This window comes from Psychrosphaera sp. B3R10, from assembly GCF_018861025.1.
Classification (GTDB): domain Bacteria; phylum Pseudomonadota; class Gammaproteobacteria; order Enterobacterales; family Alteromonadaceae; genus Psychrosphaera; species Psychrosphaera algicola.
In genome coordinates, this window is sequence record NZ_JAHKQH010000045.1 from 1 (window position 1) to 115,343 (window position 115,343).

Below are 115,343 nucleotides of genomic sequence, written 5' to 3' on the forward strand. Positions count from 1 at the left end.
ATATCGCTAATGCTCTTTTGGGATGACGTTTTTTCTAGACCTGTGGGGTCAGAGTCGCTGATTTTATTATTTCCTCTGCACTTGGTTGGAGATCCCTAATATCGCCGTGGCTCGACTCATATTACAAGCTAAGGAATGACGTTTTTTGTTCTGGAATTATGAGCTAATTTAGGGCGAATTATGAAATTCCTCTGCACTCGGTTGGAGGTCCCAAATATCGCTAAGGCTCTTTTAGGATGACGTTTTTTGTTCTGGTTATTATGAGCTAATTTAGGGCGAATTATGTGATTCCTCTGCACTTGGTTGGAGGTTCCAAATATCGCTGTGGCTCGACTCATATTACAAGCTAAGGAATGACGTTTTTTGTTCTGAAATTATGAGCCAATTGAAAGGTGAATTATGAAATTCCTCTGCACTTGGTTGGAGGTTCCAAATATCGCTGTGGCTAGACTAGTTTTACAAGCTTGAGAATGACGTTTTTTGTTCTGAAATTATTATCTCAGTCGTATCAGGCAAGTTGGCGATATCCCAATGTGCCACAGCCCATGTAATGATATCTGCTACCGATTTTAACATTAAATCTTGCTGAACAGGTAAGCCGAGTAAGGTTAACGCTTGTATTAGCTCAGGTTTTGGATTGTTGATATCAATGGCACGAGCATGATTTTGTTTACTGAGTTTAAACCCTGGTTTAGTTGATACTAATGGCAGGTGCATATAATTAGGTGGGGTGATGCCAAACAACTTGTACAACGACGTTTGTCGAGTTGTGAGGGGTAAAATGTCTGCGCCTCTTACTACTTCCGTTATGCCCTGATCTATGTCATCTATAACTACAACGAGTTGATAAGCAAATAATCCGTCGCGACGTTTGATAATGTAGTCTTCGTGATCAAAATCAGAGTTAGTCTTTGTGGCGTTAACATGATCATTGCAAATTCGTATGGCCGCATCGGTGAGAGGTAAATTTTTGTTTCTACAATAACCCGTATAATTGGTCCCCATTTGCCTAATTTTCTTGCGGCTACAATGACAGGCATAGGTAAGGTTATGTGCGTGTAAGGTGTCTAAGATCTCTTGATAGCGACGTAAACGCCTAGTTTGAACTAAACATCCCCGGTCTGCAGGTGCGAGGTCTTCGCTCGTATTTGGATCAATGTCCCAAGACATACCAAACGCGCTTAGAGCATCTAAAATTTGGTCAACGGCGCCAAACTGTTCTCTGGGTTTATCAATATCTTCGATGCGTACAAACCACAAACCATGGTTGGCTTTTGCTTGTAGATAACTGCCAAGTGCAGTTAATAGAGAACCAAAATGTAGGGGACCACTGGGGGAGGGAGCGAAGCGGCCACGATATTGTGCCTGTTTAAGCAACGTAGATTGATTGCTAAACAAGTTCGTAAATGTGTGGCTCACGCAACGCTAACTTAACAAGGTGTTAAGGCTTTAGCCTTAACCGCCAAGTTGTTTTTCTTTAATTTCAGATAACGTTTTGCAATCGATACATTGGTCTGCAGTAGGACGTGCTTCTAATCGACGGATACCGATTTCGATGCCACATGTTTTACAAAAACCAAAATCATCGCTTTCGATTAAACCAAGTGTTTTTTCAATTTTTTTGATCAACTTGCGTTCACGGTCACGCGTACGTAATTCAAGTGCAAATTCTTCTTCTTGTGACGCGCGGTCAACTGGATCTGGGAAGTTTGCAGCTTCGTCTTGCATATGACTTTTAGTTCTGTCTACTTCTTCACGAAGTTGGTTGCGCCACGCTTCTAAGATTTTTCTAAAATGCGTAAGCTGCTCATCGCTCATGTACTCTTCATTTGGGCTTTCTTGATAAGCCTCAACGCCTGCTTGGGCTAATAGTCCCAATGATTTTTTATCTGCCATGCGTTGTTTATCTCCTAAAGTTCTAAAACCAATTCGCGCAGTTATATTTTGTGTACTTTAGCATCTTGTGCGTAGTGCTAAAAAAAACGGCGCTATCTATAGCAAAATTGGACACAATACGCAATCAATTCATGTTACATATGGTAATTGGGCCGTAATTTACTGCGAAAATGAGTAATTCTGAGTTAAATTTACTTATTTATAAATTTGCCTCTTTCACTCACTCTAATTTGTTGCGGGTCTATATGGGTACAAATTACTACAATTTCTACCCCTTGAGCGATAGCTTTTTGCAATTCTTTGGCATATATAGGGTCGATATGGTCAGCGACCTGAATATTTTTGATCCCAGTATGCTGTACTAAAAAGAGTAAAACAGCTCTAGAGCCCTCTTCAACTATGCGTGTTAGTTCTCGTAAATGTTTTTGACCACGAGTCGTCACCGCATCGGGGAATGCTCCTAAATGGGTTTCAGCATTTAGCAATAAAGTTGCAGATTTAACTTCAATAAAACAATCTGGCAGCTCAGGCGACGAAAGTTTAATATCGATTCGACTGTTTTCTTCACCATATTTCACCTCACGTTGAACGGTATTGTAGCCATTAAGTTCTGGGATTAACCCCGCCTCAAAAGCATTTACGGCGAGTTCATTTGCTTTAACAGTATTGATACCAATATAGTGGCCATACTGATTTTGAGCCAATTCAAAGGTATTTGGGTATTTACGTTTTTTGTTGTCACTCGTGCTGTAATAAACGGTAAAGCCCGGCTCGGCACATCCTGTCATTGCACCCGTGTTAGGGCAATGAATCGTAATTTCATCCCCCGACTCAGTGGTCACATCGGCTAAAAATCGCTTATACCGTTTTATTAAAGTACCTTTTTGTAATTTCAAACTGTCTCCGTTGGTGACTTTTTAGGAATAAAATGAACTACGCTAGCAACAAATAAACCGGCTAAAATTCCGTAAATAGCGTCGAGTAATATACCTGTTGTGCCTTTTAGCAGGTACATGTCGGGAACGATATTGACGACTGATTCAGAGAAGTGATGCAAAAATGGAATGTTATGTGTGAGCATACCGCCGCCAACTAAAAACATAGCAACAAGGCCGATGACCCCCAAACTTTGCATTAGGCGCGGAGCAAACAATAAAAGTCCACCACCTAATGAGTACAAAACTTTGTTGACCCAGGTTTTATTGCCTAGTGATTGCCAATATAAACCTAAGTCGTCGAGCTTAACAATAACCGCGACCAGGCCATAAACACCGATAGTCATTGCAATAGCAATGATGCTCAAAACCGTAATTTTGTCACTTAGTGATGCTGTAACTAATGTGCCTAGTGAGATGATGACAATTTCAGCGGACAATACAAAGTCAGTTCGGATAGCACTTTTGATTTTATTTTTCTCGAATTCAACAAGGTCGACAGTTTCGTCTTTTACCGCTTCGACAAGTTCTTTATGTGCGGCTTTTTTTTCGTTGGTCTTATTATCGCTTTGGTGGAATGACTCTAGGATCTTTTCTGCGCCTTCAAAACACAAAAATAAACCACCTAAAATCAACAAGGGGACAATTAACCACGGCAAATAAACACTAATTGCCAGTGCGGCTGGGACGAGGAAAAGTTTGTTGATAAACGAGCCTTTTGCAACCGCCCACACAACAGGAAGTTCACGATTGGCTTTGACACCAGATACTTGTTCGGCATTGACCGCTAAATCGTCGCCTAAAACACCGGCCGTTTTTTTTGCAGCAACTTTTGTCATTGCAGCAACATCGTCTAATATAAGCGCGATATCGTCAAATAGCGCGAAAAAACTTGCTCCAGCCATGTAGCCTCTCCATGTGTAGTGTTTAAAATTGAATACGTAGAATAGATAATTAGCCAATATTAAAGATTATTTTTTACATTACCATAGAGAACGACTGACTAAGGTGTGATAATTTTCTATTATCTATAATGAAACAAAGACATCGTGCACAAAACGAGTTTTTGATAATAATAAAATCCCTACAAAATTGAGAATAATGATATGACTAATACGATCGAAGTGACGTTGAGCGGACAACCTGCCGCTAAAAAATGGGGTGATTCAAACCCAATTAGTACGACAGTAGAAGGTTATCAAATACATATTCAGCAATTGGACGAACGCGCAAGTTTGCCGCTTGTGCAAACGTCATCACGTAAAATTCAAGGTTTAGGTATCGACGCTGTGACGCTTACTGGTGAGTGGACAGTTGAACAACAATGGGCTTTTTATCTCGGGTTTGTCACTGCTAAAGGCGGCCAAACGGTTGTCTGGGCGAGTGATGATAGCGAATTAGAACACCGCAAACTGGCCTATGATTGGACTCGAAATATTATCAATTTGCCGCCACAGGATATGTATCCATTAGCGCTGGCTAATCACGCTATAGACTTTATTAAGTCGGTAGCAACGGGCAAAGTAGAAGCAAATGTTATTATTGGCGACGATTTATTAGAAGCTGGCTGGGTAGGTATTCATGCCGTTGGCCGAGCGAGTGTGCATCCTCCAGTGTTATTAAGCTTAGATTACAATCCTACAGGCGATGAGAACGCGCCAATAGAAACGGCACTAATTGGTAAAGGGATCACGTTTGATAGTGGCGGATATTCAATAAAATCGTCTGAAGGCATGTTAACGATGAAATGCGATATGGGCGGTGCAGCAACCGTTACAGGCGCGTTGGCATTGGCGATCCTTCGTGGTTTGAACAAACGTGTCAGACTGATCTTATGTTGTGCTGAGAATATGATTGGTGGCAATGCATTTAAACTTGGCGACATTTTAACGTATAAAAATGGTACGACAGTCGAAATCGTGAATACCGACGCCGAAGGTCGTTTGGTGTTGGCGGATGGATTATTCCATGCAACAGAATTGGGTGCTAAAAAAGTTATCGACGCGGCGACATTAACTGGTGCAGCAATGATGGCCGTAGGTTCCGATTACAACGCGGTATTTGGTTTAGATAAGGAATATGTTACTAAAGGTTTAGCGGCTGCAGAAGTTGAGTTTGAAGGTGCGTGGCCTTTGCCATTAGACAAATTCCATCGTAATACTTGTCCGTCTCCATATGCTGATACGGCAAATAGTCGTCCGCAAAAAGGTGGCGGTATGGGTGGCGCATCAAATGCAGCTGGCTTCTTATCTCGATTTGTTACAGAAGACGGCACGGGTTGGTTACATTTTGACCTCGCTGGCGCATTTAACGGTTCGAGTAACGCTAAGTATTCTGCTGGTGCAACGGCGATGGGTGTAAGAACAATTGCTAGATTGCTAACTGAAGATTAAGAAAACGAAATTTATTTTTCTTAACCCAAATGAAAGTACAAAAAAGGCCTGATTAAATCAGGCCTTTTGTCATTTTTGGGGTTCGCTAACAATTAAAGTATGTATTTACTTAAGTCTTCGTCAGCCACTAATTCATCTAAATTATCTTTAACAAATTGCTCGGTAATCTCAAACGTTTCGCCCGATTTTTCAGAGGCGTTATAGGAGATTTCTTCCATCAAACGTTCCAAAACGGTATGCAAACGTCGAGCACCGATGTTTTCATTGGTCTCATTGACTCTGAATGCCGCTTGAGCGATTTGTTTGATACCATCCGTAGTGAAGTTGACAGTCACCCCTTCAGTCGCTAACAATGCTTTGTATTGCTCGGTTAAAGAAGCATGGGGCTCCGTTAAAATCCGTTCAAAGTCTTCAGCAGTTAAGGCATCTAATTCAACACGGATTGGTAAACGACCTTGTAACTCTGGAATAAGATCCGACGGTTTGCTCATTTGGAACGCCCCAGAGGCGACAAATAACATATGATCGGTTTTCACCATGCCGTATTTTGTCGATACTGTGCTGCCTTCTACCAGAGGCAGTAAGTCACGTTGCACACCTTCGCGTGAAACATCGGCGCTATTTGCCCCTTCACGTTTACAAATTTTGTCTATCTCATCGATAAATACGATGCCGTTTTGTTCTACCGATTCAATAGCTTGTTCTTTTAAGTCATCATTGTTGATCAATTTAGCGGCTTCTTCGTCAATCATTAACTTAAGTGCAACAGAGACTTTTAGTTTTCGCTTATTGGTCTTTTCACCCGATAAGTTCTGGAACATGCCCTGTAATTGAGAAGTCATTTCTTCCATGCCCGGAGGCGCCATTATCTCAACACCAATTTCTTTTTGAGCAACGTCAATTTCGATTTCTTTGTCGTCAAGCTCACCTTGTCTCAAACGCTTACGCAAAACCTGACGAGTTGAACTTTCTGGTGCATCGCTATCAACCGTTTGTCCAAACGAATCTCTAGCCGGTGGCAAAAGGGCGTCTAAGACACGTTCTTCTGCCGCTTCTTCTGCTTTATGTTTGTTTTTTTGAATTGCCGTTTCACGGGTTAACTTAACCGCTATTTCGGTAAGGTCACGGATAATGCTTTCGACTTCTTTCCCGACATAACCGACTTCAGTGAATTTAGTTGCTTCAACTTTAATGAACGGCGCGTGGGCTAGTTTTGCCAATCGACGTGCGATTTCTGTTTTACCGACACCGGTTGGTCCAATCATTAATATATTTTTCGGGGTGACTTCAGCACGAAAGTCAGCGTCGAGTTGCATACGGCGCCAGCGGTTGCGGAGCGCAATTGATACGGCACGTTTTGCTTTGTCTTGACCAACGATGTGTTGGTCTAACTCATGTACTATTTCTCTAGGGGTCATTGCTGACATAATAAAATCCTGCTTATAGCTCTTCAATCGTAAGATTGTTATTGGTGTAAACACAGATGCTGCCGGCAATATTTAGGCTTTTTTCCACGATTTCTTTGGCAGAAAGTTCTGTGTTTTCTAATAAAGCAGTTGCTGCTGCTTGGGCAAATGGTCCGCCAGAACCTATTGCAATTAGGTCATGTTCTGGTTGGATGACATCGCCATTACCTGTAATTATTAGTGAGGCGGTTTCATCTGCAACGGCCAAAAGGGCTTCGAGTTTGCGCAACATTTTGTCGGTGCGCCAGTCTTTTGCCAATTCAACAGCTGCCTTAGTTAAATGGCCCTGATGCATTTCAAGTTTGGCCTCAAACTTTTCAAATAGGGTAAATGCGTCGGCTGTACCACCGGCGAACCCGGCAATAACTTTGTTGCGATATAAGCGTCTAACTTTTACGGCATTACCTTTCATTACGGTGTTGCCTAACGAAACTTGGCCGTCACCGCCTAAACATACTTTGTCGCCGCGACGAACTGAAACTATTGTGGTCATTTTCCACTCCTGTTTGGATCAATGAACAATATGTAATGGTGTTTTTTCCAATTTCAATGTTAACTTATGAATTATCCCGCCGTTACCCTTATTATCTAGTATTAAACTAGAATGAAATATAGTCGTGATATATTCGGTCTTAATTACTTGGGCCTATGTTGTCTGTTGTCAATTCGAGGAATAAATATGTTGTTGAATTCTATTAGCCGAAAAGTCTTAGTCGGTTACGCAGCCATCATTGTCATTGTTGCTATTGTAACGAGTGTGCTGTTTACCGGTCTATCAGACATTAATAGAGTCACGGATGAGTTTGTCGATAAAAGTTTACCCGCCTTGCAAAATGTCACAAAAGTGAACCAAGGGGTCAATCGAATTTTAGTTGCCGCTTACAGTTTGTACGGTTACACCATTGAAAAAGATGCATTTGAAACTTCAGTAAACAGCGAATTTAAGTCCGTTGTTAGTGCGATGAAAAGTTTAAATATTTTAGTACCGACCGGAAAAAAGGTTAATTTTGAACTGCTAAAAAGTGAACTTGAGCGATTTCAAAGCATAATGACCAGTGACGAAGTAGATTGGGACGGTGCGCGGGGGTCGCTAACAAAAATTCAAGAAGAAGCCACGCGGATTGAGTCTATCGTCTCTATGTCAGCAACCGTATTATCAAAAGAAGCCAATCAAAAAACGTCTGTCATCAGCAACGATGTAAGTAGCATGAGACTTTGGTTGTTTTTAAGTACTTTGAGCATTGTTGTTATAACGGCAATCGCTTACGGATTTGCCAAGAAAAATATTGCGTCGCCAATTAAATCACTGTCTAATCAGCTAGATAATGTGGTTGCACATAATGATTTGAGTCAATCAGTCGATGTTCGATCAAACGACGAAGTTGCATTAACCGCGGCAAGTATTAACAAGTTGCTATCGGTATTTAGAAAAGTTAATTCAGATATTAGTAACTCTGCCGCCATCGTTAAAGATTCAATTTCAGTGCTGAATCAAAGTGCGAGCTTATCAGGTAATGAAGTGGCGAAACTATCTGATGTTGTGGATAAAATATTCTATAGTTCAGAACAGTTAGCGGCAAGCATTGCAGATGCAGCTAATCGGTCGGAAACCGCGTCTGACATTGCTCATACCGGGGCGACACAGGTTGAAGATGGCACCGCTAATATTAGTCAAACGGCAAATATTATCTCTGAACTCTCAAGTGATATCGATGCGTCGGCAGAAATGTTACTCAGTTTGAAGCAGGCTGGGGATAAAGTTAGCGACGTTGTTAAAACCATCGCGGACATCGCCGACCAAACGAATTTATTAGCGCTTAACGCCGCGATTGAGGCTGCTAGGGCAGGCGAAACCGGTAGAGGTTTTGCGGTTGTTGCCGGTGAAGTGAGAACTTTGGCCTCTCGAACTCACGAATCAACCTATGAAATAAACTCGATATTGGAAGAGATCGTTAACTCTATATCTAGTGCCGTTGAAGCAATGGATGTTAATAAAGAGAAAGCCAACGAAGCGGTATCGGCTGCTGAAATCACCGTTGATTCTTTAAAAGTCATTCAAGCAACTGTGCGTTCGTTAAGTGATGAAAACCGAGTGTTAGCAACCGCGGCACAGGGCAGTCAAGATGACATTGGTAGGATGAAGTTGGATCTCGATGACATCAAAAAAGGCATGACAATTGTTTCGGACTCGTCGAGTGATACTAAGCAAACTGCAGCGACACTGGCAAAACTCTCACTGGACTTAGAACAAGTTGCAGGTCAATTTAAAGTCTAGATTAGCGACTTTATGTTTTGTCTCTATTTAAATGTAAAGGCGATTGATAAAGAGGTTTATCAATCGCCTTTTGCTATTTTACAATTAGCTGTAGGGATTTACTGCAACTGATTATTACTCAATTCTCTTGGCGGGATGATTGCCATTTTGATGCAGCACTAGGGAGTCTACTTTCCCTTCTTTATTTTTATTAAATGTATAAGACGCTTTAACAGCTTTATAAAAAAATTCATTTTTAGATTTCGCAAATATTGGTAATTTTTGTTGTCCGGTAGCCTGGGCAAACAAACGCCCGCCCGCTTCGCTTATGGTAATGATGAAGTTGGGCGCCAATTGATAATCACCAGTAAGGGCTGTTAGTTCTTGTTTACTTAACGTCACTTCCTCAGTCACAACCATTTTTATTGAGTCAATTTTTCCGGTCAACACCGCTTGTCCTATCGCGTCGGGAGCGTCCTGTGAGTTGGCTAAAACAACAACCCCAAGATTGGATGTTTTATTAAATCCAATAAACGAACGATACCCACCAGTGCCGCCGTCATGCACAATGACATCTCCGGCTGGCGTGTTAGCGATTATCCAGTTTAGTCCTATGGATAATGTGTCATTACCAAAGGAATGTTGAAACTTATGAGTTAAATCGATGGCTGCCGCTAATGGGCTGTCTAGTAGGCCCATATTGGCCTTCAAAAAGATCAACATATCTGCGCCAGAAGAACGTAAAGCGCCTGCTCCAGGAAGTGTCGGGAAATCCCAATGAGGGGTTGGATTACCAGATACATCGTGGCCAGTTGTCAGTTGTTTTTGTTGTGCGGCAGAAATAGTTATGGTCGTATTGTCCATGCCTAATATCTTTAAAATTCGTTCTTTAACTAAGTCTTCATAAGATTTTCCAGCTTTTAGTGCGAGTACATGTCCTAACAGGCCCACTCCGAGGTTTGAATATTCTGGGGTTTGGCCAATATCACGGGGTAAGTGATAGTTAGATAGAAAGTCATACATCATATCGACCGAGTAATCTGCGTAAGGATTTTTCATATTTTTAGGTTGGAAATCCGTAGGTAAACGCGGTAAACCGGAGGTATGTGTTGCTAAATGCAATAAGGTGATCTGCTTATCGTTGCGTGTCGGCATAGATACCCCCTTGGGTAAATATTTAGACACAGGATCGTCAAGATTTAATTCACCTTTAATCACCATGTCTGCCAATAAAAGTCCGGTAAACGTCTTACTGATCGAGCCAATTTCAAACAAACTCGATTTATTTAGTGCCATGCTGTTTGTTTTATTGGCTTTACCCACAGCAATGATTTTGTCTTGTTTACCGTCTACAACAGCAACGACGAGTCCGACGCCAACCGAACCTTCAGATACCCGTGTTTGTAAGTGTTGCTCAATAAGTTTGGTATCAATATTTGCTGCTGATAAGAGGGAAGAGCAAAGTAATAATGAGCTAGTTAGGGCAACTAATTTAGTCAATTTTGGCATTTTATTTCCTTAATGCTTTTATCTGCCATGGGGCCTGTAAATATTTAATGAGTTTCGCGTCCAGAAATACCGTAATAAACTCAAATTTTATCATCTTAGCTATTTGATGCTATTTGATAACATCCAATACCTCGTCAATGAGTTCTTTACCGCCCACTCTGAAATAAAATTCAGGCCAAATCGAATGGGCTTTCGCCTGCCAATCGCCTACTTCATTTAAAGGGTCAACAAATATCATGCCCTTGGTTTTGGCAAATTGTGTCATTTTATCATCTTCTTTTTTTACCAAACTCCAACTATACACCTCAGCCTCTCTAGCGGCTTGTTGAACAAGCATCTGACTATGTGGTGTTAGTTGACGATAAAATGACTCTGACATCATATGGGGCGCGGTAAACATAAAGTAATGGATGTTAGTAATGTATTTTAATACATCCCATACTTCTTCTGTTTTATTGACACCATCAAAAATAATATTGATTGGGTTTTCCTGACCTTGAATAACCCCTGACTCTAAGGCTGGCCAAATACCTGTCCAAGGCAATGGCACCGGTTCGATGCCCCAGGAACGAAATGCTTCGACCATTAATTGGTTGCGCGGAACTCGGATCCTTAGCCCCTGCAAATCCGCAGTAGTCCTTACGGGCTTTGCGCTATTTGCCAATAGGCGGTAACCGCCGATAAAGAAACTAAGTGGCCTCACATTTGACTCTAATCCAGTACGGTCGGCAATTTTTTCCATCAAAGGATCGTGAAACAACTTTTTAATACTCTCCTCATTGGGAAACATGTACGGCAACGATAGAAAGCCTAACGATGGTGCAAAAGGTGACAAGTTATTTGTCGCTACCATTCCCATGTGACTTTTACCTTCGGCAATATTCATTACGATGTCATGCTCGGTGGTCACGCCAAATTTTAGGTTTACCTTTAACTGCCCGACGGAAAGTCGTTCTAAAGACTCTTTGAATTTTGCAGCATATTGCCAATATCCGCCATACTTAGCTGTTGAGCCTTCGAATATTAGTGTTGCAGATTCAATTTTTTTGCCGCCTGATTTAAAGTTAAAATTAGTTTCTAATCGTTCGACATAATTTCCAGCAAACGGGTCGCGTTCAATTGCAACTTGGTTTTCCCAGTCCGTCAGACCGTAATTGGCCATGACCTTAGCAAGCTCTCCCGATTGGCGCATTTCGGTAATGCCCATCGTCACTATTTCAGCGTATGTGTTAGCTTGTTGATTATTTGGTGAGAAGCCGACATATAAATGATCTGGAGGAATGACACCGCCTTCTATTAGCTTTTTATTTTTTTTTCTTTTTAAATGAAAATTCAGTACGTTTTTGTCTTCGAACAAAATATCTATGTACTGATTTTCTAATAGTTTTAGCAGGTTTGCTGTCGAATTATTGCCATAATTTTGGTAAATGACACGGTTGTCTTTGGTATGGCGCTGTATGTAACTGTCAAAAATGCCGTAAGACTTACCGGCCTCAACGCCAAGTATTTTGCCTTTTAGAGAATTTAAGCCAGTATATAGCCAGTCACTATTGCCAGAGGTGTACATGACATACTGCACTTGTCCAATGCTCTTCGCAGGGTAAACGAGTTGCAGAGCATTACGCTGTAAAATACCGACAACCCCATCGATAACATTATTTTCAAGCATTCGCATTGCGCGATTTAAAGGGAAGAATTGAATTTCAACGGTCACCCCTTTCTTCTCAAAGATGCGTTTTATTATATCAACTAGAACACCCTGATTTGCTGAGTTTTCAGCACAAACGTAAGGACATCTTTCAGTCACACCTAGTTTGATTTTGGGCTCTGCCTTGACGACAAAATGCATGCAAAAAGCAGCAGTTAATAAACATGTTAAAAACAGTTTCTTAATTGCATCAATTGTCATAAAAACAATCTCTAATAGAATTTTAATCTTCACAGTAACAGTTTTAGTTTATATAAAAAAGCTAATTTGGCGCTTATAAACGGCTACTTTTGAAGTTTATCTAATTCAAATCTACGCTGATTATTATTGGTAATAAACCGACTTTAAACTAGTGGCAATCGACTCATAATAAATCAAGTGACTGTCGCTTTTTTGAATATGAATTTCGTGCCTAGCACCGAAGTTGGGTTTGATTAATCACGCGAATTTTTCAAAGTGTATTTCGGTGTTTTTCGTGAGCTTTTAATTTGGTTCAGGTTTATGCAACAAAAAGCCCGCTTATTATTATAACAAGCGGGCTTTTATTGTTTAACAATCAGGTTGTTATGCCTTTTCAAGCTGAGCAGTACAGGGCACTGCTCGACGCCGGTATGGCAGGCTATTTTTTATAGTTTGAAGTCTATAACTTTGTAGTTTAAAGCTTCTAGCTGCGGTTTTAACACTTTTGCATCACCAACAACAACCATCAACATTTCGTCGATGTTGAGATGTTTTTTCGCTAAAGCGTTGATTTCTTTTTTGCTGATATTGGCAACTATATCGTTTCTGACATTAACAAAGTCAGGTGTTAAATCGTGCTCAAGTATCTGTGCAAGGAAACCCAATTTGGCGCCTGGCGTTTCATATTTTAATGCATCTCGCTGATTGATTGCTTTACGCATGAAATCAAGTTCTGCATCCGTTATACCATCTTTATGGTAGCTTTTGATTTCGTTAACAAATTCGACAATTGATTTGTCAGTTGCATCGGCACGGACTTCAGCACTTGCAGTGTAACCACCTGATAACTTGTCACCCCAAAAGTATGAACGTGCGCCGTAGGTATAACCTTTGTCTTCACGTAAGTTCAAGTTGATTCGGCTGTTAAATGCACCACCAAGAGGGAAGTTCATTAGGTAAGATTTGTAAAACTCACCAACAATATCGCGACTGATCCCGCGCTTACCAATTCTGATCGCAGATTGCGCTGCTTGATCTTTATTGACTAAATAGACCACACCTGCTTTGTGAGAGCTATTAGGGATTTCAATTGATAATTTAGGGCCTTTACCTTGCCAGTTATTTAGCGAATCCAATGACTTCTGAACGGTTGTTTGTGGCAAGTCAGAAACAACGATAAGTTGTGCATCAGCTGGTTTTACATGAGTTTGATAAAACGCTTTTACGTCAGCTAAAGTCAATTGCATGACAGTTGCTTCAGTTCCACCTTGAGGCATTCCTGCTAATGAATCACCAAACATTAATTTACGATACGCAGTAGATGCTAAATAACCCGCATCCTTTTGGCTGTTTTTAATGCCTTGAATTGCATTATTTTTAACGCGAGCAAATTCATTTGCATCAAACGCTGGAGCGACTAATTTTTCGTTTGCTAATGCAAGTGTCGCATCAAGATGTTTTGTTAACGCATTGATATTGATATTAAGGTAGTGATCATCAGCAGAAATACTGACGTTACTGCCAAGTTTTTCTAGCGCTTTACTCATATCTTCAGCAGAACGTGTCGTTGTCGACTCATTTAACATTGCAGCAAGAACTGACGCCATGCCTGCTTTGTCTTTTGTCTCAAAGTAATTACCTGCAGGAACTTTGATTAGAATCGCAGTAGTCGGTGTTTCAGTGCTTTGAGCACCTAGTACGGTAATACCGTTATCTAATTTGTTTTGCCACATTTGCGGAACATTTACGGCCTTGTTTGCACCCGCTTGAGGCATCACACTGCGGTCAAAACTTGAAGTCGCTACGCGTAATTCTAAGTCATCTGCGCTAGTATTAGATTTTTCACCAATCGTTCTTTTTGGAATTGTGTAAGTATCTTCGTGGGCAATGGCTTGTAATTGACCTTTAGGTACTATGCTCATTACAACTGAATTTTTGCCTTTAATGTATTGTTTAAATACACGCATGATGTCTTCTTTAGTGACATTGGCATAACGAGCGATATCTTGCTCAATATAATTTGGGTTGCCAGTAAATGTTTCATTGGCAGCGAGCTGGCTCACTTTACCTGACACACTTTGTAATCCAAATACAAATGACGCTTCCATTTGTGCTTTGGCTTTAATCAAATCATCTTCTTGTACGCCACGTTGTTCAAATTCAACTAACGCATCTCGAATGATTTGTTCTAGTTCCGCAAGTGACTTGCCTGCCGCTGGGTTTGGCAAAGCGTACATATTAAACATACAAGCAAGCTCTGAACACGGGTGACCGACAGATGCCTGTACTGCAAATTGGTTTTTAACCAAGTTTTTATAAAGGATAGAGGTTTTTCCGCCACCTAAAATTTCAGATAAGATATCCAGTGGTGCTTCGTCAGGGTGACGATTACTTACTGTTGGGAATGCCATGTATATCAGTGGCAAATGTACGTTGTCTTCCATAGAGATATAACGATCTTCGTCAAGTGTTACTATGGTTTTTTCTGGCATGTTAACTTCAGGGCCGCGAGGAATAGAGCCGAAGTATTTTTTGATAAGTGATAATGTTTCTACTTCATCAAAGTCACCACCAATCGTTAATGTCGCGTTGTTTGGGCCGTACCAACGAAGGAAAAAGGCTTTTAAGTCATTAACGTTAACGCGGTTTAAGTCTTCCATATAACCAATTACAGGCCAAGAATATGGATGTCCTTCTGGGTAAAGCGCTGCAGACACTGTTTCGTACAAGCGGCCATAAGGGCGATTGTCGACACGCTGACCACGTTCGTTTTTAACGGTTTCGCGTTGAACTTCAAATTTTTCTTGAGTTACCGCATCTAACAAGTAACCCATGCGGTCTGATTCTAACCACAACATTTTTTCTAGTTGGTTAGCCGGTACGGTTTCAAAGTAGTTTGTGCGGTCTGAGTTGGTTGTGCCGTTTAAAGTACCGCCAGCTTCTGTGATTATTTTGAAATGTTGCTCGTCAGCCACGTTTTCTGAGCCTTGGAACATCATGTGCTCAAAAAAGTGTGCGAAACCAGATTTACCAATTTCTTCACGGCCAGAACCAACATGATAAGTGACGTCTACATGAACAAGTGGATCGGAAGTATCTTTATGCAAAATAACCGTTAGGCCGTTTTCCAATTGGAGTTTTTTATATGGGATAACTGTTTTGCCAGGCTCCGCAGTTACTTCTTCGATAACCGGGATACCAGCGATGACTTGTTGTTTGTCAGCGTCACCAAATGGTGAAACCAAATTACAACCAGTTAATACGGCAAGGGTAATTACCGGTAGAGTCCACTTTTTCATTTTGAAAATCCTTTGTTGAACACAAATTTTTACATGCAATATTATGCACATAGTTTCAGCCAACAAGAATAACGTAATGGCGTTACTCTTGTCACCTGTACTTAACGGCTTAATACTTGTTTAAATGTAAAAAGTTGTAACAACCCCAGGATCTGTTCTAGGCCTTGTGTAGCCTACTTTTCGATCAGTCTGATACCGGTTGATTCGATGACTATGTCACCTTTTTTATACAGTCCACCAATGGCTTTTTTGAATGCGCTTTTGCTCATGCCAAATAATTTTCTAATTAAATTCGGATCTGACTTGTCGTGAACGCCGGCAAATCCACCTTCTTTAACTAAAAAGTCGATGATTTGTTGGCTCTGACGGTCACGAATTTCAGTGGTTTTTTCCAGCGCGATATTAATTTTGTCATCGCCACGGATCTGTTTTACAAATCCCGACACGGTTTCACCGTAGGATAATCGTTTTGATATGTCGTCTTTAAAAATTAGACCCCAATGGCTCTGGTTGATAATCGCCTTTAAGCCCAAATCTGTATTCGACGCAATAAGCAGTTCAACTTGTTCGTTTGTTTTAAATGTCTTGTTATTTTCTTCAACTAAAAATTTGTCTATTTTAGAAGACGCGGTAGGGCGTAAGTCGAGTGAATCGATATACATAGTGACGATATATGATTGGCCCACTTCCATTGGCGTATTTTGCTCTGCAAATGGCACCATCAAGTCTTTTTCTAAGCCCCAATCTAAAAACGCACCAACGCGATTAACGTCGACAACTTTTAAATAGGCAAATCCGCCAACTTGTATTTTAGGCTTTCTAAATGTTGCGATTGGTCGGTCTTTGGAATCTAGGTAAATAAATACACTGATCTCTTCGTCAACTTGCACTGTGTCATCAACTTCACGACGTGGAAGTAATATTTCGCCGGCTTCTCCACCGTCGAGAAACGCGCCAAATTCAACATGTTTTACTACAGTGAGCGTATTAAAGCGGCCAAGTTGTATCATTTAAGTCAGTCCAATATAAAGAAAATAGGGTATTCGGCAAGAGTATAGCGTATTGAGTTAGATCAGTAACCAAGTCGCTGTACCTAAAAAGGTAAAGATGCCGACTATGTCGGTAACTGTGGTTAATATTACACTGCCAGCAAGCGCTGGATCAATGTTCATGCGTTTTAGCATTAGGGGGATAAATACGCCAGAAAGTCCGGCTGCGATTAGGTTCATCATCATTGCAAAAGCAATAACAGCGCCTAACATTAAATCTTGTTTCCAAAGTGCAACTACACCAGCAATCAACACAGCCCAAATTAGACCATTATAGAAACCGATAGCGAGCTCTTTGCCCATTAACCATCGTTGGTTAGCTTGTGTAACATGACCTACGGCCATCCCGCGAATAACGAGAGTTAGTGTTTGACTACCCGCGACGCCACCCATACTCGGGACAATGGTATTTAAAACTGCTAGGAACGCTAATTCGTCGAGGGTTGATTCAAACAGGCTGGAGACAAATGCGGCTAATAACGCGGTAAACAGGTTCACGCCCAACCACAAAGAACGTCGTTGGGTACTTTTTACGATTGGCGCAAAGGTATCCGCCTCGTCGTCGAGACCCGCCATGCTTAGCATCGAGTGCGCGGCATTTTCGCGGATTACGTCGACGATGTCATCGATGGTTATACGTCCAAGCAATAACCCATTTTCGTCAATAACCGGAGCTGAAATCCAGTCGTACCGTTCAAACAAAGACGCGACTTCCGTTTCTTCCATCGTTGCAGGAATGACTTCGAAATCGGTTTCCATTACTTCAGAAATTAGGCTAACCGGTTGGCTGGTTAACAAGGCCGCGAGGGAGACTTCACCAATAAATTTTTCGTCTTTGTCCACTACATACAAATAATCGGTGGCTTCAGGTAAAGCGCCTTTTAATCTCAGATACCGCAAAATGACGTCCACCGTTACGTCCGGACGTACTGTTATTGTGTCGGTGTTCATCAATGCACCGGCGGTATCTTCTTCGTAGGACAACACACGCTCTGCGCGTTTGCGGTCTCGCTTGTCCATACTTTTTAATACTTTACGATAAATCGTATCTGGCATACCACGTAAGACTTCGGCAAAGTCGTCGTCGTCTAAGTTACCGGCAGCTTCAGCGACTTTTTCTGGGGTCATGCTACGTAAGATAGGGTTACGCACATCTTCAGACAGTTCTTCGAGAACTTCACCTTGGATACTGGAGTCGATTAATTGCCAAATTACGGTTCGAGATTTTGGTGGTGAGGAATGCAGTAACAGAGCGATATCTGAAGTAGGCATCGAATCCAACATGTTTCTAACGTGCACAAACATACCGCCGCTAAGTGCAGTATTGAGTTCTTCGATAGGGATGTTGTATTCTTGCTCTAAAAGCTCTGCCATAAAACCCTTAGTGTGTGATGAAGTTACTTTCTATAAAGGATATATTGCCAATCGCTGGCCCAATATATAAAGGAAACGTAAACCTAAGTGTGGTCTCGCCGCCAATATTAACTCAAAATGACATTTTTTAATAGCAACTGATTGTTTTTATTTAAGTTAAAACAATCAAAATACTAATTATTCGTCTTCATCAAATTTATTGCTAATGAGCTCGCAGATAGCGTCAACAGCGACTTTTGCTTCGTTACCCGTCGCGATTACGGTCACATCTTTACCTTGGTTACTGGCCAACATCAACAATGCCATCACACTATCGGCATTGGCTTTTTTGTCTGCTTGTTGAATAGTTACCGTTGCTTCAAATCCCTGAGCTAATTGCGCTAGTTTGGTGGCCGCACGGGCGTGCAACCCAAGTTTGTTTTCTATGGTAACGGTACGACTAATTTCCATGTTTATTCACTCTTCAAATAACGACTTATCTCACGATGGCGCGTTTTAACGTCATTTTCACGTGAGCGATATAAGTTTGCAAGTGCCTCGGCGATGTAAACCGAGCGATGTTTTCCGCCAGTACAGCCAATGGCAATGGTTAAATAACTGCGGTTGTTTCGTTCCAAATGTGGCAGCCACGTCGACATAAAGTTATTAATTTGGAATACAAATTTATTAACCAATGGCTCGGCTTCTAAAAATTCTATTACGGGTAAATCTAGGCCGGTTAAAGGCCGCAGAGCAGGTTCCCAATGTGGATTTGGTAAAAAACGTGCATCAAATACAAAGTCGATATCGTTTGGTACACCATATTTGAAACCGAAAGATTCAAACGTTATTACGAGGTTTTTTTCTGATTTACCAAGAATTTTTTCGCGCACCATTTCGGTTAGTTGGTGAACGTTTAAATCTGACGTGTCGATAAACAAATCGGCACGAGTCGCAATAGAATCAAGGAGCTTGCGTTCTTCTTGAATTGCCTCAGGTAGGCCAGACTCTTTTTTTGATAATGGGTGCAAGCGACGAGTTTCGCTATAACGACGGATCAAAACCTCGTCTTTAGCGTCAATATACAAAACCGTTGTATTAACGTTTTTAGGTAAAAAATCGAGGTTTTCGACTAGCTCTTGCTCGGATTCTGGAATATTCCGAACATCAATGCTAACGGCAACTTGTTCATAATTTTGACTGAGACTGTGCGATAGAGCTGGCAATAGATTTACTGGTAGGTTGTCTACACAGTAATAACCAAGGTCTTCTAACACTCGCAGTACGACGGTCTTCCCTGAGCCTGAACGGCCACTAACAATAAAAATATGCATTTTAGGCGGCTTCTATTATGTTGTATAAATCCAAATCTGTTTCTGCTCTACGAATTTTGCGTAAAACATCTTTGTTGTCAAAGGTTTTTGCTATCGATGCCAATGTTGCCAGATGAGTGTCGCATTGATCTTCTGGTACTAACAGGGCAAAAAATATATCTACAGGTCGTTTATCAATCGCATCGTAATTCACTCCTTTGTGGGTAACTAAGAGAACTGCTACGGCTTTACTCGAATTTTTTATTCGGCCATGTGGTATCGCAATTCCGTTACCTATACCAGTGCTGCCCAACTTTTCTCTGTTCATCAAGCTCTCTAAAATATCTATGCTAGATAAATTTGGCAGCTGCGCACTCGCAATTTCAGCTATATGTTCAAGTATTTTTTTCTTGCTTTTACAATCAGCAATAACTTTGGTGCAATCTGGTTGAAGTAATAATTTTAAATTCATGTTTGGTTAACTGCCTACCTTTTGCTTACGCCAAAAGGTGTTGTTTGTGACGCCGTCCCTAGCGTCACGTTTATTTAGTTTAAACCCATCAGTGACGGGTCAATTTCTCTTTATGTTTTATTACCTGTCGATCTAGCTTATCTATTAAACTATCAATCGCGGCATACATATCGTTATGTTCAGAAGTGGCGAACAATTCACCACCGTTTACATGTAAGGTTGCTTCAGCTATTTGACTCAGTTTTTCAACGTCTAAAATCACATGGACATTATTGATATGGTCAAAGTGACGCTCTAATTTAGCAAATTTGTTATCTACGTATTCTTTTAATGACTCTGTTAAATCTATATGACGACAAGTTAAATTAATTTGCATAAAAAATTCCTTCTGTTGATATAGAGAGGTGTTTACACCAGTCGTTTTCGTTGGTTTGAAGGGGGAATATTCAATGATTCCCGGTATTTTGCAATAGTCCGTCTGGCAACCTGAATACCTTGGTCAGCCAGGATCTCTGCAATTTTACTATCACTGAGAGGTTTAGCCTGATTTTCCGCCGCAACTAACTTTCTGATTAAAGCTCTAATCGCAGTGGAAGAACATTCACCACCGTTCTCTGTACTTACATGACTCGAAAAGAAGTACTTAAGTTCAAAAATTCCTCTAGGTGTGTGCATATATTTTTGAGTCGTCACACGAGAAATTGTTGATTCATGCATGTCGACCATTTCTGCGACATCGTTCAAAACCATTGGTTTCATGGCTTCTGGGCCGTATTCAAAAAATCCCTGCTGTTGCTGTACGATACAGTTTGATACTTTTAACAGTGTATCGTTACGACTTTCTAAACTTTTGATAAACCATTTAGCTTCTTGTAAATGGGAACGTACAAATTGCGTGTCACTGGTATTTTTTGAGGTTTTTGACAACGATGCATATTGTTCGTTTATTTTTAGTTTAGGCATGGAATTTGGATTTAGCTCTACTAACCAACGACCTTTTTTCTTAACGACCGTTACATCGGGAATGACGTAGTCGATTTCATCTTTGATAACGACACTTGCAGGATTTGGATTAAGTTGTTGGATGAGTTCTAGAATATCTTTCAGATCGGGTTCTTTTAACTTGGTTTTTCTAAGTAAAGTCCGGTAATCACGATTGGCCAGTAAATCGATATAATTGTCGATAACGTCTATGGCTTCAAATTTCCATGGCGTGTCATTTGAAAATTGTTTCAATTGCACCGACAAGCATTCTTGTAACCCTCTGCAGGCGACGCCTACGGGGTCGAATAGTTGAATACGTTTAAGTACCGCTTCAACTTCTTCTATTTCCACATCTTCGATGTCAATGGCTTCTACGATGTCCTCAGCGGTGAGGCGTAAAAAGCCTTTTTCGTCGACGCCGTCAATAATGGCGGTCGCGATTGCAAGATCTTGTTCGGTAAACGTAGAAAGGTTTAACTGCCAGCGGAGGTGGTCTTGAATATTGTCAGTGGTTTCACCTTGATAGACTGTGTCTTCGCCTTCATATGCTGGGCCAGAGCTCGCAGGGGCGGCGCTCATGTAGTCATCCCATGTTGTATCCGTAGACATCTCTTCACTGATGGTTTCGGTTTGAAGTGCTTCAGTGGTATTTATTTCTTCCTGCGCCCAGTCGGTATCGTCGTCGGTCGTTTTGTTTTGACCTTCCGTTTCACCCAATACATCTTCTATCGATTGCTCGCTTTTTTCGTGATTTAAACTTTCGTCTTCTGCGTCCAATAGAGGATTGCTATCCAAGGCTTCTTGAATTTCTTGGTGGAGTTCTAATGAGGATAACTGCAACAACCTTATGGCTTGTTGCAATTGTGGGGTCATTGTTAATTGCTGACCCATTTTTAATTGAAGTGAAGGTCTCATCTAATTCCAATCAGATTATACTAATTAATGGTTATACACTAAATTACAAAGTGAACTGGTCACCTAAGTAAACTTTTTTCACGATTTCGCTAGCAAGGACTTCTTCTGGTGTACCTTCTGCGATTAATTCACCATGACTCACGATATAGGCTTTTTCACATACATCAAGCGTTTCACGTACATTATGGTCGGTAATTAAAACACCGATCCCTTTTGCGACGAGTTGTTGGATAATCTTTTTAATATCAATTACTGATATAGGGTCGACCCCAGCAAATGGTTCGTCAAGTAATATGATTTTAGGATCCGCAGCCAGCGCTCTTGCAATTTCTACTCGCCTACGCTCACCACCTGACAATGCCATACCTAAACTATCGCGAATGTGTTCTATATGAAATTCACCAATAAGATCATCTAACAAATCGGCTTTTTGGTTGGCATTGATGTCCTTTCTCATTTGTAACACGGCCATGATATTTTGGGAAACAGTAAGTTTTCTAAATATCGATGATTCCTGTGGTAAATAACCTATTCCATGACGAGCACGAACATGCATTGGTTCGTGACTTAAGTCAATATCATTAAGCGTAATGCTACCTTTGTCGTTAGGAACCAATCCAACTATCATATAAAAAGTTGTCGTTTTACCGGCACCATTTGGCCCAAGTAGTCCGACGACTTCACCGGCATTAACTGAAATACTGACGTCTTTTACAACTTGCCTTTTGTTATACGACTTGGCGAGATGTGTTGCGATTAATTTAGTCATCGAGTTATTAATTCCGTCGTTAGCCGTTTTTCTTTTTTGTTTTTATCGTAGTGGTAACTCGACCACCCGTTGAGGCATCGCCATCCGCTTTTACGCGCTTTTTAGCAAGGTCAAATTCGATCGAGCCACTTTGTACTTCAGAGCCACCTTGTTTAAACTTTGCGTCGCCACTTAATTTAAGGGTTTGAGTTGTAACAAAGTATTCAATCTCGTTTGCTTTTGCGGTTAAGTTACCGTTTTCTTCGTCGATTTGAGTAAATAAAGCCGGACTGCCTTTGGCAATTAATTTTTCACCGGTGCCGTCCTGGGTGTCGACAAATAGCTCATCCGCTTTAATTGATATAGGCCCCTGAGAAACAACAACATTACCTTTAAAATACATCGTATTGTTGTTGTAATTAAGATCTTGATTGTCCGATTTTATTTTCAAATCTTCGCTGTTTGCCGAAACGGCCATACTAAATAGAGCAACCAATATTGTGGCGATATACGCGTGTCGCTTGAATGTCATTACTTGTTACCTTTAATCAGCGTTTCCACATGATGAGTTAGTGTCACCGTGCCTTCAGTTAAATTTGCAACCAAACCTTGCCCAACAATTGTCAATTTATCACCCGTAATCGTAATCGGATTGTCTGTTGTTACCAAGTTAGAGTCTAAGTTAATTTCTAAAAAATTTGTTGTTATGGTTTGGATCAACGACTTTTCGCCAAGTTGTACCATGATGACATTTTTATCTAAGGTTAATATACCTTCTTGCATGTCGCCAATTTGTGCGGAGAGTCGCCAAAATGGTTTTTTATCTTGATAAATTATAAATTCAGGTGAAATAAAATGAGTAAGGGACAACTCTGAGAAGTGCTCCATTTTTTGTGAAAACACTTCTTGCTGCAGTTCACCATTAGAGTCAAACAACTCTTGATGCAGCAATTTAGCGGTAAATTCCGGGATCAGTTCTTCTTCAAAGTCAAAAGGCATTTGCGATTGTGGCGCGAAATTGGGCTGCCATAAAACGGCAACGATCCCCAAAAACAATATAACAACAACGCCACGGGCTAACATTATAGACTTGCTCCGGTGATATTCTCGGTAATGTACTCTTCACCATAGTTCGCCATGATCAGTAGGTCGGTTAATTCTCTTACAGAACCTCGTCCACCATTTAATGTCGTTACTAAATGAGCAATGCTTTTGATATATGGGTGCGCGTCGCCTGTAGCGGTTGCAAGGCCAACTTTTAACATTACCGGAGCATCTGGAAAATCATCACCAATGTATGCGATTTGTTCGTCGGTTAAGTTTAAGTCTGATTTTAGTTGCTCGTAACCTTCTAGTTTTTGGTCCATACCTTGGTAAATATGTTTTACACCTAAACTGCTCATGCGAGTTTGCACAATTGTTGATTTGCGTCCCGTGATTACGGCGACTTCAACACCTGCATCTATTAAAGAACGAATGCCATAACCATCTTTGGTATTAAAGCCTTTTAATTCTTCACCACTGTTGGCTAGAATTACGGTTCCGTCTGAAAAAACGCCGTCGATATCGCATATTAATAATTTGATTTGCTGCGCGCGAGCGACAACATCATTTGGTATTGCCTGATACCAAGTTTCATATCTGCGCATTTAAAGTACCCCTGCTTTTAATAAGTCGTGCATATTTATCGCGCCCACTGGGAAGTTATTATCATCGATTATAAAAAGACTGTTTATCTTTTTTTCTTCCATAATATGCAAAGTTTCAGCGGCAAGGATATTTGCGGCGCTGCAAATTGAGTTACGAGTCATATAGTTAACTATACCGGCGGACATGTCGAGCTTGTCTTGATCTAGACAACGACGCAAGTCTCCGTCGGTAAAAATACCCGCTAATTGTCCCTGGTCATTGGTGATCCCCGTCATACCAAGTCCTTTGGCTGACATTTCGATGATCGCTTGTTTTAATGTCGCTTGGTCAGTGACCAACGGGATCCGTTTTTCAGTATGCATTACATCTTTATTAGTGAGTAATAACTTACGGCCAAGTGCTCCGCCGGGGTGACTAAGGGCAAAGTCTTCCGCGGTAAACCCACGTTCTTCTAACATTGACACGGCCAATGCATCGCCAAGAACTAAACTCGCTGTTGTCGATGCTGTTGGTGCAAGTCCGAGTGGGCAGGCTTCTTGTTTAACGCCTGCATAAAGGTGCACATCGGAATTAACGGCTAGTGTTGAGCTTGGTTTTCCAGTCATAGAGACAATTGCACAGCCAATGCGTTTTAACACCGGTAATAACGAAATGACTTCGGCTGTTTCACCACTGTTTGATAACGCTAACACTATATCGGCGTCGGTAAACATACCTAAGTCGCCATGACTTGCTTCACCGGGGTGAACATAAAAAGCTGGTGTCCCTGTGCTAGCTAATGTCGCCGCTATTTTGTTGGCTATATGACCTGACTTGCCCATTCCAGTAACAATAATTCGCCCTTTACACGCCAACATTAGTTCGCATGCATTTGCAAAATTGATGTCTATGGAATCGGAAAGTTGCTCAATAGCGGCCTTTTCAATCGCAACAACTTGTAAACCTGATTGTATTAACGAATTCATAATAACGACTTAAACTAACTAAATAAGACAATTTGGTATGCAACGAACCCTACTAACAGTAAACCGCCTTCAACGCGATTAATTCTGCGAGTGCCTTTAAAGTTCATTGCCATAAACAGTAGAGCGACTGTTGCTCCGATCATGACAAAAATATCACGGGATGCGGCGTTCGGGTCTATTTCACTCGGATGAATAAGGGCGCCAACCGATAACACGGCTAGTATATTAAATATGTTTGAGCCGATGACATTACCAATTGCCATGTCATCTTCGCCTTTTAATACGCCGGCTACACTTGCCGCAAGCTCTGGCAAACTGGTTCCAATCGCGATAATTGTTAATCCAATAACAAGGTCGCTAATGCCAAAGAATTGAGCGATGATCACTGCAGAGTTGACTAAAAAGTGAGAGCTAAGTGGCAACATGATTAACCCAGCGATGACCCACAACACGGCATATAAGGTTGGTAAATCTGACGGGATTTCGTCGTCGTTATCGGCAAGTAAAGGGTCGTTAGGGTTCTTAGTGTGGTTAGCCAAAAAAATGAGAAAGCCAATAAACATAAAAAAGCCAACCAACAGGCCGATTCCTTCGTTAAAGCTTAAAACATTATCAGATAAGATATACCAGGCGAGCAATGTAAATCCTAATAGAATCGGCATTTCACGATATAAGGTGGTAGAAGATACTGTCAGTGGGCGAACCATCGTTGTAATGCCAAGCACTAAAAGTATGTTTGTAATGTTAGAACCAAGTGCATTACCGACGGAGGTATCCGTCGCACCATTTAATGCCGCATTGGCTGATACCATTATTTCAGGTGCAGATGAGCCCATTGCAACTATAGTTAAGCCGATGATCATTGGAGAAACGCCCAGATTTCTGGCTAATCCAGAAGCTCCATATACAAATTTGTCGGCGCTCCACACGAGCACCGCAAAGGAAAGAATTAAAATTATTGAGGCAGATAACATAAATTAAGTCATATCGATAAACATAGTTGCCTGATATTGTGGCGGTTGTAGAATTATAAAGCAAAGAATTATCGTTGATTTAACGCATTTAGGAAACTTTTTGCGTGATTTTTCGTCAATATAGCTACGTTACATTTTTTAACGTTTTAGACGTAGCATAATCGCTATTTAACTCATACAATGTACATCATATGGAGCCACTATTAATGTCAGAATCGGAGTTGCGATTGACCTCTCAATTAGAAAACAGTGAACAACCCTCAGATTGGTTGAAATCACCACATGTTGAACTAAAAAACGTGACGTTTTCTAGAGGCGACAGATTGATCTACGACAACATGTCTATGATCTTTCCTAAAGGTAAAGTGACCGCAATAATGGGACCGAGTGGTATAGGCAAAACAACCTTGCTGCGTTTGATTGGCGGTCAATTATATCCTGATTCGGGTGAAATTCTTGTTAATGGTCACAATATCCCTTCTTTAAGTCGTTCGGAATTATATAAAGTTCGTGAGACAATGAGCATGTTATTTCAAAGTGGAGCGTTATTCACCGAAATGACGGTCTTTGATAATGTGGCGTTTCCAATTCGAGAACACACTAAGTTACCGGAAGACATCATCCGAACTATGGTTTTAATGAAACTTGAGGCCGTTGGTTTGCGTGGTGCTCACAGCTTGATGCCAAATGAGTTATCCGGAGGTATGGCAAGACGAGCTGCCTTGGCACGTTCAATTGCTCTGGATCCAGAATTGATAATGTACGACGAACCATTTGTAGGACAAGACCCAATATCTATGGGCGTATTGGTTCGTTTAATAAGAGATTTAAACCAGTCATTGAACTTATCAAGCATTGTGGTATCTCATGATGTAACAGAAGTGATGAGTATTGCTGATTATATTTATATCGTTGCCGATAAAAGAGTTATTGGGCATGGAACTAAAGAGCAACTATTGGCGAGTGAGTCACCTTTGGTCCAGCAATTTTTAAGGGGTGAGTCAGATGGTCCGGTGCCATTTCATTACAACGCTCAGCCTATCAAGCAAGATTTAATGCAGGATTAAGATGGATTGGTTGCAAAATTTAGGTAAGGGTACGTTAAGTAGTTTCGCGGCGATTGGTCGGGCGACGTATCTTTTATTTGGTGCTTTATTTGGTGGTAAACCAAATTTCAAAAAAGCGTTTCCACTGCTAATTAAGCAAATACATGTGGTTGGCGTTCAGTCACTTGTGCTTATTTTAGTGTCAGGTTTATTTATCGGTATGGTACTCGCCTTGCAAGGCTATACTGTGTTAATTGATTACGGCGCTGAGGATAGCTTAGGTCCTATGGTGTCATTGGCACTATTAAGAGAATTAGGGCCGGTTGTTACCGCATTGCTGTTTGCTGGCCGTGCAGGTTCGGCATTAACAGCTGAAATTGGCTTGATGAAAGCAACCGAGCAGTTAACGTCGTTAGAAATGATGGCGGTTGATCCACTTCGCCGAATAGTCGCTCCACGATTTTGGGCTGGTGTGATTAGTATGCCTTTGTTGGCAATCATGTTTTCGTCGGTAGGTATTCTTGGTGGCCACATAGTTGGTGTCGAGTGGCTTGGTGTTGATCAGGGGAGCTTCTGGTCCATTATGCAAGCTAGCGTTGATTTCACAGATGACATCTTAAACGGTGTTATTAAAAGTATTGTTTTTGCGTTTGTAGTGACTTGGATTGCATTATTTAGAGGTTATGATGCAGTTCCGACGTCGGAAGGAATTAGCCAGGCGACAACACAAACTGTTGTGCAAGCGTCGTTGGCAGTATTGGGGTTGGACTTTGTTCTTACAGCCCTTATGTTTGGAAATTAAAAGTTGGTAATTTAAATGACATCTCGAAAGTTTGAAATAATGGTTGGTTTTTTTGTCGCGTTGGGTATTGCAGCTTTGATTTTCTTGGCTTTAAATGTGGCCAGCGCAGGGGTTACAGGGTCGGGTCAGACATATAATCTTTATGCAAAATTTGACAATATTGGCGGTTTGAAAGTGCGTAGCGCGGTTAAAGTTGGTGGTGTTGTTATTGGTCGAGTTGAAGAAATCACACTTGATCCTGTTGATTATGCACCAATCGCAAAACTTGCAATTGATTCACGATACAACAACTTCCCAGACACAAGTTCGTTGTCCATTCTGACCTCTGGTTTACTCGGTGAACAGTATTTAGGATTGGAACCTGGGTTTATCGACGAAACCGTTGAAATATTAGGTGAGGGTGGCTTTATTGAAGATACGAAGTCAGCCTTAGTACTTGAAGAGTTAATTGGGCAATTTTTATTTAGCCAGGGTAATCATGATTAAACATTTTTCTTTATCGCTTTTATTGGTCGTAGGGCTTGCAGCCCCAGTTTATTCAGCACCGGTAAAAACTGAAAACATTACTGATTTATCAAACGTAGATAAATCTGATCCATTTGGATTAGTGCGCGTTGTTGCAGACCGTTTATTTAGACGTATTGCACGTGAACAAGAACAAATTCAGCTAGACCCAGAAGTTCTACGTGGTGTTGTTGCAGAGCAATTAGCTCCAACGATTAATCACAAATTTGCAGCGGCAAAAGTTTTGGGTCCTTATTATCGCCAGACCACTAAAGAACAAAGGGAAGAGTTTTATGAAGCTTTTCGTTCTTATTTAATCGCGACTTACGCTGGTATTTTGACTTTATATAAAGACCAGCAAGTTATATTTGAACCTTCTACACCGGTTACTGGTAAACGCGTGCAAGTTAAAGTTCGTGTGTTAGATGAAGGTCGTCCAGATATTCCAATTTCATTTGTATTGCGTAAAAACAAGCAAGGTGAATGGGCCGCATACGACATGGTTGCACAGGGCATCAGCGTGTTAAATAGTAAAACGCAGGAGTTGCAGGGGCTAATCCGCCAACAAGGCATAGAGTCTGTTACTCAGTTTTTATTAGAAAAAGCCGCTAAGCCAATCGTCACAAAAGACCTAGGTTAACCCATGTCAGTTAATGTTAAACGCGATAAGAATAAGTTAATAATTGACGGTGAATTAGATCGATTTAATTTATCTGATGATGCACTTTACGAGTTTTTAGCGTTCGATGATCGGGTTGAAATAGACCTTGAAAAAGTGATTAACATAGACACCGCAGGTGTCGCGTACCTGTTAAAGGTTGTCGATCATTATCAAAAATTACACAAGCTTGTTACGATTTGCGGCGGTTCTGAACAATTAATTGCTTTAGCGAATATAAGCAACGTGTTAGAGTTACTGCCATTACATCGCAATTAAAAATTCAGTTCCAATTTTGAGCGTATTATGGATTTAAACCAAATCAAAACCCTTTTAAATGAACAACTTGATTTAAGTGAAGTTATTGTTAAATCAGACGGTTCACATTTTCATATCACTGCTGTAGGCGCCTGTTTTGACGGTTTGTCTCGAGTGAAGCAACAACAATTAGTTTATAAACCTTTGTTGGCAAATATTTCTGACGGCAGCATGCATGCAGTTAGCATTAAAACCTACACCCCTGCGGCGTGGGAAAAAGACAAAAAACTTCAACTCCTTTCCTAACTACAAGTTGTTCCTATGGAAAAATTGCTAATTACCGGTGGTCCAGCCCTTAGTGGCGAAGTGACCATTTCCGGTGCTAAAAACGCCGCACTGCCTATATTAATCAGTTCTATTTTGAATGAACATCCGTGTGTGTTTCATAACGTTCCCGATTTGCGGGACATTGTTATCACCCGCCAATTGTTAGAACAGCTCGGGACCAAAACAAAGCAAGTGGGTAATACTGTCACCATTGATGCTGGTCCGATTTATTCAACAAATGCCCCATATGATCTCGTCAATATGATGCGTGCTTCAATCTTGGTATTAGGCCCACTTCTAGCGCGATTTGGCCATGCTGAAGTATCGTTACCAGGCGGTTGTGCAATTGGGGCGAGACCTGTTGATTTGCATATCGAAGGGTTAAAGAAGCTCGGTGCTGAAATTACAGTTGAAGCTGGTATGGTTAAGGCGAAAGTTGATGGTCGCCTCAAGGGTAATCGGATTTACATGAGCACGATAAGTGTTGGTGCAACTGAAAACTTGATGATGGCCGCTGTTTTAGCCGAAGGTACCACAATTCTTGAAAACGCTGCGCGTGAGCCTGAAATTGTCGACCTTGCCGTATGTTTAAATAAAATGGGTGCCAAGATCACTGGTGCTGGTAGTAATAACATCGAAATTGAAGGTGTTGATACATTAGTGGGTTGTGAACACACTGTGTTACCTGACCGTATCGAAACTGGCACGTTTTTAGTGGCGGCTGCGGTAACAGGTGGCGACATTGTTTGTCGAAATACAGATTACCGTTTGATTGAACCTGTTATCGAGAAGTTGCGTGACGCAAACGCGATTGTTGAATGGGATGATGATTCTATTCGGCTTGATATGCGCAATCGTCAACTTAAGTCAGTGAATATCAAAACACTAGCGCATCCTGGTTTCCCAACGGATATGCAGGCCCAATTTACAATTTTAAATGTAGTTGCAAAAGGGGTAGGGACGATTACTGAAACGATTTTTGAAAATCGTTTCATGCACGTCCCTGAACTACGCAGAATGGGCGCTGAGATCCAACTTGAAGGCAACACTGCTATTTGTACTGGTAGTGATAAGCTAACGGGTGCACAGGTTGTGTCTACTGACTTGAGAGCATCAGCTAGTCTTGTCATTGCAGGCCTTGTAGCGAAAGGTACAACACAACTTGACGAAGTGTTTCATATCGACCGTGGTTACGAAAAAATTGAAAAGAAACTGATCGCGTTGGGCGCTCTGATTGAACGTGTCGACGAACCTTAGTTTTAAGATTCTAAGGCTGTTACTGCACAGTAGCAGCCTTTTGTTTGCGAAATAACCGCAGCGCCTACTGCAACTGATTTCCCCATATTAGAAATAAATGACTCCACGATTCCATTTCCAATAGTACAGCTGTATCCAGCAGAATAGGGCCCTAAATACTGTAACTCACCGTCCTGATCAAAAACAGCAACTGCAGGTGTGGATGGGATTAAAGCTAGCATGTCTTTTGAATCTTCGTTGATAACGACATTAGACATCAAGTGTTCCTGGGCAAGCAACTTAACACTATTTATGTGCTCCTCTGCCGCCTTATTACAGTTGCACTGTGATTGGCTAAAATGCACTACGGTATTATTTAGCTGAGGTGCATATTGCTGTATTCTCGCTTTGAAATCTTGATCAAATGAACTCGATGCAGCCTGCGTTACCAACTGTTGCTTAGGATCAAACTCTGTTAACGTTTTAATGGTTGTCAGGTAGAGCAAGATAATGACGACACTTGCCCAAATCGCCATTGCGACGGCCCAATACCACCTTGTCGACTTCATTGTTACACTTCGAATTTTTGTAATTCGTCGTTGAGTTCACCAATATGCAACTGCAAATTCTGCATCTCTTGCTGCGTCAAAGAAATGTTTTGATCTAAAATGGAAGATAGATTTTGCATCTCTTGTGTTGCGCTAGAAATCGCATCGGATACGTCGGATTGATGAACCGTTGCGTCAGCTACTGACGTAATGTTATCTGCAACTAATTTGATACTAGAAACGACTTTATTTGCAGTATCTGACATTCGCTCAGACTGTTCCACAGCTTGGTCAACTTGGGAAATACAGTTGCCCATTTGCGTTACCGATAGGCTGGCATCCTCTATCAAGGTTTGTACTATTTCACTAATCCCCTGAGCATTTTCACGAGTTTTTGTAGCCAGTTGACGCACTTCATCGGCCACTACGGCAAAGCCGCGTCCATGCTCACCCGCTCTGGCTGATTCAATGGCGGCATTTAACGCGAGCAGGTTTGTTTGATCAGATATCGCGGTTATTGATGTCATAACTTCGGTGATTCGGTTGCATTTTGATGATAAGTTTTCAATTGTGCCAGCGGTAGATGAAATGATCTCTTTCAATTGCCTAATGGTTTGGTGAGAGTGCGTTATGGTTTCTTGGATCTCTAAAGTTGAGCCCTGAGCTGATTTTGCACTATCACTTACATCCTTGGCGCGATTTGAAATGTCAGAATTTGCCATCGCCATATTTTCCACAGAACGAGCTATCGATTCAACTTGACCTGTGCCTTGCTCTGAGTAGGCCATCATTTCTGTAGAGGTATCTACCGCTTGTTGAGTTGCGGTTAACGCTGTATTTGCAGTGTTTTTCGTTTGTTCAATTAAAGATTTAAAGGACATGATCAGTCGATTATATTCGTTTAATGCAGGCAACTGGTTAGGAATTGGCACCGTCAGGTCAAATTTCCCAGAATGAGCCAAAATCTGATGAATCGAATTTTGAACAGCATAAGCGGCCACCCCTTCGTCGTGGCTGTCTTTTGCAATATACATTAGGATACAACCTTCAATCACGGCAAATAATGCATGAATGACTAATATGTAAACTGCAAGATGACCGGCTTCAAATACATAAACAGGCATGTTCTGTAGTTGCAAAATAAAGAATAGGACATGGTGGACTGCAACGACCAAAACACTCGTGAGGATAACTTTCCAATCTCGATAAAATATCAAAATGGCAAGCAACGAAAATATCTCAAAATGAATTTCGGTTAAACCCTGCGCTAAATGGATATGCAGGGCGGTTGCTAATTGAATTGCAATTGCGACACAATGACGCGTGATTGATTCATAAGGTTTTTGGGTTAACAGCAATAATGGGAATGCGGCTATTATCCCGCCGATAATGAGTGCCTGTGTAAAGCTATCATTAAAGAGCCCAATAACTAGGCCAAAAACTAACTGTGAGATTATGACATAAATAAATGTCTTATTGGCTTTTCTTAACCATGGATACTGCATAACCACTCCGAATTTAAAATCTACTGCTTGTGTTAAGCGTAGTATTTTAAATGGCAAATACAAATTTAGTCATTGCATGCAGTTTTGCAGTTGGTCGAAGGGTAATCCGTTATCGACTGGTTTCAAGTCTTCCGACTTCAACGTCCTTATTTAATAAATTGCCATTTCGGAACAGTTTAAAAGTTATGATGCTACCGGGCTCGACGTTTTCAACAAATGACAATAGTTCACTTAAACTGATAAGTTGTTTGCCGTTAACCGACAACAGTACGTCATTTGCTTTTAAACCTGAAGCCCACGCCGGACCGAGGGGATCAACACTTGTGATCTGGATACCAGCGATAGACTCAACACTGCTTCTTACCGGTGCCCCCATTTGGTTTATTGCCGTACCGCTGAGTCCTAAATAACCCCGCTTAACTTCACCATCGGCGAGCAGTTTATCCATAATATTTTTTGCTTGTTTGTAAGGAATAGCAAAAAATATCCCTTGAATACCAGTCCGGTCTGATTGTGCAGACGCAGTATTGATGCCGACCAACATTCCCTTCGAATTTACTAAGGCACCGCCTGAATTACCTACATTTATAGCTGCATCCATCTGAATCAAATCGCCATGGCTTGGGCCTGGCGTTAGGCCGCGTTTGCCAGAGGCACTGATAATGCCCTGAGTAATAGTTTGGCCATAATTTAATGGGTTACCGATGGCTAGAACAATATCGCCTACCTGCGCTTCTAGGTCTGGATCTTGTGGGATAGTAGGTAAGTTGGTGGCGTCAATTTTTAATAATGCCAGGTCGGTGACTTCGTCCAAACCAATAACTTCGGCACTAAAACGTCGTCCATCCTGTAAATCGATGTAGATAATCTCGGCGCTATCAACAACATGGTAGTTGGTGAGAATGTGCCCATTCGACGCCATAATGACACCTGAACCAAGATCGTTAATTGCCTGCGTTTGATTAAAGTTACTGTGATTAACAACAATAGAATAGATATTAACAACTGCAGGCGCTGCCAATTTAACTGCGTTGGCAAATGACATGGCCTCCTGATTAATGACTTTGTCAGTAAACTGGGTAATACCAAGATTTGAACGCAGTTGTGGGTTTATAGCGATGACAACCAACGCAGCTGCCAAACCATAAGCAATCGCATTAAAAATATAACGGAACTTCTGCAACACTGGCTGTCCTTAACTTACTGTAAATTATCTATAAAGTTGTCACTGTTGGGCCAATGAGAACGGCCTACAATGTTGGATATTGTAGGCCGTTCTTGAGTAAAAAGCGAGTTATCGAATGAGTATGAATAATGAACTGCCACCGCGAGATACATTAAGCGCCATAACGCCGCCGGAATTTTCCAGTGATTCTCTTAGTTCGGTAACGGATATTACTCGTTTATTATTAACTGCAACTATGACATCGCCATCTTCAAGCCCTACCATAGCGGCGGGTGAACGTTCTGCAACTTCAGAAACAACGACACCAGCTTCGCCTCGTTTTGTCTCGCCCGCAGCTAGTTTTGCACCTTTTAATGATGGGTGAATATTTTCCGCAGTAACCACAGGTTGGTCAGCAGCACCTAATACAACGTTGACATCAACTTCATCGCCGTCTCGTAATACTTGTAGTTCAACTTTTGTGCCTGCGCCTTTAGTTGCGACTTTACTTCTTAATTCAGTAAATGAACGTATTTTCACGCCGTCAACATGAGTGATAACGTCACCTGATTTAAGCCCGCCTTTTTCTGCCGAGGAGTCTGGCATAACTTGTTGTACAAAAGCACCTTGCGCCAGTTTTAGACCAAATGCGGCCGCGATATCTGAATCCATGTTGGCGCCTTGGATACCTAAAACGCCGCGTTTGACTTCACCAAATTCGATGATTTGTTCAATCAAGTTATTCATCATTACTGAAGGTATAGCAAAACCTATCCCAACGTTACCGCCGCCCGGGGCAATAATCGCCGTATTAATACCGACTAACTCACCGTTAAGATTGACCAACGCACCACCAGAATTTCCTGAATTTATAGCGGCGTCAGTTTGAATAAAGTCTTCATAACCGCCGTTACTCGTGTTTAACCCTGTGCGTCCTTTTGCACTGACAATACCGGATGTAACGGTTTGACCTAAACCAAATGGATTACCAATGGCAACAACAAAGTCCCCTACTCGAATTTTATCTGAATCGGCTAGTTCCATTTCTGTTAAATTGTCGGGTTCAATTTTTAACACGGCGATGTCGCTTTGTTCATCTCCGCCCAATTTTTTTGCTTTGAATTTGCGGCCATCCTTTAGGGTGACTAATATTTCATCGGCGTCATTTATTACATGGAAGTTGGTAACGATGTAACCCTTATCTTTGTCAATAACCACACCAGAACCTAAACCTTGAAATGGTTTTTCTTGAACTTGCGATTGACCTCGTCGTTGACCAAAGAAATATTGAAATGGGTCCATTCCAGCTTTGACTTCTTTACTGCCCTTAACCGAAATGTTGACAACGGCAGGCGTTACCCTTTCCACCATAGGAGCCAAAGAAGGGACTTCGTCTTTGAATGATGAAAATGGAAACGCTGCGTGTGCAGGAAGGCTCATACTGAGACTTGATAATACAATTGCTGAAATAGTGGTTAGTTTAATGATTTTAGTTTTTACCGAAACTGACATTTTCCGTACTCCTTAAATAGAATCACTGAAACAGACAGGATTAGCTTGGCTAAGTTCACTGTTGAAACATAATGTTACTTTTTAAAATCAAAGTCTGTGTTACACACTTTGTTTTTTGTTTAAATTTTCGCCTTCAAATACACCTGATTTTGTAGATGAATAATCCAATGGTTGATCTGAAAGCATTGTTTTTTCGCGTTTTTTCGAATCTGCACTTTGCAATATTTCAGTCGCCTCTTTAGAAAAGAATGGGAATGAAGGTGTTTTAGGTGCTTTATTAAGCAGACTTTCAGCTTCTTGGATATTGCTATTAATGTGGCGCGACATTTCGTCTAAGTTAGTTGCAACTGAACGAAACTGCGCAAGTTGATCTTGCCAATCTTGCTTTAGTTGCGCTTGATCTTGTTGGCACTGGTTTAATGCAGTTTGTGTTTGTTGGACCCCTGAATCCCACTTGCCTCTAAGTAACATAATTCCGATGCCGGCAATCAAGCCCAACAGAAATAATAAAATACCAGTCAAAATTTCCATAACTACTTCCTAAATAATAAATTTACGTCTTTTATCATAATTGATTATGTCTCAGAACGCCTATGCCATGTTACTATTTTCTTTATATAGTCAAAATTAAAAATTTAAAGCGTAGAACTTAATATTATGTCGAATCCGACCACTGAAATGACTCCTTGGCAACAATATCAGACTGATTTGCAACGTAACGATTTCCAGCATGATGCTGCACAAGAAAATGCCGTTAAAAACTTACAACGTTTATATGATGATTTAGTGCTAAATCAACAAACTGAAAAGCCGAGCTTTTTTTCAAAATTGTTTGGTAATAAGTCGAAGCCCCAAACGGCTCAGGGAATTTATTTTTGGGGCGGTGTTGGACGCGGTAAAACGTATTTGGTCGATACCTTTTATGAATGTTTGCCAATTGAAAAAAAACTACGCATTCATTTTCACCGCTTTATGCACAAAGTGCATGATGAGTTAAATTCGTTAAAAGGTGTTAGTGACCCGTTAAAAATTGTGGCGAAACGCTTCGCCGAAAAAACACAGATTATTTGTTTTGACGAGTTTTATGTTTCCGATATAACTGACGCAATGATTTTAGGAACATTATTAGAAGAGCTGTTTAAGCTAAATGTTGTATTTGTAACGACTTCAAACATAGTGCCGGACGATTTATACAAAAACGGGCTACAGCGCGCTCGATTTTTACCAGCGATTGCCTTATTAAAGCAACATTGCGATGTGGTTAATGTCGACTCTGGCGTTGATTATCGTTTGAGAACATTAAAAAAAGCTGAAATTTTTCACTCACCACTCGATGCACAGGCAGATAGCAACCTACATAAGTATTTCAAGCAACTTGCTCCTGAAGTGGGCAAGCAGAATTTCATGATAGAAATTGAAAGTCGTAAAATTCAAACGCGTGAAGTGGCAGACGGGGTAGTGTGGTTTGACTTTGGTGCACTATGTGAAACAGCGCGTTCGCAGCTAGACTACATGGAGATCAGTCGAATATACCATTCTGTTTTACTTTCAAATGTAAAAGAAATGGGGCAGAACAATGATGATGCTGCTCGTCGATTTATTGCTATGGTTGATGAATTTTACGAGCGCAAAGTAAAGTTGATCATTTCAGCGGCAGTCCCCTTGGATCGACTTTATACCACAGGTACATTAAGTTTTGAGTTCAGACGGTGCATCAGTCGACTGCAGGAAATGCAAAGCCACGAGTATCTGGCCGAACCGCATATTCCTTAGGTGAGTTAAAGTAGGTTTGGTTTAAAGCAGCGTGTTTTAACAAAAATAGACTTATTGCTTAGATTTACATAATTTTGTTCATTTTTTAGGTGATCTTTCTTTGTAAATCTGTATAATCCCGCGCCTACCCACCGTTACTAACCTTATTGCTTTAGCCGGCATTAGGTTACGCACTCGAAGGGGTGCAAATGAAATGGGGTATTTTGTTGTCAAATGACAGCAACTTACTGGCTTAAAACTTTAATTTATTAGGTTCTAGATAATGAAAACCTTTACTGCAACACCATCTACCATCACTCGTGATTGGTATGTTGTCGATGCTGAGGGCAAAACCCTTGGTCGTATCGCAACAGAAATTGCTCTACGTTTACGTGGCAAGCATAAGCCTGAGTACACTCCGCACATGGACACTGGTGATTACATCATCGTTGTTAATGCAGAGAAAGTAACTGTTACTGGCAACAAAGGCCAAGGTAAGATTTACTACTCTCACTCTGGTTACCCAGGTGGTATTAAAGATATCAATTTTGATGACTTACAAGCTAAAAAGCCTGAAATGATCATCGAAAAAGCAGTTAAAGGCATGTTGCCTCGTGGTCCTCTTGGCCGTGCAATGTTCCGTAAACTTAAAGTGTATGCTGGCGCTGAACATTCTCATGCTGCACAGCAACCACAAGTTTTAGATATTTAAGGAGCATATACCAATGGCTAATACTCAATACTATGGAACAGGTCGTCGTAAGAGCTCAACAGCTCGCGTATTTCTTCGTCCAGGTACAGGCAACATCTTAATTAACAAGCGCACTATCGAAGATTTCTTTAGTCGTGAAACGGGTCGTATGGTTGTTCGTCAACCATTAGAATTAACTGAAACATTAGGTAAATTTGACCTATACGTTACAGTTAAAGGTGGCGGTACTACAGGTCAAGCTGGTGCAATTCGTCACGGTATCACTCGCGCACTTATCGAATTTGATGAGTCTTTACGTCCTTCATTACGTCAAGCAGGTTACGTTACTCGTGACGCTCGTAAAGTTGAACGTAAGAAAGTGGGTCTACATAAAGCACGTAAGCGTCCACAGTTCTCAAAACGTTAATATTTATATTACGTTTATCAAATCAAAAAAGTCTGCTCACGCAGACTTTTTTTTTTGCCCCAAGGATGGGGCAACACCCGGTGGCCATGGATGGCCAAAGAGGGTGTTCATAAGTTCAAACTTATAGCTGGGATAAGACAAGGATGGGGCAACACCCGGTGGCCATGGATGGCCAAAGAGGGTGTTCATAAGTTCAAACTTATAGCTGGGATAAGACAAGGATGGGGCAACACCCGGTGGGCACGACTACATGGATGTAGGAGGTAGAATGAAGCAGGATGCCAGAATCGATGGATGCCCAAGAAGGGTGTTCATAAGTCATTTGATTAACGTTTTTATGCCAGTATTTAAACCCGAACGTGTGCCACCCGTCTGCACTTTTTGTGTTTCGAATTATGGGATAAATATTTAAGTTGTGCATTTTTAGTGCATAAAATAATGACTCGTTTGGTGGTACGTAAAAACTCCGCCATAGTCGTCCAATTGAAATTTTGAGGCTGTTTGGTTACTAGCCGCCAATTTTTTGATGAAGTCAAAAGTGTTCAGCGACTCAACAAAGAGCAAAACGTTAGGAAAATAGACAGATATCGACTTAACTAACTGGTTAAAATGTAGCCGTTAATGGCATAATCATTAACTATTTGAATTTTTCTAACCTATCTTTGTATATTGCCTTGTTTTACATAGGGCTTTTTCGGTAGAATCGTAGAAATTACAAGAATTTTAAGAACCAGCTACAATTAGTTGACTCTTAGACGCTTTTTAATCCTAATCGCGGAGAAAAATTGGATGAGCAATGCGCCCGTAGACAATAGTCGTCGTCGTTTCCTTACCGCCGCCACCTCAGTTGTAGGTGGAGCTGGTGTGGTAGCTGCGGCAGTGCCTTTTATTGCTTCTTGGAACCCGAGTACTCGAGCTAAATCAGCCGGTGCTCCAGTGGAAGTAGATATTACCAAAATAGAGCCGGGTCAATTGATCCGCGTTGAATGGCGAAGCAAGCCAGTTTGGATCGTTTATCGAACCCCTAAAATGTTAGAGCAAATTTCTAGCATTTCAGAAGACAATCTAAAAGATGCTAATTCGACAGCAGACCAGCAACCAGAATATGCCAGAAATGCGTATCGTTCTAAAAAAGAAGAAATCTTTGTTGCAGTTGGTATCTGTACTCACCTAGGTTGCTCACCAAGTTATCTGTCTGATGGTTATCAGGAAATTGTTGAAGGGCAAGACTCTGGATTTTATTGCCCTTGTCATGGTTCAAAATTTGACATGGCTGGACGTGTATTTAGCGGTGTACCAGCGGGGGCAAATCTACAAGTTCCGCCTCACTACTTTGTCAACGATACAACGATCTTGATCGGTGAAGATGGAGGAGCTGCATAATGTTTAAAAATTTAGTTGAATGGATTGATGCTCGCATCCCAATGACACGTACATATGAAATGCACATGTCAAAATATCCTGCGCCTAAAAACATGAACTTTTGGTACGTATTCGGTTTTTTAGCGACTATCGTTTTGGTAAACCAATTGGTTACTGGTATCTGGTTAACAATGAGTTACGAACCATCTGCAGCGGGCGCATTCGCCTCTGTTGAATACATCATGCGTGATGTTGAATATGGTTGGGTTATTCGTTATATGCACTCTACTGGCGCATCGGCGTTTTTCGTAGTGGTTTATCTGCACATGTTCCGTGGCTTAATGTATGGCTCTTATCAAAAACCACGTGAGTTATTGTGGTTGTTTGGTATGTTCATCTACCTTGCACTTATGGCTGAAGCCTTTATGGGATACCTACTTCCATGGGGTCAGATGTCTTATTGGGGTGCTCAGGTAATCATCGGACTATTTGGTACTATCCCAGTCATTGGTGAAGACCTTGCGTTATGGATCCGTGGTGACTACGTCGTATCGGGCGCGACATTAAACCGTTTCTTTGCTCTACATGTTATTGCATTGCCTTTAGTTATCGTTATTTTGGTTTTCCTTCATATCGTTGCATTACACGAAGTGGGTTCAAACAACCCTGATGGTGTCGATGTTAAACGTCCTAAAGGAACCGTAGCTGACGAAGACAAAACAAAATTCGAATTCCATGAATATTACACGTCGAAAAAAGATTTACTCGACGATGTTGTTCCATTCTTCCCGCATATGGTGTTGAAAGACTTGATGGCGTTTGGTGTATTCTTGTTTATATTCACCTACATCATGTTCTTCAATCCAGATTTTTACGGTAAGTTTATTGAACACCCTAACTTTGAACCGGCTAACAATCTTAAAACACCAGAGCACGTATTCCCGGTTTGGTATTTCACTCCGTTCTACGCGATATTGAAGGCTGTTCCAGATCCATTCGGTGGCATGGTTACAATGTTTGCTTCAATTATCTTGTTAGCGTTAATTCCTTGGATCGATCGCGGTAAAGTTCGCTCATGGCGTTACCGTTGTGGTTTACACAAAGTGAACCTAATTATTTTTGCAATGGTATTTATTGTTTTAGGTTATCTCGGGGCGACCCCAGCGACACCGTTTAAAGAAACCATGGCGAAACTATTCACCATAGCCTACTTTATGTTCTTCGTGGCGTTATGGTTGTACAGTAAAAACGAAAAGACTAAACCATTGCCTGAAAGGATCACAAAATAATGAAAAAGTTTATTAAGACTCTTGGATTGTTAGTTGGTTTAGTTTCAACGTCTGCATTTTCAGCAGGTGGTGGTCATTTACCGTATACAGTAGATATTGATTTAACAGATAAGGCATCTCTTCAAAATGGTGCTAAAACGTTCATGAACTACTGTTTAGGCTGTCACCAAATGCAATACCAACGTTACGAACGTACGTTTAACGACTTAGGTATTCCACTTGATCTTGGTTTAGAGCATTTAGTTTTTACTAAAGGCACAAAGATTGGTGAGCACATTAAAAATGCGATGCCAGCGGATGACGCCAAAAAGTGGTTTGGAGCTACACCTCCTGATTTAACTTTGGAAGCACGTTTGCGTGGTCCAGATTGGATTTACAGCTACCTAAAATCTTTCTATGTTGACCCTTCACGTCCATTTAACGTGAACAACACAGTATTTAAAGATGTTGGTATGCCACATGTATTGCAAGAACTACAGGGCGTTCCTACAAAACAAGAAGTTTTTGAAGAACGTTTAATCGACGGTGAAATGAAACGTATCTCCCTTGGAGAGCAAATTGTTGTTGATGGTTCTGGTGAGCTAAGTGAAGATGAATATGACGTTGTCGTTCGAGATTTAACAAATTTCATGGTTTACATAGGTGAACCAATGATTTTAGAACGTGAAAGCATGGGCTGGAAAGCCATGTTATATAGTTTCATATTCTTCGTATTTGCAGTGCTCTTGAAGAAAGAGTACTGGAGAGATATTAAAAAATAGTAATACTATAATATTCAAGTAGTTAACTATTCTAAAGTATAAAAAGGGGTGTTTAACCCCTTTTTGCGTAATTTAATTTAAGTGGCGAAAGCCCTAAATTTATGGAGATTTAAATGGCAGTGTCTGCAAACAAAAGAGCAGTAATGACCTTATTTTCTGGTGCTAACGATATGTATAGCCACCAGGTCCGCATAGTGCTAGCAGAAAAAGGTGTCAACGTTGATATTCATTATGTAACGCCTGACAACATGCCTGAAGATTTATATGAAGTTAATCCGTATGGTAATGTTCCAACTCTAATTGATAGAGAACTAGGCCTATACAGAGCAAATATCATTAACGAATATCTTGACGAACGTTTCCCTCATCCACCACTGATGCCTGTTTATCCGGTTGCCCGTGGTCGTTGTCGTTTGATGATGGATAGAATTGAGCAAGATTGGTATTCGTTAACGCGTAAAATTGAAGCTGGTGATGATTCAGCTCGTCAAGAATTGAAAGAGAGCATTTTAGCAATCGCGCCAATTTTTGCAGAACAGCCATATTTCATGAGTGAAGAATTCAGTCTTATCGATTGCTATTTAGCACCATTATTATGGCGTTTGCCTTCTTGGGGCATCGAGCTTGAAGGCATTGCGTCTAAAGAAGTTAAAACGTATATGCTACGTGTATTTGAACGTGAATCTTTCCAAGCATCTTTAACAGATGTTGAAAAAGATATTCGCGCGACGTACTAAGTCAAGATGGATAATTTGACGTCAAATCGCCCTTATTTGTTGAGGGCGTTTTATGATTGGATTTTAGACAACGACTGTACACCGTATATTGTTGTGGAAGCCGATTTACCGCATGTAAGTGTACCGCCTCAAACCGTCAAAGACGGACAGGTGGTATTAAACGTGAGTCCTGGTGCTGTCAACGCGTTAAATATGGATAAAACACAATTAACCTTTTCTGCTCGATTTGGTGGTGTGCCGCATGACGTTTATATCCCAATGTATGCCATAAGTGCTATCTACGCTAAAGAAAATGGTGCCGGAACTATGTTCCCGCCAGAAGATTTACCAGATGATCTAGAGCAAGATTTAGATGGTGATCCATTAACGACTCCAAGTGCTGTTACTGAGGTTGAATCTGCTGGAAAAGCAGCTGATGAGCCCAAAAAACAGAAACCTAAAGTAAGTCATTTGTCTTTAGTTAAGAAGTAAAAAACTTCAAAGTAAAAACCGCCTTCATGGCGGTTTTTTTATGCCAAAACACTAGTTTGCGATTTAGACATTGCCTGCTAATTTAGTGACATAAAGTTGCAGAGCAGCTTTTAATGAGTCAAATCCAAATTGACTAAAGTTTATCTCGCTTATTTTTATCCATTTTGCCGCAATTAACTCATCATGTTGGATAGTAATGTCTGGCTTAGCATCTAGTACGGCATAAAAAGTAGTGTCGACAGTGTGATATGTAATTGAATCGTAAAGGTACGTGTTTGAGCCTGAGCAGAGATATTTCCAATTAGTAATCCGAATACCTAGCTCTTCTATTGTTTCTCGTGTGAGGGCTTGTTCAAGTGTTTCGTCAAAGTCGGTAAATCCCCCAACTAAATCTAGGCAGCCTGCGGCGGGTTCTTTTTTTCGTACGTTTATTAAAATTTCATCCCCGACATGAATAATACCCGCTACGGCACTAGCCGCGTTATGAAAGTAGGTCTGGTGGCAATCAAGACACTTAAAGAATCGATTGTCAGGCATTTCAAAATGATGACTTTGGCAATAAGGGCAATTTTTAAAATTCATAATTAAGATATTTGAGACTCAGAGAATACTGACCCTAACACGAGTGCGTCGCCAGACACCAACAAAAACAAGCTAAGTAGTGCTTTCGACAAGTAAATTTATTGCGATATTAGCTTTGCAGTTGTCATTTAGGGCAATGGTAAAATAAGCCCAATTGCAACGGAAATCGAGTTGTAATCAAGTGATAGTTACCTAAAAAGTACAGTTTTTAAGTGTAAAACTTGCTTTATTCTTAGTGAACTTATACAAATTGCCGTTGTCGAATCACTAACTATTGAACAAGGATATTTCATGAGATTCATCCCGTTAATTTTATTTTTTGCCGTTTTTTTATCGCCTTTTGTTCTTATTGCAGAGGGACAACCCAGCTTTCCGTTTTTGAGTGTGGTTGGTCATGCTGAATATGAAATACCGCCAGATAAGTCAGAGGTCAGTTTTCGGATAGTTACGTTCGCAGAAGAGTCAGAAGATGCCGTTAAAAAAATCGTCTATATTTCTAATCATGTGAACAAGATTATTACGGAATTGGGTATCGACCCTAAACATGTTAATTCGTTTGATATAACAAAAAAAGCAAAGCGTTTTCGCCATAGAGAGTCTCAAAACGAACTTCAGATTTTGGGCTACGAGATGAACCAAAATTTTAATGTTGTGATATTTGATCTATTGGCATCAGAAAAACTGGTGAATAAACTGTTAGTCCTCAACGGAGTTGAAGGCATTAACGTTACGTTTGACTTACAAAGCCGAAAAGAAATAGAGCAAAGGTTGTCAGTATTAGCCGGTAAAGATGCCAAACAACGCGCAGAAAACCTCGCATTGGGAGTTGGCGCTACCATTGGCTCTGTTTATTCGGTTAGAGAGCAGGGGCGAAGTTATCAAGCATTCGGTGTTAGACAAAATTCTTCGATGAGAGAGAACTTGTCAATCAACCCGCCTGAAACGATTACAGTAACTAAGTCTATTGAGGTTATCTATCGTATAAATCCTTAGTTTTTTGTTACGGAATTAGCCGGTTAACTTTTTGACATACGACAGAGGAGTGTAAGTCGTAACTCGATTTTCATGCTGTATTTGGGATGGTTTGGAATTTTTTCTGCGAACTAAGAAATACAGACTATACTTTCTTTTTAATGTACCGACATTTAGCGAAACTATGCATTTCCGATGTTATTCACGTCAAAGGAAGCTAGTTATTAAGTATTTTCAGATGGCGAATTCCGATTGGCAGCAACGAAAAGCGATGAAGTAAAGCGAATAGAGCGCCATTACAGAGCGACATATAGAAGATCAGCCCATTGTTTTTTTGGCATGTACTTAGTAAGCACTAATTGTGACTACAACCTCACCAATAATAATAAGAGGGTTGTCTAATGGAGTGGAAGACTGTTACATCCACTGAACGAGATATAGAAAGTCATATTCGAAATAAAGAACGTGTCGCCTGCGACCACTTATTTAATGTTCAAGCGCTTTACGACATCCGCTTAAAAGATATTGTAATTTTTACAGTCGTATACATATTGCTCGCGAGATTTAGTCAAAGCTTTGCGATTGCACCTAGCCATGTCAGTCCTATTTGGATCCCCTCTGGAGTCTTGTTTGCATTAGCCTTAAAGTATGGCGTCCGTGTTTGGCCGGGGGTTTTTGTCGGCGTATTATTTAACAATATTTGGACCTATTCGAGCTCAACTGCATTAATTGATTCTTTGATTGCTGGGGTTTTTAATGGCATAGGTGATGTTTTTAGCATCATTGGCTCCGCGGCACTTATTTATCATTTAACCAAAACAAATAACCCATTGCATCGCAAACTACATTTTGCCATTTTTGTCGCTGTCGGGGTCATATTAGGGCCCCTAATTAGCGCTTTGTTTGGCGTATTGGGGCTATCTGTTTTTGATTTTATTGGTTATAAAGATTTGATCAATATGTTTTTTACTTGGTGGATCGGTGATGCAGTTGGCGTGTTGGTATTTACGCCATTATTGATCTCTTGGTTTAATCCTGAACAGATTCATCATAACCATAGCGCTTTGGTGTTCTTTATTATTGCGTTGCCCGCTAGTATAGCGACGGCAGCTATTTTTGACTTAATAAATATGCCTGTTGAAGTGATGTTCTTGAGCACTATTATGTTGCCATTGCTGTTAGTTACTATGGTCCATTATGGGCAGCGCATACTTTTTACAATTCAACTGATTGTGTTAGCAATCGCGGTTACTGCAACATCACAAAATTTAGGCCCTTTTGCCGTGGGGGACAGCAACCTGTCTCTTATTCAATTGCAGTGGTTTGTTGCTATTTTTTCATGCTCCATTTTTGGTCTAGCGGTTGTGACCTATGAAAATCAAAATGCCAAAGAAGTCATTTTTGAAAAAATGAAGGAGCTAGAAAAATTATACCGAACGGATAACTTAACCGGCGTCGCAAATCGGCATCTCATCACAGAGTTTATTAATCGTGAATTTTCACGTATGGCTCGCACCAACTTACATTTTGGGGTGATATTAATCGATCTGGATAATTTCAAACTCGTAAACGACAAGTTTGGGCATAACGTTGGCGATCAGGTATTAATACAAATGTGTGAAGCGATTCAACTGCAAATCCGAACAAATGATTTGCTCGGGCGTTGGGGCGGCGAAGAATTTATTGTGATTTGTGACAACATTGACCGAGATGGTTTGATGCATGTAGCTGAGAAAATAAGAATTATGATTGAAAATTCTACATTTGAACAATACCTCAGTCTAACCATCAGTTTAGGCATAACACTAGCGGATCAAAACGATACGATAAATACGTTAACAAAACGCGCAGATGATGGCTTGTATACTTCGAAACGGAATGGTAAAAATTGCTCTACCTATGTCGATGGTAGTCATAGTGATTTATCAACGACCACGAAATAATTGTTTTGAAATACGAGAGCTCTGTAATGGAATTTGACAAAGAAAAATACAAAATTTGGAAGTTACCTCACCCAATGTTAATACACTGGGTAGTAAACCCTGGGCTAGCTTTTAATGAGCTTATCTTAGGACAACGAATTCCTAAGATAACCTTAATAGATAAAACCAGCGACGCCCCGTTAATGGAGCGGCAATATATTCCCTGTCCACACTGCAATACGATTCACAATGGCTTGTTATGGGCTAAACGAGGCGCCTATAAAAACTGGTTTGGGTTTATGTGCCCTTCATGTGAAAACGTCATTCCATGCCTTTGGAACTTTACAAGCTTGGTTCTATTGGCTATTACCTTTCCAATTTGGGGCTGGTTTCGTAAACCGTTAAAAACAAAGTGGTTGAAATTTAAAAAGGCAGAGTTACTAAATAGTCCCGAAGCTGAACTTCCAACAGCAAAACAAACGCCTTGGCTGAAAATGGGTCTTATTTATGGCGCACTAATGTTTTGTTTTACCGCTGCACCAAAGATCGTTAGTGGTGAATTGACCTCGACAGGTATTGCCGTGCAAGTGGGTATTTGGCTCTTTGCGGGCTTGGCATTTGGTGGTTTAATGAAATTGGTATTAGGTCGTAGTAAAGTGCAATAAGGGCTGGTGCTTTAATTTGCAATTGAAAGTGGGCTACCTTTTTGGAGAAAGTCGTCACCAAAGATAGAACAAAATAGGTAAATAAAAACCCGCTCAAGTCAGCGGGTTTATTGTATTTACGTACTTATAACCTATTTAATTAAATCAAATTGCTCGCGTAATACGTCGATGATTTCTTGTTTTGGATCCGAAGATAAAACGATTTTCTCACCAGTTATTTTTTCTGCAATATTGCGATAGGTTTCTGAAATTGCCATGATAACGTCTTTTGGTAAATCATTGTCTCGTGCTAATGCTTCGCGTTCAGGCATACGGTTTTTATTGAGTAAGATATCTGGATCTGGGAAATAGTTTAACAAGGTCTGTCTAAAACCTTCTTTAGAGTTTTCTACAACTTTACCGTCACGGTAACTTGGTCCATCCCAAATACGCGATGAGTCTGGGGTTCCGACTTCATCCATATAGATCAACTTATCGTTACCTGATGCGTCTTTGACATAGCCAAATTCAAATTTAGTATCGACAAATACTTGGTCAATTTGCTCCAGAGCGTCACTGATAAGGTTGAACCCTTCCTTTAGTAACACTTCATAGCGAGCGACATCTGATTCTTTTAAGAAGTTAAAAGCTTCGTAGTTTTCTAAAATATCCTGACGTCGAATATTTACGTCATCGGCTTCAGGCACATTAGGGATCCCTTTTAGAATACCTTTTGTAGACGGCGTAATTAATATTTCAGGTAACTTTTGATCTTGTTGCAAATTGTCAGGCAAGGCGATGCCACAAAATTCGCGTTCACCTTTTTCATAGCTGCGCCACATCGAGCCTGTTATATATTGACGGGCAATGGCTTCAATCATGACAGGTTTTGCTTTTTGCACTATCCAGACAAATGGATGTGGGATATCCAAAATGTGGCTATCAGCTAATCCCTGTTCTTTAAATAATCGGAACCAGTGATTAGAAACGGCATTTAGTGCAGCGCCTTTCCCTGGAACACCTTTGATCCCACCTTCACCGTGCCAGATGCAATCAAATGCCGAGATGCGGTCACTGATAACCATAATGGCCAAAGGAGCGTCAGATTGAACGTCATAGCCTTTTTCTGCAATCAGCCGTTTGCTGTCTTGCTCGGTAAGCCAATAGACGGAACGTACTTTTCCGCTATGCACAGGCAGGTCGGTTTTTATTGGAAGATCATTATTAACTGCTAAAACGGAACTGGCTAAGCTCATTTGGGATCCTAAGGTGGTAACGAAGAGTCGATTTTGCGCGAATTTTAGCAAATGCAGCGAACAACAAAAAGACTACAATGCAGTCTTTTTGTCGAACTTAGTGTTAATTTTACAATTTAAACTTAGATGCCGCTTCAAGTAGGTCGTCAGACAGGGTATGTAGACTCTTAGAAACGTCACGAATGTCGTCTAGGGCTTCTAATGAATCACCGATTGAATGGTTCATGTCGTCAACGTTTTGGGTAACGGTTTGCGCGACCATCGTTTGCTGCTCAGTTGCGGTGGCAATTTGGGTATTGAGCTGATTAATCGTTTGAATATGCGTCGCAATTTTATTAACTGATTCACCGGTCTGTGCTGCAAATTCTTCATTTCTTTGTGCTTGCGTACTGGCACTTTCCATTGATTCAACCGACGCACTTGCTGCCTCTGTTAGGGCATTAAGCAATTCTCTAATTTCCGTAGTCGATTTAGATGTACGACTTGCTAATTCTCTTACTTCATCAGCAACCACGGCAAAACCACGGCCTTGTTCGCCTGCACGGGCAGCTTCAATAGCGGCGTTTAACGCCAATAAGTTTGTTTGTTCAGCGATAGAAGTGATTACATCTAAGATTTTGTTTACGTTCTGCGTATCTTGAGCCAGCTTATGAATGACGTTAGACGCCACTTTAATTTCGTTATTGAGCGCTTGCGACACGGCCATAGTTTGATTCAAAATTTCAAGGCTTTGAATTGCTTCTTGTTCTGCGTTAGTAGTCGCGGTTGCCGCTTCATTAGCCGAATTTGTTATTTCAGCAACACTTTGGCTCATTTCAGTCATGGATTGTTTAACATGGGTCGAGTCTTCGCCTTGTTTATGCATGGCCGATTCTGCAACTTCCATTCGTTGGATTAATCGAGTGGAGTTGTCCAATAATGGTTGAACCACCGACATAACGTCACTAATAGAGCCTCTTAATACCGCCATGAAACGATTAAAGTTGCGCGACATTTGGCCAATTTCGTCATTGCTTTCAACAACTAAGGTGGACTTTAAATCACCGTCACCATCAGCTAACTCGCGTAAGGTTTCCGCTGCTACTGATGCTGTTTGTTTAATGCCTTTACCGATGACAATGCCTAATCCAACAATGATAAACACGAGAACAACAGATACGAGAACACTGGTGAAAATGGCGTTTTCTGATCGGGTTTTGGAATCTTCGGCCAACTGTGAATATTTATTGTCAGACTGTTTTTTGTATTGCTCTAAATTGCTTGTCAGTTGTTCAAAAAGGTCCGATTTAACTTTAGCTTTTTCTTGAACCACCGCAAAATCGACGTCACCTGCAATAAAGCTTTTGACGATGACTTTGGCAATCTCATTGTAGTCTTTTAGTGTTGATTTAAATTCGTTGAGTTTGGCGCGCTCCGCGGCCTGCTCGAGACGTTGAATAGAGTCGATGTTTTTTAATAAGCGCTCGTATTGTGCTTCTGCGCTATTAATTAAGTCTTCATCACCAAACGTAACTGCCTGGGTGTAGGTTTCATCTATTTTGTTGATAATAAAAGAGTTAGCAGTAGATAACTGGGCTATTTCATATCGGCTGTTTTTTAGTTCATCTAAGTTTTTATTATTGGCACTGATGGCAGTTGCATTTAAGACGATAACAACAATTAGCGCTACTAGTGCAATAACTGTAATGACATTTATTTTAATAAAGACACTTAGATTTTTAAAATTGTCCACGTGATCAAACCCTTTAATATCCGGAGGCGTTGTTTTTTATCGACCCAAGTGGTCATTTCTTTAGTCTAATTATCAACTATGCATTAAAAAACAGCCTACTTCATAATAATCAAAAAAATTAGTTAACAACATATAGTTATAGTTGAATAAAGGGGAGTGTAAAGTGCAGATGGGATGAATCGAGGTAAAAATAGGATTTTTACCTCGATTTTAAATTTTTGTTACGAACGAATACCAATACCACGATTTATTAACATCATTGCGATGGTGAAAAATATCACAGCAAAGCCAATGATCATTGCAAATGCGAATGTCAAATTGACGTCAGTTACGCCCAAAAAACCATAACGAAAGGCATTAACCATATATACGATTGGATTAATCTTTGACACGGTTTGCCAAACTTCAGGTAATAAAGTCAGGCTATAGAAGACACCACCGAGATACGTTAGAGGGGTAAGCACAAATGTTGGTATGATTGATATGTCATCAAATGTATTGGCAAAGATGGCGTTAATTAACCCCGCCAACGCAAAAACCATCGCCGTGAGCAGTACTGTTGAGATTAATACAAAGTAGCTATGAATATGAATATCAACAAAAAATGTCGCAACGAGCGTTACGATAATGCCCACTAACAAACCACGTAACATACCACCACCAATATAGCCTAAAACAATAATGTAATTAGGCACAGGTGCAACGAGCAACTCTTCAATGTTTCGTTGAAACTTGGCACTAAAAAATGAGCTCGCTACGTTTGAATAGGAATTTGTAATTACAGACATCATGATCAAGCCTGGCACTATAAAGGCCATGTAATCAAACCCGCCCATTTGGCCAATGCGCTCGCCTATTAGGCTACCGAAGATGACAAAATAGAGTGTCATAGTTATCGCTGGTGGGACTAAGGTTTGAACCCAAATACGGAGAAATCGTGTGCATTCTTTAATTAAGACGGCATTAAGCGCGACTGAATATTTGCCAATCATGATTTGTCTCCTTTGTTCGCTTTTTGTTGTTTGCCGTCTTCTACAAGTTTGACAAATAATTCTTCAAGTCGATTGGACTTATTGCGCATACTCAATACTTGGATATTCTGACTGGTTAATTGAGTGAATACGTCGTTAAGGCCCTTTTGTTTTTCCACCGACACTTCAATTGTGTGGTCGTCGATAATAGAGTAAGTAAAATCGGTTAACTCTGGCGCTTGGCTAAATTCAACCGTATCTAAAATGAAAGTTTCGATATTGAGTTTTGACAGCAAACTCTTCATATCGGTGTTTTCACCAATCTCACCTTTATCGATAATCGCAATGTTACGACACAGCATTTCTGCCTCTTCGAGGTAATGCGTTGTCAATATTATCGTGATGCCTTCTTTATTAATTTTATTTAGAAATTCCCACATACTGCGGCGGATCTCAATGTCTACACCTGCGGTTGGCTCATCTAAAATTAACAGTTTAGGTTCGTGCATTAAGGCACGTGCAATCATTAGTCTGCGTTTCATTCCGCCAGAAAGTGAACGTGCAGCGTCGTTGCGTTTTTCCCACAAATCAATCTGTTTGAGGTATTTCTCTGCTCGAATATGCGCTTCGCCGCGCTCAACACCATAATATCCAGCTTGGTTTAATACAATTTGTAAAACGGTTTCAAACTGATTGAAGTTAAATTCCTGTGGAACTAGGCCGATTTGCGCTTTTGCATCTTCAAGCTCGGTATCGATGTCGTATCCAAACACCTTTACTGAACCCGATGATTTATTCACAAGTGAACTAATAACGCCAATTGTGGTGGACTTTCCTGCACCATTTGGGCCTAACAGGGCAAAAAAGTCACCCTGTTCAACACTAAAAGTAACCCCTTTAAGTGCTTCTACCGTACGATTTTTAGAACGATAGGTCTTTTTTAAATCTGATATTTCTAAGGCTTTCATATCGTTAAGTTTACTTTTTATTTGTATAGCCCCAACGTGGGACTAAAGTTTGTTCAATTCGGAGGTGGTCTAACATTCTGGCGACCATAAATTGCACTAAATCGTCAATGGATTTTGGCTGATGATAAAACCCAGGTGCTGCGGGCATTATAGTGACCCCCAACCTTGAAAGCTTTAACATATTTTCTAAATGGATAGCGGAAAAAGGTGTTTCACGGGGGACCAAAATAAGGTTACCACGTTCTTTTATAACCACATCTGCCGCTCGCTCAAGTAAATTGTCACTGGTGCCATTGGCAATGGCCGATAAAGTACCGGTGGAGCACGGGACTACGATCATATTTTTAGGTGCAGCCGAACCCGAGGCTGGGGGAGAAAACCACTGATCTTTTCCCAACACACAAATTTGCCCAGTGGCACTGTTGAAGTAGTTTTCGCACCATTTGCTTGCCTTTTCAGGGTGAGCGGGGATATCGAGTTCAACTTCAGTTTTAAATACCACTTTTGCTGCACTTGAAAACAACAAATAGATTTGATGATTGGCGGCAACTAACTGTTTAATTAGCTCTAAAGTATAAGGCGCGCCAGATGCACCAGTTACACCAATAGTCACTTCACCTGCAAATAGGGTCGGACCGGAATAAGGCTGTGTCATCTCATTCTCCATGGCGTTAGTTTGACGCAAATTTTGTATTTAATTGATTAGTAATTAGCTGGTGAATACCCGAAAACCCACCATTACTCATCACCACTATATGGTCATTTGGTTGGCAAATTTCAATCACACGTGCAACTAAACTTGATATTGACGTTTCGATAGTGGTTGGTGTTGTCGAGTTAGACAAACGTTCTGCCCAGTCTAAATCTTTTTCGAGAAACAGAAAAACCTGATCTGCGTTTTGCCACGAATCCGCTAATGTATCTTTATGCACACCCATTTTCATTGTATTTGAACGAGGTTCTATGATGGCAATGATCCTGCGTGTCCCAACTTTTTGGCGAAGTCCAGCGAGAGTGGTATTGATTGCTGTTGGGTGATGGGCAAAGTCGTCATAAACTTCAATGTTGTGCTGATTGTAAATTAGTTCCATGCGTCGTTTGGGGCTAATGAAGTTCGAAAGTGAAGCTATCGCTTGCGCTGTTGTCAGTCCAGCATGGTGAGACGCAGCCAAAGCCATTAACCCGTTGTCGACATTATGTTGACCCGTTAATGTCCACGCCACTTGGCCTACCAATGTTTGTTGGTAATAAACGTCAAATCGACTGCCGTCAGTTCGGCCTTCACTATTAGGCATTAGCTTTGCCTGCCAATCGGCATGATCACCGACTAATTCAACATCGCTCCAGCAACCGCGTTGAAGTGTTTCGGTTATCGCATTTACATGTTTTGGTGCAATGATTTTACCGGTTGAAGGCACAGTCCGAACCAAGTGATGAAACTGGGTTTGGATAGCGCTTATGTCTGGAAAAATATCAGCGTGGTCAAATTCTAAATTATTGATCGTGACCGTACGTGGTAAGTAATGCACAAACTTAGAGCGTTTATCAAAAAATGCAGTATCGTATTCATCGGCTTCAATAACAAAAAATGGAGACTTACCGGCACGGGCCGAAACCGAAAAATTGCCAGGCACCCCGCCAATGAGGTAGCCAGGTTCTAGTCCTGCGTCTTCTAACAACCAGGCAATCATGCTTGAAGTTGTGGTCTTGCCATGCGTTCCACTCGAAGCGATAACCCAACGGTCTTTAAGAAGGTGGTGTTTTAGCCACTCTGGACCAGATGTATAAGGTATGTTTCTATCAAGGATATATTCTACAGCTGGATTGCCCCGCGAAAGGGCATTGCCGATTACGACAACATCAGGTTGAGGGTCAAATTGGCTCGTGTCCCAACCTTGGGTTAGTTCAATGCCTAATTGCTCTAATTGAGTCGACATGGGTGGGTAAACATTTTGATCAGAGCCCGTCACTTTATGACCTAGCTCTTTGGCAATAGCCGCGATTCCGCCCATGAAGGTACCGCAGATCCCGAGAATATGTATATGCATGATTTTATTACATGATGGAGTTTGTAACAGGATAACAAAAAGGCGACTTGTTCGTCGCCTTGGTTTACATTTTTTTCTAAATTGGCGAACCTGGCGGCAACTTAGGTGCTTTAATTAACGGCTGCCATTTACGGTGTTCTAAATACCAGTCAATGTGGTGCTGCAACAAATAAAGCGTCGTGTCACTGTGAGCTGTTTTCTCGACAATCGACACGGATAACCAATTTGACATACCTTTTATGACTTTCAGTGTTGCCGATTTTATTTCAATACTTGATGATTCATTGGTTAATAAGGTCATTAGGTTTTCAACCGTTAATGCTGATAATCTTTGATAAACAGGAGCTTGGCTACTATCCGTTGGCAGTGTTTTTACTGTGCTATCAACAATCGTTTGCAAGTATTCGGTGAGCGACCAGTTGCTTTGATCTTGGCTATGTTGAAACGCAATTCGGTTTAGACGAGCAGGGTCTAATATGGCCTGCAGCGTATGTTGCGCGTTGGCGCTTGCTAATGTTATTGGATCAAAAACTAAACCCATTTTTGATGGCGCACTTTCCCTATTCTTATAGCTGCCATAGGCTTTAGGTGTAATTAGGGTTAAGGCTGTTTTAGGTATGGTTAGATTATCAAAAGTTAACGTGGCCATGAGCTGCTCTAAAGCAAAACGTTGACGTAAAGACGTAACATTGCTGATGCCGTGGTTTTTAGCGCCTTTAATTTCGTAATGATAGTCCACGCCGCCAATGAGTTTTGCTGCAGCAGTGACTTGGAATCGATGAAATAAGTAAATAGGGACTAAGATTTCTTGTAAATCACTTAATGGTTGGTTTGCCGCTAAATTGTTAAGGCCAAACTGAGCTAGGGCAACCTTTCTTATTTCTAGCATACGTTGCAGTTCAATTGCAGGATCTTGACCATTATCCCATAAATGTCCATCTGGATTAGCACTGCTCATCGCCCGTGCATCTGGGTCCGACATATAGCGTAAGCCGGCATTTTTTGCTTGTTCGACAAGTTTTGCAAGAGCTTCGGTTTCGTTGCCATCCTTACCAAACTCGGAATAACCATACTTGATGACATAGTGATCCCAGTCACCGACACCATGGGTATAGGCTTGCGAAAGGTCTATTTTTCCGTCAATAAGTACTGCATTTGGATGTGGGTAGTCCATCACAGAGGCGCGATTATTAACCGACGCCGAAAAGTTATGCGCTATACCTAACGTATGGCCAATCTCGTGCGCAGAAAGCTGTCTGATACGGTCCAAAGCCATGCTTTTTATCGCGTTTGTGTCGGGCTTGTCTGAAGTAAATGGTGCCGTAAGTCCCTGTGCGATGAGATAGTCTTGGCGCACACGTAGTGAACCTAATGTCACATGGCCTTTAATAATTTCTCCGGTTCTGGGATCTATAACCGATGCACCATAACTCCAGCCTCGCGTAGCGCGATGAACCCACTGAATCGTATTGTAGCGAACGTCCATTGGATCGGCATGGGGCGGTAACATTTTTATTTGAAAAGCATCAATGTATCCGGCGCTTTCGAACGCTTTATTCCACCATTTTGCACCGTCTAATAATGCCGTTTTAACAGGTTCTGGCGTACCTGGATCAAGATAATAAACAATTGGTTTTATGGCCTGGCTCTTTGCCTTATTTGGGAAACGTTTTTGTAATCGATGTCGAGGGATATATTTAACGTCCATAGATTGGTCTAGTGAGGCTGAGTAATCTTTATGGGATACGCTCCAAAAACCACTGAATGGGTGAAATTTACGTGGTTTGTATTTATCGTCAGGCAATTCAATTAAAGAATGACGCATGTGAACAGTGAGCGCTGAAGGTTCTGGTGCTATTTGTTTCACAAATTTGCCAGCTTTGCTGCCCACAAATGTAATTATTGCTTCGAGTTCGGTATTTTTAGGAAACGCTTTACTGCTGCCAAAATCGACGGCACTTCTGGATTTATCAACACTGAAGGACCCCTGCTCTGTAGCGGTTAGTGTCGCGGAAACTTGGTGGATATCGCTTAAAAGAAAATCGGTGTATTCAATAAGAATGGAACCGCGAGTCTTAGCCTTTATTTCAAATCCTTGAATGATTGAAGTGGCAAATGCTTCTTCAACGCTTTTTTGTTCTGCACGATTTGTCGATGACGCTCGGTAGTCGGTATTTAGTTGCACCAATAATACTTTATTACCATGGCGTTCAAATTGAACCAAGCGAGTACGACCTAATTGACCGCGGTCTAAACCTATGTCGTTAGAGCCTAAACCGCTTGGAAGAGAACTTTGAAATAGGAAAGGTTTCTTTTCTTTGTCAACGTTAAGAAATATTTTGCCGCTATCCTTGTCATAGTAGAAGTCATAATAACCTTCGATATGCAACATATCGCGCGTGAATTCGCCGACTGAGCTGACGGCAGCAAATAACTGAAAGGTTAAAAATAAAGTGGCTATACTTAAATAACGTAACCCGTGTTTCCAAAATCGCATTTGCTAACTTCCATCTTTTATCGGTTAATGTTTAGTGTGCATTATGTTGGGAGTGATTGGAATAACCAGACAATCGTTTTTAGTAAAAAGCTTATGTAATCGTGTTGGTAAACTTTCATGTTAGGCAACTTTTGACCTGCAAAGTCGACCATTTTGATGTATCATGTTCGGAAAATTTGGCGGAATATTAGTAGTCTCTGCGTCGGCAGAGGGAATTAAAAGGGCAAAACTTATATGCGTAGATTAGCACCAGTTTTAAGAGAAGACGGCGTAGAGCTAGATTTAATTTCATTAATAAGAACCATTTTAGCAGCGTGTAAAGATATTTCGTTTCGCGTAGGGCAAGCAGACTTAGCAGGTGTTTTAGGTTCAACGCTAGACGAAAATATTCAAGGCGAAACGCAGAAAAAATTAGACATATTGTCCAACCAATTATTAAAAGACATGCTGTTGGAATCTGGGTTTGTTCGTGCCATAGCCTCTGAAGAAGAGGACTTTGTAGTAGAAGGGATCCACGGTGGTCGTTTTTTAGTTGCATTTGATCCCTTAGACGGCAGCTCAAATATCGACGTAAACAGTCTTACTGGCACCATATTTTCTATTATGCCGGTACCAGCTGACAAACCGACAGATGAACCTATTACCGAGCAAGACTTTTTGCAACCGGGTCGTAATCAAGTCGCTGCGGGCTATGTAATGTATGGACCTTCAACTATTTTGGCACTTACAACGGGCAAAGGTGTGAAGTTTTATACCTTGGATAAAACCCATGGGTCATTTTTGCTGACACAAGAAGCCGTCACCATTGAAGAAGAAACTCAGGAATTTGCAATTAATAGTTCAAATCAGCATAAATGGGAAATTCCGATGCAGCGCTATATTCGGGACATTTTAGATGGTAAGCAGGGCATTCGTGGTAAAAACTTTAACATGCGATGGGTCGCTTGTATGGTTGGCGATGTGCATCGCATTTTATGCCGTGGTGGGATCTTCACTTACCCGGCTCACACTGACGAAGTAGATAAGCCATTTAAGCTTCGCCTTTTGTATGAAGCCAATCCGATGGGATTATTGATCGAACAAGCTGGTGGATTAATATCAACCGGTAGCCAGAATATTCTTGATATACAGCCAACAGAATTGCATCAGCGAGTGCCGGTTATTTTGGGTTCAAAACAGGAAGTATTAACCTGTTTGGACTACCATAATTATTAATTGATTTGGTTTCAAATATTGACAAAAAAGCATCCTTAATTGGATGCTTTTTTGTTTCTGGCATATTTGTTTCTGGTATAGATGAGCAATAATATTTGGACTTCATCTGGTCGGATGTGTTAATTTGCCCCACTAATGTAATTCGATCATGCCGTGCTAACTGAGCGGTATTTTTCGAACATATTAATTATTTAAATCTTGTTGATAGGTGAAGGGTAATGTCTAAAAACTATGTGCTGTCGTTGTATAACAAAATGGGTAAATTACCTTTTGGTAAAAAATTGTTTAGTTTATTTGCTAGCAATAAAGCCCCGTATTTTAAGACCGTGTCTCCTTTGATCACAAAAGTGGTTCCTGGCGAATGTCACTGCCTAATCAAAAAGCGTAGAAAGGTCGAAAATCATATTGGCACTGTACATGTCATAGCTATAGCAAATGGTCTTGAAATGGCAATGGGTTTTATGGCGGAAGCATCAATACCAACCCATTTACGATGGATACCTAAAGGCATGGATTTACAATACACCGCCAAGGCCGGTAGTGATATTCGTTGCGTCGCTTTACTAGAGAATAATCAATGGCAAGTTGGCGACCTGCCAGTTGAAGTTACAGCGTATGATGAAAATGATGTTGTAGTTGTTAAAGGGATTATCCACTTATGGGTATCTGAAAAACCGAAAAAATAACCAATGCTCGGTATTTAATCGGTTTTAAATAGGCCTCTGTTTTTATAAAGCGAGGCACTAATCAGCAAAAACGACAGTCTTGTTGCCTTTAACCATTACGCGGTGCTCTAGGTGGTATCTAAGCCCGCGTGCTAGTGCCTGCTTTTCACATTCTTTACCTTTACGCACCATGTCTTGTACTGAGTCACTGTGGCTTATTCTACTTATTTCCTGCTCAATGATAGGCCCTGCATCTAAGTCTGCTGTGACATAATGGCAGGTTGCTCCAATCAGTTTTACACCACGTTCATAGGCTTGGTGATAAGGTTTTGCACCTACAAACGAGGGCAAAAAACTGTGGTGAATATTGATGACTTGGTGAGCAAACTTTTGACATAAGGTGTCTGGTAAAATTTGCATAAACCTAGCAAGCACTATGGTATCGGCTTCGTAGTCAGAGACGAACTGTTCCATTTGACTAAATGCAGAGGTTTTGTCGGCCTTAAAATCGATATGGTGGAATGGAAGTTGATACCATTGAGCGTATTTTTCCATTTCTTTATGATTAGCAATAACCGCAACAATTTCACAGTTTAATTCGTTTTCATGCCAACGATGTAAGATATCAGTGATGCAATGAGATTCTTTACTGGCCATGAGCACAACTCGATTTTTTACGGCATTGTCGGCCAATGTCCAGGTCATATCGTATTGAGTCGCTATTGCTTTGAAGTCATTCTGTAACTTGTCTTTAGTCGTGACTGTGGGATCAAAAATGATTTCGTGACGCATGAAAAACCATTTTGTTTCGCCATCAGTATGGTGATTTGCTTCGATAATCGAAATTTGGTGTTTCGCTAAAAAGTTACTTACTGCAGCGACGAGCCCAACTTGGTCCGGGCATGAAATAGTTAATGTTAATTTGTTCATAGTTTAATACTGCTTGTTTCCAATTTATCTATGATAACGCCCAATATGCCAATGTTTTAAGAATGCATCGACATATACTAGATCCCTTGCACTAACTTAACTGTTTTAGTCAGTGTTAGCTCCCGAGGGTTACTCGGGATTATTTTGTTCTGCACCTGCCTGCTCAGACAGCTTACGATTAAGTAAGTTTCGTAACACAGAACGTATCGATGTACTCGCATTTTTTCCGTTATAAACAGACAAATAAATCGCGTCTCTAATCTTTTTTATATCTCGAACATAACCTGCAACCGAAGCTGGTGGCATGGATTTTTGTTTCGTTTCATAATGATGTTTAACCGTTAACCTTTCTTTCTCAAAACTGATGTCTCTAACGTATTTGATAGATTCATTTTCGATAGTCAGTGGGTTGTTTTCAAAGGTCCATTCCACCGTTTCTGGAAAAATAATATCTACTTGTTGTGAGACTTCTGAATGATGGTATAAACCCAGTGGAAATTTACGTTGAATGGTACTAGGTAACTGGGCATAACTCGACAGAAACTCACCGTATAATGGCGTGGTAACTCGATTATTTTCGATATGCCAAAATTCAGCTATTTTGAATTTACCTGTCAATTCGACAATGTTGTTGACTGTGTCATCTACCACTTTTATGTCGTCAACGACGCTGATCCCGTGGAAGTGTTTACTGTAAAAATCCAGATAATGCTTGGTGAACTCTGTAATTGATTGGGCGGCTAACGCGCCTCTTAAGTATTCTGCTTCGTGGCTGTGGAATTTAATCGACATCGTTAGATTGACGTCATCTTCATAACCCCCTGTAGCTGCAAAAGTCTCATGCACATGGGTTTGTGAACGATGTTTAAATTGTGTTTTTAATTCAGTTAACGACTTTTGATTAGGCCTGATAACCAACGCTTGCTCAAAGCTAGAAACACCTATGTTATCCAACTTGCCTAATTGAAATGTTCTTGTGCCGTCAATCCAGTATTCTTTGCCATCAACGATGAAATAAGAAATAACATGATCAAAATGTCCTGGACTTGGTAAGTTATCGGCAATGGTTCCCCGTGATTGCATTGAAATCAGCGCTGGGTAGGCTTCAATTCCCTGTTCGGTTAATAGGTAATTTAGCAACATGGTTTTGTCTTTACAGTCACCATAACGACGCTCAAACACTTCACCTGGTTTCGATGGGATATGGCTGTTCTGGCCGGTTTCAATTCCGAAGTAGCGGACATCGTTTTGGACAAATTTTATTGCAGTTTCAATGTACTCAAATTTATCCTTGGATGTCGCTTTTAATTCATTGACATATTGTTGCAGAATTTTTGAAGCTGAATTTTGCTGTTTGTAATGGATCAAAGCCCAGTCGATAACTGACTGCCAACTGTTAAATTCACTAAATTCGATAAATGGGTAAGGGGTAAAGCCTGCCGGATAACCTTGTTCATCTAAGATTGCGAGGTTATCTTTTTGAGCCCAGGAATATTCAATGGTTGTTGCGGTTTTGTTAACCACAGGCTCGCCCGAATGTTTGTGGACTCGATATTCTAAAGGTCGGTCAAGGTCGGTAACTAAGCGCATAAAGCTCGATTGCACAGCCACGCCCCATCCCAGCGAAAACGAAGCAAAATTATTGTCGCCAAAAACTGGGTTTTTACCGTAGGTTGTAGATGCGTACTCAACAATATCGCCCACTCGGATGTCGGGAATAACAATAAAAACAGTGACTTTGCCGTCGTAAATGTTGTTATTAACTTGTTCTTCGCGTTGGAATAGTTCGATTTTACTGGTGCGAGTAAGATCCAATGTGGTTGCGCCACGTTTAACTAAAATTTTATGCAAAGCAAATGTCTGGAATTCAGGATTAAACTGCATAGAAAGTTTAGACGCCTGTTCAAGGCTTTGTTCGGTTGTGACTTTTTGTGCGACTCGCGAGAAGCTGTCGTATCGACCCTCGGATACATTAAGTTGCTCGTCACTTAGTAAGTATTGACTGCCCTGAGAAAGCTCCTTTTGTGGCTCTGGAACAGCTTGCTCTAATACCCAATCTGGTATTGGCGTAATTGAGTATTGAAATCCACCCGAGGTGAGAGGTTCATCTGAGGCAAATGCAATTCCGCTATTGGCCATTAACACAACAAACAAAATGCGAATTATCGAGGTTTTAATCATAATTTATGGTGCTCAGTAATAAAAAGTTTTGCAGGTTCGAATCCCAAGTTAGCGCTTTTTTGGACTAATTCTTGTCCTTTTAGCTCATTCTGTTTTGAGGTATCTGCCGTTTGAATAAAATATTTGCCTAATATAAACATGGCGTTTAAGTCGTTTTTAGACGACGCAAACTTGAGTAGGTCAATTTCGTTATCTGGAATTGCCTGTCTAGCTTCTACTGGAGGTTGGTAATGTTTTCCAACCGCTTGAATAATATTGATGTTTTGAGTGGCTTGCCACCATCCTGAAACTGCCTGAGTCGGTGAAGGGTGGCTTAGAATATTGTCTAAAACAAGCTGGTAAGCAGTGCTTTGATCACTTAGTTTGATGATTTGTTCTAGGCTTAGGTCAACCTGCTTAAATTCTTCTTCTGTCTCGCCGTATCTAAGTAAGGTGTCTATCAGCGTTAAGTGGGCTTCAAGCGAGCCCCTTTCAGAATAAGAGACTAGCGGTTCGATGAGTTGTTGAAGTGCATTTAAATCGTGTTGTTGTAATGCAATGTCTGCCCGAGCAACCGCAATCAGTTGCCTTAGATGTTCTGGTTTTCCAAGGGCGTCGATGACATTTTGTGCTTCGTCTACTTTTTTGGCATTTAGCAGTTTTTTTACATCAAGGAGCACAATTGGCGCATGGCTTTGTTCGCGATAGGTTTGCAACGCTAAATTAGTCGACATCTGACGCGAGACGGGCTGGCTAATAGCACTTTTATGGATTGCATACATAAACTCAGAGTTATCAAAATACTGGTATCTGAATTTTTGAGTCAAGCGGTCGAAGGTGTGCATTTTGTAAATAAAGCCGACCTCGCCTAAGATGATTTCTGACCCTAAAAGGTCAAATCCAGCGGTATCAAGGATGACATATGCTTCATCAATTTCGCGAACTTTAACCGCATGGCGCGGCGTTTGACCATTATTTTCACCAATAAGTTGCGTTGCAATTGCTTTCACATTTGTCAATAACTGCTCCGCTTTAGCCGATTCTTTGGTTTCTACTGCGCATCGGTATAACGACAATGTCGCCACTAAACTTGTGCGATTGAGTCGAATTGCATCAATGAGTCTGGACTGGTTCTCAGGGAGGCAGATTTGATTTCGTTCAACTGTGTCAAACGACCGGATAATATCGAGGTAATTTCCATAAACTTGGATGGAACCGAGTTGATTAAATTGCTCTAAAGCTAATCGCCACTGCTGAGGTGTCAATGTTTGAATTAGGTTTTTGTCAATTTTTGCAACGGTTTTTTGTTTCGTTGCTGAACAAGACGCTAGGGTTAGCACAATCGCGATTGCGGCTAAAATTCTGAACATTTCATTCCCTGAATTTGTGATAAGTATTCCCCCATACTAACCCGCGTAGACAGGATACTTCAATCTTAGACTGAATCGATTTAACTAAGGCGTTATATTTTTAGGTTAATTACTCGAATTTTGCGCTAATTTGGTTATAATTCGCGCCAATATCAAAACTACTTTTGTGAAGGTTTATCATGCCAAATTATGTTGTGGGTCATAAAATCCCAGATTCAGACTCTATCTGCTCTGCAATTGCATTGTCTTATTTGAAAACAACGTTGGGTGAACCAACTGTACCAGCGAGATTGGGTGAGTTGTCACCTGAGACGCTATACATATTGGACAAATTTGGCTTTGAACAGCCTGAACTAAAATTATCGTATGCGGGCGAGAGCTTATACATAGTCGACCATTCAGACCGCGTACAGGGTCCAGATGACATTGACGATGCAACAATCCTAGGGATTATTGATCATCATAAACTTGGCGATATCACGACAAATGCCCCATTAGAATGTTGGATCCGTCCAGTAGGTTGTACGAATACCATCATCAAAATGATGTATGACTTCCATGATGTTGAAATTCCTAAAGACATTGCAGGCGCGATGATGTGTGCAATATTAAGTGACACAGTTATTTTTAAATCCCCAACGTGCACAACGGCTGACATTAAATGTGTAGAAGCACTCGCCGAAATTGCAGGAATTGATGATCCAAAAGAAGTTGGTATGGATATGTTCAAAGTAAAATCAGCGGTTGAAGGAACGCCTGTTCGAGACTTAGTATTACGTGATTTTAAAGACTTTAAAATGAACGGACAGTTGATTGGTATCGGTCAGCTGGAAGTTATCGACTTAGCGATTTTCGATGACATGAAAGCGGATTTAGAAGCCGATATTGCGGCACTAAAAGAAGAGGGCGGTCGTCATACTGTAATGTTGTTATTAACAGACATTATGAAAGAAGGCTCAGAAGTTTTGGTGTCTAGCGACGATGCGAGCATTGTTGAATCCGCCTACGGCGTTAAATTGGTCGACAATAAAGTATGGCTTGACGGTGTATTAAGCCGTAAGAAACAAGTTGTACCACCGTTGCAGGAAACGTTCGGCGCTTAATCGCAACATCCTGCTAAAAAGGCCGCTAAATAGCGGCCTTTTTTCTCTTAAATTTTGCGCAACTACTCTTGATCAACATTTTGGCTCATGGGGAAACAATTTTGAAATTATCTAATCCTTTTACTGCTTTACCACAGCAGCATGTCTTTTTGTTGGCAATGGCTTTTGTTATGCCCTTTGTCTTTTCTGTTTGGGTCACACTGCTAAATAACTTTGTTGTTGAAAAAGCGGCTTTTACCGGAGCAGAAATTGGCATGTTACAGTCAATTAGAGAGATCCCGGGGTTTTTAGCCTTCACCGCGATATACGTTTTGCTATTTATTAAAGAACAAAAATTTGCCATTTTGTCGTTAGGTTTATTGTCTTTTGGTGTTGCGATTACTGGATACTTTCCGTCAGAAATTGGTCTCTATTTAACCACGTTAGTTATGTCGATTGGCTTTCACTATTATGAAACCACGCAACAAAGTTTAACGTTACAGTGGCTACCAAAAGATCAAGCGGCCCATTTTATGGGTAAAGCATTAGCTATGAAGTCTTTTGCATCGCTACTTGCATTTGGTGGTATTTGGTTGGCGATGGAGTTCTTTTCCGTTAGTTATGAGTCGACCTATTTGAGTGCCGGTGTTATTGGTGCTTGTATTGTTATTTGGTTGTTGATGCGCTTTCCAACTTTTGAACAACCACATGCTCAACACAAAAAAATTATATTGCGAAAAACCTACTGGTTGTATTACGCCTTGACGTTTTTAAGCGGTGCACGACGTCAAATATTTATGGTGTTTGCCGGTTTTATGATGGTCGACAAGTTTGGTTATAGTGTTGGTGAGATTAGTATTCTGTTTGGTATTAATTACGTTTTTAACCTGTTGTTTGCATCTAAGATTGGCAAACTTGTTGGTAAAATTGGTGAACGTAAAGCGTTAACCTTGGAGTATGTGGGACTTATTTTAGTCTTTACCGGTTACGCTTTTGTTGAGTCTTCAGAAATTGCCGCTGGTTTGTATGTCATTGACCATATGTTTTTTGCCTTAGCGATTGCGATAAAAACCTACTTACAAAAAATTGCTGACCAGCAGGATCTCGCCGCAACAGCGTCTGTTAGCTTTACGATTAATCATATTGCTGCAGTCGTTATTCCTGCTTTGTTAGGTTTGTTATGGTTACATTCCCCAACGTCGGTTTTCCTGGTCGGAACTGGCTTTGCGGTGTGCAGTTTAGTGTGTGCTTATTTTATTCCAGATAGACCGACGCAGACTCATGTGACACGTTTTATTACAACGCCAGCTGTTGTTACTGGATAACAAATTGGCTCGTAATTTCAGAAAGAAAAACGTCATTCCTTAGCTTGTAATATGAGTCGAGCCTTAGCGATATTTGGGACCTCCAACCGAGTGCAGAGGAATCACATAATTCGCTTTGCAGGCTGCGCCTTTCTTTGCCCTGCGGGCGGCTATTTCGACTGCGTCGACCTTACTTTTTTCAACAGCCAAAAAAGTAGGCAAAAAGGCCGCATCCAGCCAATATTCTTGGCTTACATTAAATTCAGTTTTGTCTAAAAGACGGGATGTAATTTCGTCCATGAAAACATCCCTTACTCGACGTCCTGTCTCATACTTTTGAAAACTGATTTAATTTCAGGAATATTGAATGGAGGAAAAAAGTCGCCTGAACTTTATGTGCAATAACGCGTTGTTTTAAAGACAAATATCCTCCCAAATAACCAGGAAAAACCGTCATCCCAAAAGAGCCTTAGCGATATTAGGGATCTCCAACCAAGTGCTGAGGAATTTCATAATTCACTTTCAATTGGCTCAAAGTAATCAGAACAAAAAACGTCATCCCCTAGCTTGTAATATGAGTCAGCCTTAGCGATATTTGGGACCTCCAACCGAGTGCAGAGGAATCACATAATTCGCCCTAAATTGGCTCATAATTTCAGAACAAAAAACGTCATTCCCTTGCTTGTAAAATTAGTTTGTAGCAAAGGTTTGTGTAATTTGATACAAATATAAATATTGTTAAAAAGAGGAAAGTTTCCTCTGATTAAACTGCTAGGTGCATAATGGAGTCTTGCATTACCTGTGAGTAAATTTAAAGAATTAAAGGCACCTAAAAAAGAACTTAAGAATAATAATGATAACGCCAAAATTGTTATACCAGCGTTAGTAGGAGCCATTGCAGGTAATTTAATATTTCCTGGTGTAGGTGGAGTGCTAGCAGGAAGTGTACTTGGCGGATTAACTGGAATATCATCAAATAACAAGGACAAAAAAATGGCAAAAGTACCTGTTTTTTATAGCTTTCATTTCGGAAATGATGTTATGAGGGTTCAACAAATTCGAAATATTGGTTCGATTGAAGGGAATGCACCAACCACGCCAAATGAATGGGAAACATTAAAACGCACAGGTAAAAAAGCTGTAGAAAATTGGATAGATCAAAACATGAAATACAAACGATGTATTATCGTTTTGATTGGTAGTGAGACAGCTAGTAGACCTTGGGTTGAACACGAAATAATTAAAGCATGGAATGATGGTAAAGCACTTTTAGGTATTCATATACATAATATTAAATGCCCGAGAAATGGTACTAGCCGTAAAGGTAAAAACCCTTTTGATCAGATTAAATTCAAAAGTGGTAAAAAAATGTCAGACTATGTTCCTTGCTATGACCCTAGCTCTATAAATGCATATGGTGAAATAGCTGAAAATATGTCTAATTGGATTAGTCACGCTATATCTAATAAGGCAAATTAAAAATGGAAGAAACCACAGTAAACATTGATCCTACGTCGCCATCTATACAAACTCATTTGAGCATATTACAAAATGTTATTCAGCGTATGGCAGTGAATAGCTCATCAAGTAAAGCATGGTGTATAACTTTGGTATCAGCAGTGCTTGTTATTGTTGCAGATAAAGGTAAACCTGAATATGCATATATTGCAATGCTACCTACTTTGGTTTTTGCTGCATTAGATGCATATTATTTAGCGTTGGAGAAAGCATTTAGAAATTCTTATAACGATTTTATCAGTAAACTTCATAGCAAAAGCCTTACAGAATCTGATTTGTATAGTGTTGCCCCCAAAGGGAACCTTTCATATTTACAATGGGAGTCTATAAAATCTTTTTCAGTTTGGGGCTTCTATTTATCCTTAGCCGTTTTAATTTTCGTAACAAAAACTATCGCTATAGGTTAATAACAAGGTAGCTGTATGATTGATTTTACTACTTTTGATGATCTTAAAAGGTTTAATGCTAATTTAACAACCAATAAGCAAGCGACTCTGAAATCTCGCTCTTCATCTAAAGGCAATAAAGATACATTTTTATCACATTCCTCAAAAGATGAAGAGTATTTACCCGCAGTTATTAACTTATTAGAAAGTCATGGTGCTTCAGTTTATTGTGATCTAGGTGATAATAGATTACCTGATAATCCGAGTCCTGAAACAGCATCTATACTGAAAAATCAAATCAAAGAAAGTCGAAAGCAAGTCGTTTTTGTTACTACAAATAGTAAAGATTCAAAGTGGGTTCCTTGGGAGTTGGGAATCGGTGATTCAAGTTTATCTACACGTAATGTCGCATTATTGCCTGCTGCTGCTAGCAGCTATGAGCAATCATGGGCTCAACAAGAATACCTCGGACTTTATAGACATATTGTATGGGGCACAATGGTTGGTGAGCCCAAACCATTATGGTTAGTATATGATTATCACACCAATACAGCGCAAAAATTACGAGACTGGTTAGCTAGGTGAATATGCACCTAACAAGGGTTTTCAAGTCGGACAAATTACAGTTGGCTTTTTGTTCGTGCCTCACTTATTTCAGCCAACTGCAATTTGCCGCTTAAAACGGCGTTATATATCTAAGAGAAACCGAACCTGATGAGCAAAAAATACTTATTAGTTTTATTTGTGGTTTTATACTCTGCTAAAATATTTGCAACTTCTACATGGACACCGCAATGGGATAGCATATCAATTTCTGCAATAGGCCCAAAAAGTGCGGGGGATATTAACATTAGTGCTAAGAGGATAGATTCCGACGAGCTTAAACTGGTAGTTAAATCCAATTATGGTGAATTTAACCTCCAAGACGATTTAAAAAAGCCTCAGATTCAGACTATAACTGTGACAAGGTATGGAGAAAGCGTAAAAAACTATACTGATTTATTTTACGTTTGTTTGTTTTTCGGTGACGAGGCCTTAGTTAATAAAGGTACACGTGAAAAACCCAGAAATGAGTGGCAACCTAATCTCGCGGTTTATACCTTTTCAAAAGGTAGTGCTAAGCTTAAGAGGTTTAAAAATACAGATAAAACATGGTTCTTTCCCGAATGCCTCCCAATAATGGGCATATAACAAAAACATTAAGAACGGACGTATAACACTTGGCTTACGGTCATTTCTCCCAAAGTATAGCCAAGCTTAGCCGCAGCTTCTTAATGAAGCGCTGAGGCCGTAGAATAACTTTTTTTTATGAAAAACGGCCCATTTTATGGGTTCCAAATGCATTACCTAGTGCGAGAAAAAGCTTAGAATTTGTTGCAGGAACACGATTTTCATCAATTTGGGCTGTTGGAGTATTTCTACAGCCTCGTTAGCATGCCATCGTTGGATTCACTGGGAAGTCTATGAAACTTTATAAGTTTAAATCTTTAGAAGGTGACGGTTTTTTGCACTCGTTAGATATGATTGTAAATCAACGAATTTTTCTTCCTCCTTGCAAATCATTAAATGACCCTCTTGAGGGCAGTTGGAGTAGCACGGAATCAAGAGTAGAACTTTAGAACAATGACTCTTTAGATATTAAAGATAAACTATACTTTTTTATTGCTTCAAAAAGAACCGTCAGCTTTACCCGTTGTTTTAAAAATGAACTTTTATGGGCACATTATGCTGGTGGCTATTCAGGCGTTTGTTTTGAGTACGACTTATCTCCAGAAGACTTCGATATCAGGGCTATCCAGTATGGTCGTCCACCATCAATTTCTATAGAACAGACAAAACAGATACTAGATGGAAAATTACAACCACAAGATCTAGGGATTTTAAATAGTAAATCTAGTTGCTGGAAGTATGAAAATGAATATAGGCTATTTCAGAATGAGTATTCTAAAGATGAATATATTTCCGCTGTACCAACACGAATAATTTTTGGAATGAGAGACCTTAAATATGATAGTGTTTTTCGGCAAATATCTATCAAGTATGACATTCAAATAACCTATTTAATGAATAACAATAATGAATTTAGTACGTTGGATTTGTAAGTGCATGCTATCAAGTTACAAAAACAGTTGGCTTTTACGCCTTTCTCTCTCATTTTAGCCAAGCTATTTTACGCCGCTAGATTCGGCATTAACCATACCTAAGGATTTGCATGAGCATTGTCACCAATATTAAGAAAACAGTCTGGGATCTTGGAGCAATTTTATTTTTTATTTGGCTTGGGTTTAAAGCCATAGGCTATGGAATGGATTTGTTAAATGTTGACGTTTCTTCAATATGTAAGCATACAGACGTAGCAGAGTTTCCTTCGCCAAACGGTAAAAAAATTGCAAAACTTGGTTATTCTGATTGTGGTGCAACAACAAATTGGCAATCAGGCTTAAACATCGTTGATGTGAAAACCGGTAAAGTATACCGAGGCTTGTTTGGGTTGGATGGAAAACCCGACAATTTAAAAGTTGTGTGGACGTCAAATACGAAAGTAGTGGTTTCTAATTTCTCAATAGAAAATTTGCTTTGGTTTAATAATGATAACTTTGCAGGTGCATGGATAGAGTTAGAGCCAAGTATGGCTAACAATCTACTCAAGCAGGACAAATAACAGTTGGTTTTTTTTCCTTCGTCGCTTATTTTAGCCAACTATAATTTCCCGTTTAATGGGGGTTAGGCAAAACCCTATGAATCCAGCACAAATAGGCAAAAACTACGACACAATTACAGATCGTTGGTCTGATGATCGATTCAATATGAAAAACGGAATCGATCAACATAAAAAAGCATTATCCTTTGTAAAGTTGAAAGGCAAGGCACTTGATGTTGGTTGCGGAAGAACTGGGAGAATAATGGATTTGCTAGCCAAAGAAGGCTTTGAGCCTGAAGGCTTAGATATCTCAGAGAAGATGATAGCGCTAGCTCGAAGCCGCAATCCAGAATGGAATTTATATCAAGAAGATATTTGCTCTTATCCGTTATCAGAAAAATATGACTTCATTACTGCTTGGGATAGCATTTGGCATATACCATTGGATAAGCAAGTTAGTGTGATTTCAAAACTGGCAAATGCGTTAAACCCCGACGGCATCATGATATTTTCATTTGGCGGGGTTAACGAACCGGGAGATCATACCGATGATACTATGGGGCCCATGATGTATTACTCATCTCTTGGAACAAATGGCTTTATACAAGTGTTTCTCGATAATGGTTGTACTATCAAACATTTAGAGTTTGATCAGTACCCAGAGTTACACACCTACTTAGTGGCGCAAAAAATTGTCTAATAAATTTGTCAACTGCTCCGCACTTCGGTTCGATGACAAGGTTTCATACATCTAAAAAGGAAGTTTCGTGTTCTGGATTAAGCGTCATTTATATTATCAAGTTAAAAGAGGTCAAGTTACGGTAACTTTTGTTGAAGGTGACAAATCAATAACTAAATCTTGTAGTGCTTTAAATCACCCAAGAACGTTAATGGGTAATTTTATGGAGATTGAAGACTGCTTCAAAAGCATTGCTAAGGAATTAGCTCCTCGACGTTTCTTACTGCAAGACCCTACAGCGGTTGTTCACTTGTTAGAGCCAGTTGAAGGTGGTTACACAAACGTAGAAATCAGAGCTTTTAAAGAGGCTGCATTTGGCGCTGGTGCGCGCGAAATATTTATGCCTAACTGCAATTCTAAGTTATCTAAGTCACAAATTTTAAATCGAGAGTTTATGGAGTGGGACGGCGTATAAATCACAAAACTCGGACACTAAACAGTTCGCCTTTGTTCTTTTGCTCCTTTGTTTCTCACACTAACTAATGTTGTTTTGTCTATTTTCGAGACACTTTAATTTAAAAGATGGCTCGTGTTAAAAATGTCAATTTGGGAAAATCATGTCAAATGTAATGGATAAAATTGAAACTCAAGAAAAGAACTACGATTTTAAGCTGGTTATGATCTTAGCGTTCTTGTTGGTCGCTATGTCTTTTTTTGCGGTAGGTTTTTTATATGCACAGGCACCGGGTTTTGAGCTGTTAATTAAGTTGTTGGCTGTATTTGGCGGTATTAATATTTGGTTGCTCTACTATTTATGTAAAAAATTTAACGGCGTAGTAAATATTTAATCTCTGCTGTTTGTTTGTTATAAAAACAAAATCTTAGGTAATGTAGTGCTCTTTAGAATACTTGAGGAATAGGACTATGTTTAACCGACAACAGTCTGGCCGAAAACGGTCTTACCAAGTCAGGAAAACGGGCGTGAAGGATGAAAACATCGATCGCCAGATCACCGTCATCCATAGTGCCATTGCGTTAAAGTTGGTAAGTGCCAACTTAAAAGGGAATGACGCGTACATTAAACAAGTACTTGCTGTCCTTGAACAACGTCGTGACGAAGGTCGAATGGGATATGGGGCTTTTCTAACGTGGTGGTCAATTATGGAATTGATTGATCAACCCGATGTGTTTGTCGCTGCAATTGTAGAAGATTCACCGCGTATGCGTAAGCTCAGACGCAGAACACCTTTTGTTGGTATCCTTACCGAAGAAGAACGGCAAAATGCGTTAGAACAAGACTCACTTGGTAATTTACCCGATTTAAAAACACTTTATTAGCCTGCCACTCAGTTGCTTTGCTAAGCGTTATTAGTTTGCCTGTCTTATCGGTGTAACGTTGCCGTTCCCTTGAGCCTTGTAATTAATTAAAAATTGAATGAACTCTTGCTGCGGAATGGGCTTTGACCAGTAAAAGCCTTGGCCGTATGTGCAACCAAGTTCTTTTAACAATAAGCTGGTTTGTTTGTTCTCGATGCCCTCAGCAACATTTTCTATGTCTAAACTCTTACTCATTTGCAGTATCGCATTAACTAAGTGTTTATTAAGGGGTGAGTCCATGATGTCGAGTACAAAAGACATATCTATCTTTAAAGTCGATGCGTTAAACTGACTTATATAACTTAGGTTCGAATAACCTGTACCGAAGTCGTCAATAGCAATTGAAGCACCTCGTTTGGTAATGGTATGTAATTGATCTTTAACGGAGTCTGTATCGTCAAAGACAATGGATTCGGTGATTTCTAATTCCAAAAATCGTGGTGCTAATTCACTTTTATTTAGGGCTAAATGAACAATATTAGGTAAGTTTCCACGGCGGAACTGGTACGGTGAAATATTCACTGAAACTTGAATTTGCTGGGCTGTTTTTGAGTGCCACTCTTTACAATCACGACAAGCCTGCATTAAAACTTGCTTACCTATTGGTGATATTAGCCCAGAGGATTCGGCAATAGGGATAAAGTCATTTGGTGTAATAAACTCACCGGTTTTAGTTTTCCATCTCAGCAGTGCTTCTGCACCAACGATTTCATTAGACTCCAAATGAATTTTAGGCTGGTAGTAAAGCTCAAATTCTTCGTTTTCTATGGCGCTTTTGAGGGCGTGAGAAAGATGACTGCGCTTTTTCAACTGGCTTTCCATTTCCATTTCAAAAAAGTTAAATTCTCGACTTTCAAGCGAATGGGCATGGGATAAAGCAATTAGCGAGCGGGTGCGCAGGATCTCATAACTTTTGCCGTCAAATGGGAACAGGGCGATGCCAATTGAATTTTGAATTTCAAGTTCATTGTCATCGATTAAAATCGGTTGGCGATTAATCGATACAATGTCTTGAACAAACTGAGAGATCTCGTCGTATCCGTTTGCTTCTAATAAAAATGAAAATTCGTTGCCAGAAAGATGAAATAGACTGGCTTTTTTACCGACTAAAATCTGAAGTCGCTCTGATAAAGCTTGTATATACTTATTGCCTACTTCATAACCTAAAGTTGAATTTATCCACTTTAGGTTTTTTTGGTCAATGGTTATTAACGCGATTAACGTGGGGCCATTAGTATTTTTTTCGATAGCGGCATTAGTTTTGACCGCAAAAATGTGTTCATTAGGTAAATTTGTTAGGGGGTTTAAATCAAATGCGACCTTAGCCTTTGCCTGCGCTTCTTGGGTTTTTTCGTTTTCGGTGACAAGGCGAGTAATTAATTTTAGATTCTCGTTGGTCAAAAATCTCAAAGAAATGGTATAGAAAAATAAAACCAGTGCGAGGTTGTTGGCTTTTGCCCAGATGGAATTATCAGTAACGGAAATTGCGTCAATAACCCCTAGCTCAGTCACCCAAGCTAATCCGTACAATGAACACACCATATAAGCCAATAGGCTAAATAGTAATATTGAGCCACTTAACAGCGAAGTACCAATTAGAATACAGGGATAGATGAGGATTGCGGTGTCGTATAATCCATCGTTTTTCCAACAAAAATAAGACGCTAAAATGACTAATGTCCACATGAGTAAACTGACAATTTCGTTAGTCGTATCGTCGCTCAGAAATTTGTAGAAAAAGCCCATTAAAATGAGTGTACTGGCGTGTTCGTAGAGGTTACTCATGTTCAAAAATATTGAATCGTTAATCAATACAATTGTCACTACGACCATTAAAACGATTAATAGTTGGCGGGTACGGTTTGTTTTATTTTGAAGTTGAAAACGTTCGGAATTCGATATTGGATTTCCTTTTACAATGACGTTCTCATCAATCATTTTACGCCTCCGGAACTGTCCTGGTCGAAAGCAAATTTAATGTATTCACTTGGCGCAGTTTGTTTATTTCTTTTGGCTCGGTACATCGCTTGGTCAGCTAACTTCACTAACGACTTAAGATCGGTATGGTCGTCAGGATAAAAGGTTACGCCCATACTTGATCCAACGGCAACTTGCATGTCTTGATTATTAAGGTAATAGGGTTTGGCAATTTTATCGTATATTTTTTCTGACAATTTCACTAAGTCTTCTTTACTGATACCCGGTAAAACCACGACAAACTCATCTCCACCCCATCGACATGCAATGTCACGCTTACGTAAACTTATCAATAATTGTTTTGCAACATGGCGCAGTATTTCATCCCCTGCGTCATGACCATAGATGTCATTAACTTGTTTAAAGCCATTTAAGTCTAGCAAGATAAAGGCAAATGGTATTTGATCGGCAATGAGTTGCTTGATTTGAACTTCTGCGCCATGGCGGTTAAGTATATTAGTAAGTTGATCGTAGTCGGCAAGTTCACTGAGTTTTTCAAGCTGTTTTCGACGTTTTGAAATATCATGTAGCGTTAATTGGTAATACTCTTTTAAGTCTTCGGAGACAATTGTTGTGACAACGATTTGTACCCAAACGGTATCGCTTGAAGGGTCTTCAGAAACAAGTTTAAATTCGCCGGTGGCGATTTCATCACTTGATATCGCGAGTTCAACTACATCTTTTAGTTGTTCGCGGTCGACAAATATTTCTTCTAACAAAACCCCAAAGTTCTTTTTAAAATGTTTACCAAGTTTACTTAACAACACTTCAAATGCTTTGTTAAACAATATGATATTGCCCGACGGTTCGGTCAAAATTATTGGTGAAATCGAGTTTTCGAATAACATTCGGAATCGTTTTTCGAGAAATTCAATGTCTTGCCTTAGTTTGGTTTCTTCTTGAAATGAGTTATATGCTTTATCAAGTAGGAAATTGACGTCGTCGACGAGTACTCCTATTTCACTGCTGGTATGAAAAACAGGGTAACTTAACCTATCCTCTGTACCGGGCTTCACCTTACCTAGTGCGCTTCCTACAGAAAGGATTGGTTTAGTGATTAAGACATAGGCAATAAAGATTGTAATTAACGTAACAAATATCGCCTGAGTTACTAGGGCGGTGGCATTGTTCTGACCGATTTGTTGTGCGTGTTGCTGAATGTATTTTTCGTCGTGGTAAAGAATAAGTTTGCCGACGGTGTCTTCTTTTATAAATGGCGATGGGATATCAAATTCACTTTTGGCGTTATCCGATTGCGCAAGAACCCCATCAATTAATTTCAAATTACTCGTTTTAAATTCGGCCGCAAGAACAACATTGTTGCTCACTAACCCTTTTAGTACGTCGTTGGCCATTTCAGTGTCTTCGAGGTAAGCCGCCACAGATGCGGTAGCTGAAACGGTTGAATACAACTGGCTAATTTCGTTTTTAGTATCTTGAACAGTATCTAAGTAGGTGATCCGATAAAAAATTTGGGCCGAGAGAAAGCCTATTGCTAATGCAGCAAATATGATGATTAAGGCGAGACGAATTAATAATCCACTTTTATTCAAATCGATATACCACTTTCATGTTTTCCGTTACATAACTGGATTCTATATAGGCTATCGCATTTTTATTGTTTGCAATATAGTCCTGAATAAATTCCATTGAATTATATCCAATCGGCGGCGTAGCTTTGCCAGTAAAGCGCACTCTCGACCAATAAGAGTTAATTTGTGATAGGTTTTTATTGACCAAAGTATAATAAAATTTATGTCGCATTGCGCTTGGGCCATCAATTGGTTGCGCTTTTTCACCATTGGGAAATGCGACATATTTTCCCATATATAAATCGATTAGTTGTCGTTTGCTTAGTTGTTCCGTCGGGTTGTCAGTATTTACCACAACAACGAGCGATTGTTCCAACGCGTTGCTATTAAACACCGTTAACATGACGAGTAATTTGAAACTTCTAAGCAGTAATTTCATCAGAATATAAAACTCAGATTAAGAAACAAAGCGTGAACAATATGATCTTTGTCTAGAGATTTATCAGGGTTGTTGAGCCATAACGTATCGCCGCCTTGGTCAACATCAGTTCGGTCTAACTGCAGTTTTAACGCCATACTGTCGCTGATATCCCATCGGCCACCAATAGACACAGTACGCTGACTCGACGCATAATAATTTGCTACAGACTCAGTACCTTCTCTTAAAAGGCTCAGTTGATAAAATGCCTGGGCAGGTAATGATTTTAATTGAAGGCCTGTGTCTCCATCTTCTGAAAAACTGTATCGCCCTGAATTAGTAAATCCTAGGCTGGTAAATATCTGAAAGTTATCAATTCTATAGGTTGCAGAGAAGTAACCACTCGACAAATCCGCTATCGCTCTTTCTTGACTGGAAACTTCAGCGAGTTCACCATAAAAAGTCAGGTTGTCTAAATCGTACCGACCACCAATGGATACATAATCTGCAACAGCATCTTTTAGTTCAAATTGAGTGGCAAAGCGTTCTACGTCAGGCCAATAAGGTTCTAGTGTTTTTAAGCCGTTAATCAACTCCATTGTGCCTATTGGGTTTTCATCAAAATGTCCCCGACTAAATTTTGTCGATACCATCCAATTAAAACTCTGCAGTTCAAAAGAGAAACCAGTGATATTGGCAATCTCAATTAAGTCCGCATACTGCAAACTACCGATATTCGAACGTGAAGAACCTGTGTATATTTTTGATAAAAAGCTAAAATCATCAAGCGGTAGAGTATAAGAAACATCAACACCATCAACAAAGTAGAAAGGAATAATGCCGTAGACTTCATTTGGGGCTTTTGCCCAGGGGAATGCATAGTCTACTTCTCTATACTCTGTAATCAAAAAGGTGTCTAAAGGAACTCGGCCTAATCGAATGTCTAAATTTGCTGTTGGTTTGTAACGTAAAAACGCTAATCTAAAATAATCTGATAACGCTTCTTGTTTGTTTTCCTGCAATAATACTTGTACAACAGCATCAAAGTCACTGTCACCTTGCCATTCAAGTTGTAAGCCTAGTTTTGAGTTTGTTCTGAAATCGAGGTCGCCGGAGAACTTGCCAAAAGCCTGAGAAGTGTTATTGCGATATGCGAGGTAATCTGAATCACTCGCAACAATGCCTAAGTTCCCAAAGCCGCTAAATCTTACATTAGCGTTGGCTAAAGAGGGGAAGCTTAAAATAAATAAAATGATCAAAGCTTTTGTCACAGAAAGTCCATTCATTTGTGCTAGTTAATCTTTTAATTTAAAACAGTAAGACTGTGAATTAGTCGTTTAATCAAAGCGCTTACTTTTATCGAATTTTACTTTTTTAATCTTTTATTGCGACTGTTTTGTTTGGATGCCAAATTTAATTACCTGAGTATAGCGCTAATAAATTCTAAAGTGTCGATTCAATTGTATTATTTTGTCGCAAAAAGACGATTATTTCGACTATCTGATGTGTTTTTTGAGTGAATATTGCTCACTTTCAGAAATGGCGCAGGATTGGTTAGTGCCATAGTCAAATTTGACGAGCACACATTCACCAAACGCGACTTTTTGGTCTTGCTGCCAAACTTCCTGTAGTAAAGTAAGCGAGGAATTTCCTATTCTTTTTACAAAGGTCCTAATTTCGACATTAGCGTTATACGACATTTGCGCTACATAATTGACTTCAATCTTGGCTAAGATCAAGTTCCACTTTGTCAAATTTTGGGTCGGATTGAAAATTTCAAACACCGGCACCCGGGCGGTTTCAAACCAAACAGGGACAACAGTGTTATTGATATGACCTAACGCATCGGTTTCTGAAAATCGAGGTTGTAGACTAATTGTTAACATAATTGCCCTAATGAGTTAGAAACACACCTAGTCAGGCATGTTTCTACCGTAGAAAATTTCCTGCATTTCTTTTCGCAGTTTTAGTCGGATTTCATCTTCTTCGTCTTTTTCCAAATCAGCTTTAGTGATCCCAAACAAATAGTTGTTCAGATCATTATCTTTGATCATCATTTTGGTGTGGAACATATTTTCCTGATACACATTCACGTCGATCATTTCATAAAGCTCTAAAATGTCATCACCGATGAAGTTTTGGATAGAGTTTATATTGTGATCAATATAGTGTTTTCGGCCGTCGGTATCTCGTGTAAACCCGCGTACACGATAATCTAACGTAACAATGTCTGATTCTAACGCATGGATTAAGTAGTTTAACGCTTTAAGTGGTGAAATGACCCCACAAGTAGACACTTCAATATCGGCTCGAAATGTACAAATACCATCGTGTGGATGAATCTCAGGGTAGGTATGAACACAGATATGACTTTTATCTAAGTGCGCAGCAATTACCTCTGGTACATCTGGAACCGGACCCGGTGTTTCAGTTTGGTCGACTTCGTCAGGCGATTTTATTTCTTCTTCGCTTACTAAAATCGTTACTGAAGCACCTTGTGGTTCATAGTCTTGGCGCGCAATGTTTAAGATGTTTGCACCAATAATGTCGCAAACTTCGGTCAAAATATCGGTCAAACGGTCTGCATTGTATTGTTCATCGATATACTCGATATATTCTTTACGTTGCAATTCTGTTTTTGCATAACACACGTCATATATGCAAAACCCTAGGCTTTTGGTTAGGTTATTAAAGCCGTGTAGTTTAATTTTACTGTTCAACGCAGCACCCTCTTAAAAATTTTGCGTATGATAATGGTGTTTTACTATTTTAGACAATAATTTTTAAAGTAGTTAATCGCCCGCCCTTATATCAAAAAGTGTTGAGGACTAAGCGGCTTTAATTTCAAAACTGTGGGTTATGGTTGCTGTGTTTTCTAACATTTTGGCAACAGAGCAATATTTTTCTGCAGATAAGCTAACGGCACGTTCAACATGTTTTGCCTGAATGTCATGTCCGGTAACGACAAAATTCAAATGAATAGAAGTGAAAACTTTAGGAATACTGTCGGCGCGTTCGCCACTAAGTTCGACTTCGACATCCACAATTTTTTGACGTGCTTTTTCTAAGATACCCACAACGTCAATAGCACTGCAGGTTCCTGCGGACATTAGTACCATTTCCATTGGCGTGGGGGCGCCACCTTCTCGATCGCCATCCATAACAATTTTGTGGCCAGTTTCTGAGTGGCCTACAAATGTCATCGCGTCTAACCATTTTACCGTTGCTTTCATTTTATTTACTTCTTTGATTTGTTAATAGGGGTGGTTAATTGAAAAACCTAATCGAGCAGGTTGGCAATTGCTGTATCAAATACATTTTTAATTAGCCCAACAAACTCTTCGAGAAACTCTTTTTGCTCATCTGTTGCTTTTTGACCCCAAAAAACACCAAGAACTTGCTGAATGTCATACACAATACCATCAACTTCTCGAACAATTATCGAGCGGTGGTTTGTTTCAAGTTCGTCGTGTTGCGTACAAAGAATGATAATCTGGTTGCCAATTTCCTGTTCGACGAGGTCTTCAATTATTTTATTGCTCGACTGTTCAGAAGCCGTACCGTGGCGAAACACATCTAAGTTGGATGTCAGATAATCGATTAATTCTACGTAAGCGGGTTTGTCGATAACCATTTTGCCCTCATCACATTTAATATTTGGTTAGGTAACGCTTGTTGAAAGTCGGTTTCAATATGCGCTTTGTTAATGTGCCTTAATTTAACTCTTAATTGGTCAGTATTCAAAATTAGTTGCGGTTATTAGTGTATTTTTGAAGCTGATCAACGGCAATGTTATTTTTCACTAAAAACGCGCTAAGTAATGGGCCAAAAAAAACCTCTTATAACTAAGAGGTTTTTCTAATAGGTTGTTTAGATTAGATCGTAATACCTGGGCTTAATGTGGCGGGTAATTCGACTTTATCTAGTTCAACAGAGGCGACTGGGTAAGCACAGTAGTCAGCCGCGTAATAAGCGCTTGCACGGTGATTACCACTTTGGCCTACACCACCAAACGGCGCTGCACTGCTCGCGCCAGTAATTGGTCTATTCCAGTTAACGATACCGGCTCTAATACGACTTAGGAAACGTTGGTATAAATGTTCATTGTCACTAAGTAAGCCAGCAGATAGGCCGTATGTTGTATTGTTTGCAATCTCGATTGCTTGATCAAAATCTGAGAAACGGAAGACTTTCAGTAAAGGACCAAAGTGTTCAACATCTGGGAAGTTTGCGATATTAGTACATTCAATAATCCCAGGAGAAACAAATCCGGTTTCTTCTTTTAAGTGAGTTAACTCAACTAAAATTTCGCCGCCAAGTTCAACTAATTGATTTTGAGCTTCAACCATGCCTTCTGCAGCTTGCACCGATATCATCGATCCCATAAATGGTGTTTCATTGCCTTCTACGAGAGAATCGCCAACAACTATCGCTTTTGTCGCGTCAATTAATTTGGCTAATATCGCATCACCTTCAGGGCCTTCAGGTAACAATAGTTTTCTGGCACACGTACAGCGTTGACCGCTAGAAATGAATGCCGACTGAATTATATCGTGCACAACGGCTTCTGTGTTTTCAGCTTCCGTTACGATTAGTGGGTTATTGCCACCCATTTCTAATGCCAGAATTTTACCTGGTTGTGCAGCATATTGTTGATGCAATACGTGACCGGTATTTGAACTACCTGTAAAAAACAGTCCGTCAATTTGCGGATGACTTGCTAGTGCTTTACCGGTTTCAACTTCACCTTGTACAAGGTTTAGTACGCCGTTTGGTAATCCTGCTTTTTGCCATAGCTCTACCATGATCTGAGCAACCATTGGTGTCAGTTCACTTGGTTTAAACACAATCGTATTACCGGCGATTAACGCAGGAACTATGTGTCCATTTGGTAAATGTCCTGGGAAATTGTAAGGGCCATAAACCGCTACTACGCCGTGTGGACGGTGACGTAATATGGCTTTGCCCTGTGGCATTGGGTTTTCTTTTGTGCCAGTACGTTCAAAGTACGCTTTTTCAGAAATTGCGACTTTGCCAATCATCGCGCCTACTTCAGTTTTTGTTTCCCAAAGTGGTTTGCCAGTTTCCATTGCAATAGCGTAGGCGATTTTATCTTTGTATTCACCAAGCAGTTCAGCGAAACGTTTAACGATTTCAAGACGCGCTTCAACTGTTAGATCAGCCCAAGGATAAAATGCCGCTCTAGCAGCAACAACCGCACTATTTACCTGCGCTGGGGAAGCGCTTTGGGCAGCCCAAATTGGCTCATCTGTTGCTGGATTTAAAGACTCAAATGCTTCGCCTTCGCCCGCTAGCCATTGGCCGTTAATAAATTGTCCGTTGATAAACAGATTTTCACTTTTAGTCATAATATTTACTCTATATCAGTTTTGACGCACGGACCTTGTCACCGGCCGCCACGTGTAAATTAGCGGCGACTTTAGCCGGCAACTGGATCACTAAATTTTTATGATCTAACGTTGTTTTTAACGCTGTTGCTCTAAAGTTTTTGACCGCTAGGTTAGCGACAATTATAAATTCAGTGCCGCTTGCTTGTTCAGATATTTCGACCGTGTAGTTGTCACTATCACGAACGGTTCTAATTTGACTCACGTCAGCTTCAACCGTAGGCCCAGCATCAAAGATATCGACGTAACGTTTCCAGCTGAAACCTTCAGACTTTAATAATCGAAGTGCTGGTTGGGTTTTATTGTGTACTTTACCGATGACTTTTTGTGCTTCTTTCGATAGCAAGTTTACATACACAGGGTATTTAGGCATAAGTTCTGCGATAAAGACTTTTTGACCTATACCTGTTAAGTAATCGGCGGTAGGAAAATCGATAGAGAAAAAATGATCTTCTAACCATTGCCAAAAAGGTGATTTGCCATCGTCGTCAGAAACCCCGCGCATTTCGGCAATTACTGTATTGGCGAAACGACGTCTGTGTTCGGCAATAAATAAAAATCTAAACTTACTTAATGCGCGACCATTAATGCTTTTCCGATGGTCATCGCGAAGAAACAGCGTGCATAACTCAGTTGCGCCAGTGTAATCATTACACAGCGTTAAAATTTCGGCTGATTTATAAATGTTTAATTCGCGACTGTTATGAACCACTTTACTTAAATGGTAGTGATAAAAAGCGTCGTCGAGTCCAACCGCACCTTCTATTCCGCTGGTTCCCATGATCGCGCCAGTTTCGACGTCTTCCATAACAAACAAGTAGCCTTGTTCGGTTGGGATCTCTGATTCATCAGAGTTAAAAGCGGTTTCCGCGCGTTGAATTTTAGAGGCCAGTAATTCACCATTAACAGGTAATGATGTAAATCCATGGCCAGACTCTTCCGCGATTTTGAGCAACTCAGAATAGTCATTTTTTTCAATTGGACGAATTACAAACATGCGTCATCCTCTTTAACAAAGGCACCAGTTGGTGCCTTTAAGATAGGTATAATTTGTGTGATATTAAGCGTTTACGATTGCTGCGACAGCTTTTTCAAATCGTTCTAAACCGGCTTCTATGTCAGCTAATGGAATGACAAGAGATGGTGCAAAACGAATAACACTGGCGCCAGCAACAAGTGTCATAAGACCTTGTTCCATAGAGGCATTCAAAAAGTCTTTAGCGCGGCCTGTATATGTTTCGTTTAATTCAGCACCAACCAATAAACCAAGACCACGAATATCACTAAAAACATTGTGCTTGGCATTAATTTCAGCAAGCTTTGTTTTAAACAAGGCTTCTCTTTGTGCAACACCGGATAGCACCTCAGGTGTATTTACGGTATCAAATGCAGCTTCAGCAACGGCACAAGCGAGCGGGTTACCACCATAGGTTGAACCGTGTGTACCCACTTTCAGATGTTTTGCAATGTCTGTCGTCGTTAACATGGCACCAATTGGGAAACCGCCACCAAGTGCTTTTGCGGTTGTCAGAATATCAGGTGTAACACCCAGGCCCATGTAGGCATATAAATGACCAGTACGGCCAACGCCAGATTGCACTTCGTCGAAGATCATCAATGCATTGTGTTTATCACATAGTGCACGAACGCCTTTGATAAACTCATCAGTAGGGGCAATTATTCCGCCTTCACCTTGAATCGGTTCTAGCATTACGGCACATGTATTGTCAGAAATTAATGCTTCTAAGCTGGCAAGGTCGTTGTATATCGCATGTTCGATTGCACCAGGTTTTGGCCCAAAGCCATCAGAATAAGCTGCTTGGCCGCCAACCGTTACCGTGAAGAATGTTCTACCGTGGAAACCTTGCTTGAATGAAATGATTTGTGATTTTTGCTCACCAAAGTTTTCCAGAGCCCAACGACGAGCAAGTTTTAACGCCGCTTCATTTGCTTCTGCACCAGAGTTGGCGAAATATACTTTGTCAGCGAATGTGGCATCAACCAATTTTTTGGCTAAACGTAAAGCCGGTTCGTTGGTCATAACATTGCTCAAATGCCATATTTTTTGGCCTTGCTCATTTAGCGCTTCTACTAATGCTGGATGGCAATGACCTAAACAGTTAACAGCAATGCCACCGGCGAAATCGATGTACTCATTGTCTTTTTGGTCCCAAACTCGCGACCCTTTTCCTCGAACTGGGATCACAGCAGAAGGTGCGTAGTTCGGTACCATTACATCATCAAAAATATCGCGGGTAATATTCATTGTCGCCAACCTCAATTAAAACAGTAGACTAGTAAATTTAGTCTAATTAGTAGGAATATGAATCGATTATTGCAGAATTTTTTTGATATGTCTTGCCATCAAAATCGTGGCAACGCCTTTAAAATCAAGCAATAAACGAATATATAAAGAAAAAGTGAATAATTACCCACAAGTCGAAGTTTGCCAATAATTAAATACGTATAAACTATTCCCTTATGTATTCACGGACTGGATTTATAGCGCAAATTGGATCCACTTAATAATATGCAAAATGTCGGTTGCATAGAATGTCAGAAAAAAAAGTACAAATAATTTTCACGGGATCTTATTTTCTGACTGAAAACGACGAATAAAGGACTTATTCTTGCGGTCGAATGTCAATCTTGAGCAAATCAACTTTATTTAAAATGGTAATAATGTCGTTATTGATATTTGCTTGAGTCAAAAAAACCTTAGCGTCATCTAACTCAATTAGTCGCGATTTTTGCAGCATTTTGTACTGCACAAATGTTTGTGATTGTTTTAATAGCCGGGTCATTGGACTTGATTGTTTAAACGGTACGTTCTCTCGTAACTCTTCCATTGTTGGCAGTATTGGCGCAAATTTGAGTCCAAGTCGTTCAATAACATGATGGGAAACTGTGGGGGTAAATCGTCGTAAAGCTTCACTAACAAAGCTATTATCTAGCGTTAATGTGTCGACTAATTTGACAATGTCTTTGCGATTGGCTTTGGTTAACGCTTTCATTTGTATTACCCGCACTGTATCAAAGGCACGTAAATAGAGTCGAAGCGACATAGACATACCTATGCCATGGAGCAGCCCTAACAAAAATGCGACGGATTCATCTATTTTGTAGTATTTAGCCAAAGTGCGGGCACAATTGGCCGTTGCGATAGAATATTGCCAAAACTTTTCTTTAAAATCGTTATAAGGCTCTGTGCTGTGTGGCAGCCAATTTTTACCAATGTAACTTAATAGCGCAAACCTGACATTATCAACACCAATATATCTCACGGCTAAGCCAATTTTATCCACATGCGCCTTGTTTGAGTTTTCTGCTCGGAAGGGCGGGTTATTTACCATTTTTAAAATGTCACGAGTTAAGAATGTGACTTTTGATATTAAGGTATCCAACTGCGTCGCCGTCGTGGCCCTTTTTACGCAGGCGTCTAAAACATCAGGGATATTTGGGTCAATAGTTAATATTTGGGAGAATAAATAGTTCTTATCATTTGAGTATACGTCTAAATATTCGAATAGGGCTTCGTGGAAGTATTCGTTCACATATTCTTTGAATTCTGTTTCAGTGGCTTGTTGTTTCACCTTACGTTCAAGCGCTTTCTCTTCAATGTGCAGTAACTCACGAGCAGTACCCAATTGTTTTCTGTCGGCATAAACACCCAAACGGGTTAAAGCGATTTTTTCTGACAACATAAGATCAAAAAATCGAGACTGGATAAATGATGTGGTTTTTTCCTGCTGCGATACGCTCATAACTTTACTGCTGCCCTGACTGTTACACTGACTGTTACACTATGATTTAAGGTTGTTTTTTTGCAATTTAGTATTGTAGCTAGAATTTCAAAAAATTGTCTAGAATTAACATACCTTGATGCGTTAACACAGATTCAGGATGAAATTGTACCCCAGCAACGGGATAATCTTTTAACTGCAACGCCATCAATTCATCTTTTACATTATTTTTTTCCAATCCCCAAGCGGTAGGCTGGATAAAGTCCGGTAGCGTATTATGATCAACAATCAGTGAGTGATATCGTGTTACTTGTAATGGATTTTCTGCACGACTAAACAAGCCATTTTCTGAATGCGTAATTAAGCTGGTTTTACCATGCATTACTTTTTTAGCTTTAATGACGTCTGCTCCAAAAGCCTGCGCTATGCTTTGGTGACCTAAGCAAACCCCAAAAATAGGCGTGGTTTGATAAAACTGCTTTATGATCTCAAGTGACAAACCTGCTTCATTCGGAGAGCAGGGGCCTGGCGAAATTACTATATGTTCGGGATTTAATGACTTTATTGCAGCGATAGAAAGTTCGTCGTTGCGAACCACTTTTACGTCTTGATCTAGCGATTGAAAATATTGCACTAACGTATACGTAAAAGAGTCGTAGTTATCTATCATTAACAACATAGAGGAATGCTCGCTGAGGAAAATAAGGCGGCGAGGCTAATTGCCTTTGCCGCCTTTAATCTTTATGGACGCGGGATAAAACCGATTGCATCGTAAACTGCTGTGAGTGTTTTCTCAGCTTTAACAGATGCTTTGTCTGCCCCTTTTTTCATTATGTCGTTCAATAAAGTTTGGTCGCCTCGGATTTCTTTAAATCGCGCTTGAATTGGCTCTAACATTGAAACAACTGCGTCGGCGGTATCTTTTTTCAAGTGCCCATACATTTTGTCTTCATATTGAGGTACTAAATCTGCTATTGACTGATTAGTTGCAACGCTTAACAAGGTTAAGAGATTTGAAACGCCAGGTTTCTCAGCGGTGTCAAAATAGATACGGGCTTGCTCGTCAGAATCAGTAACCGATTTTTTGAGCTTTTTCTCAATTTTCTTAGGTTCATCTAGCAACATGATGTAGCCATTTGGGTTGTCATCGGACTTCGACATTTTTTTCGTCGGGTCTTGTAGACTCATTACACGTGCACCAAACTCTGGGATATACGGTTCTGGAACGGTAAATACGTCGCCATAAACATTGTTGAATCGCGTTGCGATATCGCGAGTCAGTTCCAAATGTTGCTTTTGGTCTTCACCTACAGGCACTTTGTCAGCCTGATATAACAAGATGTCAGCTGCTTGTAAAACAGGATAGCTAAACAAACCAACATTGATATTGTTGTTATGTTTTGACGACTTGTCTTTAAACTGAGTCATGCGATTTAACTCACCCATTTGGGCGTAACAATTTAGTACCCAAGCAAGTTGTGCATGTTCTTTTACATGTGATTGCACAAATAACGAAGAACGATCTGGGTCAATTCCGCAGGCAGCGTACAAGGCAATACCGTCTAAGACACGACTTTTCAGTACGTCTGGTTCTTGGCGAATAGTAATCGCGTGCATATCAACCAGCATAAAATAACAATCATGATCGTTTTGTAACGTACGCCATTGGTTGATTGCGCCGATATAGTTACCTATTGTCATACCGCCCGTTGGCTGGATACCGCTTAAAACTGATTGTGTCATAACTGTCCTGTCAGAGTAAAAGTGTCGAAACTTGCTGGAAGCCGCTATTGTAGCGGCTATTTTTATTGGTGCAATCGACTTAGGCTGATTTTTACAATAATTACCCACTTAGGTAATCGACTATCTTTAAAGTGTAAAGTTGACCGTCAGATTGTCTTTGCAAATTTTGGGCATGGTTAATTTTAAATTAGTTAACCTGCGCTAAAGTCTGTTTAATTGTGGCTGCCCGATCTTCACTTGCAAATATCGCCGAGCCCATGACAAAAGTATCTGCCCCTGCATCGAAGATTTGCTTAATGTTGTCTGGCTTAACGCCGCCATCAACAGACAGCCTGATATCTAAATTATGTTCGTCAATCAAACGACGCACCGCACGGATTTTATCTAGTGTTTTTGGAATAAAGCTTTGCCCACCAAATCCTGGATTAACCGACATAATTAGGATGATGTCGAGATCCTCCAATACATCTTTAATCAAATTAATTGGGGTTGCAGGGTTTAATACAAGGCCAACTTTACACCCTAACTCTTTTACAAGGTGAACCGAGCGATGAAGATGTTTTGTTGCCTCTGGATGAAAACTAATATAATCGGCACCTGCAGCGGCAAACGATTTAATCATCTCATCAACAGGTTCAACCATAAGATGCACATCGATTGGGGCTGTAATACCGTAGTCTTTTAACGCTTTACATATCATTGGACCGAATGTCAGGTTTGGAACGTAATGATTATCCATCACATCAAAATGCACCCATTGGCAACCGGCTGTAAGCACTTCATCAACCTCAGCACCAAGTTTGGCAAAATCGGCTGACAAAATAGATGGGGCAATAACCGCTGAATTTTTCATATATATCTCTTAATAACTGATAAAACCGCCCTTAAATGGTGAATTTGTTCGCACCATAATAGGGATATAATCGCTTTTTTTTAAATGAGTATAAAAAATACTCAATAAAAACAATGTGTTAAAAGTTGGCTTGGTAGTTGAATTAACCTAGTAAACCACAAATCAATAATAATTATATTTATAAAATACAAAAATCTAGGGAACTTTCACATGAAAAAAACACTTTTAACAGCATTATTAAGCGCAACAATCCTTGCACCAGTAGCAGCACAGGCTGAATGGTCTGCAAACGCAGGATATGTTTCTCAGTATCACTTCCGTGGTGTACAACAAACAGCATTCGGTTCTGGTAGCGCTGGTATCGATTATGAAAAAGGCAACTTGTCAGCTGGTGTTTGGGCTGCAGACGTTTTTGACGGACTTGAAATTGACCTTTACGGTGCATACGGTCTTGAAACTGAAAGCGGTTTTGCATTAAGTGTTGGTGTTACAACTTACCAATACACTGGTGATTTTGACACGTCTTACAACGAATTAAACTTATCAGCTGGTAAAGGCGCATTAAGCGTTGAATTAACATTTGGTACTCACGAAGACGGTGCTGACGATGGCGACGCAAGCTACACATTCTTAGGTGCTACGTACTCTGCTGATAACGGCGTATACGGAACAGTTGGCGTATTTGGCGGCGATTGGGAAGGTAGTTATGTTGAAGCGGGTTACGGAACAACTGTAGGCGAATTTGACCTAGGTGTTTCTCTTATCGTTTCTGGTTCAGACCTTGATGATAATGAATCATTAGTATTTAGCCTTGGTAAATCTTTCTAATTGTAGATTGACAAACAATAGCTAAATCTTCAAAAGCCGCGTAAAGCGGCTTTTTTGTGCCTACTGATCAGCCAAAAGTAAAACTCAGTTAGTTGTTGATATCTGCGCCAATTGAATTCCTTGCAACTTTGCTATTTTTAACACCTCAACTATATTTGAAGAGTGAGAAAACTGGAGAAAGATATGCAATCAAGACAATTGTTGGATTCGGTCGTTGAATTACATACGGCGTTAGAAACGATGCCAAATGTGGACGATGCATTATTGGAACAGGCGCGAGAATTAGATGCACAGATGCATCAAATGATTAAGTCTAACGAACTTAAAGCCGAAGAGTCGCTAACAGAACAACTGTTGGCAATGGAGACACAGTTTGCTGTTGAGCACCCAACTCTAGAACGGTTGACGAGAGAAATAATCGACCGGTTATCACAAATGGGTATATAAATACCAAAAGTCCTTACAATATTGCCTAACTACGGTGGATTTTCATTCGCCTGTTCGATTATTTCAATCTTTTAGTTGTTTCCCCCTTTTATTTGTGGATATTGTCCACATGTAGTTTACAAACATAAATAGTCGAATTTAAACATCATGGACTTTTCCGGTATTAACAAATCGTCATCTGATTCATTTCATCAGCAAAAGAACATGATTAAACAAGTATTGGCTGGAAAGTCTGTACCTTGTCTCAAATGTAAAAAACCGTTAAAAGTAGAAACGATTGAGACTGGCCTACACCTTTTCTGTGCCGCTGGTTGTACCGATGTTAAATTGGACACATAATAAAGGGTCTTAAAGGCCTCGGAACCCAAGGAGAATAACAATGGCAACTAATTTTCAGCCGTTAAATAAAGAAACGCACAAGAATGTCAAAATCAAAACAATTTCTAATGTTGAAGATCTTGCGGGACAACATGCACTAGGTGTTGTTGTTCAAGAGTTTGCACTTGCTGGTAATCAATACCCGATTGCATTTGTTAAAGATAAAAGCGAAAGTTTCTTTCCGGTCGCCATTTTGGGATTAGAACAAGGTAAAAACTTGTTTGTTAGCGAAGAAAACAAATGGGATGGCATGTACATGCCTGCACGTTACACTCATAAACCATTTAGCGTTATCCCTAACCCAGATGATAAGAATCTATACGGTATTGCAATCGACGTCGACAGCGAAGTTGTGAGCGATTCTGAAGGTGACGCTTTGTTTAACGAAGATGGTTCAGAGTCTGAGTATTTAGACAAACGTAAAGCGTCTTTAATGAGCTACGTAGAGAATGAGCAAATGACAAAAGCGTTTGTTGAACTTCTTGTTAAACACGACCTACTTAGCGCACAGAACATCAGTGTTAAAGTTCAAGGTAAAGAATACGTATTAAACGGCTTAAATATTGTTGATGAAAAGAAACTGAATGCGTTGTCTGATGAAGACTTCTTAGAGATCCGTAACCGTGGTTTCCTTGGACCGATTTTTGCTCATTTAGGCTCTATGCATCAAGTAACCAACCTGATCCAACGCCAAGCTAAAGTATTAGCAGCCGCTGAAGCAGCATAAATACTAAGAGTAAACACGCTTCATATTTAGCGTAAATTTTAGATATAAAAAAGCCGCTTATAAAGCGGCTTTTTTTATGTCCGTTTGTTTATGATAATAAAAACAAACGGACGAAATATGCATTCATTTAAAATACATCAAAGGGCTATTAAGCTACCCCAAAGACAGCTTTTAGAATGAAGAACATAACAATCGATATTCCGGCGCCGATTGGTAGGGTAATTACCCACGAAATCACGATGTTACGTACAACACCCATATTTAACGCAGCGATACCACGAGCAAGACCTACACCTAACACGGCCCCTACTAAGGTTTGTGTTGTTGAAATTGGCAAGCCTGTACCTGAAGCGATAATAACGGTTGATGCTGCGGCAAGTTCAGCAGCAAAACCACGACTAGGGGTTAAATGCGTAATGCCATTACCAATTGTCGCAATTACACGATGACCGAAAAGGGCTAAACCTGCAACGATACCAAATCCACCAAGTGGTAATATCCACCAAGCAAGTGCAGCTTTAGCAGCGATTTCACCATCATTTTGTACAATAGACACAACCGCAGCCAAAGGACCAATTGCGTTAGCAACGTCATTCGAACCGTGGGCAAATGCCATACAACATGCGGTAACAACCATCAACACTGCAAATATTTTTTCAACATTGTTGAAATGCATTTCTTTGTCAGCTTTAGGGTCAATCTCAATTTTGCTTATGAAGTACTTACCAATCAATGCAATAGCAATACCGATGATAATCGCATAAACATAAGACTCAGTGGTTGAAATTGAAAACTCGCCTGATTTCATGACATGTTTAAGACCTTTTTTGATCGTGACCAAGGCCATAACAAATCCAGCAAGAAACATATAAAACGGAACGTACTTTTTGGCATTAGCTAAAGGATCTTTAGTATCAAAGATCAGCCGCTGTGCCGACATAAATATAAAGTAGGCTAAGGTTCCGGAGAGGGCGGGGGTTACAATCCAACTGCCGACTATGCCACCAACTTTTGCCCAATTAACGGCATCAACACCAACACCAACAGCCGCAAAACCAACAATGGCTCCGACAATTGAATGGGTCGTTGATACAGGCCAACCTAAGTATGACGCAACAGCTAGCCATATAGCAGCGGCAAATAGTGCCGAAATCATACCAATTACAAGATATTCAGGGTTGGCGATAAAAGGAGTAGAATCGATAATGCCTTTACGGATGGTAGAAGTTACTTCCCCACCTGCTAAATAAGCACCAGCAAATTCAAAGATCATCGCAATTATGATGGCTTGTTTAATTGTTAGCGCTTTAGAGCCAACTGATGTTCCCATTGCATTGGCAACGTCATTTGCACCAATACCCCAGGCCATGAAAAAACCGACTACTGCCGCAAGAACGATCAGCATTACGCCGTAAGTTGAAATAATGTCCATTGAAATACCTAACTATTTTTTTATTAACATTAATTATCGCGCGAGCATAAGCTCAAGGCGTGAACCAACTCGTTCGGCAACATCTGCCAAATCACCAATCCATTCGAGCATACGATAGGTCACCATGACATCAATCGGGTTTAATTCGTTTTCTAACTTTTTATAAGCCATGCGGATATTGATCTGCATCGTGTCCGTATCATCTTCGATTTTGTCCAATTCAGTGATAATACGAGCAACAAGTTCAACTTCACGTCCTCTGAAACCAGTTTCTAATAACTCGTCAAATTCGTTGATAGCTTTACGTGCTTGTTCGGTAGCATCGACATTACGTTGGATAAATGCTTTAAATTCAGTTTGAATCGACAATGGGATAGTCAACTCACGGCCAAGGAAGCGACCAGAAATATCTTTTGCGCGGTTGGCAATTTTATCTTGTTGGGTAATTAACTCTAACAAGTCTGTACGTTCAACAGGAAGGAATAAACCACGAGGTAAATTCATACGTATTTCACGTTTTAGCACGTCGGCTTGTTTTTCAGCGTGGGAAATTTGAGCGCGGATCTTGGCGGCTTCTTGCCAATCTTCTGCAAAAACAGCGTCAAAAAATGGCAACAATAGTTCAACTGCTTCTTGAACCTGATTGATGTGCTCTTCTAAAGGTTTTAGAGGAGACTTTGCAAATACGCCTAATATTGAATGAGCGGCCATATTTATACCTTTATTTATTTGGTAAACAGCAAATTTGTTGTGTTGTAAAATTCTGCGTTAACACAACAACTAAATTCCTAGTTCTATAGTGTAGTTGTAAAATATAGACCTAGGTTGAGCGGAACGCAGTTTATGTCACTTTTATTACATTATTATGACAGAAATGACTTCGCGCGGTATTTTAACCATAAAATTGCCGCAGGTGTGAAAAAACCGCTTATTTAAGCGGTTTTTTTACTGTTGACAAGCTTACGCATAATATTTATGAAAGCACGTTATTTTGAATGTCCTTTTCAGAAGTATGGCGTACATCGGTGCCTTTAACAAAATAGATAACGTATTCAGAGATGTTTTGGCATCGGTCACCAATGCGTTCTAACGAGCGCACTGACCAAAAGACATCCATAACCTTTGGAATAGAACGTGGATCTTCCATCATGTAGGTCATTAATTGGCGTGTAATAGCTTCGTACTCTTTGTCCAAAATTTTATCTGACTTATGTACTTCAAATGCCGCGTCAACGTCCATTCGCGCAAATGCATCTAATACTTGGTTCAACATATGGATCGCTTTGCGGCCCATGTTGTCCATCGACACCAAAAACTCCTGTTGTGTCTTATTAAACGATTCCAATGCGACTTTAGCAATTCGTTCTGCTTCATCTCCAATGCGCTCTAAATCAGTTATAGTTTTGACAATTGCAAGTACTAAACGTAAATCTGACGCCGCTGGTTGACGTTTGGCAATGATACGTGTGCATTCCTGATCGATTTGAACTTCCATCCGGTTGATCAAATAATCGGTTTCCAATACACGTTTTGCTAAGGCTTGGTCTGAATTGTTAACGGCATTTAACGCATTGGTTAACTGCTGTTCAACAAGACCGCCCATTTTTAATACGTCATTTCTGATCTGCTCCAATTCTTCATTAAATTGGCCTGAGATGTGTTTGTTTAAATTTAATTCCATGTTTCCCCCTAAGTCGCTATTTAACCTGTTACTACTAAGACCCGGTTGTTAACCGTAACGACCCGTAATGTAATCTTCAGTCTTTTTCATTTTTGGTGTAGTAAATAGCGTATTTGTATCGGCGTGCTCGATTAGTTGCCCCATATACATAAAGGCGGTTTGGTCAGAAACACGAGCGGCTTGTTGCATGTTATGCGTAACAATAACAACAGTGTATTTGTCTTTAAGCTCAGTGATCAATTCTTCAATAGTTAATGTTGAAATTGGATCTAGTGCTGAAGTTGGTTCATCGAGCAACAAAACTTCTGGTTCAATGGCGATTGCTCGGGCAATCACAAGTCGTTGTTGTTGACCACCAGATAGGCCTAGTGCACTGTCGTGTAAGCGGTCTTTCACTTCATTCCAAAGTGCTGCGTTTCGAAGAGAACGTTCAACTACTTCATCTAAAATGCGTCGGTCTTTTATGCCTTGTAAACGGAGCCCGTAAACCACATTTTCATAAATGGTTTTTGGAAATGGGTTAGGGCGTTGAAATACCATACCTACGGCACGACGAAGTGACGCAACATCAACTGACTTATCGTAGATGTTTTGGTTATGTAATAATATTTCGCCTTCAATACGACAAGTATCAACTAAGTCGTTCATTCGATTAATACAACGAAGTAATGTTGATTTACCGCAACCAGATGGACCGATAAAAGCAGTCACTTGGCCTTTTGGGATATTCATCGTAATGTTTTCTAACGCTTGTTTTTCTGCGTAATAAAGATCTAACTCTTTTATCCTAAGGGCAATCTGCTCATCTCTTAGGTTGTTTAAATCTATTACTGACGACGTTTTGTTGCTCATATCTGGTGCTACAGAAATCATCTCACACTCTCTTACTTTCTTTAATCTTTAAAATTCTATTTAGCTAGTGACCGGTTTAGTGCTCTAGCGCTTTATATTTTTCGCGTAAATGGTTACGAATGCCAATCGCTGTAATATTTAGCGCAACGATAACCGTCACTAATAAAAACGATGTTGCATAAACCAAAGGCCTTGCGGCTTCTACGTTTGGACTTTGGAAGCCCACATCGTAAATATGAAAACCTAAGTGCATAAACTTGCGATCTAAGTGTACAAACGGAAAGTTTCCGTCGACAGGTAAGGTAGGTGCCATCTTCACGACACCAACTAACATTAATGGTGCGACTTCACCTGCTGCGCGGGCAACGGCTAAGATCAGACCCGTCATAATTGCTGGGCTGGCCATAGGGATCACGATACGCCATAGTGTTTCTGCTTTTGTTGCCCCTAATGCTAATGAACCTTGACGTAACGAACCTGGAATACGAGATAGGCCTTCTTCTGTTGATACAATAACAACAGGTAAAGTTAATATCGCTAATGTTAGTGCCGACCACATTACACCTGGGGTGCCAAACGTAGGTCCTGGCAAAGCTTCAGGGTAAAACAATTGGTCGAGTGAACCACCAAACATATATACGAAGAACCCTAGACCAAATACACCATAGACAATAGATGGGACACCGGCCAAATTGATAACCGCGATACGGATGATTTTGGTTACTGCACTGTTCCCTGCATATTCATGAAGGTAAATTGCAGCGATAACCCCAAATGGTGTAACAATAACAGCCATTAACATTACCATAAAGACCGTACCAAATATGGCTGGGAACACCCCACCTTCGGTATTGGCTTCACGCGGGTCATCAAATATAAATTTCGATATTTGTTTTCCGTATCGTGCAACCTTGCCAAAAAAGTTCATGTCGTTTGGAAATGCGACATCCAAGATGTAGTTCATTGGCAATGATACTAATTCACCGCGCATATCTTTTACTATGACTTCGTCACGTTTCGCTTGGTTACGATAAGCAAATAGTTGCTTTTCGTATTCGCGATATTCCAAATTAAGTTCGGCGCGTCGGTCATATAGCTCTTGAACTTTTTCAGCGGTTAATGTGCCTTCTAATTCATACTTTCGTTGTTTTAATCTAAGTCGTTCTAGTTCGTAGTTTATTGCACCGATTTCATCGTTTTGTAAATCTAATGCCAAATCATTGAGTTCAACAGCGCGTTCAATAGCTTGTTCTAATGCGGCTTCTTTGTTTTCAACGATACGTTTGCCGTCGGCTATTACCGCTTCAACAAAACCGTAAAAGTTACCATTTTTGCTGCGTTCAAATACAGCGAGACCACTAGGTGTGTCGCTTTGTGTAATTTCAGGACTTAATATCCACTGAAAATCCAGTTCAACAAATTCGCGGTTACCGGTTTTCACTAATAGGCGTTCAACTTCCTCGCCTTGAATGTTATCAAACTTGATCCCAGCTTCGATAAGGCGTTGTGTTGGAACTAATTCGCGGTCATATATTTCACCGATAACAGTGTAGCTTTGACCCGTTTGGGTATTCACGCCAAACTGATAAATATCTGACGGCCAAAAATACGAAAGGCCGCGACTTGCAATTAATAATAGTAACCCGATTACAGATATCAAGCTGATGCTAACTGCACCAGCTGTCATCCAGATCCAAGGGGCACCTGATTTAAACCATGACTTCATTCTAAATTCTCCAAAATCTTAAGTAGGTGCGCATTAAAGTGAGCTGTACTTTTCACGTAAACGTTGGCGAACGAATTCCGCAATCGTGTTAAAAAAGAAGGTGAATATAAACAATACAAAGGCGGCTAAGAACAAGATACGGTAGTGCGAACTGCCGACTTCCGACTCTGGCATCTCAACAGCGATATTTGCTGACAATGTGCGCATTCCTTCAAATATGCTCCAGTCCATAATTGGTGTGTTACCTGTGGCCATCAATACAATCATTGTTTCGCCAACTGCGCGGCCTAGCCCCATCATTACAGCAGAAAAGATACCTGGGCTTGCTGTTAACAAAACTACTTTTACTAAGGTTTGCCACTGCGTTGCGCCTAGTGCTAATGAACCAGATGATAAGGTTTTTGGTACACTAAATACCGCATCTTCCGCAATTGAGAATATGGTTGGGATAACTGCAAAGCCCATTGCGATTCCAACAATTAACGAGTTTCGTTGGTCGAATGTTATGCCTAAGTCGTTGGTGATAAAGAGACGTGTATTACCATTAAATAACCACAGTTCAACTAGCGGACTTAACGCAAACGATGTCCAGCCAACAATAACAACAATAGGTAGTAAAATAATTGAATCCCATCCGGCAGGTACTTTATTACGTACTTTAGTCGGTAAGTTGTGCCAAATAAATGCAGTTATAAAAACCGAAAGTGGCAACAATATGAGTAACAATACAACACCAGGAAGATGTTCTTCGATGACGGGGGCAAGCCATAGGCCAGCTAAAAATCCTAAGATAACCGTTGGTAATGCTTCCATAATTTCAACCGTTGGTTTTACTATCTTACGAACGCTTGGGGCCATAAAGTATGCGGTGTAAACCGCTGCCGCTAAACCAATTGGTACGGCGAACATCATTGCATACATCGCTGCTTTTAGGGTGCCAAACGAAATTGGTACTAGGCTAAATTTAGATTCAAAATCGTCACTTGCAGAAGATGATTGCCAAATGTAGTCGGCTTCTGGGTAACCTTCGTACCATACTTCTTGCCATAGTCCCGACCAACTAACTTCAGGGTGTTCGTTTTCAATTTTAAACACACTCAAGCCTTTTGCAGAATAAATCACAATGGCGTTAGAGCGCGGCGAAAATTCAAAATCGAGAATTGCCTGGTCCACTAATTGCCCTTGCCATAATTCCGCTTCAGAAGTGGTATGGAATATATTTGCTTCACCGCTTTTAGTTACCGCGGTAAATGTTCTGCGATAAAATTCAGGGTAAATAGCAACAACTGCTTTATCTTCGGTGTCTACTGCCATTTGGAAATGACGAGATTGAATAAACGCTCGTCCATCCGCACTATTTGTTTCAAACCACTGACCAATGTAACCATCACTGTAGCCAACCATCAGGGAGTTTGCGCCGGCCAGTAACTTTGCTGTAGTAATTGTCGCGGCGTTTCTGCCAACATCAACTGTATACAACAATTGAACATCTTCACCATCTCGGCTATTTGCGACATAGATATGTTTGTCGGTGACAACAAAGAGCCTTGATGCATCTGGGGAAATTAGAAGCTGTTGTATTGTTCCTGTAACAAAGTTTAAATCCGATTGATAAGACGTCCAGCTGAGTTCGTCAGTGAACATATCTTCTTCACTTTCTAAACGTGAGAAGATAACGTCATCATTGGCTGTTTTGTAAACGATGCCAATGGCGTTTTCGTCAGTTGCAAAAGCAAAGTTGGTCTTTTCACCGCGAGATAAAATATTTCTCGCTTCTCCTGCTGGGAGGTCTAGCGCCGGTGTAGGTTGCTCACCAAAAGGGTAAGTAATAACCGGAGTTAACGTGCGTACATCATTAGGAAACGCCACTCTAAATGACGGTTTGATTACAGTAATTTCACCGTGTTCGTTTAGATATGCATATTGTCCTTGATGAGGCGCACTTGAGGAAAATGCGATTATATTGTCATCGATGTTGGCATCAACGCTAGTAATTAGCTTACCTGTGCCCGAACCTTTGACGTTATAAAAGTCAACCATACCTTTGTCAGTTAAGCCAAACGCAATTTCGGTTTGTTCTTCTATCCCAACGGCGACGTATTTATTAGCCATAGTGCTAACTGAACTGCGAGGTTCAATATGAGCTGCATTAAATACGGGTTTCACCACGTACAATAAATAAAAGAAAATCAAAAGTAGTGCACAAAGGACTAAAACACCGCCCGTCATTACACCGTACTTTGCGAATTGATCTTTGAATAAACGTTTTGAATCTGTTTTCAATCCGTTACTCGAAATTTGAGACATACTAATTACCTGCCCTAGATTAGTTGCTGCGTATTATATTTCGTTATTGTTACAGTTATGTGACATAAGAAGGAAACGGGGGTCATGATAGAGAAATAAATATGATTAAATAATATACATTAGACAATTTGATTGCACTTTATCTGGGCATAGTGCTGGATTTTTTTTGATTTGTTGACAATACTCTTCCCAAATAATAAGAAAATAAGTGGCCAAGATATGAAGAAGCTTGTGTTAACAGTAATCGGTAAAGATAAAGTTGGGTTAGTACAGAACCTATCAAATGTTTTAGTAGAGAACCATGGCAATTGGCTTGCGAGTAACTTGTCTCATTTATCGGGCTATTTTGCTGGTGTTGTTGAAGTTGAAGTTGCTGAAGAGTTTATAAGTGATTTAACTTCTGCATTGTCACAAATGGACGATCTAAAAATAGATGTTCACGACGGTACGGGTAGTGAAAGTGACAAAAACCAACAAATTGAGTTTGTGATCACGGGTAATGATCGTAAAGGAATTGTTCGCGAATTATCTGAAATAATTCAGCATAAAGGTGCCAGCATAGTGAACTTTACGTCGAGTCGCCAAAGTGCGCCTAACTGGGGCGGAGGCTTGTTTCATGCAGTCGCAAAAGTCGAACTTCCGGTAGGTTTGGACGCAGATGTGATCGCAGAAGCGCTTGAAGAATTAGCCACAGATATCGTGGTGGATTTGGAGTTGGCAAGTTAAGGTTTGATTACAAATAGATTATTGTAATGCGATCAAAAAAGAGCACATTAAGTGCTCTTTTTTTGTTTTGGAAACTATCTAACGTTTATGACGTTTAGTTAAGACCAAGTACTTTAAGCTGTTTCTCGATAACTTTTGCTGGAAGAGGGATGTAACCGTCTTTTTCAACAATCTCTTGGCCTGTTTGAGATAACACCATTTTTACAAACTCAGTTTCCATTGGAGAAAGAGGCTTGTTTGGGTGCTTGTTTACGTAAACAAACAAGAAGCGAGATAGTGGGTACTTACCGTTAACCGCATTTTCCATGTTCGCATCTACATAGTTTGTGCCTTTCTTAGCAAGTGCAACAGCACGTACACCAGACGTTTTATAACCGATACCTGAATAACCAATACCGTTAAGCGAAGATGATACTGACTGGACGACAGATGCTGAACCAGGTTGTTCATTCACGTTGTTTTTAAAATCGCCTTTACATAGCGCTTTTTTCTTAAAGTAACCGTAAGTTCCAGAAACTGAATTACGACCAAATAACTGAACGTCTTTTGCAGCCCATTGACCTGTCAGGCCTAAATCGCCCCAGCGGTCGATATTTTGTGGTGCGCCACATTTACGTGTTGATGAAAATATTGCGTCGACATCAGATATTTTAAGCCCTTTAATCGGGTTGTCTTTATGTACAAATACCGCTAACGCGTCGATTGCAACTGGAATAGGTGTTGGCTTATAACCGAAACGTTTTTCAAATGCTTCGATTTCTTTAGACTTCATTTTACGGCTCATTGGACCGAAGTTTGACGTACCTTCCGTTAACGCTGGTGGCGCTGTTGATGAACCAGCTGCTTGAATTTGAATGTTAACGTTCGGGTATAAACGCTTAAATTCTTCAGCCCAAAAGGTCATCATGTTAGCTAATGTATCAGAACCAACAGTAGATAAATTGCCAGATATACCACTGGTTTTTTGGTAAGTAGGGATGTCTTTGTCTACGGCTACCGCAGAGGTCGATACTAACGTGGCTAACGTAAAACCAAGTGCGCCAACAAGTGCTTTAAGTTTCATTTTTTGCTCCGATTAAATAATCTGTTTTACCTGACGTTGGATAAGTTTTTACCCGAAAGGTTATGTTTTACTTTTCAATGTTGGCCATAGTAGAGATGAAATGTGACATCTTTATTACATGTGTCATTTATTCTGGTAATTAAATGCTAATGAGGTGTAAGTTGCTGAAATATAATAAGTATTTATTTTGTAAAATTCGTTATTGTTAGAAAATAACGTGCCAAATGATCTTTTAACGCTTGGCAAACGACGTTTTAAATAAAGTGTCTTTAATTTGTAATAAACTCGTTTTTGCGGGTTTGAAAGAGATTTCATATAGCCGTTTGGGCATGAAATCTCCTATCGTTATTGGCTTTCAGGCGGGCAGATGAATTTTTTATTAATGACAAAGCCAAATTGACTACCAACTTGTCGACGACTCGTAATGGTAAGTTTGCTGTCATGAATTTTTAATATACGATTGACGATAGACAAGCCTAAACCTGAACCTCCACTATCTCGTGTACGCGCTTCGTCAATTCGATAAAAACGTTCTGTTAGTCTTGAAATATGTTCCGGTGCAATTCCCTGTCCATTGTCTTTACAACAAAATTTAGCACCGCCTTTGTCGTCACTGAGCCATTCTATTTCTATTTTTCCGCCGGCAGGTGTGTACTTTACGGCATTAAATATCAAATTAGAAAAGGCACTACGGAGTTGCTCTTTGTCAGTTAACATCCACAATGATTTGTCGATATTTAAGGTGATTTCATGTTGGTTGTTCGATAGCGCAATTGCGTCAGACTGTATTTTTTCCAACAGTGCAGGGACGTCGGTGGGTTTGGCATATTGTGTTGGCTGGGCGTTTTCCAAACGTGTTAATGTCATTAGCTGCTCAACCAATGCTTCCATTCGTTGGGACTGTTCACTCATCATCTTGTGCGCTTGTGGCCAAATTCCCATCGATGGCGCTTCGTCATTAGGTAACATTTCTAAATAGCCGCGCATAACCGTTAATGGTGTTCGGAGTTCATGCGACACATTGGCGATAAAGTCTTTCCGCATTTGTTCCATGAGTCTAAGTTGAGTGACGTCGCGGGCAATTAACGTCCACTGATTTTTTTCAAACGGGGCGATTCTACATTCGAGTGTGATGTGTTCATTTAGCGGTGAAGAGAACTCAAATGGTTCGTCGTATTCTTTTTGTTCTAGATAGTGAATAAACTCAGGATGACGGAGAAAATTATCTAGACGGTTGCCAATATCACTTGGCATTTTGAAGCCCATCATTATTTGGGCTAACGTATTACACCAAACTATGGTTCTATCAGTGGTAAAAACAACAACGGCATCTGGCAATGATTCCGCGCCTTTGCGAAACCGTTTGATTAACAACCCTAACTCTTTGCGTTTTTGTTTGTGCTTACGTTGTAACTGAAACAGGCCATCAAAAAGTAGTGCCCAAGCGCCTTTGGCATTATACGGGGCAGAATTATTGTCGTACCACAGCCAATGAATGGCTTTTAGAAGATGAAAGTAATGCCAAATAATAATCGACAATAAACCAATAGCTATGGCTTGGTAGACATACCCGAAGGCCATTCCGATTAGGATAAAAGGCAACAATATTAACGCTACCTTTACAACAATATCCCTAATTTTTGGCAGTTGTATCATTTAAATCCTTAGTTGTTAGCTGAAAACCGATATCCTGAGCCTCGAACCGTTTGGATCATATGATTAACGTCGCCCATGGCTTTTCTCAAACGTCGTATTTGTACATCAACTGTACGATCTTCAACATAAACGTTTGTACCCCAGACATGATCTAATAATTGTTCCCTGCTGTAAACCCGTTCTGGGTGCGTCATGAAAAAATGCAGTAATTTAAATTCTGTTGGACCAAGCTCAATTCGTTCATCGTTTACCGTTACACGGTGTGAAACTGGGTCTAAAACCAGTCCATTAGCCTGCACTGAATCTTCAATTGAAGTCGGTGAAACACGGCGTAACACCGCCTTAATACGGGCCATGAGTTCTTTTGGTGAAAATGGCTTGGTCATGTAATCGTCCGCGCCTACTTCTAGACCTCGGATCTTATCTTCTTCTTCGCCGCGGGCTGTTAACATTATAATTGGAATGTCTTTGGTGTAGTCCTGCTGTTTCAGCGTTTTAGCAATCTGGATGCCGCTGGCACCGGGTAACATCCAATCGAGTAAAATAAGCACAGGTGAAGGGTCTATTAAATACTTTTGGGCTTCCTCAAAACTTTCGGCTTGAAGTGCTTCATAGCCATTTTGTTCAAGTACAAAAGCTAACATTTCTCTAATTGGTGCTTCGTCTTCAATTACTAATATTTTATTTGTCATTTTCTATTCATAAAATTGGAATAATTACTGTGAATACAGTATTAAATAAGTATATGACAATAATATGACAAAAGACTTAGGGGTAATAAAAAAATGACATTAAACGATCATTAAATAGAAACAATCATAAAATTGTTATGTCATTTAATAACTTAGAACTTTTTGGATGAAACTAAATGACTATTTTAGGCGATGTGATATGTATTGGCCTTCAACAATCAGGGTCACAATGACGGGCTTATCAGTGGTATTTTTCCAATACCAACCATGTGAACCGGAAAAAGGGGCGGTAAAACTGCCTTTCATCGTTTCTAATGTCGCAATCGCGTAACTTTCAAAATAGCCCGTAGTATCGCCTTTGGGTTCGCCGTGCAAATCGAAGTACAGTAAAGAGCCGTTGGTTTGCCATTCGTAGTTTAGTTTTTGATATTGCGTCATTACAAACTTGTATTCAACGCCACGTCCAGCTGGCACAATTACTTCTATGGTGACCGGCGGTTTATTTGTTGCGTTCTGGACAGGTTGTTTTAAGTTTGTGTTAATGGCATTTGTCGAAGTTTGAGTAAATACCGTTAGCCCTAATTTTTCACCTAGCCCGGTTGGGTCAATATTATATTCTGCAGGAAGAATAATGATCAGTAATACAGCCGCTGCAAAAATAAAGCTTAACAATGTGTATTTAATTAAAGCTGGCGTTGATAATAAAACTGTTTGTTGCATATTTAACTCTCTTTTTTCAATATGGCATTATTGAATTAATAATTATTGTTACACTTTTAAGCCCAACTAAATAAAGTATCCAGTTAACTGTAAGCCGAAGAGCATAAAGCCAGCGCTCATCAATAACCCATTTGTATATTTGGCAAATCGGATAAAACTCGGATGTGTTCGCCACGTATTAATTATCAATAAGATAAACGCTAATGCGGTAAATTGACCCAATTCAACACCTAGGTTGAACGCTAACAAATTGATCACTAAACCTTCATCCTGTAGTTGGAATTCCTGCAGTTTGGTGGCTAATCCAAAACCATGAAATAAGCCAAAGATGAGAACGACCAGTTGAGGATTAGGAGATTTTCCAAATAACGCGTTAAAGCCGCCTAAATTATCAAAGCCCTTATATAAAACTGACAAGCCAATAATCGCGTCGATTAAATAGGCGTTTATTTGAATGTCATTTAGAACGCCAAAGAGCAAAGTTAAACTATGCCCAAGTGTAAACATGCTGACATACAATAATACATCGCGACTTTTATGGATGAAAAATAGTACACCAACTAGAAATAATAAGTGGTCATAGCCTGTTACCATGTGTTTAGCGCCGATATACAAAAACGGGATAAACTGCACTCCCGAATGTTGTTGCAAGAATGCCCGGGTACTCTCATCAACACCGTGGGCAAAAAGTGCAAACGGTAAGCACAACGCGAGCAGACCGATAAGACTTAGCCAACGGAATCGAAGTAACGTGTCAAACATTCATATTTTCCTTACGGGCGATAAGATGGCGGATTAGGTGATAACGCACCTTAGCAAAAAAATGTAGATATTTGCGGTAAAGCTTGTTTTATTGGTTGAATTTTAGATAAGCAAATTGGTGTGTTTGCTATACAGTACAATAACCTTATGGGTGATAAATAAACGGTGAGGATGTTAAATGCACTATCAACATAAACAAATCGGTACGGCATTGTTGGTTGTAATGGCAGGGATTTTCGGTTTTGTCTTTTTTATGGCGATTGAAAAAAAAGCAGATATAGGTTGGCCAGTGTTTTTGGTGCTAGCGCCTGTCGCTTTTCTGTTCCACTCTCTTAATATCAACGTAGATTCTGACGTTATTAGGTGGTCTTTTGGCCCTGGCTTTTGGCGTAAGTCATTGCCGTTAGAAGCAGTGGATTCAGTAAGTTTGATCACAACTAAATGGTACTACGGGTTAGGGATCAGATACATTCCAACGGGCTGGTTATATACGGTATCAGGGACACAGGCGATTGCGCTAAAACTAAAAGATGGCACTACAATTAGCTTAGGTACAGATGATCCTGATAACTTGATTGCTGCGATAAACTCGGTTCTTAAATAGAGACAAGATCACTAGCTTTGTTTAGCTAATGACATAAACAAAAAAAACCGCAGGGTTAACCGCGGTTTTTGAATTTCTAATTAAAGCATAAGCAAATCGTATAAAAGGGTTGCTGAAGCTTTTATCATCGAGGCAAGTTAGAACTTTTGTTCTAGACCTAAACCTAAGTAATTTTTGTTGCTTCCAGAAGCATCATCATCTGAACCAAATGTCGTATAAAACGCAAATGCTTTGGTATTTTTACCTAATTTACGATCCGCACCGACGGTAAAGCCAGAATCATCTTCTAAGGTTTGGTATTGACCTTTTAAGTTATAGGCTCCCATTAGATACTCAGCACTGACCATAAAGCCATCTTTTTCGATGCCGGTATCAACACTTTCCTGAGTCTGGAACATAGCACCAAGTTTAACTGAACCGACTTTAGTTCCGCCCGTTAGTCGAGTTACGTTGTAGCCATTTAGTTCATTGTCCATCGCAACGGCTGCATAGTACTTGCCTTTTTTCAGGGCGCTGTCACCGTAAGTCACCGAAAGCGATGTCGCAGAATCGTCGTTCTCTTCATCGATGTAATAACTTGCACCAAACTGGAAGCCATTAACTTTAGGCGTTTTATAGGTTACTGAATCGTTAATGCGATTTTCACCTTTCCAGCCTACATTTTTTATATCGGCAGTTAAGTCAGAGAATAGGTCAAATTTTCCTTGAGACTGCTTTAAGACAGTATCGTTGCGGCCTAAAATAACCTCACCAAACGAGCCTTTAAGACCAATATATTGGTTACGTGATTTTAAGTTTTCTGTTGTAGATTCATCTGCCACATCAACTTGAATTTCGTATTTGTAAAACACTTCCAAGCCGCCTTTAAGCTTTTCAGAGCCCTTTAGGCCAAAACGAGATGAGTTGCTTTTTAATTCAGTTTCACCATCTGAGTTTTGTACGGTAACGTTAACTTTACCGTAAACGTCAGTCGTAAATTGAGCAGCAAATGCGCTGTTTGTCAGTGCACTTAGGGCAGCAACGGCGATGATTGGTCGCAATATTTTCATTTTAATACCTATATCAAGGAAGTTGTTTAACTTAATCCTAGACGCAAAATCGGCGTCTTGAAATATTTGACGGTATTAAATAGCACAAATGTTACAGAAATATTTCAATGTGAATAAAATATTTCATTTTTATTTCTGTTTTGTTTCTAAGATGTGACTTTTTTATTAATTTTTAGTGAGATAGAGAAAAACCTACCTAATTTCAATTTCGGCCGGTAAACAGACAGGATCGCATTGTTCAATTGTAATTGTATCTGGTGTAACCGTCATGATGGCAAATTTAACATCTTGAGTATCGGCGGTTATAAAGTGAGGCAAGCCCACTTCTTCTCGCTGGTAATAAGCAAATTTGTGTTTGTGGGCATGAAGCATTTGATCAAACCCATTTTTAGCCAAGAACTGGCTTAGATCTGGGGCTCTTCCCCAAGGTTCGATGTGTGACATACCAATGGTGTGTAGCCGTGTTTCGTCGTCAGAAATTGCTGAAGCTTGCTCTAACCAGTCTAGATCTGGCACGTCTTCAAATTCGTATTGGTTGTCGTTGTAGGCAACAAACTTCGTCCCTAAATATGAAAATGTAAAATCGTACTCACCAAACGTTTGAAGCCAAATATCGACCCCATAAGATAATGAGTCGTGGTTACCGATTACTGGAATAATAGGTTTGTTTGAATGATTCATGGCTTTACATGTCCACTCAAACTCCTGTTTTAATCCAGTTTCGACTAAGTCACCTAATAGAATAATAAAATCGACTTCTGCATAGGTGTTTAACAATTTTATCGTTTCGTCAAAATCTTCTGGAAATTGTTGTGGGTCGCCCAATAATGCAACTTTAAATGAATCGCCGATTTGTTTGGTTTGTTCAATCTGTTTAATCAACGCAAGGTTTTCATCAACGGATTGACCCGGGCAATAGACGTCGGTTTGCCATGGCGAAAGTTCGTAATCACAGCCCACCAAAATGAGTGTTGTTGCTACAGCAATTAAGGCTGTACGAAGATAATTATAGCCGTTTGAGGCGACAATATTCATAATTGAATTCAAAATCGTTTCCTTATACCAAAGCCATAACTTACGATGCCTTCCAAACCAAAGGCGTCGTAATTGTCATTATAAAATTCAAAATTTCTAACGTAATTTATCAGGCCAACATCTAGCACACTCCAATCCATATAAACTTGCAGGTCTGAATTGAAAGAAACAACTGTCTGATAGTTAAAAATAACGCGTTTTGCCGTAGGGAAATAATAGCCATCGGGCAGGTAATCTGGGCTTTTCTTATATATTTCGTCTTGGTGACCAATTAGACTTGCCAAACCAAAGTTAAATGGACTAATTGTTATAGACGTACCAAACAATTCGCTTTCAATACGAGTATCACCTTCATAGCGATATTTTAAACTCGTTAGCGTCATTTCTTCGTGGCTGTCTAGCTCTGGTACAAAACCAATGCCAATGGAAAAGTTGTGATTCTTATGGAGCGTTAGACCAAACGAAATATGTGCCATTCCCATTAATGAGCCTGTTTGCAATTCAACAAATTTCTCCACAGCGTGACCTGAGTGGCTAAAAAATAAACTGAAGATGAGAGTAACTATGATAATAAATTTGGACATTAATTGTTTTCTAACTATTCCACTTAAGGTACAGACCGGTCGGTTTGTAAATAATAAGGGCGGTTAAGGTGTTTTTCAATTTAAAAAGGCAAATTTGTGGTTATATAATAAAAGAGAGTTATCTATAGTTGAAATTTAGGACATAAGGTTATTGTTTTTATTAAGCTTAAGTGTATTTCAGAGTAGAATGCGTTAATACAAATGAAGAGGTGAATAATGGCGAGAGAACAATGGGGCATTTGTACTGAAGCAAATTTACATGGATTGCATTTGTTTTTTAATGCACATGAAGGTTACGAGCCCGTAATTAGAGAAGCGCTAAGCCAACTACCGAAAATCTTTGACGAAATTTCTGAACAGTTTTCCGAAGGTATGTTCAGTGGAGTTATTGCGATTGGTGCAAGTTTTTGGCAAGAACTTTACCCAGATGATATCCCCCCTGGTTTAAAACCATTTCCGGCAATGGGGCAAGACGACAGACAAATGCCGGCGTCGCCAATGGATTTGTTTATTCAACTTCGTTCTGACCGCCAAGATGTGAACTATATTGCGAGTCGCCGTATTTTAACTTTATTTGGTGAAACCATAGAACTAATCGAACAGGTGCCATGTTTTCGCTATCTAGACGGTCGTGATTTAACAGGCTTTGTAGATGGTACCGAAAATCCAAAAGGCAGAAAACGTCGTGAAATTGCATTACTAGCAGATGCCGGCAAGTTCACTGCTGGCAGCTTTGTTCATGTTCAACGCTATCGCCACCACCTTAATCGCTGGGATAAATTACCAACCCAGGAGCAAGAGTTGATCATTGGTCGGACAAAAATGGATGACAAAGAATTTTCAGCGGAAGATATGCCTTTAACCGCGCATGTGAAAAGATCAAATGTCAAAAATGCAGAAGGAAAAACGCGAGAGTTAATGAGACAAAGTATGCCCTATGGTGATTTAAGCCATCAGGGATTATTGTTTATCTCGTATTGCGCTGACCCTGATGCGTTTTCTGCGATCTTATCAAATATGGTCGTCGGTAATGATGATGGGGACTATGACCACTTGTTAAATTATACAACTGCAGAAACGGGGGCAGCCTTTTTTGCACCTTCAGTGGACTTTTTGGTAAACCAAGGCTCTCTCTAAATCTAGTCTTTCGCGCCAGTCTCCCTAGACACTATCATTCGGCTTTTATATGGGTGAAAAGATTTCATCCATATAAGTGACCAATACTCACCTGTAACTATTGCATATTTAACTGTGAATATTTAGGCTCTTTTTCAAAATAAATATGCAATCAACATGGTGTAAAAATGAAAAAGATTGAAGCAATCATAAAGCCGTTCCGTTTAGAAGACGTTCGTCTTGCGCTGCAAGAAGTAGGAGTCGTCGGCATGACGATCACTGAAGTAAAAGGGTTTGGACGCCAAAAAGGGCATACGGAAATGTATCGAGGCGCTGAATATCAGGTCGATTTTTTACCAAAAGTAAAAATTGAAATGATTGTCAACAGTGACGATGTGGAGCGCTGCATTGATGTCATTACCAATACAGCCAGAACTGGCAAAGTTGGCGATGGCAAAATTTTTGTAATTGATGTCGACCGTGTCGTGCGGATCCGTACTGGTGAAGAAAACAACGAAGCGATATAGGGTTAGACAAAATGCAAGAAATTAATAGTGCAGTAGAGACATTAGTCCAAAGCTCTAACACGTTATTTATATTACTCGGCGCTATAATGGTTTTTGCCATGCATGCCGGATTCGCCTTTTTAGAAGTTGGTACGGTTAGACACAAAAACCAAGTTAATGCGTTGGTTAAGATCATGGCTGATTTTGGCGTATCATGCGTAGCTTACTTTTTTGTTGGTTATTGGTTAGCGTACGATACGACCTTTTTTGCGAGTGCTCAGACGTTATCAGAAAACCATGGTTATGATTTAGTTAAGTTCTTCTTTTTAATGACGTTTGCGGCAGCAATTCCAGCTATCGTGTCGGGCGGTATTGCGGAACGTGGTCGTTTTTATCCATTTTTAATCGCATCCGCGTTGATAGTTGGTGTGGTATATCCAACGTTTGAAGGGATTATTTGGAATGGCAATTGGGGCTTTCAGGCTTGGTTAGAAGCGTTAACCGGCGCTCAGTTTCATGACTTTGCAGGTTCTGTGGTCGTCCATGGTGTAGGTGGTTGGTTAGCCTTTGTCGCTGTTATAATGTTGGGAATGCGACAAGGCCGAATACGTGGCGGTAAACTTGTGGCATTTGCACCATCTAACATTCCATTTTTAGCGTTAGGTGCTTGGATATTAAGTATCGGCTGGTTTGGCTTCAACGTGATGTCAGCACAAACACTGGATGGTATTTCAGGCCTTGTGGCGGTTAACTCATTAATGGCGATGGTCGGTGGTATATTAGCTGCTTTGTATTTTGGTAAAAATGACCCTGGTTTTATTCACAATGGTCCATTAGCGGGCTTGGTGGCGGTTTGTGCAGGCTCTGATGTCATGCATCCAATCGGTTCATTGTTTGTCGGTTTGATTGCTGGTGGCTTATTTGTTTGGTTGTTTACCTATGTACAGAACAAGTTTAAGTTTGATGATGTATTAGGTGTGTGGCCATTGCATGGCGTTTGCGGTGCATGGGGCGGTATTGCCTGTGGCATATTTGGTAGTGAAGCGCTCGGTGGTTTAGGTGGCGTATCATTGACAGCTCAAATTATCGGTACACTTGCTGGTATTACAATTGCGTTAGTCGGTGGTGGAATTGTTTACGGTTTGGTTAACAAATTCTCTGCTCTAAGAATGACAGATGAAGACGAATTTGTTGGTGCAGATCTTTCGATTCATAAGATCGGATCTATAAACGAAGATTAGTTTAAAGTAATTACTTATAAAAAATCCGCATGAAAATATGCGGATTTTTTTATTTTTGGCTAGTTATCTAGACAGTTTCAAACAATTGTTTCACGTTTGTTAGGGTATGTTCAATCTCACTTACCTTCAATGGTGCGATGAAAATAGTATCGTCGCCGGCGATTGTTCCAAGCACACCTTCGGCTTTTCCAACTGAATCGAGTAAGCGAGCAATGAGCTGCGCAGCGCCCGGACTGGTTCGGATTATAACCATAGACTCGTTGTGTTCTACATCGAGCACTAATTGTCTAAGAGGGCTCTTAGCGGTAGGCATACCAAGCTCTGCAGGCAAACAGTAGACCATTTCTTGTTTGGCATTACGGGTTCTAACAGCGCCAAATCGAGTCAGCATCCTTGAGACTTTAGATTGACTTACATTGTCAAATCCTTGAGCTTTTAGGGCGTCAACGATATCGCCTTGCGATCCGAAACGTTCTTCTTTTAGTAATGCTTTGAACGCTTTTATTAGCTCTTCTTGTTTGGTTTGACTCATGTAAATATTTTCCCCCACATTTAACAAATAAATAATAATTCATTTGCCGCTATAATACTAATTGCTATTTGAGTTTTTACTCATATTTAAGTATGGTTTGCCGGAAATCGTACTCTATAACCAATTAAACTGGAGAAATACATGAAAGTTGCAGTTTTAGGTGCCGCTGGTGGTATCGGTCAGGCTCTATCTTTATTACTAAAAACTCAGTTACCACAAGGTTCTGAATTAGCATTGTACGACGTAGCACCGGTTGTTCCAGGTGTTGCTGTTGACTTGAGCCACATCCCAACTTCTGTAAAAGTTGAAGGGTTTGGGGCAGACGACCTTGATAAGGCGTTAACGGGTGCAGACATTGTATTGATCCCAGCTGGTGTTCCACGTAAACCGGGTATGGATCGTTCTGACTTGTTCAACATCAATGCAGGTATCGTTAAAAACTTGGTTGAAGGTATTGCTGACCATGCACCAGAAGCATGTATCGGAATTATCACTAACCCTGTTAATACGACAGTTGCAATTGCTGCTGAAACGTTAAAAGCAAAAGGTAAATACAACCCAGCGAAATTGTTTGGTGTTACGACACTAGACGTTATTCGTGCAGAAACGTTTGTTGCTGCAGTTAAAGGTTTGGATTGTGAAGATATTGTAGTGCCTGTTATTGGTGGTCACTCTGGTACAACAATTTTACCTCTTCTTTCTCAAGTTGAAGGCGTAGAGTTCTCTCAAGAAGAAATTGAGCAATTAACTCACCGTATTCAAAATGCAGGAACAGAAGTTGTTGAAGCCAAAGCGGGTGGCGGTTCTGCTACTTTGTCTATGGGTCTAGCAGCAGCACGTTTTGCACTAAGCTTAGTAGACGCGCTTAACGGCGAAGAAGACGTATTTGAATACACATATGTTGAAGGTGACGGTTCTGATGCTCGTTTCTTCGCACAGCCAGTATTAATTGGTAAAAACGGTGTTCAAGAAATTCTTCATTATGGCGACTTAAGTGAATATGAAGAAAAATGTAAAGCTGAAATGATTGAAGGCTTACGTGGTGATATTAAACTAGGTGAAGATTTCGTTAACGCGTAATTAAACTTAAAATATCGTCAAAAAACCGCTTTGGGGCTTAGCCCTTAAGCGGTTTTTTATTATTCAGTAGGCGGTAAAATTACTGCTTTGATACGGGTTCAGTCCACCGTTTATGCCTAAGTCATACCTAAGCAAAGTCTATTTATGTGATATTGCTTTATTACTACGTGACCAATTTACTAAATAAATTGGCCACACAATCGTAAAGTGGAACTAATGGTAAGAAGTTAATTCGTTCGATGAACGGAGATATGTGCTAAAGAAATAAGCGCTTGCTTAAATTCAGACTCTTCTAAACAGGTTAATTGCTCTATCGCTTTGTCTGCTTCTTTCTCGGCTTTTATTCTCGTATATTCTAAGGCACCGGTTTGTTCCATCGTTGCTATGATGTCTGAGAGGTGGGGCAGGCCATCACCGTTTTGAATCGCAAGACGAATTTGTTCAGATTGTGCACCTGTGCTATTCCACATGGCGTATAGCAGAGGCAAAGTCGGTTTCCCTTCTGCTAGGTCATCACCGGTATTTTTACCCATGTCGCCGGCTTCTGAAGTGTAATCCATTACATCGTCAATTAGCTGAAATGCCGTACCTAAATGCATGCCATATTTTTGCATCGCTTGTTCAGTTGCCTCATCTGCACCTGCAATAATAGCCGAGAGTTGCGTTGCCGCTTCAAATAATCGTGCGGTTTTACCATAAATGACATCAAAATAACTTTGTTCAGTGGTGTCTGGATCATTACAGTTCATTAACTGCAAAACCTCGCCCTCTGAAATTTCATTGGTCGCATTGGCTAAAATATCCATAATACGCATGGATTTTAAGCTAACCATCATTTGAAACGAGCGGGTATAAAGAAAGTCACCCACAAGTACACTTGCTTGGTTACCAAACACTTCATTGGCGGTCTCTTTGCCACGGCGCATCGTAGATTCATCGACAACATCATCATGGAGTAATGTTGCGGTATGGATGAATTCAATTATGGCCGCTAAAGTAGAATGGTTATCACCTTCATAACCCAGCGCTCGCGAGGCTAATACGGTTAACATAGGGCGAATGCGTTTACCGCCACTATTAACGATATAAACACCTAATTGGTTAACTAACGCGACATCTGACTTTAATTGAGACGCGATACACTGATTTACGGCTTGCATGTCGGGACTGGCAAGTTCGATGATTTTCTGAATTTCCATCAACTGCTTTAAAATTTTAATTCAACTTGCGGCAAAGTGTACCTGAGTACACACATTATCTAAATACAAAATAGATTAAGAAATCTAAATCATCATAAAATAAGTAAACTTAAATGGGCAATCTACCGCTTTTATCTGATTTAGTAATTAAATGTCGTTTTTTATTCATTTAAACGTAATTAGTGCTTGCGTCTATTTTGCATCTCATTTAGAATTCGCGCCCTGTTTTACAGATTAAAATTGTGCGAAGAACGCACAGGAGACGGAGTAATATGTACGCGGTATTCCAAAGTGGTGGTAAACAACACCGTGTTGCTGAAGGCCAAACCATTCGTCTTGAGAAACTAGACGTAGAAACTGGTTCTGCAGTCGAGTTTGATCAAGTGTTGTTAGTTGCTAACGGCGACGATGTAAAGGTTGGTGCGCCATTAGTATCTGGTGGTAAAATCACAGCTGAAGTTGTCTCTCACGGTCGTGGTGAGAAAATAAAAATTGTTAAATTTAAGCGTCGTAAACATTCACGTAAACAAGCTGGCCATCGTCAGTGGTTTACAGAAGTGAAAATTACAAGCATTAACGCTTAATTAGTAGAGGAACTATAAAATGGCACATAAAAAGGCTGGTGGTAGTACTCGTAACGGTCGTGATTCAGAAAGCAAACGTTTAGGTGTTAAGCGTTTTGGTGGAGAAACAGTATTAGCCGGTAATATTATCGTTCGTCAACGTGGTACTAAATTCCACGCTGGCACAAACGTTAGTATGGGCCGCGACCACACATTGTTTGCTACTGCAGAAGGTAAAGTTAAGTTTGACGTTAAAGGTCCACTTAACCGTAAATACGTGAGCATTGTTGCTGAATAATATCAGTAACTGTAAAGTATTTTAAAACCCCGCTTATGCGGGGTTTTTTATTTCTAATGCATACATACTAGAATAGTGGCAGCTTTACCCATCCCGAGATATAGTGATAGGTAGGCGCTTTAGAACAACAAGAGTTAATTGCGAAATGAAATTTGTAGATGAAGTAGAAATCAAAGTCGACGCTGGTGATGGCGGTAACGGCGCGATCTCGTTCCGTCGTGAAAAATATGTACCTAATGGTGGTCCAGACGGCGGCGATGGTGGCGATGGTGGCGATGTGTTTTTACTCGCAGATGAAGGACTCAATACCCTTGTAGATTATCGTTTTGAGCGTTTTCATAAAGCCCAGCGTGGCCAAAATGGCATGGGTAGAAATTGCACAGGTTCACGTGGTGAAGATTGCATATTGTCAGTACCAATCGGTACTCGCGCTCGAGACTTAGACACAGACGAAATCATTGGTGACTTGACCAAACACGGTCAAAAGTTATTGGTGGCCAAAGGTGGATTCCACGGATTAGGTAATACGCGCTTTAAAAGTAGCGTTAATCGTGCACCTCGACAAAAAACCAATGGTACGCCAGGTGAAGTTAGAAACCTACAAATGGAACTGTTGTTATTAGCTGACGTAGGTATGTTAGGTTTACCAAACGCTGGTAAATCGACTTTCATCCGGTCAGTTTCAGCAGCTAAACCGAAAGTCGCTGATTATCCATTTACCACACTTATTCCAAATTTAGGTGTTGTCCGTGCGGGTAACTCGTTTGTTGTTGCGGATATACCTGGCCTAATTGAAGGTGCTGCAGATGGCGCTGGCTTAGGGATCCGATTCCTCCGCCATTTAGAACGTTGTCGCGTACTGTTGCATTTAGTCGATATTTTACCTGTTGATGGTTCTGATCCAGTCGACAATGCACGAGTTATCGTTGGTGAATTAGAACAGTACAGCGAAAAACTTGCAGGCAAACCGCGTTGGTTAGTCTTTAACAAGATTGACTTGATGTCAGAAGAAGAAGCAAACGAGCTTTGTAAATCTATCGTAGAACGCTTGGAGTGGGATGGGCCTGTTTACCAGATTTCAGCTTCCACAGGTCAAAATACAAAAGATTTATGCAACGATTTGTCAGACGCGTTAGAAGATATGCCGAGAGAAATTGTTACGGATGAAGATGAGAAAGTTGAATTCCAGTGGCATAGTTACCATGAAGAAGCGTTGGAAGCGGCTGCAGGTGATGCAGATGACGAAGACGATGAAGATTGGAACGAAGATGACTACGATGTTGAAGTCATCTACAAGCCATAATTGAGATTAGGAAAGCCGCGTGACTAAGATTTCATTAATTGCCGCGATGGCCCACGATAGGGTAATAGGCAGAGATAATGACATGCCTTGGCATATGCCTGCCGATTTAAAGCATTTTAAATCGATAACGCTTGGTAAACCGGTCATTATGGGGCGTCGGACATTTGATTCAATTGGCCGACCACTGCCGGGTAGACAAAATATTGTCGTCACTAGTAATAAAGATTGGACGCATGAAGGGGTCGATGTTGTACATTCACCTGAAGATGCGCTCACTTTGGTTGAAAAAGAAGCTGAAGTAATGATCATTGGGGGTGGTAAAATATACCAACACTATTTATTATTAGCGTCGACCTTGTATCTAACTTTGATCGATTTAACGATTAATGATGGTGATACACAATTCCCAGATTGGGAAACCGTCGGTAGTTGGACGGAAGTGGACAAAGAAAGCCACCTCCCTGACGAGAAGAATAGCTATCCTTATCAGTTTGTTACTCTTGTAAAGGATTAGGGGTTTTCCTTAAAT

117 protein-coding genes and 1 pseudogene are annotated in these 115,343 nt (G+C 40.3%); 48 read left to right on the forward strand and 70 right to left on the reverse strand.

The features are described from left to right. Positions 1 to 456: 456 nt before the first annotated feature. The 4 genes from gluQRS to KO525_RS17705 form a co-directional block, all read right to left on the reverse strand. Positions 457 to 1,419: a tRNA glutamyl-Q(34) synthetase GluQRS gene (gene gluQRS / locus KO525_RS17690; RefSeq protein ID WP_368668252.1), complete on the reverse strand. Its 963-nt coding sequence runs from the start codon at positions 1,417 to 1,419 to the stop codon at positions 457 to 459. 36 nt (positions 1,420 to 1,455) lie between these two features. Next, positions 1,456 to 1,896, reverse strand: a complete 441-nt coding sequence (dksA, locus tag KO525_RS17695) for an RNA polymerase-binding protein DksA (protein ID WP_215965170.1) — start codon at positions 1,894 to 1,896, stop codon at positions 1,456 to 1,458. Positions 1,897 to 2,087: 191 nt separating this feature from the next. Beyond that, complete coding sequence (gene sfsA / locus KO525_RS17700) at positions 2,088 to 2,792, reverse strand: DNA/RNA nuclease SfsA (protein ID WP_215965171.1); 705 nt, start codon at positions 2,790 to 2,792, stop codon at positions 2,088 to 2,090. Continuing rightward, positions 2,789 to 3,736, reverse strand: coding sequence for a DUF808 domain-containing protein (locus KO525_RS17705; protein ID WP_215965172.1), 948 nt, complete (start codon positions 3,734 to 3,736; stop codon positions 2,789 to 2,791). The genes sfsA and KO525_RS17705 overlap by 4 nt, the downstream gene beginning before the upstream one ends. 201 nt (positions 3,737 to 3,937) lie before the next feature. On the opposite strand from KO525_RS17705, the gene pepB reads away from it, so the two are divergent. Beyond that, complete coding sequence (gene pepB / locus KO525_RS17710) at positions 3,938 to 5,224, forward strand: aminopeptidase PepB (RefSeq protein WP_215965173.1); 1,287 nt, start codon at positions 3,938 to 3,940, stop codon at positions 5,222 to 5,224. Between the two features lie 92 nt (positions 5,225 to 5,316). Here the strand turns inward: pepB and hslU are convergent, their stop codons facing one another. Beyond that, positions 5,317 to 6,651, reverse strand: coding sequence for an HslU--HslV peptidase ATPase subunit (gene hslU, locus KO525_RS17715; RefSeq protein ID WP_215965174.1), 1,335 nt, complete (start codon positions 6,649 to 6,651; stop codon positions 5,317 to 5,319). A 13-nt stretch (positions 6,652 to 6,664) separates the two neighbouring features. Continuing rightward, positions 6,665 to 7,186: pseudogene (gene hslV, locus KO525_RS17720) on the reverse strand (ATP-dependent protease subunit HslV); the annotation flags it as partial. Positions 7,187 to 7,369: 183 nt separating this feature from the next. Between hslV and KO525_RS17725 the strand changes: the two are divergent. Next, positions 7,370 to 8,965 (forward strand): methyl-accepting chemotaxis protein, encoded by a 1,596-nt coding sequence (locus KO525_RS17725; RefSeq protein ID WP_215965176.1) that lies wholly within the window; start codon positions 7,370 to 7,372, stop codon positions 8,963 to 8,965. Positions 8,966 to 9,079: 114 nt separating this feature from the next. On the opposite strand, the gene KO525_RS17730 is transcribed toward KO525_RS17725, so the two are convergent. From KO525_RS17730 to KO525_RS17805, 16 genes are all read right to left on the reverse strand, one after another. Continuing rightward, positions 9,080 to 10,453 (reverse strand): serine hydrolase, encoded by a 1,374-nt coding sequence (locus KO525_RS17730; protein ID WP_215965177.1) that lies wholly within the window; start codon positions 10,451 to 10,453, stop codon positions 9,080 to 9,082. A 109-nt stretch (positions 10,454 to 10,562) separates the two neighbouring features. Next, a complete protein-coding gene (gene dctP, locus KO525_RS17735) occupies positions 10,563 to 12,362 on the reverse strand; it encodes a TRAP transporter substrate-binding protein DctP (RefSeq protein WP_215965178.1) in 1,800 nt (599 codons plus the stop codon). A 425-nt stretch (positions 12,363 to 12,787) separates the two neighbouring features. After that, entirely contained in the window at positions 12,788 to 15,640 is a 2,853-nt protein-coding gene (locus KO525_RS17740; protein ID WP_215965179.1) for a pitrilysin family protein, read from the reverse strand. A gap of 173 nt (positions 15,641 to 15,813) precedes the next feature. Further along, positions 15,814 to 16,650 (reverse strand): S1 RNA-binding domain-containing protein, encoded by an 837-nt coding sequence (locus tag KO525_RS17745; RefSeq protein WP_215965180.1) that lies wholly within the window; start codon positions 16,648 to 16,650, stop codon positions 15,814 to 15,816. A 57-nt stretch (positions 16,651 to 16,707) separates the two neighbouring features. Continuing rightward, positions 16,708 to 18,063: a magnesium transporter gene (mgtE, locus tag KO525_RS17750; protein WP_215965181.1), complete on the reverse strand. Its 1,356-nt coding sequence runs from the start codon at positions 18,061 to 18,063 to the stop codon at positions 16,708 to 16,710. A gap of 177 nt (positions 18,064 to 18,240) precedes the next feature. Then, entirely contained in the window at positions 18,241 to 18,513 is a 273-nt protein-coding gene (locus KO525_RS17755) for an HPr family phosphocarrier protein (protein WP_215965182.1), read from the reverse strand. A 2-nt stretch (positions 18,514 to 18,515) separates the two neighbouring features. After that, the gene (gene rapZ / locus KO525_RS17760) at positions 18,516 to 19,376 is read right to left on the reverse strand and encodes an RNase adapter RapZ (RefSeq protein WP_215965183.1); all 861 of its coding nucleotides are present in this window, start codon (positions 19,374 to 19,376) and stop codon (positions 18,516 to 18,518) included. A gap of 1 nt (position 19,377) precedes the next feature. Beyond that, entirely contained in the window at positions 19,378 to 19,827 is a 450-nt protein-coding gene (ptsN, locus tag KO525_RS17765) for a PTS IIA-like nitrogen regulatory protein PtsN (RefSeq protein WP_215965184.1), read from the reverse strand. A gap of 88 nt (positions 19,828 to 19,915) precedes the next feature. Next, the gene (gene hpf, locus KO525_RS17770) at positions 19,916 to 20,203 is read right to left on the reverse strand and encodes a ribosome hibernation promoting factor (protein WP_215965185.1); all 288 of its coding nucleotides are present in this window, start codon (positions 20,201 to 20,203) and stop codon (positions 19,916 to 19,918) included. A 32-nt stretch (positions 20,204 to 20,235) separates the two neighbouring features. Then, a complete protein-coding gene (locus KO525_RS17775) occupies positions 20,236 to 21,726 on the reverse strand; it encodes an RNA polymerase factor sigma-54 (protein ID WP_215965186.1) in 1,491 nt (496 codons plus the stop codon). 43 nt (positions 21,727 to 21,769) lie between these two features. Beyond that, positions 21,770 to 22,495 (reverse strand): LPS export ABC transporter ATP-binding protein, encoded by a 726-nt coding sequence (lptB, locus tag KO525_RS17780; RefSeq protein ID WP_215965187.1) that lies wholly within the window; start codon positions 22,493 to 22,495, stop codon positions 21,770 to 21,772. 19 nt (positions 22,496 to 22,514) lie between these two features. Then, a complete protein-coding gene (lptA, locus tag KO525_RS17785) occupies positions 22,515 to 23,006 on the reverse strand; it encodes a lipopolysaccharide transport periplasmic protein LptA (protein ID WP_215965188.1) in 492 nt (163 codons plus the stop codon). Next, entirely contained in the window at positions 23,006 to 23,557 is a 552-nt protein-coding gene (gene lptC / locus KO525_RS17790; protein WP_215965189.1) for an LPS export ABC transporter periplasmic protein LptC, read from the reverse strand. Before lptC ends, lptA begins: the two co-directional genes overlap by 1 nt. Further along, a complete protein-coding gene (gene kdsC, locus KO525_RS17795; protein WP_215965190.1) occupies positions 23,557 to 24,123 on the reverse strand; it encodes a 3-deoxy-manno-octulosonate-8-phosphatase KdsC in 567 nt (188 codons plus the stop codon). Before kdsC ends, lptC begins: the two co-directional genes overlap by 1 nt. Further along, complete coding sequence (locus KO525_RS17800; protein WP_215965191.1) at positions 24,124 to 25,089, reverse strand: KpsF/GutQ family sugar-phosphate isomerase; 966 nt, start codon at positions 25,087 to 25,089, stop codon at positions 24,124 to 24,126. A 14-nt stretch (positions 25,090 to 25,103) separates the two neighbouring features. Next, positions 25,104 to 26,063 (reverse strand): calcium/sodium antiporter, encoded by a 960-nt coding sequence (locus tag KO525_RS17805; protein WP_215965192.1) that lies wholly within the window; start codon positions 26,061 to 26,063, stop codon positions 25,104 to 25,106. Positions 26,064 to 26,332: 269 nt separating this feature from the next. On the opposite strand from KO525_RS17805, the gene KO525_RS17810 reads away from it, so the two are divergent. From KO525_RS17810 to murA, 7 genes are read left to right on the forward strand one after another with little or no spacing between them, the layout of a single operon-like run. Next, positions 26,333 to 27,130, forward strand: coding sequence for an ATP-binding cassette domain-containing protein (locus tag KO525_RS17810; RefSeq protein ID WP_371744438.1), 798 nt, complete (start codon positions 26,333 to 26,335; stop codon positions 27,128 to 27,130). Between the two features lies 1 nt (position 27,131). Then, on the forward strand, positions 27,132 to 27,911 hold the full coding sequence (mlaE, locus tag KO525_RS17815; RefSeq protein WP_215965194.1) for a lipid asymmetry maintenance ABC transporter permease subunit MlaE: 780 nt from the start codon (positions 27,132 to 27,134) through the stop codon (positions 27,909 to 27,911). A gap of 15 nt (positions 27,912 to 27,926) precedes the next feature. After that, on the forward strand, positions 27,927 to 28,397 hold the full coding sequence (gene mlaD, locus KO525_RS17820; protein ID WP_215965195.1) for an outer membrane lipid asymmetry maintenance protein MlaD: 471 nt from the start codon (positions 27,927 to 27,929) through the stop codon (positions 28,395 to 28,397). Further along, entirely contained in the window at positions 28,390 to 29,055 is a 666-nt protein-coding gene (locus KO525_RS17825) for a phospholipid-binding protein MlaC (RefSeq protein WP_215965196.1), read from the forward strand. The genes mlaD and KO525_RS17825 overlap by 8 nt, the downstream gene beginning before the upstream one ends. A 3-nt stretch (positions 29,056 to 29,058) precedes the next feature. Beyond that, entirely contained in the window at positions 29,059 to 29,352 is a 294-nt protein-coding gene (locus KO525_RS17830; protein ID WP_215965197.1) for a lipid asymmetry maintenance protein MlaB, read from the forward strand. A 27-nt stretch (positions 29,353 to 29,379) separates the two neighbouring features. Then, complete coding sequence (locus tag KO525_RS17835) at positions 29,380 to 29,637, forward strand: BolA family protein (protein WP_215965198.1); 258 nt, start codon at positions 29,380 to 29,382, stop codon at positions 29,635 to 29,637. A 15-nt stretch (positions 29,638 to 29,652) separates the two neighbouring features. Beyond that, on the forward strand, positions 29,653 to 30,915 hold the full coding sequence (murA, locus tag KO525_RS17840) for a UDP-N-acetylglucosamine 1-carboxyvinyltransferase (RefSeq protein WP_215965199.1): 1,263 nt from the start codon (positions 29,653 to 29,655) through the stop codon (positions 30,913 to 30,915). A gap of 2 nt (positions 30,916 to 30,917) precedes the next feature. Here murA and KO525_RS17845 read toward each other — a convergent pair whose 3' ends face one another. The 5 genes from KO525_RS17845 to KO525_RS17865 all read right to left on the reverse strand — a co-directional run bounded on the left by KO525_RS17845 (position 30,918) and on the right by KO525_RS17865 (position 36,155). Continuing rightward, the gene (locus KO525_RS17845; protein WP_215965200.1) at positions 30,918 to 31,463 is read right to left on the reverse strand and encodes a DUF6436 domain-containing protein; all 546 of its coding nucleotides are present in this window, start codon (positions 31,461 to 31,463) and stop codon (positions 30,918 to 30,920) included. Positions 31,464 to 31,465: 2 nt separating this feature from the next. Continuing rightward, on the reverse strand, positions 31,466 to 32,947 hold the full coding sequence (locus tag KO525_RS17850) for a methyl-accepting chemotaxis protein (RefSeq protein ID WP_215965201.1): 1,482 nt from the start codon (positions 32,945 to 32,947) through the stop codon (positions 31,466 to 31,468). A gap of 109 nt (positions 32,948 to 33,056) precedes the next feature. Then, entirely contained in the window at positions 33,057 to 34,133 is a 1,077-nt protein-coding gene (locus KO525_RS17855; RefSeq protein ID WP_368668253.1) for a trypsin-like peptidase domain-containing protein, read from the reverse strand. A 108-nt stretch (positions 34,134 to 34,241) separates the two neighbouring features. Continuing rightward, a complete protein-coding gene (locus tag KO525_RS17860) occupies positions 34,242 to 35,624 on the reverse strand; it encodes a DegQ family serine endoprotease (protein ID WP_215965202.1) in 1,383 nt (460 codons plus the stop codon). A gap of 99 nt (positions 35,625 to 35,723) precedes the next feature. Further along, complete coding sequence (locus KO525_RS17865; RefSeq protein WP_215965203.1) at positions 35,724 to 36,155, reverse strand: ZapG family protein; 432 nt, start codon at positions 36,153 to 36,155, stop codon at positions 35,724 to 35,726. Between the two features lie 147 nt (positions 36,156 to 36,302). Here KO525_RS17865 and zapE point away from each other — a divergent pair, with 147 nt between their 5' ends. The 8 genes from zapE to KO525_RS17905 all read left to right on the forward strand — a co-directional run bounded on the left by zapE (position 36,303) and on the right by KO525_RS17905 (position 43,114). Beyond that, the gene (gene zapE, locus KO525_RS17870) at positions 36,303 to 37,397 is read left to right on the forward strand and encodes a cell division protein ZapE (protein WP_215965499.1); all 1,095 of its coding nucleotides are present in this window, start codon (positions 36,303 to 36,305) and stop codon (positions 37,395 to 37,397) included. Positions 37,398 to 37,659: 262 nt separating this feature from the next. Continuing rightward, positions 37,660 to 38,088 (forward strand): 50S ribosomal protein L13, encoded by a 429-nt coding sequence (gene rplM / locus KO525_RS17875; RefSeq protein ID WP_215965204.1) that lies wholly within the window; start codon positions 37,660 to 37,662, stop codon positions 38,086 to 38,088. A 13-nt stretch (positions 38,089 to 38,101) separates the two neighbouring features. After that, positions 38,102 to 38,494: a 30S ribosomal protein S9 gene (gene rpsI, locus KO525_RS17880; RefSeq protein ID WP_215965205.1), complete on the forward strand. Its 393-nt coding sequence runs from the start codon at positions 38,102 to 38,104 to the stop codon at positions 38,492 to 38,494. Positions 38,495 to 39,283: 789 nt separating this feature from the next. Next, complete coding sequence (gene petA, locus KO525_RS17885; protein ID WP_215961845.1) at positions 39,284 to 39,877, forward strand: ubiquinol-cytochrome c reductase iron-sulfur subunit; 594 nt, start codon at positions 39,284 to 39,286, stop codon at positions 39,875 to 39,877. After that, positions 39,877 to 41,145 carry a cytochrome bc complex cytochrome b subunit gene (locus KO525_RS17890; RefSeq protein WP_215965206.1) on the forward strand — a complete coding sequence of 423 codons (1,269 nt, stop codon included), beginning with the start codon at positions 39,877 to 39,879 and terminating at the stop codon, positions 41,143 to 41,145. Before petA ends, KO525_RS17890 begins: the two co-directional genes overlap by 1 nt. Continuing rightward, on the forward strand, positions 41,145 to 41,906 hold the full coding sequence (locus tag KO525_RS17895) for a cytochrome c1 (protein ID WP_215965207.1): 762 nt from the start codon (positions 41,145 to 41,147) through the stop codon (positions 41,904 to 41,906). Before KO525_RS17890 ends, KO525_RS17895 begins: the two co-directional genes overlap by 1 nt. A 113-nt stretch (positions 41,907 to 42,019) precedes the next feature. Further along, positions 42,020 to 42,643 carry a stringent starvation protein SspA gene (sspA, locus tag KO525_RS17900; protein ID WP_215965208.1) on the forward strand — a complete coding sequence of 208 codons (624 nt, stop codon included), beginning with the start codon at positions 42,020 to 42,022 and terminating at the stop codon, positions 42,641 to 42,643. A gap of 15 nt (positions 42,644 to 42,658) precedes the next feature. After that, on the forward strand, positions 42,659 to 43,114 hold the full coding sequence (locus tag KO525_RS17905) for a ClpXP protease specificity-enhancing factor (RefSeq protein WP_215965209.1): 456 nt from the start codon (positions 42,659 to 42,661) through the stop codon (positions 43,112 to 43,114). Between the two features lie 63 nt (positions 43,115 to 43,177). On the opposite strand, the gene KO525_RS17910 is transcribed toward KO525_RS17905, so the two are convergent. Next, the gene (locus tag KO525_RS17910) at positions 43,178 to 43,696 is read right to left on the reverse strand and encodes an NUDIX domain-containing protein (RefSeq protein ID WP_215965210.1); all 519 of its coding nucleotides are present in this window, start codon (positions 43,694 to 43,696) and stop codon (positions 43,178 to 43,180) included. Positions 43,697 to 43,987: 291 nt separating this feature from the next. On the opposite strand from KO525_RS17910, the gene KO525_RS17915 reads away from it, so the two are divergent. From KO525_RS17915 to KO525_RS17925, 3 genes are all read left to right on the forward strand, one after another. Continuing rightward, positions 43,988 to 44,689: an SIMPL domain-containing protein gene (locus tag KO525_RS17915; protein ID WP_215965211.1), complete on the forward strand. Its 702-nt coding sequence runs from the start codon at positions 43,988 to 43,990 to the stop codon at positions 44,687 to 44,689. Between the two features lie 380 nt (positions 44,690 to 45,069). Then, positions 45,070 to 46,611: a diguanylate cyclase gene (locus KO525_RS17920; RefSeq protein WP_215965212.1), complete on the forward strand. Its 1,542-nt coding sequence runs from the start codon at positions 45,070 to 45,072 to the stop codon at positions 46,609 to 46,611. A 26-nt stretch (positions 46,612 to 46,637) separates the two neighbouring features. Further along, entirely contained in the window at positions 46,638 to 47,255 is a 618-nt protein-coding gene (locus KO525_RS17925) for a hypothetical protein (RefSeq protein WP_215965213.1), read from the forward strand. A gap of 131 nt (positions 47,256 to 47,386) precedes the next feature. Here KO525_RS17925 and KO525_RS17930 read toward each other — a convergent pair whose 3' ends face one another. From KO525_RS17930 to KO525_RS17960, 7 genes are all read right to left on the reverse strand, one after another. Then, positions 47,387 to 48,490, reverse strand: a complete 1,104-nt coding sequence (locus KO525_RS17930; protein WP_215965214.1) for a phosphoribosylaminoimidazolesuccinocarboxamide synthase — start codon at positions 48,488 to 48,490, stop codon at positions 47,387 to 47,389. A gap of 109 nt (positions 48,491 to 48,599) precedes the next feature. After that, a complete protein-coding gene (locus KO525_RS17935) occupies positions 48,600 to 50,222 on the reverse strand; it encodes a methyl-accepting chemotaxis protein (protein WP_215965215.1) in 1,623 nt (540 codons plus the stop codon). Positions 50,223 to 50,443: 221 nt separating this feature from the next. Further along, on the reverse strand, positions 50,444 to 51,211 hold the full coding sequence (locus KO525_RS17940; RefSeq protein ID WP_215965500.1) for an ABC transporter permease: 768 nt from the start codon (positions 51,209 to 51,211) through the stop codon (positions 50,444 to 50,446). Then, positions 51,211 to 52,161 (reverse strand): ABC transporter ATP-binding protein, encoded by a 951-nt coding sequence (locus KO525_RS17945; protein WP_215965216.1) that lies wholly within the window; start codon positions 52,159 to 52,161, stop codon positions 51,211 to 51,213. The genes KO525_RS17940 and KO525_RS17945 overlap by 1 nt, the downstream gene beginning before the upstream one ends. Positions 52,162 to 52,171: 10 nt before the next feature. Further along, on the reverse strand, positions 52,172 to 52,816 hold the full coding sequence (locus KO525_RS17950) for a flavin prenyltransferase UbiX (protein WP_215965217.1): 645 nt from the start codon (positions 52,814 to 52,816) through the stop codon (positions 52,172 to 52,174). A gap of 16 nt (positions 52,817 to 52,832) precedes the next feature. Continuing rightward, positions 52,833 to 54,209 carry a UDP-N-acetylmuramate:L-alanyl-gamma-D-glutamyl-meso-diaminopimelate ligase gene (gene mpl / locus KO525_RS17955; protein ID WP_215965218.1) on the reverse strand — a complete coding sequence of 459 codons (1,377 nt, stop codon included), beginning with the start codon at positions 54,207 to 54,209 and terminating at the stop codon, positions 52,833 to 52,835. Between the two features lie 76 nt (positions 54,210 to 54,285). Next, positions 54,286 to 56,706 carry a zinc-dependent metalloprotease gene (locus KO525_RS17960; protein ID WP_215965219.1) on the reverse strand — a complete coding sequence of 807 codons (2,421 nt, stop codon included), beginning with the start codon at positions 56,704 to 56,706 and terminating at the stop codon, positions 54,286 to 54,288. Positions 56,707 to 56,940: 234 nt separating this feature from the next. Here KO525_RS17960 and KO525_RS17965 point away from each other — a divergent pair, with 234 nt between their 5' ends. Then, positions 56,941 to 57,921 carry a class 1 fructose-bisphosphatase gene (locus KO525_RS17965; protein ID WP_215965220.1) on the forward strand — a complete coding sequence of 327 codons (981 nt, stop codon included), beginning with the start codon at positions 56,941 to 56,943 and terminating at the stop codon, positions 57,919 to 57,921. A gap of 218 nt (positions 57,922 to 58,139) precedes the next feature. Next, entirely contained in the window at positions 58,140 to 58,607 is a 468-nt protein-coding gene (locus KO525_RS17970) for a hotdog fold domain-containing protein (RefSeq protein WP_215965221.1), read from the forward strand. A gap of 57 nt (positions 58,608 to 58,664) precedes the next feature. Here the strand turns inward: KO525_RS17970 and purU are convergent, their stop codons facing one another. The 3 genes from purU to KO525_RS17985 form a co-directional block, all read right to left on the reverse strand. After that, positions 58,665 to 59,516, reverse strand: a complete 852-nt coding sequence (gene purU, locus KO525_RS17975) for a formyltetrahydrofolate deformylase (RefSeq protein ID WP_215965222.1) — start codon at positions 59,514 to 59,516, stop codon at positions 58,665 to 58,667. 129 nt (positions 59,517 to 59,645) lie between these two features. Continuing rightward, the gene (locus tag KO525_RS17980; RefSeq protein ID WP_215965223.1) at positions 59,646 to 61,697 is read right to left on the reverse strand and encodes a DUF3857 domain-containing protein; all 2,052 of its coding nucleotides are present in this window, start codon (positions 61,695 to 61,697) and stop codon (positions 59,646 to 59,648) included. Next, positions 61,694 to 63,046, reverse strand: coding sequence for a hypothetical protein (locus KO525_RS17985; protein ID WP_215965224.1), 1,353 nt, complete (start codon positions 63,044 to 63,046; stop codon positions 61,694 to 61,696). The genes KO525_RS17980 and KO525_RS17985 overlap by 4 nt, the downstream gene beginning before the upstream one ends. A gap of 179 nt (positions 63,047 to 63,225) precedes the next feature. Here KO525_RS17985 and KO525_RS17990 point away from each other — a divergent pair, with 179 nt between their 5' ends. Beyond that, on the forward strand, positions 63,226 to 64,149 hold the full coding sequence (locus KO525_RS17990) for a manganese-dependent inorganic pyrophosphatase (RefSeq protein ID WP_215965225.1): 924 nt from the start codon (positions 63,226 to 63,228) through the stop codon (positions 64,147 to 64,149). 101 nt (positions 64,150 to 64,250) lie between these two features. Next, the gene (locus KO525_RS17995) at positions 64,251 to 65,453 is read left to right on the forward strand and encodes an MFS transporter (protein WP_371744429.1); all 1,203 of its coding nucleotides are present in this window, start codon (positions 64,251 to 64,253) and stop codon (positions 65,451 to 65,453) included. A gap of 63 nt (positions 65,454 to 65,516) precedes the next feature. Here the strand turns inward: KO525_RS17995 and KO525_RS18000 are convergent, their stop codons facing one another. Continuing rightward, on the reverse strand, positions 65,517 to 65,732 hold the full coding sequence (locus KO525_RS18000; protein ID WP_215965226.1) for a hypothetical protein: 216 nt from the start codon (positions 65,730 to 65,732) through the stop codon (positions 65,517 to 65,519). Between the two features lie 501 nt (positions 65,733 to 66,233). Between KO525_RS18000 and KO525_RS18005 the strand changes: the two genes are divergently transcribed. The 11 genes from KO525_RS18005 (at position 66,234) to KO525_RS18055 (ending at position 71,994) form a co-directional block, all read left to right on the forward strand. Then, the gene (locus tag KO525_RS18005) at positions 66,234 to 66,911 is read left to right on the forward strand and encodes a TIR domain-containing protein (protein WP_368668258.1); all 678 of its coding nucleotides are present in this window, start codon (positions 66,234 to 66,236) and stop codon (positions 66,909 to 66,911) included. Positions 66,912 to 66,913: 2 nt separating this feature from the next. Continuing rightward, positions 66,914 to 67,357, forward strand: a complete 444-nt coding sequence (locus KO525_RS18010; protein ID WP_215965227.1) for a hypothetical protein — start codon at positions 66,914 to 66,916, stop codon at positions 67,355 to 67,357. Between the two features lie 15 nt (positions 67,358 to 67,372). After that, positions 67,373 to 67,921 (forward strand): toll/interleukin-1 receptor domain-containing protein, encoded by a 549-nt coding sequence (locus tag KO525_RS18015; RefSeq protein ID WP_215965228.1) that lies wholly within the window; start codon positions 67,373 to 67,375, stop codon positions 67,919 to 67,921. Between the two features lie 129 nt (positions 67,922 to 68,050). After that, complete coding sequence (locus tag KO525_RS18020; protein WP_215965229.1) at positions 68,051 to 68,527, forward strand: hypothetical protein; 477 nt, start codon at positions 68,051 to 68,053, stop codon at positions 68,525 to 68,527. A 272-nt stretch (positions 68,528 to 68,799) separates the two neighbouring features. Then, on the forward strand, positions 68,800 to 68,955 hold the full coding sequence (locus KO525_RS18025) for a hypothetical protein (protein WP_215965230.1): 156 nt from the start codon (positions 68,800 to 68,802) through the stop codon (positions 68,953 to 68,955). A gap of 42 nt (positions 68,956 to 68,997) precedes the next feature. After that, entirely contained in the window at positions 68,998 to 69,438 is a 441-nt protein-coding gene (locus tag KO525_RS20030) for a DUF2971 domain-containing protein (RefSeq protein WP_368668261.1), read from the forward strand. A 110-nt stretch (positions 69,439 to 69,548) separates the two neighbouring features. Continuing rightward, entirely contained in the window at positions 69,549 to 69,998 is a 450-nt protein-coding gene (locus KO525_RS18035) for a hypothetical protein (RefSeq protein WP_215965231.1), read from the forward strand. 76 nt (positions 69,999 to 70,074) lie between these two features. Beyond that, the gene (locus tag KO525_RS18040) at positions 70,075 to 70,677 is read left to right on the forward strand and encodes a bifunctional 2-polyprenyl-6-hydroxyphenol methylase/3-demethylubiquinol 3-O-methyltransferase UbiG (RefSeq protein WP_215965232.1); all 603 of its coding nucleotides are present in this window, start codon (positions 70,075 to 70,077) and stop codon (positions 70,675 to 70,677) included. Positions 70,678 to 70,744: 67 nt separating this feature from the next. Continuing rightward, complete coding sequence (locus tag KO525_RS18045; protein ID WP_215965233.1) at positions 70,745 to 71,131, forward strand: hypothetical protein; 387 nt, start codon at positions 70,745 to 70,747, stop codon at positions 71,129 to 71,131. Between the two features lie 142 nt (positions 71,132 to 71,273). Beyond that, positions 71,274 to 71,504, forward strand: coding sequence for a hypothetical protein (locus KO525_RS18050; RefSeq protein WP_215965234.1), 231 nt, complete (start codon positions 71,274 to 71,276; stop codon positions 71,502 to 71,504). 76 nt (positions 71,505 to 71,580) lie between these two features. After that, the gene (locus tag KO525_RS18055; RefSeq protein ID WP_252736767.1) at positions 71,581 to 71,994 is read left to right on the forward strand and encodes a hypothetical protein; all 414 of its coding nucleotides are present in this window, start codon (positions 71,581 to 71,583) and stop codon (positions 71,992 to 71,994) included. Between the two features lie 30 nt (positions 71,995 to 72,024). Here the strand turns inward: KO525_RS18055 and KO525_RS18060 are convergent, their stop codons facing one another. From KO525_RS18060 to rpe, 15 genes are all read right to left on the reverse strand, one after another. After that, the gene (locus KO525_RS18060; RefSeq protein ID WP_215965235.1) at positions 72,025 to 73,971 is read right to left on the reverse strand and encodes a bifunctional diguanylate cyclase/phosphodiesterase; all 1,947 of its coding nucleotides are present in this window, start codon (positions 73,969 to 73,971) and stop codon (positions 72,025 to 72,027) included. After that, positions 73,968 to 75,563 carry a sensor domain-containing diguanylate cyclase gene (locus tag KO525_RS18065; RefSeq protein ID WP_215965236.1) on the reverse strand — a complete coding sequence of 532 codons (1,596 nt, stop codon included), beginning with the start codon at positions 75,561 to 75,563 and terminating at the stop codon, positions 73,968 to 73,970. The genes KO525_RS18060 and KO525_RS18065 overlap by 4 nt, the downstream gene beginning before the upstream one ends. After that, the gene (locus tag KO525_RS18070) at positions 75,556 to 75,981 is read right to left on the reverse strand and encodes a hypothetical protein (RefSeq protein ID WP_252736768.1); all 426 of its coding nucleotides are present in this window, start codon (positions 75,979 to 75,981) and stop codon (positions 75,556 to 75,558) included. Before KO525_RS18070 ends, KO525_RS18065 begins: the two co-directional genes overlap by 8 nt. After that, entirely contained in the window at positions 75,981 to 77,231 is a 1,251-nt protein-coding gene (locus KO525_RS18075) for a hypothetical protein (RefSeq protein ID WP_215965237.1), read from the reverse strand. Before KO525_RS18075 ends, KO525_RS18070 begins: the two co-directional genes overlap by 1 nt. Before the next feature lie 225 nt (positions 77,232 to 77,456). Next, positions 77,457 to 77,846 (reverse strand): thioesterase family protein, encoded by a 390-nt coding sequence (locus KO525_RS18080; protein WP_215965238.1) that lies wholly within the window; start codon positions 77,844 to 77,846, stop codon positions 77,457 to 77,459. Positions 77,847 to 77,873: 27 nt separating this feature from the next. After that, positions 77,874 to 78,680, reverse strand: a complete 807-nt coding sequence (gene speD, locus KO525_RS18085; protein ID WP_215965239.1) for an adenosylmethionine decarboxylase — start codon at positions 78,678 to 78,680, stop codon at positions 77,874 to 77,876. Between the two features lie 108 nt (positions 78,681 to 78,788). After that, the gene (locus KO525_RS18090) at positions 78,789 to 79,193 is read right to left on the reverse strand and encodes an OsmC family protein (RefSeq protein ID WP_215965240.1); all 405 of its coding nucleotides are present in this window, start codon (positions 79,191 to 79,193) and stop codon (positions 78,789 to 78,791) included. Between the two features lie 47 nt (positions 79,194 to 79,240). Continuing rightward, on the reverse strand, positions 79,241 to 79,594 hold the full coding sequence (locus KO525_RS18095; protein WP_215965241.1) for a DUF3802 family protein: 354 nt from the start codon (positions 79,592 to 79,594) through the stop codon (positions 79,241 to 79,243). A 241-nt stretch (positions 79,595 to 79,835) separates the two neighbouring features. Beyond that, positions 79,836 to 81,329, reverse strand: a complete 1,494-nt coding sequence (gene astD, locus KO525_RS18100) for a succinylglutamate-semialdehyde dehydrogenase (protein ID WP_215965242.1) — start codon at positions 81,327 to 81,329, stop codon at positions 79,836 to 79,838. A gap of 10 nt (positions 81,330 to 81,339) precedes the next feature. Then, on the reverse strand, positions 81,340 to 82,365 hold the full coding sequence (gene astA, locus KO525_RS18105; RefSeq protein WP_215965243.1) for an arginine N-succinyltransferase: 1,026 nt from the start codon (positions 82,363 to 82,365) through the stop codon (positions 81,340 to 81,342). Between the two features lie 63 nt (positions 82,366 to 82,428). Continuing rightward, entirely contained in the window at positions 82,429 to 83,634 is a 1,206-nt protein-coding gene (locus KO525_RS18110; RefSeq protein ID WP_215965244.1) for an aspartate aminotransferase family protein, read from the reverse strand. A gap of 358 nt (positions 83,635 to 83,992) precedes the next feature. Beyond that, positions 83,993 to 85,132 (reverse strand): HDOD domain-containing protein, encoded by a 1,140-nt coding sequence (locus KO525_RS18115; RefSeq protein WP_215965245.1) that lies wholly within the window; start codon positions 85,130 to 85,132, stop codon positions 83,993 to 83,995. Between the two features lie 79 nt (positions 85,133 to 85,211). After that, positions 85,212 to 85,790 carry an aminodeoxychorismate/anthranilate synthase component II gene (locus KO525_RS18120; RefSeq protein ID WP_215965246.1) on the reverse strand — a complete coding sequence of 193 codons (579 nt, stop codon included), beginning with the start codon at positions 85,788 to 85,790 and terminating at the stop codon, positions 85,212 to 85,214. Between the two features lie 62 nt (positions 85,791 to 85,852). Further along, positions 85,853 to 86,854, reverse strand: a complete 1,002-nt coding sequence (trpS, locus tag KO525_RS18125) for a tryptophan--tRNA ligase (protein ID WP_215965247.1) — start codon at positions 86,852 to 86,854, stop codon at positions 85,853 to 85,855. Between the two features lie 187 nt (positions 86,855 to 87,041). Then, positions 87,042 to 87,707 (reverse strand): ribulose-phosphate 3-epimerase, encoded by a 666-nt coding sequence (gene rpe / locus KO525_RS18130; RefSeq protein ID WP_215965248.1) that lies wholly within the window; start codon positions 87,705 to 87,707, stop codon positions 87,042 to 87,044. 210 nt (positions 87,708 to 87,917) lie between these two features. On the opposite strand from rpe, the gene KO525_RS18135 reads away from it, so the two are divergent. The 3 genes from KO525_RS18135 to KO525_RS18145 all read left to right on the forward strand — a co-directional run bounded on the left by KO525_RS18135 (position 87,918) and on the right by KO525_RS18145 (position 90,087). Further along, the gene (locus tag KO525_RS18135; protein ID WP_215965249.1) at positions 87,918 to 88,535 is read left to right on the forward strand and encodes a TorF family putative porin; all 618 of its coding nucleotides are present in this window, start codon (positions 87,918 to 87,920) and stop codon (positions 88,533 to 88,535) included. Positions 88,536 to 88,718: 183 nt separating this feature from the next. Further along, a complete protein-coding gene (locus tag KO525_RS18140; protein WP_215965250.1) occupies positions 88,719 to 88,982 on the forward strand; it encodes a DUF4404 family protein in 264 nt (87 codons plus the stop codon). 379 nt (positions 88,983 to 89,361) lie between these two features. Then, the gene (locus KO525_RS18145) at positions 89,362 to 90,087 is read left to right on the forward strand and encodes a SapC family protein (RefSeq protein ID WP_215965251.1); all 726 of its coding nucleotides are present in this window, start codon (positions 89,362 to 89,364) and stop codon (positions 90,085 to 90,087) included. Positions 90,088 to 90,235: 148 nt separating this feature from the next. Here KO525_RS18145 and KO525_RS18150 read toward each other — a convergent pair whose 3' ends face one another. The 6 genes from KO525_RS18150 to KO525_RS18175 form a co-directional block, all read right to left on the reverse strand. Next, positions 90,236 to 91,519: an inorganic phosphate transporter gene (locus KO525_RS18150; protein WP_215965252.1), complete on the reverse strand. Its 1,284-nt coding sequence runs from the start codon at positions 91,517 to 91,519 to the stop codon at positions 90,236 to 90,238. A gap of 33 nt (positions 91,520 to 91,552) precedes the next feature. Continuing rightward, positions 91,553 to 92,230, reverse strand: a complete 678-nt coding sequence (locus KO525_RS18155; protein WP_215965253.1) for a TIGR00153 family protein — start codon at positions 92,228 to 92,230, stop codon at positions 91,553 to 91,555. A gap of 262 nt (positions 92,231 to 92,492) precedes the next feature. After that, positions 92,493 to 93,200: a phosphate signaling complex protein PhoU gene (phoU, locus tag KO525_RS18160; RefSeq protein WP_215965254.1), complete on the reverse strand. Its 708-nt coding sequence runs from the start codon at positions 93,198 to 93,200 to the stop codon at positions 92,493 to 92,495. A gap of 48 nt (positions 93,201 to 93,248) precedes the next feature. Further along, positions 93,249 to 94,073 (reverse strand): phosphate ABC transporter ATP-binding protein PstB, encoded by an 825-nt coding sequence (pstB, locus tag KO525_RS18165; RefSeq protein WP_215965255.1) that lies wholly within the window; start codon positions 94,071 to 94,073, stop codon positions 93,249 to 93,251. A gap of 55 nt (positions 94,074 to 94,128) precedes the next feature. After that, a complete protein-coding gene (gene pstA, locus KO525_RS18170) occupies positions 94,129 to 95,778 on the reverse strand; it encodes a phosphate ABC transporter permease PstA (protein WP_215965256.1) in 1,650 nt (549 codons plus the stop codon). 33 nt (positions 95,779 to 95,811) lie between these two features. Beyond that, positions 95,812 to 98,076: an ABC transporter permease subunit gene (locus tag KO525_RS18175; protein WP_371744440.1), complete on the reverse strand. Its 2,265-nt coding sequence runs from the start codon at positions 98,074 to 98,076 to the stop codon at positions 95,812 to 95,814. Positions 98,077 to 98,304: 228 nt separating this feature from the next. Between KO525_RS18175 and KO525_RS18180 the strand changes: the two genes are divergently transcribed. Beyond that, positions 98,305 to 98,811, forward strand: coding sequence for a glycine cleavage system protein R (locus KO525_RS18180; RefSeq protein WP_215965258.1), 507 nt, complete (start codon positions 98,305 to 98,307; stop codon positions 98,809 to 98,811). A gap of 94 nt (positions 98,812 to 98,905) precedes the next feature. On the opposite strand, the gene KO525_RS18185 is transcribed toward KO525_RS18180, so the two are convergent. The 5 genes from KO525_RS18185 to KO525_RS18205 form a co-directional block, all read right to left on the reverse strand. After that, positions 98,906 to 99,874 carry a PstS family phosphate ABC transporter substrate-binding protein gene (locus tag KO525_RS18185; protein ID WP_215965259.1) on the reverse strand — a complete coding sequence of 323 codons (969 nt, stop codon included), beginning with the start codon at positions 99,872 to 99,874 and terminating at the stop codon, positions 98,906 to 98,908. Between the two features lie 345 nt (positions 99,875 to 100,219). After that, a complete protein-coding gene (gene phoR, locus KO525_RS18190; RefSeq protein WP_215965260.1) occupies positions 100,220 to 101,530 on the reverse strand; it encodes a phosphate regulon sensor histidine kinase PhoR in 1,311 nt (436 codons plus the stop codon). An 8-nt stretch (positions 101,531 to 101,538) separates the two neighbouring features. Then, positions 101,539 to 102,222: a phosphate regulon transcriptional regulator PhoB gene (gene phoB / locus KO525_RS18195; protein WP_215965261.1), complete on the reverse strand. Its 684-nt coding sequence runs from the start codon at positions 102,220 to 102,222 to the stop codon at positions 101,539 to 101,541. Between the two features lie 180 nt (positions 102,223 to 102,402). Next, the gene (locus KO525_RS18200) at positions 102,403 to 102,942 is read right to left on the reverse strand and encodes a hypothetical protein (RefSeq protein WP_215965262.1); all 540 of its coding nucleotides are present in this window, start codon (positions 102,940 to 102,942) and stop codon (positions 102,403 to 102,405) included. 66 nt (positions 102,943 to 103,008) lie between these two features. After that, positions 103,009 to 103,704, reverse strand: coding sequence for a HupE/UreJ family protein (locus KO525_RS18205; RefSeq protein ID WP_215965263.1), 696 nt, complete (start codon positions 103,702 to 103,704; stop codon positions 103,009 to 103,011). A 178-nt stretch (positions 103,705 to 103,882) separates the two neighbouring features. On the opposite strand from KO525_RS18205, the gene KO525_RS18210 reads away from it, so the two are divergent. Continuing rightward, a complete protein-coding gene (locus tag KO525_RS18210; RefSeq protein WP_215965264.1) occupies positions 103,883 to 104,308 on the forward strand; it encodes a hypothetical protein in 426 nt (141 codons plus the stop codon). A gap of 137 nt (positions 104,309 to 104,445) precedes the next feature. Here KO525_RS18210 and KO525_RS18215 read toward each other — a convergent pair whose 3' ends face one another. From KO525_RS18215 to KO525_RS18225, 3 genes are all read right to left on the reverse strand, one after another. After that, positions 104,446 to 105,357: a porin gene (locus KO525_RS18215; RefSeq protein WP_215965265.1), complete on the reverse strand. Its 912-nt coding sequence runs from the start codon at positions 105,355 to 105,357 to the stop codon at positions 104,446 to 104,448. Between the two features lie 192 nt (positions 105,358 to 105,549). Next, positions 105,550 to 106,404, reverse strand: a complete 855-nt coding sequence (locus KO525_RS18220) for a metallophosphoesterase (protein WP_215965266.1) — start codon at positions 106,402 to 106,404, stop codon at positions 105,550 to 105,552. Further along, entirely contained in the window at positions 106,401 to 106,976 is a 576-nt protein-coding gene (locus KO525_RS18225) for a hypothetical protein (protein WP_215965267.1), read from the reverse strand. The genes KO525_RS18220 and KO525_RS18225 overlap by 4 nt, the downstream gene beginning before the upstream one ends. A gap of 216 nt (positions 106,977 to 107,192) precedes the next feature. On the opposite strand from KO525_RS18225, the gene KO525_RS18230 reads away from it, so the two are divergent. From KO525_RS18230 to KO525_RS18240, 3 genes are all read left to right on the forward strand, one after another. Continuing rightward, positions 107,193 to 108,113 (forward strand): Dyp-type peroxidase, encoded by a 921-nt coding sequence (locus KO525_RS18230; RefSeq protein WP_215965268.1) that lies wholly within the window; start codon positions 107,193 to 107,195, stop codon positions 108,111 to 108,113. 167 nt (positions 108,114 to 108,280) lie between these two features. Continuing rightward, on the forward strand, positions 108,281 to 108,619 hold the full coding sequence (locus KO525_RS18235) for a P-II family nitrogen regulator (protein ID WP_215965269.1): 339 nt from the start codon (positions 108,281 to 108,283) through the stop codon (positions 108,617 to 108,619). An 11-nt stretch (positions 108,620 to 108,630) separates the two neighbouring features. Further along, positions 108,631 to 109,839: an ammonium transporter gene (locus tag KO525_RS18240; protein ID WP_215965270.1), complete on the forward strand. Its 1,209-nt coding sequence runs from the start codon at positions 108,631 to 108,633 to the stop codon at positions 109,837 to 109,839. A 67-nt stretch (positions 109,840 to 109,906) separates the two neighbouring features. Here KO525_RS18240 and argR read toward each other — a convergent pair whose 3' ends face one another. Next, a complete protein-coding gene (argR, locus tag KO525_RS18245) occupies positions 109,907 to 110,371 on the reverse strand; it encodes a transcriptional regulator ArgR (RefSeq protein WP_215965271.1) in 465 nt (154 codons plus the stop codon). A gap of 141 nt (positions 110,372 to 110,512) precedes the next feature. Here argR and mdh point away from each other — a divergent pair, with 141 nt between their 5' ends. Continuing rightward, positions 110,513 to 111,451 carry a malate dehydrogenase gene (mdh, locus tag KO525_RS18250; RefSeq protein ID WP_215965272.1) on the forward strand — a complete coding sequence of 313 codons (939 nt, stop codon included), beginning with the start codon at positions 110,513 to 110,515 and terminating at the stop codon, positions 111,449 to 111,451. Positions 111,452 to 111,678: 227 nt separating this feature from the next. Here the strand turns inward: mdh and ispB are convergent, their stop codons facing one another. Further along, entirely contained in the window at positions 111,679 to 112,650 is a 972-nt protein-coding gene (gene ispB, locus KO525_RS18255; RefSeq protein WP_215965273.1) for an octaprenyl diphosphate synthase, read from the reverse strand. 272 nt (positions 112,651 to 112,922) lie between these two features. Between ispB and rplU the strand changes: the two genes are divergently transcribed. The 4 genes from rplU to folA all read left to right on the forward strand — a co-directional run bounded on the left by rplU (position 112,923) and on the right by folA (position 115,328). Beyond that, entirely contained in the window at positions 112,923 to 113,234 is a 312-nt protein-coding gene (gene rplU / locus KO525_RS18260; RefSeq protein WP_215965274.1) for a 50S ribosomal protein L21, read from the forward strand. A 19-nt stretch (positions 113,235 to 113,253) separates the two neighbouring features. Continuing rightward, positions 113,254 to 113,511, forward strand: a complete 258-nt coding sequence (rpmA, locus tag KO525_RS18265; protein ID WP_215965275.1) for a 50S ribosomal protein L27 — start codon at positions 113,254 to 113,256, stop codon at positions 113,509 to 113,511. A 145-nt stretch (positions 113,512 to 113,656) separates the two neighbouring features. Beyond that, positions 113,657 to 114,814 (forward strand): Obg family GTPase CgtA, encoded by a 1,158-nt coding sequence (gene cgtA / locus KO525_RS18270; RefSeq protein ID WP_215965276.1) that lies wholly within the window; start codon positions 113,657 to 113,659, stop codon positions 114,812 to 114,814. A gap of 19 nt (positions 114,815 to 114,833) precedes the next feature. Continuing rightward, positions 114,834 to 115,328, forward strand: a complete 495-nt coding sequence (gene folA / locus KO525_RS18275) for a type 3 dihydrofolate reductase (protein WP_368668259.1) — start codon at positions 114,834 to 114,836, stop codon at positions 115,326 to 115,328. Positions 115,329 to 115,343 lie beyond the last annotated feature (15 nt).

Excerpts from the sequence above, each read along its gene's own strand:
- argR (WP_215965271.1), bottom strand. The coding sequence starts at position 110,371 with ATGAGTCAAACCAAACAAGAAGAGCTAATAAAAGCGTTCAAAGCATTA.
- KO525_RS18230 (WP_215965268.1), top strand. The coding sequence starts at position 107,193 with ATGGCGAGAGAACAATGGGGCATTTGTACTGAAGCAAATTTACATGGA.
- astA (WP_215965243.1), bottom strand. The coding sequence starts at position 82,365 with ATGTTTGTAATTCGTCCAATTGAAAAAAATGACTATTCTGAGTTGCTC.
- KO525_RS17850 (WP_215965201.1), bottom strand. The coding sequence starts at position 32,947 with ATGCAGTATCCATGGTTAAGAAAAGCCAATAAGACATTTATTTATGTC.
- zapE (WP_215965499.1), top strand. The coding sequence starts at position 36,303 with ATGACTCCTTGGCAACAATATCAGACTGATTTGCAACGTAACGATTTC.
- rpmA (WP_215965275.1), top strand. The coding sequence starts at position 113,254 with ATGGCACATAAAAAGGCTGGTGGTAGTACTCGTAACGGTCGTGATTCA.
- KO525_RS18225 (WP_215965267.1), bottom strand. The coding sequence starts at position 106,976 with ATGTCCAAATTTATTATCATAGTTACTCTCATCTTCAGTTTATTTTTT.
- lptB (WP_215965187.1), bottom strand. The coding sequence starts at position 22,495 with ATGACTAAATTAATCGCAACACATCTCGCCAAGTCGTATAACAAAAGG.
- KO525_RS18090 (WP_215965240.1), bottom strand. The coding sequence starts at position 79,193 with ATGAAAGCAACGGTAAAATGGTTAGACGCGATGACATTTGTAGGCCAC.
- kdsC (WP_215965190.1), bottom strand. The coding sequence starts at position 24,123 with ATGCGCAGATATGAAACTTGGTATCAGGCAATACCAAATGATGTTGTC.
- KO525_RS17930 (WP_215965214.1), bottom strand. The coding sequence starts at position 48,490 with ATGAGCTTAGCCAGTTCCGTTTTAGCAGTTAATAATGATCTTCCAATA.
- KO525_RS18000 (WP_215965226.1), bottom strand. The coding sequence starts at position 65,732 with ATGGACGAAATTACATCCCGTCTTTTAGACAAAACTGAATTTAATGTA.
- KO525_RS18235 (WP_215965269.1), top strand. The coding sequence starts at position 108,281 with ATGAAAAAGATTGAAGCAATCATAAAGCCGTTCCGTTTAGAAGACGTT.
- pstA (WP_215965256.1), bottom strand. The coding sequence starts at position 95,778 with ATGAAGTCATGGTTTAAATCAGGTGCCCCTTGGATCTGGATGACAGCT.
- rpe (WP_215965248.1), bottom strand. The coding sequence starts at position 87,707 with ATGAAAAATTCAGCGGTTATTGCCCCATCTATTTTGTCAGCCGATTTT.
- KO525_RS18155 (WP_215965253.1), bottom strand. The coding sequence starts at position 92,230 with ATGGCCGCTCATTCAATATTAGGCGTATTTGCAAAGTCTCCTCTAAAA.
- mgtE (WP_215965181.1), bottom strand. The coding sequence starts at position 18,063 with ATGGCAGAGCTTTTAGAGCAAGAATACAACATCCCTATCGAAGAACTC.
- purU (WP_215965222.1), bottom strand. The coding sequence starts at position 59,516 with ATGAACAAATTAACATTAACTATTTCATGCCCGGACCAAGTTGGGCTC.
- KO525_RS18020 (WP_215965229.1), top strand. The coding sequence starts at position 68,051 with ATGAGCAAAAAATACTTATTAGTTTTATTTGTGGTTTTATACTCTGCT.
- ptsN (WP_215965184.1), bottom strand. The coding sequence starts at position 19,827 with ATGAATTTAAAATTATTACTTCAACCAGATTGCACCAAAGTTATTGCT.
- pepB (WP_215965173.1), top strand. The coding sequence starts at position 3,938 with ATGACTAATACGATCGAAGTGACGTTGAGCGGACAACCTGCCGCTAAA.
- KO525_RS17730 (WP_215965177.1), bottom strand. The coding sequence starts at position 10,453 with ATGCCAAAATTGACTAAATTAGTTGCCCTAACTAGCTCATTATTACTT.
- lptC (WP_215965189.1), bottom strand. The coding sequence starts at position 23,557 with ATGTTAGCCCGTGGCGTTGTTGTTATATTGTTTTTGGGGATCGTTGCC.
- KO525_RS18050 (WP_215965234.1), top strand. The coding sequence starts at position 71,274 with ATGTCAAATGTAATGGATAAAATTGAAACTCAAGAAAAGAACTACGAT.
- trpS (WP_215965247.1), bottom strand. The coding sequence starts at position 86,854 with ATGACACAATCAGTTTTAAGCGGTATCCAGCCAACGGGCGGTATGACA.
- KO525_RS18010 (WP_215965227.1), top strand. The coding sequence starts at position 66,914 with ATGGAAGAAACCACAGTAAACATTGATCCTACGTCGCCATCTATACAA.
- KO525_RS18080 (WP_215965238.1), bottom strand. The coding sequence starts at position 77,846 with ATGTTAACAATTAGTCTACAACCTCGATTTTCAGAAACCGATGCGTTA.
- dksA (WP_215965170.1), bottom strand. The coding sequence starts at position 1,896 with ATGGCAGATAAAAAATCATTGGGACTATTAGCCCAAGCAGGCGTTGAG.
- phoB (WP_215965261.1), bottom strand. The coding sequence starts at position 102,222 with ATGACAAATAAAATATTAGTAATTGAAGACGAAGCACCAATTAGAGAA.
- KO525_RS18145 (WP_215965251.1), top strand. The coding sequence starts at position 89,362 with ATGGCAACTAATTTTCAGCCGTTAAATAAAGAAACGCACAAGAATGTC.
- KO525_RS17865 (WP_215965203.1), bottom strand. The coding sequence starts at position 36,155 with ATGGAAATTTTGACTGGTATTTTATTATTTCTGTTGGGCTTGATTGCC.
- rapZ (WP_215965183.1), bottom strand. The coding sequence starts at position 19,376 with ATGCATATTTTTATTGTTAGTGGCCGTTCAGGCTCAGGGAAGACCGTC.
- KO525_RS18150 (WP_215965252.1), bottom strand. The coding sequence starts at position 91,519 with ATGGACATTATTTCAACTTACGGCGTAATGCTGATCGTTCTTGCGGCA.
- KO525_RS18140 (WP_215965250.1), top strand. The coding sequence starts at position 88,719 with ATGCAATCAAGACAATTGTTGGATTCGGTCGTTGAATTACATACGGCG.
- KO525_RS18070 (WP_252736768.1), bottom strand. The coding sequence starts at position 75,981 with ATGAAATTACTGCTTAGAAGTTTCAAATTACTCGTCATGTTAACGGTG.
- KO525_RS18115 (WP_215965245.1), bottom strand. The coding sequence starts at position 85,132 with ATGAGCGTATCGCAGCAGGAAAAAACCACATCATTTATCCAGTCTCGA.
- rpsI (WP_215965205.1), top strand. The coding sequence starts at position 38,102 with ATGGCTAATACTCAATACTATGGAACAGGTCGTCGTAAGAGCTCAACA.
- murA (WP_215965199.1), top strand. The coding sequence starts at position 29,653 with ATGGAAAAATTGCTAATTACCGGTGGTCCAGCCCTTAGTGGCGAAGTG.
- ispB (WP_215965273.1), bottom strand. The coding sequence starts at position 112,650 with ATGGAAATTCAGAAAATCATCGAACTTGCCAGTCCCGACATGCAAGCC.
- KO525_RS17980 (WP_215965223.1), bottom strand. The coding sequence starts at position 61,697 with ATGATTAAAACCTCGATAATTCGCATTTTGTTTGTTGTGTTAATGGCC.
- mpl (WP_215965218.1), bottom strand. The coding sequence starts at position 54,209 with ATGCATATACATATTCTCGGGATCTGCGGTACCTTCATGGGCGGAATC.
- KO525_RS17915 (WP_215965211.1), top strand. The coding sequence starts at position 43,988 with ATGAGATTCATCCCGTTAATTTTATTTTTTGCCGTTTTTTTATCGCCT.
- hpf (WP_215965185.1), bottom strand. The coding sequence starts at position 20,203 with ATGCAAATTAATTTAACTTGTCGTCATATAGATTTAACAGAGTCATTA.
- KO525_RS17805 (WP_215965192.1), bottom strand. The coding sequence starts at position 26,063 with ATGTTATCTGCCTCAATAATTTTAATTCTTTCCTTTGCGGTGCTCGTG.
- KO525_RS17920 (WP_215965212.1), top strand. The coding sequence starts at position 45,070 with ATGGAGTGGAAGACTGTTACATCCACTGAACGAGATATAGAAAGTCAT.
- KO525_RS18035 (WP_215965231.1), top strand. The coding sequence starts at position 69,549 with ATGAGCATTGTCACCAATATTAAGAAAACAGTCTGGGATCTTGGAGCA.
- lptA (WP_215965188.1), bottom strand. The coding sequence starts at position 23,006 with ATGACATTCAAGCGACACGCGTATATCGCCACAATATTGGTTGCTCTA.
- hslU (WP_215965174.1), bottom strand. The coding sequence starts at position 6,651 with ATGTCAGCAATGACCCCTAGAGAAATAGTACATGAGTTAGACCAACAC.
- KO525_RS18110 (WP_215965244.1), bottom strand. The coding sequence starts at position 83,634 with ATGAATATTACCCGCGATATTTTTGATGATGTAATGGTACCGAACTAC.
- KO525_RS17950 (WP_215965217.1), bottom strand. The coding sequence starts at position 52,816 with ATGACACAGCCTTATTCCGGTCCGACCCTATTTGCAGGTGAAGTGACT.
- pstB (WP_215965255.1), bottom strand. The coding sequence starts at position 94,073 with ATGATTTCTGTAGCACCAGATATGAGCAACAAAACGTCGTCAGTAATA.
- KO525_RS18210 (WP_215965264.1), top strand. The coding sequence starts at position 103,883 with ATGCACTATCAACATAAACAAATCGGTACGGCATTGTTGGTTGTAATG.
- KO525_RS18215 (WP_215965265.1), bottom strand. The coding sequence starts at position 105,357 with ATGAAAATATTGCGACCAATCATCGCCGTTGCTGCCCTAAGTGCACTG.
- KO525_RS17845 (WP_215965200.1), bottom strand. The coding sequence starts at position 31,463 with ATGAAGTCGACAAGGTGGTATTGGGCCGTCGCAATGGCGATTTGGGCA.
- KO525_RS18205 (WP_215965263.1), bottom strand. The coding sequence starts at position 103,704 with ATGTTTGACACGTTACTTCGATTCCGTTGGCTAAGTCTTATCGGTCTG.
- petA (WP_215961845.1), top strand. The coding sequence starts at position 39,284 with ATGAGCAATGCGCCCGTAGACAATAGTCGTCGTCGTTTCCTTACCGCC.
- KO525_RS18055 (WP_252736767.1), top strand. The coding sequence starts at position 71,581 with ATGTTTAACCGACAACAGTCTGGCCGAAAACGGTCTTACCAAGTCAGG.
- KO525_RS17985 (WP_215965224.1), bottom strand. The coding sequence starts at position 63,046 with ATGTTCAGAATTTTAGCCGCAATCGCGATTGTGCTAACCCTAGCGTCT.
- rplM (WP_215965204.1), top strand. The coding sequence starts at position 37,660 with ATGAAAACCTTTACTGCAACACCATCTACCATCACTCGTGATTGGTAT.
- KO525_RS18135 (WP_215965249.1), top strand. The coding sequence starts at position 87,918 with ATGAAAAAAACACTTTTAACAGCATTATTAAGCGCAACAATCCTTGCA.
- cgtA (WP_215965276.1), top strand. The coding sequence starts at position 113,657 with ATGAAATTTGTAGATGAAGTAGAAATCAAAGTCGACGCTGGTGATGGC.
- KO525_RS17830 (WP_215965197.1), top strand. The coding sequence starts at position 29,059 with ATGTCAGTTAATGTTAAACGCGATAAGAATAAGTTAATAATTGACGGT.
- KO525_RS17925 (WP_215965213.1), top strand. The coding sequence starts at position 46,638 with ATGGAATTTGACAAAGAAAAATACAAAATTTGGAAGTTACCTCACCCA.
- astD (WP_215965242.1), bottom strand. The coding sequence starts at position 81,329 with ATGACTAAAAGTGAAAATCTGTTTATCAACGGACAATTTATTAACGGC.
- KO525_RS17945 (WP_215965216.1), bottom strand. The coding sequence starts at position 52,161 with ATGAAAGCCTTAGAAATATCAGATTTAAAAAAGACCTATCGTTCTAAA.
- KO525_RS18180 (WP_215965258.1), top strand. The coding sequence starts at position 98,305 with ATGAAGAAGCTTGTGTTAACAGTAATCGGTAAAGATAAAGTTGGGTTA.
- KO525_RS18015 (WP_215965228.1), top strand. The coding sequence starts at position 67,373 with ATGATTGATTTTACTACTTTTGATGATCTTAAAAGGTTTAATGCTAAT.
- KO525_RS17890 (WP_215965206.1), top strand. The coding sequence starts at position 39,877 with ATGTTTAAAAATTTAGTTGAATGGATTGATGCTCGCATCCCAATGACA.
- mlaE (WP_215965194.1), top strand. The coding sequence starts at position 27,132 with ATGGATTGGTTGCAAAATTTAGGTAAGGGTACGTTAAGTAGTTTCGCG.
- KO525_RS17705 (WP_215965172.1), bottom strand. The coding sequence starts at position 3,736 with ATGGCTGGAGCAAGTTTTTTCGCGCTATTTGACGATATCGCGCTTATA.
- mdh (WP_215965272.1), top strand. The coding sequence starts at position 110,513 with ATGAAAGTTGCAGTTTTAGGTGCCGCTGGTGGTATCGGTCAGGCTCTA.
- KO525_RS17725 (WP_215965176.1), top strand. The coding sequence starts at position 7,370 with ATGTTGTTGAATTCTATTAGCCGAAAAGTCTTAGTCGGTTACGCAGCC.
- KO525_RS17835 (WP_215965198.1), top strand. The coding sequence starts at position 29,380 with ATGGATTTAAACCAAATCAAAACCCTTTTAAATGAACAACTTGATTTA.
- KO525_RS17860 (WP_215965202.1), bottom strand. The coding sequence starts at position 35,624 with ATGTCAGTTTCGGTAAAAACTAAAATCATTAAACTAACCACTATTTCA.
- KO525_RS18040 (WP_215965232.1), top strand. The coding sequence starts at position 70,075 with ATGAATCCAGCACAAATAGGCAAAAACTACGACACAATTACAGATCGT.
- KO525_RS18060 (WP_215965235.1), bottom strand. The coding sequence starts at position 73,971 with ATGATTGATGAGAACGTCATTGTAAAAGGAAATCCAATATCGAATTCC.
- KO525_RS17775 (WP_215965186.1), bottom strand. The coding sequence starts at position 21,726 with ATGAGACCTTCACTTCAATTAAAAATGGGTCAGCAATTAACAATGACC.
- KO525_RS17910 (WP_215965210.1), bottom strand. The coding sequence starts at position 43,696 with ATGAATTTTAAAAATTGCCCTTATTGCCAAAGTCATCATTTTGAAATG.
- phoU (WP_215965254.1), bottom strand. The coding sequence starts at position 93,200 with ATGGAATTAAATTTAAACAAACACATCTCAGGCCAATTTAATGAAGAA.
- KO525_RS18200 (WP_215965262.1), bottom strand. The coding sequence starts at position 102,942 with ATGCAACAAACAGTTTTATTATCAACGCCAGCTTTAATTAAATACACA.
- KO525_RS17895 (WP_215965207.1), top strand. The coding sequence starts at position 41,145 with ATGAAAAAGTTTATTAAGACTCTTGGATTGTTAGTTGGTTTAGTTTCA.
- KO525_RS17990 (WP_215965225.1), top strand. The coding sequence starts at position 63,226 with ATGCCAAATTATGTTGTGGGTCATAAAATCCCAGATTCAGACTCTATC.
- dctP (WP_215965178.1), bottom strand. The coding sequence starts at position 12,362 with ATGACAATTGATGCAATTAAGAAACTGTTTTTAACATGTTTATTAACT.
- KO525_RS18185 (WP_215965259.1), bottom strand. The coding sequence starts at position 99,874 with ATGAAACTTAAAGCACTTGTTGGCGCACTTGGTTTTACGTTAGCCACG.
- sspA (WP_215965208.1), top strand. The coding sequence starts at position 42,020 with ATGGCAGTGTCTGCAAACAAAAGAGCAGTAATGACCTTATTTTCTGGT.
- KO525_RS17755 (WP_215965182.1), bottom strand. The coding sequence starts at position 18,513 with ATGGAAATTAGTCGTACCGTTACCATAGAAAACAAACTTGGGTTGCAC.
- KO525_RS17965 (WP_215965220.1), top strand. The coding sequence starts at position 56,941 with ATGCGTAGATTAGCACCAGTTTTAAGAGAAGACGGCGTAGAGCTAGAT.
- mlaD (WP_215965195.1), top strand. The coding sequence starts at position 27,927 with ATGACATCTCGAAAGTTTGAAATAATGGTTGGTTTTTTTGTCGCGTTG.
- rplU (WP_215965274.1), top strand. The coding sequence starts at position 112,923 with ATGTACGCGGTATTCCAAAGTGGTGGTAAACAACACCGTGTTGCTGAA.
- KO525_RS17825 (WP_215965196.1), top strand. The coding sequence starts at position 28,390 with ATGATTAAACATTTTTCTTTATCGCTTTTATTGGTCGTAGGGCTTGCA.
- KO525_RS18240 (WP_215965270.1), top strand. The coding sequence starts at position 108,631 with ATGCAAGAAATTAATAGTGCAGTAGAGACATTAGTCCAAAGCTCTAAC.
- phoR (WP_215965260.1), bottom strand. The coding sequence starts at position 101,530 with ATGATACAACTGCCAAAAATTAGGGATATTGTTGTAAAGGTAGCGTTA.
- KO525_RS18025 (WP_215965230.1), top strand. The coding sequence starts at position 68,800 with ATGAAACTTTATAAGTTTAAATCTTTAGAAGGTGACGGTTTTTTGCAC.
- KO525_RS17745 (WP_215965180.1), bottom strand. The coding sequence starts at position 16,650 with ATGATACAACTTGGCCGCTTTAATACGCTCACTGTAGTAAAACATGTT.
- KO525_RS17740 (WP_215965179.1), bottom strand. The coding sequence starts at position 15,640 with ATGAAAAAGTGGACTCTACCGGTAATTACCCTTGCCGTATTAACTGGT.
- KO525_RS17960 (WP_215965219.1), bottom strand. The coding sequence starts at position 56,706 with ATGCGATTTTGGAAACACGGGTTACGTTATTTAAGTATAGCCACTTTA.
- KO525_RS18095 (WP_215965241.1), bottom strand. The coding sequence starts at position 79,594 with ATGGTTATCGACAAACCCGCTTACGTAGAATTAATCGATTATCTGACA.
- KO525_RS17800 (WP_215965191.1), bottom strand. The coding sequence starts at position 25,089 with ATGAATTCGTTAATACAATCAGGTTTACAAGTTGTTGCGATTGAAAAG.
- KO525_RS18120 (WP_215965246.1), bottom strand. The coding sequence starts at position 85,790 with ATGTTGTTAATGATAGATAACTACGACTCTTTTACGTATACGTTAGTG.
- KO525_RS17970 (WP_215965221.1), top strand. The coding sequence starts at position 58,140 with ATGTCTAAAAACTATGTGCTGTCGTTGTATAACAAAATGGGTAAATTA.